Source organism: Xanthomonas sp. DAR 35659 (assembly GCF_041242975.1).
GTDB classification, from domain to species: Bacteria; Pseudomonadota; Gammaproteobacteria; order Xanthomonadales; family Xanthomonadaceae; genus Xanthomonas_A; species Xanthomonas_A medicagonis.
On record NZ_CP162488.1, the window covers coordinates 1464368 to 1579131 of the forward strand.

The window sequence follows — 114764 nt, forward strand, 5'->3', positions numbered from 1 at the left end:
TCCTGTCGCTCCTGCCGCCGATGCTCCTGGGGTGTCACCCGCAGGCCCGCGCCGATAGCGGCGCGCCGGACGTGACCGTTCTGGAGATTTCCAAGGCGGTCTACCAACCCGCGCAGGGAGCCGCCAGGCTGGCCAAGGAGGAGGCGATGTGCAGCGCCTGGTCGCTCGACAAGGCGCAGGCGGAAGCCTTCTTCGGCCTGAGCAGGGAATTGCGCGAGGGCGAGCTGCACGACTTCGACTGGTTGCCCTGTGCGATCAAGGGCCGCCTGCGCGCGCAGGGGCGGGTGTGGGAGTTCGAGATCAATGCGGCGGGCACCAGCACCTGGCGCGACGGCGACCAGGCGCGGATGCTCGGATGCGCGCAAGCCGCCTGCGCGCCGTTCGTGGTGTTGATGCCGGACGTGGGCGGGCAGTAGTCGCGCAAGCCGTCGGGCGTGCCTGGGCGACCACGCCGCGCGCACGACCACCGGCACGGCAATCCGGCCCAGGTCGTGGTCGAACCGTGGCGTGCGCGAGGGTGTGGCGATCGATGGAGGATCGGCGCGCGTGGCCATGCGCGCCGACGCCGTGGCCTTACCTTTCCAGCGCCTGCAGGTAGCGCTGCCGCCACACGCCGATGTCGTTCTTGCGCAGGTGGTCCATCATCGTCTGCCAGCGTTCGATGCGCTTGGTCTTGGGCAGCGAGGCGGCGGTGGCGATGGCGTCGGCGACGCCGTCCAGGTCGTGCGGGTTGACCAGTAGCGCTTCCTTCAGTTCGTCGGCGGCGCCGGCCAGCAGCGACAGCACCAGCACACCGGGATTCTCCGGATCCTGCGCGGCCACGTATTCCTTCGCGACCAGGTTCATGCCGTCACGCAACGGCGTCACCAGCCCGACCTGCGCGGCGCGGTAGAAGCCGGTCAGGGTGGCGTGGGTGAAGTTGCGATTAACGTAGCGCAGCGGCGTCCAGTCCGGCTCGGCGTGGCCGCCGTTGATGTGGCCGGCGATCTGCTCGAGCTGGTTGCGCAGCTGCTTGTACTCGGCGACGTCGCCGCGCGAGACCGGCGCGATCTGCAGGTAGGTCAGGCTGCCGCGTTGATCGGGATGCCGTTCCAGATAGCGCTCGAAGCCGAGGAAGCGTTCGGGCAGGCCCTTGGAATAGTCCAGTCGGTCCACGCCGATCGCCAACTGGCGATCGCGCAGGCTGCTGCGCAGGTCGCGCACCGCCGGCTTGGAGACCGCCGCGCGCGCCTGCTGCGCGATCAGTTCGGTGTCGATGCCGATCGGGAACTTCTCGGCGCGGAAGCGGCGCCCGCCGGGCGCTTCCAGCACCCCGTCCTTGATCACCTTGCCGCCGCCGAACAGGCGCACGTAGGCCTGGAAGCGGTCCACGTCGCGCTGGGTCTGGAAGCCGACCAGGTCGTAAGCATAGAAGCCGGAGAACAGCCGCGCATGATCCGGCAAGGCCTGGATCAGGTCGGCCGAGGGGAACGGCACGTGCAGGAAGAAGCCGATGCGGCAGCCGATGCCGCGCTCGCGCAGCAGCGAGGCCAGCGGGATCAGGTGGTAGTCGTGGATCCACACCGTGTCGTCGTCGCGCAGCAACGGCGCCAGCTTCTCGGCGAACATCGCGTTGACCCGACGGTAGCCTTCGCGGGTGGCGCGGTCGTAGTCGACCAGGTCCAGGCGGAAGTGCAGCAGCGGCCACAGCGTGCGGTTGGCGAAGCCGTTGTAGTACGCGTCCAGGTCGGCGCGGTTGAGGTCCATGGTGACGAAGCGGATGTCGCCCTGGGTCTGCTCGTGCATGGCGCCGCTGTCGCCGCGCACGGTCTTGCCGCTCCAGCCGAACCACACGCCGCCGCGCTCCTTCAGCGCCGCCAGCAAGCCCACCGCCAGCCCGCCGGCGCGGTTCTCGCCGGGCAGCGCCACGCGGTTGGATACCACCACCAGTCTGCTCATGATGCCTCCTGCCAGCTACGCGACAAGCGCATGGCGGCGATGATCAGGCCGACATGCGAATAGGTCTGCGGGAAATTGCCCCAGGCCTCGCCGTTGTCGAAGGCCAGATCCTCCGACAGCAGGCCCAGGTGGTTGCGGCGGGCGAGGATGCGTTCGAACAGCTCGCGCGCCTCGTCCTTGCGGCCGATCGCGGCCAGCGCGTCGATGTACCAGAACGTGCAGATGGTGAAGCTGGTCTCCGGCTCGCCGAAGTCGTCCGGCGCCACGTAGCGGTACAGCGCGTCGCCGTGCTTGAGGTCGCGGCCGATCGCCTCGACCGTGGCGACGAAGCGCGGATCGTCCGGGGCGATGAAGCCGATGTCGGCCAGCAACAGCAGCGAGGCGTCCAGCCGGTGGCCGTTGAAGGTATCGGTGAAGTGGCCGCGCTCGGCGCTCCACGCCTCTGCCAGCACCCGCGCGTGGATGCTGTCGGCGCGCTCGCGCCAGTACGCCACGCGGTCGTCCAGGCCCAGCCGCGCGGCGATCTTGGCCAGGCGGTCGCAGGCGGCCCAGCACATCGCGCTGGTGTAGGTGTGCACCTCGGCGCGGCCGCGGAACTCCCACAGGCCGGCATCGGGCACGTCGTGCAGCGCGAAGGCGCGTTCGCCCAGCGGCTCCAGGCGCAGGAAGGTGTCGGTGTCGCCGGGGTCCTTCAGGCGCAGGTCGAAGAACAGTTGGGTGGAGGCCAGCACCACGCTGCCGTAGACGTCGTGTTGCTTCTGGATCCAGGCCAGGTTGCCGCGCCGCACCGGGCCCATGCCGCGGTAGCCGGCCAGCGATTCGACCTCGTGTTCCTCCAGCGCCGCCTCGAACCCGATGCCGTACAGCGGCTGCAGGCTGCCGTCGGTGGTGGCGATGTTGAAGATGTAGCCGAGGAACTGCTCCATGGTGCGGGTGGCGCCGAGCCGGTTCAGCGCGCGCACCACGAAGGCGGCGTCGCGCAGCCAGCAGTAGCGGTAGTCCCAGTTGCGCGGGGTGTCCGGCGCTTCCGGGATGGAGGTGGTCATCGCGGCGATGATCGCGCCGCTGTCCTCGTACTGGCACAGCTTCAGGGTGATCGCGCTGCGGATCACCGCGTCCTGCCAGTCCAGCGGCACCGACAGGTAGCGCACCCACTCGCGCCAGTATTCCTCGGTGCGCTCCTGCGCTTCCTGGATGTAGCCGGTCAGCGAGCGGGTCAGCGATTCGTCCACGCCCAGCATCAGGTTGACCGGGTGGTTGAGCACGAACGGCAGCTCGTCACGGATGAAGCGCACCGGCACGTCGGTGGTCAGGCGCAGGGTGAAGTCCGGCAGCAGCCAGCGCACGTGGTTGCTGCCCCAGGTGCTCTCCGGCTTGCGTGCGCCCCAGTCGGCCAGCGGCCGCGCCAGCACGCGGATGCGCGGGTTGCCCGACAGCGGACGCACCTGGCGGATGATGCTCACCGGCCGGTAGAAGCGGCCGTGGTTGCGCCAGCGCGGCGCGAAATCGATCACTTCCACCGCGCCGCCGTGCGCGTCGCGCAGCACGGTGCGCAGGATCGCGGTGTTGGCCAGGTAGTGCTGCTCGCTGTCGGCGAAATCCTCCAGCTCGATGCTGAAGTCGCCGCCGACGTGGTCGCGCGGGGACAGCAGGGCGCAGAACGCCGGGTCGCCGTCGAAGGCCGGCAGGCAGCTCCACACCACGCGGGCCCGTTTGTCGACCAACGCACCGAAGCTGCCGTTGCCGATGACGCCGAGGTCGAGAGTGGGGGAGCTCATGGAGCGGGCGGGTCCTTGTGCTGGGAGGGAGAAGGAGCGCGCGCGGCGGTGGCGGCCTGCGCCGACCGGCCGGCGCGCACGGTGCTCATGCGGCGTTGTCGCGCAACCATGCGTGCACGCCGTGTGTATCGGGCAGGGCGAAGGTCGCCGCGCTGTCGGCGCGGGTGCCGACCAGCACGCTCCAGCCGCCGGCGCGGTTGGCCGCGGCGAAACCGAATTCGTCGGTGAGGTCGTCGCCGACGAACACCGGGCGCCGGCCCTGGAACGGCGGCTGCCGCAGCAGCGTGGTCACCGCCTGGCCCTTGTCGCTGCCCTCGGGCACGAACTCGACCACGTGGTCGCCGGGTTGCAGGCGGTAGCCGGGCAGCGCGTCGATCTGTTCGCGGGCGAAGGCCAGGACGTGGTCGCCGGCGGCCGGCGCGGCGCGCCAGTGCAGCGCCACGCTGGCGCCCTTGTCCTCGATCAGCACGCCGGGATGCGCCTGGCGCAGGTGCGCGGCGCGCTGGTGCAGACCGTGCAGCCACTGCGAGGTGTCGGCGGGCATCGCCGCGCGCGCATTGCCGTCGCTGCGCAGCTCATGGCCGTGCAGGCCGGCGGCGGGCAGCCGCAGCGGCGCGAACAGTGCGTCCAGTTGCGCCAGCGGGCGGCCGCTGACCAGGGCCAGCGCGCCGTGCAGGCGATCGCTGATGCGGCCGATCGCCTCGCGCACCTCCGGCAGCAGGTGCACGCCGTCGGGACGGTCGGCGAAGGCGATGAGGGTGCCGTCCACGTCCAGGAACAATGCGCAGGCATCGTCCAGGCGCGGCGGCGGCGGTCGGAGGGGGGGCGCGTCTGCCATCGGGTCATGATGAACGAGACAGCGTTAGCACTAGGTGGATTGGTCGGGGGCCCGGGAATGGGGAATAGAGAAAGGGGAATAGGAAGAGCAAAGCGAGAGCCAACGCCAGACGGCTGGCTCTGGCTGTGGCTTTTTCCCATTCCCCATTCCCGTTTCCCCATTCCCAACACCTTCGTCAGAAGGTGTACCGCACTCGTCCGTAGTAATAAGCGCCATTGCTGCCGATCGGCGACAGCACGTCGTAGGGCAGGTTGCCGAAGTAGTAGATGTCGGTGTTGGAGCGGTCGGAGTAGTTGTCGGTGAGGTTCTGCCCGCCCAGCGCCACGCTCCATTGCGGGGTGATGCGGTACTCGACCTCGGCGTCGAGTTGCCACTCGGCGCCGTAGGTCTGCCGCGGCACGTAGCCGTCGCCGAAATCGAATACGCGGGTGGCGCTGCCGTAGCGGCTGACCCGAGTCTGCAGCGCCCAGCGGTCGTTGCTCCAATTCGCGGCGAACTGGGCGCGGGTGCGCGGTGCGGCGTCGGTCAGGGTGTTGCTCTCCTCCACGCCGAACAGCACGTAGTCCGGATTCAACGCCAGCAGTTGCGCCGGCGTGGCGACGACGTTCTTCAACTCGGTCTTGGCGTAGCTCCAGGTGCCGGTCAGCTGCAACTGGCCGTTGCCCAGCGCCTGCCGCCAGTTGCTGACCAGTTCGGCGCCGCGGGTGCGGGTGTCGGCGGCGTTGACGAAGAAGCTGGCGCTCTGCAGCCCGGCGACGCCGAAGTTCTGCGCCACGAACGCGGTCAGCGCATCGCCATTGATGTCCTCGGACAGCGCGATGCGGTCGTCGATGTCGATCTGGAACAGGTCCAGCGACAGGTCGAAGTGGTCGCCGATGCGGCTGGTGAAGCCGAGGCTGTAGTTCACCGATTTTTCCGGCTTGAGGTCGCGCGCGCCCAAGGCCTGCGCGATCGGGTTGTTGACCGACAGCAGCCGGCCCTGCAGCAGTTGGCCGGCGGCATCGTAGCCGGTGGAGGTGGCCTCGTAGCCGATCTGGCTCAGCGACGGCGCATGGAAGCTGTTGGAGATCGCGCCGCGCAGCGCGAACGCGGGCACGAATTCGTAGCGCGCGGCCAGCTTGCCGGTCAGTTCGCCGCCGAAGTCCTGGTAGTGCTCGTAGCGCGCGGCCAGGTCGGTGGAGAACTTGTCGCCGAACTGGCTGGACAGGCTGGCGTAGACGCTGGCGACGTTGCGCGACAGGTCGGCCGCGTCCTGCGGGGTCAGCCCGCCGCCGGCCTGGGCGCCGGTGGGCCGGCCGGTGTAGGGGCCGGCGGCGTAGCTGGCCGGGTCGCCGGGGCGGGTGCGGTAGTGCTCGCGGCGGAACTCCACGCCGCTGCCGACGGTGTGGCTGGCGCCGGCGGCGTCGAAGCTGCGGCTCAGGTCCAGGTTGGCCACGCTCTGCTCGAAGGCGTAGTCGCCGGTCTTGAAGCGGGTCGGGCTGCCCGGGCCGAGCGAGGCGTTGAGCGAGTCCTTCAACCGGTAGGTGAAATCGTTGCGGCCGTAGTCGACGCTGGCGTCGTAGGCCCATTCGCCCCACTGGCCGCGCGTGCCGGCCACGCCCTGCAGATCGCGGTTCTCGCCCAGCGACACCGGCCGGTAGCCGTTCGGATAGACCTCGGTCCAGTTGGCGTCGCTGTCGGGGTAGCGGAAATAGTTGGCGCCCTGCGTGTCGCGCTGGTTGTAGGTGCCGAAGAAGTAGAACTCGCTGGTCTGGCCGAACGGCAGCTTGCCGTTGATCCAGGCGTTGAGGTCCTTGCTGGCGCCGTCGCCGAGCACGTAGTTGCGCTTGCCGGCCAGCGCCAGGTTGGCCGGGGTCTGCGCCTCGAACGGCGGGATCTGGTCGTAGCCGGCGCGGTTGGTGCCCTCGCGGTTCTTCAGTTCCAGGCCGACCTTGAAGAAGCCGCCGTCCTCGCCCAGGCGGGTGCCGACCTTGGCGCTGGCGTAGCTGGTCTGGCCGTCGGTGACGGTGCGGTCGATCGGCTTCACGTCGGTGTGGTTGGCGCCGAAGCTGGCCTCCAGCGCGCCGCTGTCCGGATCGTCGTCGAGGATCACGTTGATCACCCCGGCCACCGCGTCCGAGCCGTATTGCGCGCCGGCGCCGTCGCGCAGCACTTCGATGCGCTTGATCGCGCTGACCGGGATCGCGTTGAAGTCGACCGGGGTGGTGCCCTTGCCGATCTTGCTGTCGGTGTTGACCAGCGCCGAGGTGTGGCGGCGCTTGCCGTTGACCAGCACCAGCACCTGGTCCGGCGAGAGCCCGCGCAGCTGCGCGGCGCGGATGTGGTCGGCGCCGCCGGAGTTCGACTGGCGCGGGAAGTTGAACGACGGCAGCAGCGCCTGCAGCGCGCTGCCCAGCTCGCCGTTGACCACGCCGGCCTTGCGGATGTCCTCGGCGCTGAGCACGTCCACCGGCGCGGTGGACTCGAGCACGGTGCGGCCGCTGGCGCGGGTGCCGGTGACGATCACCGTGTCCAGGTTGGTCGCGGTGGCGGGCTCGGCCTGCTGCGCCACGGCCGGGGCGGACAGGGCGAGCGCGATGGCCAGGCTCAGCGGCTTGGCGAACGGGGTCGGCATGGGGGTTCTCTCCTGAAACGGTGACCATGAAGGCCGCCGCACGCGCGGTGGGGGCGGTGCGTGGCGTGCTTGCTGCATCCATCCGGATGAAGCGATATATTATCTTAGCGTTAACGCGACGCCGCGCGGTACCTCCGTTCCGTTCGGCATGACCTCATGCCCGGCGGTTATCGGCGGCGTATTGCCGCCGTCGCCTACCATCGTGTCCCTTCGTTCCCTTCCGTTGCGAGATCCTGCCGATGCTGCTGCGTGCCCCCCTGCTTGCCGCCCTCCTGGCCCTGAGCGCCTGCGCCAGCGTGGCGCCGTCCACCGGCACCGCGCCGGCCGCGGCCAGCGCCACGCTGCAGGGCGATGCCGCGCGGCCCGCGCAGGCCAGCGGCTGGGTGCGCAGCGAGCTGTACTTCGGCGTGGGCGAGGAGAGCGGCCCGGCCGACCGGCCGCAGGCCGAGCCGATCAGCGCCGCGCGCTGGCGCGCGTTCCTGGACAAGGAAGTGACCCCGCGCTTTCCCGACGGCCTGACCGTGTTCGATGCCTACGGCCAATGGCTGTTCCGCGGCGCCAAGGAGCCGAACCGGCTCAACACCAAGGTGCTGGTGATCCTGCACGAGGACACCCCGCAGCGCCGCGCCGACATCGAGGCGATCCGGCTGGCGTGGAAGCAGGCTACCGGGCACCAGTCGGTGCTGTGGGCGCGGCAGGCGGTGGACGTGTCGTTTTGATGGCCGGGATTGGGGAATGGGGAATGGGGAATCGCAAGAGCGTGTCGCTGCGGTGAGTGCCGGGGCGTTCGCGATCAGACCAGGGGACTTGGATGATCCGGCGGTGCGTGGGCTCCTGGAGTACCACCTGCAGCAGATGCATGCGCAGTCGCCGCCGGGCAGCGTGTACGCGCTGGATCTGTCCGGCCTGCGCCAGCCGCGGGTGCGCGTATGGAGCGTGTGGCGCGACGACGCGCTGGCCGCGGTCGGCGCGCTGCGCGTGCTGGACGACGGTGGCGGCGAACTCAAGTCGATGCGCACGCATCCGGCGTTCCTGCGCCAGGGCGCGGCCGCCGCTCTGCTCGAACACGTCATCGCGGTCGCCCGCGCCGAGGGGCTGCAGCGGCTGAGTCTGGAGACCGGCAGCGGTGCCGCGTTCGATGCGGCGCTGGCGCTGTATCGCCGCCGGGGCTTCCGCAACGGACCGGCATTCGGCGATTACGTGCCGAGCGCGTTCAATCAGTTCCTGCATCTGCCGCTGTAGCCGCGCCGCGGCGGCGCCGGCCGGGATGCTGCATCCCCGCACGCGCGCCAATCCGGCCGCGGTGCTTCCATTACCATCCCTTCACACCCCACGCCGCCATCGCCCGCATGCCCAGCACCGCTCCTTCCTCGTCGCGCCCGCGCTGGTTCGTCGCCGGCGATCTCAACGGCTTCTTCGGCCTGGTGGTCGACAACCTGTCGATCCTCGGCTTCATCACCCTGGCCCTGGTCGGCCTGTTCCAGTTCCCGGCCGAGGTGATCTACACGCGGATGATTCCCGGCACCGCGTTCGGCGTGCTGATCGGCAACCTGCTGTACACCTGGATGGCGCGGCGGCTGGCCGCGCGCAGCGGGCGCAGCGACGTCACCGCGATGCCGCTGGGCCTGGACGCGCCGACCAGCATCGGCATGGCCTTGCTGGTGCTCGGTCCGGCCTTCGTGCGCTACAAGCAGCAAGGCCTGGACCCGCAGGCCGCGGCGATCGCCACCTGGCACCTGGGCATGGCCGCGCTGGTGGTGATGGGGCTGCTGAAGACCGTGCTGTCGTTCTTCGGCGATGCGGTCACCCGCGCCTTGCCGCGCGCGGCGCTGCTCGGCTCGATCGCCGGCATCGCGCTGGTGCTGATGGGCTTCCTGCCATTGCTGGAAACCTTGCGCGCGCCGCTGGTGGGCCTGCTCGTGCTGGGCCTGCTGCTGTACGTGCTGATCGCCAAGGGCCGCTTGCCGTACGGACTGCCGGGGGTGCCCGTGGCGCTGGTACTCGGCACCGGCCTGTACTACTGGTCGAACGCGGCCGGGTTCGGCATCCCCGGCTACCAGGCGCCGCAGTGGGTGGCGCCGCACCTGGTGCTGCCATGGCCGAGCCTGGGCTTCGTCGCCGGCCTGGCCGACACCGTGCCGCTGCTGCCGCTGCTGCTGCCGTTCGGCCTGTTGATGGTGGTCGGTGGCATCAACGTCAGCGAGAGCGCGCGCGCCGCCGGCGACGACTACCGCACCCGCGACATCCTGCTGGTCGAGGCGGTGGCGACCCTGGTCGCCGGCGTCTGCGGCGGCGTCGCCCAGACCACGCCGTACATCGGCCAGCCCGCGTACAAGCACATGGGCGCGCGCAGCGGCTATACGCTGCTGACCGGGTTGTTCATCGGCCTGGGCGGCATGCTCGGCCTGGTCGCCGGGCTGGTGCAATGGCTGCCGCTGGCGGTGCTGGCGCCGATCATCGTGTACGTGGCCATCGACATCACCACCCAGGCGTTCCAGGCCACGCCCAAGCGCCATGCCGGGGCGATGGTGCTGGGCTTCCTGCCATCGGTGGCCTACCTGCTGGCGATCAAGGCGCCCGGCTGGATCCCGCCGGACAAGCTGGCCGCATTGACCACCGCGCTGGACGGCCACGGGCTGCCGGAACTGGCGGTGATCTTCACCCTGGGCAATGGCTTCATCATCACCGCGATGCTGTGGACCGCGGCGGTGGCGGCGATGGTGGACGGGCGCATGCGCCGCGCCGCGGCGTTCCTGCTGGTGGCGGCCGGGCTGACCCTGTTCGGCCTGATCCACTCGGTGGATCCGCGCGGCGGCATCTACCTGCCGTGGACGCTGAGCGGCCTGCCCAAGCTGATCGCCTGGCAGTTCGCCGGCGGCTACCTGGCGCTGGCCGCGCTGCTGGGGCTGTTGTCGCTGCAGAAACCGCGTGCGGTGCTGGTGGAGTGATGGGCGATACTGCGCGCCGAGAACAGCGGCCAGCAGCAGGAGATGCGCATGCGCAGGAGCGGAATGGGGCGGGGGCTGGTGCTGGCGATCGCGCTGGGGTGGTTGCCGCAGGCCGGGGCGGTGTCGTTCGACTGCGCCAAGGCCGCCACTGCGGTCGAGCGCTTGCTGTGCAGCGACAAGCGCCTGGCTGCGCCGGACGAAGCCTTGGCGCAACGCTACGCGGACTTGCTCGCGGTGGTGCCTAGCGCGCAGCGGGCGCAGGCGCGTGGCGCGCAACAGGCGTGGTTGGCGCAGCGCGGGCAGTGCCTGGCCGAACCCGATCCCGGCGACTGCCTGGAGCGCAGGATCGAGGCGCGCGAGAAGGCGTTGGATGCGGAATTCGCGCTCGCGGCGGCGCGCTTCGACGCCGTCGTCGCGCGCATTCCGAGCGCTCCGGCCGCCGCTGCCGCGCAGTTGCGCACCTACGACGGCGGCCTGGCCTCGGCATGGCTGGTGTACCTGCATCGCTTCGTGCCGGCGGCCGGGGTCGGGGCGTCCGAGGCGCGTGCGCGCTTCGTCGCTGCCAGCGACACGTTACGCCGGCTGGATCCGGTGGCTGCCGGAATGCTCGACACTGCCGAGCCAGCCGATCGACACGCCGCGGAAGCGCGCGATCTGACCCTGCTGCGGCTGTGGATCGAACGCAGCGGCTACCGTGTGGACGCCAGCACGCGTCCTGACGCGCGTGCCTACGTGCATTGTTTCGTGTTCGCACAACAGGGCAAGGCCGCTTACGACGCGATGGGGCCGTTGTACGGGTCCAGCCGCGATCTCGATGCCCCGATCTGCGCGCCGCAGCCGGGCCTGTTCGATCAGCCGGCGTGGAAACAGCTTTATCAGGCATTCGCCAGTCTGATCGAGAAGGCCTCCGAGGAGGCCGGCTCGATGCGCTATGCGGATTTCGCAGGATGGCGCGTGCTCTCCTTGCAGGCCACGCAGTCGCCATCGCTGTTTCTGCAGCGGCCGCAAGACGCGGAACCCCGGCGCGACCCGGCAGCGGCGATCGCCGGCTGGCACGATGCGGCGCGTTGGCCGCCAGCGGATCGCGAGGCGGCGCTGTCGGCCTTGCAGTCAGCGCGCGCGGCGACGGCGCGCTGGCTGGTCGAACACAAGGCGATGCCGCAGGCGCAGGCCGAGCACGTCGCCGCGGCCATCGTGGCCGATTGGGTGGAGGCGCGCATCGCCTTCGGCGAAGGGGCCACTGGCTAGAGAGTGGGGACACGCCCCAGTGGCGCACGGCCTGCGTGCGGTGGCACCGCGCGTCGAGGCTGAACGCCGACCGTCCCGTGTTGGAACCGTCGGCGGGCGCGGTGGTCACACCTGCCACTGTTCAACGGAGAACCGGACACCATGCAGCCGCGTCAGTCGTTCTGGCCCTGGATCCTGGTCGCTGTGCTGGTCGGCGCTGCCGCGGTGTGGCTGTTCCGCGACAACCTGAGCGCGTTGCTGCCTGGCGCCGCGCCTGCGCCCGTCGCAGTGGCGCCGGCCGCTACGCCACCCCCGGCACCGCCGCCTCCACCGCCTGCGTCGAGCGCGTCGGGTGCGCCACCGATCCAGCATCCGATCGATCCCGCCGCCGCCGACGCGGCGATCCCGGCGCTGGCCGACAGCGACGCCGCCGCCTGGGATGCCCTGGCGGGGCTGGCCGGCGGCGACGCGCCACTGGCGCTGCTGCTCCGCGACCACCTGATCCAGCGCGCGGTGACCATGATCGACAACCTGCCGCAGCGTCGCGTCGCTGCGCGCAGCCTGGCGCTGAAGCCGGTGCCCGGGCAGTTGTCGCTGACCACCGACGCCGCCGGCGCCAGCACCATCGCCGAGGCCAACGCGCAGCGCTACGCGCCCTACGTGCAGGCCTTCACCCACGCCGATGCCGACGCCATCGTCGCCGCGTATCGGCGGTTCTATCCCTTGTTCCAGCAGGCCTACGTGGAACTGGGCTATCCGCAGGGCTACTTCAACGACCGCCTGGTGCAGGTGATCGACCATCTGCTGCAGGCGCCGCCGGCCGTGGCCGCGCCGGCGGTGGTGCTGGATGCGCGCACCGGCAAGTACCGCTTCGTCGATCCGGCGCTGGAGTCGCTGTCGGTGGGGCAGAAGGCGCTGCTGCGGCTGGGACCGGCGCAGGACGAGGCGGTGCGCAAGCAATTGCAGGCGATCCGTGTGGCGCTGACGCGGACCTGAGCGGTCGTGCGAGACGGTAGGGACAAGCGAGGCGCACCGCTCGCCTTTGTAGGAGTCAACTGTCATGCAGCAGCGATGACGGGAGGCGCGTAAGAAGCCTGATCGCGCGCGATGGCATTGAGCCAGCGTAGGTACTTGTGCATGCAGGCGACGATGGCGACCTTGGCCGGTTTGCCGGCCGCTTGCAGGCGCGCATAGGTTTGGGCCAAGGGGGATTTGGCGCGGATGCTGGCCCAGGTGGCCATGTACAGCGCGCGGCGCACGTCGCTGCGCCCGCCTTTGATGCGGCGCTGGCCTTGCCAGCGGCCGCTGTCGTGATTGAACGGCGCCAGCCCGACCAGGGCGGCCAGCTTGCGCGGCGGCAGCGTTCCCAGTTCCGGCAGGCGTGCGGCCAGGGTGGCGCGCAGGATCGGCCCCAGCCCCGGCACCTTGGGCAGGGTCGAACACGCGTCGGCCTGCTGCTGAAGGTCTCGCTTCAGCGCATCGCTCTGCCGCTTCAGTAGGTCGATCGCTTCCTGGCAGTGGCGCCGCACCTCCGGGCTGGTGATGTGCTCCAGACGCCGCCGCAGGGCGTCGTGCTGGCCGACCAGAGCATTGCGCAGATCCAGCAGTTCGCGCAGGTGCTGCAGGTGCTCGGGCAACACGTCCGTCGGGGGGGCCACAATGGCTTGGGCTGTCACGGCCAACAGACGCGCGTCCAGGGCGTCGGTCTTGGCCTTGATGCCCAGCGCCTTGGCCAACGCACGTGGGCGCTGCGCACACATCCGCACCGCCGGCAGGTTGGCCTGCCGCAGCGTCCGCAGCACCTCATGTTCGTAGCCGCCGCTGGCTTCCAGCACGATCCGTTCGCACTCCAGCCTCGCCAGACGCTGGACCAGCTCAACGCGCCCTTGCGGCGTGTTGGGCTGGGTCCAGGCCAGTCCGTCCGGCAGCACATGAATGACCAGTTCGGCCTTGGCAACATCGATCCCGACAAAGCGCCGCATAGACGTTCTCCGCAGTAGACTTAGGGTCGAGAGCGCTCCTGCCAATGCCCAGGCTTGTGATGTTCGAGCTCCCGGCTCAGGCAACTGTTCGGGCTTGTCAGGCAGGAGAACCGGGGTGCGGCGGCACTGACTCCTACTCGTGCTCGCTTGGCACTGCGGCTTAACGGCCTGCCGCACCCCGCTCTCACCTTCAACGATAGACCCTCTTTTGACACAAGCGGCTTCAGCCGCGACAAGGTTCATCCGGAGCAGCTGTCGCGGCTGAAGCCGCTCCTGCATCGATCAAGCCTCAACGAGGCGGCGCATGACGGCGAACGTGCGCGATCTTGCGTCCATGCCTCAGTGCTGCAGCAGCGCTCACCCATCCAACTCCGGGTAATGGCGGAAGACGCCGTTGTCGTTGAACGGCAGGCGCCGCTCCGACGCCAGGTACGCCGCGATGGCTGGACGTTCGGACACCCGCTGCTGCAGCGCGCGCAGTTGCGGCAGCTTCGGCGAGAGCTTCTTCATGGCGGCAGGGAACGCGTAGTCCAGCCCGCTCATCAGTTGGAACAGCGACAGGTCCACGTACGAGTGTTCGCGCAATGCATGGCGGCCGCCGCCCTGGCGCATCACCTGTTCGAAGTAGCCGAGGAACTTGGGCAGCCGCTGCCTGCGCAGGTCCTCGGCGCGGCGCCGCGCCTCCGGCTGCTGGTCCTCGTAGTACAGCGCGCTGCCGATGGGGTGGTGGCTGTCGTGGATCTCGGTCACCAGGTCGGCGATGGTGAGCTGCAATTGCAGCGCCTGCAGGCGCCGCGACTCGCTGTCCGGCACCAGTCCCAGCGAGGGGCCCAGGGAGTGCAGGATGTTGGCGACCTGCGCGATCACCAGCCGCCCGGCCTTCAGGAACGGCGGCGCGAACGGCCGCGCGCCCGGCTGCTCGCCGTCGAGGAAGGGCTGCATGACCGCGTCGCCTTCCTCGCGGGCGACGTCGCGGTAGGCCGCGCCGGCATCCTCCAGCGCCAGCCGCACGAACTCGCCGCGGCCCTGGATGCCGGTCCAGTAATAGAGGTCGTAGTGCATGGCGGCTCCTGTGCGGATGGATCGGAACCGCCGAGCGTAGGCGGCGCACCGGTAGCGGCGTGTGACCGCAATGCGACCGGACGCGACAGGCCGGGGAGCGGACGGCCGATGCCGCCGGCGCAGTCCTCTTGCGGGGCGGTACCGCGCGGCTTGGGATGGCCCGCGTGGCGCCGGTTCGCGTTTCGCCGTCACCCGTGGCCGCCGCCCGCGGAGTCGTCGATCCGCCCGTCGCAGCGGGATACAGGCGCCCAGGCGGCCTTGAAACATGCCGCGGCAACCGCATCTGACTAGCATGCCGGCGCGGCCGGCCCTTCATTCAGAGGAACTTCCCGATGCGGATGGACAAGCTCACCTCGCGCTTCCAGCAGGCCCTGGCCGACGCGCAGTCGCTGGCCGTGGGCCGCGACCACACCATCATCGAGCCGGTGCACGTGTTCGTGGCGCTTCTCGACCAAGCCGGCGGCAGCACCCGGCCGCTGCTGGCGCAGGCCGGCGTCAACGTACCGGTGCTGCGCGAGCGCCTCGGCGAGGCGCTGGACAAGCTGCCCAAGGTCAGCGGCCAGCCCGGCAACCTGTCGATGGGCAACGACCTCAGTCGCCTGCTCAACCAGACCGACAAGCTGGCGCAGCAGCACAACGACCAGTTCATCGCCAGCGAGTGGTTCGTGCTGGCCGCCGCCGACGACGGCGGTGCGCTGGGCCTGGCGCTGCGCGCCGCCGGCGCCGACAAGAAGAAGCTCGAGGCCGCCATCGACAAGCTGCGCGGCGGCGAGACCGTGCAGTCGGAGAACGCCGAGGAACAGCGCCAGGCGCTGGAGAAGTACACCATCGACCTCACCGCGCGCGCCGAGAGCGGCAAGCTCGATCCGGTGATCGGCCGCGACGAGGAAATCCGCCGCACCATCCAGGTGCTGCAGCGGCGCACCAAGAACAACCCGGTGCTGATCGGCGAGCCCGGCGTCGGCAAGACCGCCATCGTCGAGGGCCTGGCCCAGCGCATCGTCAACGGCGAGGTGCCGGAAGGCCTGCGCGGCAAGCGCGTGCTGTCGCTTGACATGGGCGCGCTGATCGCCGGCGCCAAGTTCCGCGGCGAGTTCGAGGAGCGGCTCAAGGGCGTGCTCAACGACCTGTCCAAGAACGAAGGCCAGATCATCCTGTTCATCGACGAACTGCACACCATGGTCGGCGCCGGCAAGGCCGATGGCGCCATGGACGCGGGCAACATGCTCAAGCCGGCGCTGGCGCGCGGCGAGCTGCACTGCATCGGCGCCACCACCCTGGACGAGTACCGCAAGTACATCGAGAAGGACGCGGCGCTGGAGCGGCGCTTCCAGAAGGTGTTCGTCGGCGAGCCGACGGTGGAGGACACCATCGCCATCCTGCGCGGGCTCAAGGAGCGCTACGCGGTGCACCACGGCGTGGAGATCACCGACCCGGCGATCGTCGCCGCGGCCACCCTGTCCAACCGCTACATCACCGACCGCCAGCTGCCGGACAAGGCCATCGACCTGATGGACGAGGCGGCCAGCCGCATCCGCATGGAGATCGACTCCAAGCCGGAGGAACTGGACCGCCTGGAGCGGCGCCTGATTCAGCTCAAGATCCAGCGCGAGATGCTGAAGAAGGAGAAGGACGAGGCCTCGCGGCAGCGCCTGGCCGACCTGGAAAGCGACATCGACAAGCTCGAGCGCGAGTTTTCCGACCTGGACGAGGTCTGGAAGTCGGAGAAGGCGGCGCTGCAGGGCGCGACCCGGATCAAGGAGCAGATCGAGCAGGCGCGGGTCGAGCTGGAGGCGGCGCAGCGGCGCCAGGACTACGCCAAGATGAGCGAGATCCAGTACGGCCTGCTGCCGAACCTGGAGAAGCAGCTGGCCGCGGCCAACGAGGCCGAACAGCACGACTTCAAGCTGGTGCAGGACCGCGTCACCGCCGAAGAGATCGCCGAGGTGGTGTCGCGCTGGACCGGCATCCCGGTCAACAAGATGCTCGAGGGCGAGCGCGACAAGCTGCTGCGCATGGAGGACGAACTGCACCGGCGCGTGGTCGGCCAGGAAGAGGCGATCAAGGTGGTGTCCGACGCGGTGCGCCGCTCGCGCGCCGGCCTGTCCGACCCGAACCGGCCCAGCGGCTCGTTTCTGTTCCTCGGCCCGACTGGCGTCGGCAAGACCGAGCTGTGCAAGGCGCTGGCCGAGTTCCTGTTCGACAGCAGCGAGGCGATGATCCGCATCGACATGAGCGAGTTCATGGAGAAGCATTCGGTGGCGCGGCTGATCGGCGCGCCTCCGGGCTACGTCGGTTACGAGGAAGGCGGCTACCTCACCGAGGCGGTGCGGCGCCGGTCGTACTCGCTGATCCTGCTCGACGAGGTCGAGAAGGCGCACAGCGACGTGTTCAACATCCTGCTGCAGGTGCTCGACGACGGCCGCCTCACCGACGGCCAGGGCCGCACCGTGGACTTCCGCAACACCGTCATCGTGATGACCTCCAACCTGGGCTCGCACCAGATCCAGGAGCTGTCCGGCGACGGCAGCGCCGAGGCCTACACGCAGATGAAGGCGGCGGTGATGGGCGTGGTGCAGGCGCATTTCCGCCCGGAGTTCATCAACCGTCTGGACGACATCGTGGTGTTCCATCCGCTGGACAAGGCGCAGATCACCTCGATCGCGCGCATCCAGCTGCACGGCCTGGAAAAGCGCCTGGCCGAGCGCGGGCTGAAGATCGAACTGGGCGCGCGCGCGCTGGAGCTGCTCGGCAACGTCGGCTTCGACCCGGTGTACGGCGCGCGGCCGCTGAAGCGCGCGATCCAGTCGCAGCTGGAGAACCCGCTGGCGCAGCAGATCCTGTCCGGCCAGTTCCTCAGCGGCGACACCATCAAGGTCGAGGCCGAGGGCGGCAAGCTGGTGTTCGAGAAGGCGTGATGGATTCCGTCACGCCGACGCCGCAGGCGCGCACCGCCGCGCCTGCGGCGCGCGCGTTGTTGATCGACATGGACGGCGTGCTGCGGCTGTGGCCCGACGACGACGCGGAACTGGAGCGAGCGCACGGCGTGCCGCCCGGCAGCTTGCGCGCGGTGGCGTTCGCGCCGGCGCTGCTGGAGCCGGCGATCCGCGGGACGACCAGCGACACGCACTGGCGGGCCGAGGTGGCCGCGCGCATCAAGGCGCTGGCGCCGGATGCGGACGCCGTCGCGCTGGTCGCCGCATGGTCCGCGCCGGCGGCGGCGCTCCTCAACCCGCCGGTGCTGGCGCTGCTGCGGGAAGTGCGTCGGCGCATGCCGGTGGTGTTGCTGAGCAACGCCACCTCGCGCCTGCAGCACGACCTGGAAGCGCTCGGCATCGCCGATGCGTTCGATGCGGTGGTGAACTCCAGCGAGGTCGGCGCGATCAAACCGGAGCCGGCGATCTTCGCGCATGCGCTGGCGCAGCTCGGCGTGGCGGCGGACGCGGCCTTGTTCGTCGACGATGCGGCGATCAACGTCGAAGCGGCGCGTGCCCTGGGCCTGCGCGCCGAGCGCTATGTCGATGCCGAGGCGTTGCGCGCCTGGCTGCTCGCCCATGGTGCGCTCGGCGACGATTGAGCCTGCATGCCGCTACCGGATCGGCGCGCCGAGTTCGGCGTTCCATCCGGCGGCAGGGCGAGCGCCTATTTCTCCACGGACAGTGTGATGCCTGCCACGCACGCCGCCTCGGGGTGGGCGCGTTGCGCAGCGAACGTGCCTTGCAGTGTGGCGCCCACGGCAAGGTCGCCACGCTGGAAGCTGGCGCTGACGCCATAGTCGGTGTCGGCGTGTTGCGGCGGCGGCGGCTCCACGGCGTAGTACTCTTTCGAGAACCCCGCGGCGGCCAGCCTGTCGGCCAACTGCCCGAGCCGCAGCGGGCAGGCGTCGCCCATGTCGCGATAGCGGTAGCCCAGTCCGCTCCCCGCGGCCACGGGTGCATCCTCCTGTGACCTGATGGAAAGCGAGAGCGACGCCTCCTTGGGCAAGTACTTCGCTTCGACCTCTTGCGTGAACGCCGTACCGGCAGCGTCGACGGAAGCAACGAAGAGGTTGCCGACCGGTGGCGGCGGCGAGGGATACCACGGTTCGGCGTAGGGCGGCGGCAGCATGCCGGAATAGAAATCGAGGTCGAGCCGATCGCAGAGATGGGCGAATGTCAGGGCGGCCTCATCGCCGGCGATCACCTCGTCGAGCACGCCGAGATAGCGTTGCATCAGGACGTGCGCGGACACGCTGGCGGCGTGTTCGGGGTCGGCGAGATAGCGCTGGTGCTGTGCCTCGCAGGTGTAGGGCTGGCTCCACTGTTCCATCGCGTACGGCGGCGGCGCGGCCCGCGCGCATGCGGGCGGGAGCAGCAAGCACAGCCAGAGCGGGCGGAGGACGTGTTTCATCGGCGGCGACCTGCGAGCGGACCGGACCATCATACGGGGCACCCGAGCCGGCGCGGTCGCTCGGCCTCGCGACCGCCCGTTCGCGAAGCCGCTGACAACCCGGCGGCATGGCCTCATAACCGCAGGTTTGCATTCGCCGGCACGCGGGGCGCTATCGTCATCGGCTCCTCTTGCCGAGACCCGCCCATGTCCGACCCCAACTGGAAGCTGGAAACCATCGCCGTGCACGGCGGCTATCGCCCCGATCCGACCACCCGCGCGGTGGCGGTGCCGATCTACCAGACCGTGGCCTACGCCTTCGACGACACCCAGCACGGTGCCGACCTGTTCGACCTGAAGGTGCAGGGCAACATCTACAGCCGCATCATGAACCCCACCACCGACGTGCTGGAGCAGCGCGTCGCCGCGCTGGAAGGCGGCATCGGCGCGCTGGCGGTGGCCTCCGGGCAGGCCGCGGTGACCTACGCGATCCAGACCATCGCCGAGGCCGGCGACAACATCGTCTCCTCGAGCGCGCTGTACGGCGGCACCTACAACCTGTTCGCGCATACGCTGCCGTTGTCGGGCATCGACACCCGTTTCGCCGACTATCGCGATCCGGACGCGTTCGCCGGGCTGATCGACGCGCGCACCAAGGCGATCTTCGTCGAGTCGATCGGCAACCCGCGCGGCAACGTCACCGACCTGGAGGCGGTGGCCGCGGTCGCGCACGCGCATGGCGTGCCGCTGATCGTCGACAACACCGTGCCCACGCCGTACCTGCTGCGGCCGTTCGACTTCGGCGCCGACATCGTGGTGCATTCGCTGACCAAGTATCTGGGCGGGCACGGCACCAGCCTGGGTGGGGCGATCGTCGATTCCGGGCGCTTTCCATGGGCCGCGCACGCGCAGCGCTTCCGCCGCCTCAACGAACCGGACGTGAGCTACCACGGCGTGGTCTACACCGAGGCGCTGGGCGAGGCGGCGTACATCGGCCGCGCGCGGGTGGTGCCGCTGCGCAACACCGGCGCGGCGCTGTCGCCGTTCAATGCCTTCCAACTCCTGCAAGGCATCGAGACGCTGCCGTTGCGCATGGACCGGATCAACCAGAACGCGCTGGCGATCGCCCGGCACCTGCAGGAGGAGGCCAAGGTGGAGTGGGTCAACTACGCCGGCCTGCCCGGGCATCCGGAACATGCGCTGGCGCAGAAGTACCTGCGCGGGCAGGGCTCGGGCGTGCTGACCTTCGGCCTGCGCGGCGGGCGCGCCGCCGGCGCGCGTTTCCTCGACGCGCTGCAGTTGTTCACCCGGCTGGTGAACATCGGCGACGCCAAGTCGTTGGCCACGCATCCCGCCTCGACCACGCATCGCCAACTGTCGCCGCAGGAACTGGAGCGCAGCGGGGTCAGCGAGGACACGGTGCGGCTGTCGGTGGGCATCGAGCACATCGACGACCTGCTCGCCGACCTGCGCCAGGCACTGGCGCAGGCCTGATCCCGCCCGCTCCATGCGCGGCGGCGGCGCGCTGCACGCCGCTGCCCAGACGATCGCTGTCGATCGCGAGTACACGCCGGCGGACAGGCAGGCGAAAGGATCGGTCGGCACGCTGAGGCGTGTCGTCCATCTTCGGGCGGGGTGCGTCGGGGGTTGGGAGTCCGGCGGCGGGCGGTGAGTGGCGTAGCGCCAGACTGGGCGGTCGGGTCGCGCCGCGCGGCGCCGGCCGGTGGCCTGCCAGGTTCCGGCGCAGCGTCGCTGCCGACGCGCCGCGCGGGGATGGACGACACGCCCGGATGCCCGGCAATCGTGCCGGCGGCGTCGTGACCGCAGGCCAGGAGCCGTTTTCATGTCGTCCATCGCGCAGGCCTGGTCTGTCGTCGTCGCCGCGGTGGCCGAGCATGGGGTGGCGCCGCTGCTGGCGGCGCTGCACCTGACCGGGCTCAGCGACGATCCGCGCGCGATCGCCGCGTCGCTGCTGATCGCCGCGCTGCAACTGTGCGCCATCGGCGTGCTGTTCCGCCCGCTGGAAAGTCTGTGGCCGGCCGAGCGCTGGGAGCACCGGCGCCTGGCACGGATCGACTTCCACTACACCTGGCTGATGCTGGTCGGCGTGTTCCCGTTGTTCTCGTTCCTGATCCTGACCCCGCTGGTCAACGCACTGGGCGGCGCCGATGCGGGCGCCACGGCGGCGCCGGCGTCCGGCCTGCGCCACGCCTGGCCATGGCTGGACCGGCATCCGCTGGCCTTGTTCGCGCTGTACTACCTGGCCTACGACTTCACCTACTACTGGATGCACCGGATCCAGCACTGGCTGCCGTGGTGGTGGGCGATGCACAGCATGCACCACAGCCAGCGCCAGCTCAGTTGCTGGGCCAACGACCGCAGCAACTACCTGGACGGCATGCTGCAGTCATTCGTGCTGGCCGCGGTGGGCATTGTCTTCGGCATCGAGGCCGACGCGTTCGCCTGGCTGATGCTGCTCGGCGAACTGGTGCAGAACCTGTCGCACGCCAACGTGCGTTTCGGCTTTGGCCCGGTGCTCAACAAGCTCCTGGTCGATCCGCCGTTCCACCGCCTGCACCACATGCGCGTGGATCCGCAGCGGCCGAACCTGCACAACTGCAATTTCGGCCAGGTGTTCGCGGTCTGGGACGTGCTGTTCGGCACCGCGCTGTACGGCGAGCCGGTTCGGCCCACCGGCGTCGGCGATCCGATGGTGGACCGCGACAACGAACTGGGCCTGGTCGCGTTGCAGTGGGAAGGGCTCAAGCGCTTCTGGGGCGCGGTGCGGCGGCGTTCCGGATGGACGCCGGGCGAGGTCGCGTTCGGCGAGGACTATGCGCCGATCCCGGTGGATCATGCGAGAGGCGGGGATGATCAGCCATTCGGCTGCTGAAAAGCCCGGGAGGCGGGGTCGGGGATTTTGTAGGAGCGGCTTCAGCCGCGACCGACCTTCCTCGGGATGCCCGCCACGGCTCAAGCCGCTTCTAAAACGGCGCAATGCCGGTCTTGCCGGCTTCGCGGGCTGTCGTCCCCTCACCCCAACCCCTCTCCCGGGGGGAGAGGGGCTTACGGCGCTCACTTCTTCAGGCAGCCGCTCATGAAGGTCTTGCGCGCGTCGCCCTGCAGTTTCTGCGTGGCGGCCTTGGCATTGCAGTCCTTCATCCGCTGCTGCGCAGCGTTGCCGGAGGCCGGCGCCGCGTTGCCGCTGAGGCAGGCCTTCTGCGCGCTCTTGTATTCATCGCCCTTCTTGCCCTTGTTCTGTGCCGAGCATTGGGCCATCAGCGACTGCTGCGCGGTCTGCGGCTTGGTGGCGGCATCGGCCAGCAACGGCGCGGCGCTCAGGCTCAGCAGCAGGTACATGGCGAGCGGGAGGGAACGGGTCATGGCGCTGCTCCGGGCGGGTGATGCGCGCATCCTGCGCCTGCGGATCTGACCAAACCGTGACACGGTCCGCGGACTCGTCAATGCAGGCGTCGCCCGGAAGCATCGGCGCGGGGCGGCTGCCCGGCTCGGGCGCGTTCGCGCATCGCGGTCAACACGCCGGGCGGCCGTGGCGCGTTCGCCGCCGCGACGAAGAGGCGGCCGCCGCTCGCGCACGGGCGCCGCCGCTCGCGCACGCTCGCCCACCGACGAACGCGCGCCAGGCTCAGACCTGGGCGAGGCCGCCGTCCACGAACACTTCGCTGCCGGTCATGAAGCTGCTCTCGTCCGAGGCCAGGAACAGTGCCGTGGCCGCCACTTCCTCCGCACGGCCGATGCGACCCAGCGGCAATTGCGCGGTCATGTCGGCGAGGATCGCGTCCTGCTGGCCGGTGCCGGACAGCGCGGTGTCCAGGCCCGGCGTCGTGATCGGTCCCGGCGACAGCACGTTGACACGGATGCCGGTGCCCTTCAGGTCCAGCGCCCAGGTCCTGGCGAAATTGCGCAGCGCGGCCTTGCTGGCGCTGTACACGCTGAAGGCCGGCGTGCCGGTGCTGCCGGCGGTCGAGCCGGTGAGGATCACCGAACCGCCGGCGCGCATCAGCGGCAAGGCCTTTTGCACGGTGAACAGGGTGCCCTTGACGTTGATGCCGAAGGTGCGGTCGAACGATTCCTCGGTGATCGCGCCCAGCGGCAGGAAGTCGCCCAGCCCGGCATTGGCGAACAGCACATCGATGCGGCCCTTTTCGGCCTGGATCTGGGCGAAGACGCGGTCCAGATCGTCCAGCTTCGAAATGTCGCCCTGAATGGCGATGGCGTCGGCGCCGATCAGGCGCAGCGCCTTGTCCAGTTCCTCCTGCCGACGCCCGACGATGACGACCTGTGCGCCTTCGGCCGCGAAGCGAATCGCGCTTGCCAGACCGATGCCGCTGTTGCCGCCGGTGACCACTGCAATCTTGCCGTTGAGCCTGCTCATGCTGCGCTCCAGAGAATGGGGAGGCGCCACTCTAGATCCGAGCTATTATTTTGAATAGTATGCACCATTTGGTAAGTGCATTCGGAGCGATCGGATCATGGCGAAAACCACCTTCAATTGCGGTCTCGAGGCCGCGCTGTCCGTGCTCGGCGGCAAGTGGAAGCCGCTGATTCTCTACAACCTGGCGATGAACGTTCACCGCTACGGCGAGTTGCGGCGTGCCATCGGCGGGGTGACCGACAAGGTGCTGATCCAGCAGCTCAAGGAGCTGGAACGCGATCTGATCGTCGCGCGCATCGACTTCCAGGAGATCCCGCCCAGGGTCGAGTACTCGCTGACGCCGTTCGGGCAGTCCCTGGCGGCGGCGCTGAAAGGGCTGTGCGAGTGGGGCACGCAGCACATGCAGATGGTCGAGCGCATCAGCGAGCGTCGCGCGTCCGCCGTCGTCGAGTCCAAGTCAAAGGCGCATGCCTGATCGCCGATGGCATGGCCGATCGCGGCGGTGCATGGCCCTGACGCATGCGCCTGGCCGCGCGGACAGTCTGTGGTGTGCTGGTGTCGGCCGGGCGCTGGCGGCGCCGCCGCCGATGTGCCGTCGCCGCCACGACGCCTGCGTTCCTATCGGAAGAACTGGCTCGGCGGCTGCCCGAACTGGCGCTTGAACATCGCGGTGAAGGCGCTGGGGCTGTCGTAGCCGAGTTCGACCGCCACGTCGATGACGCGGTCGCCGGCGGCGAGCCGTTCCAGCCCGCGCAGCAGGCGCACCTGCTGCCGCCACTGGCCGAAGCTCATCCGCAGTTCGCGCCGGCACAGGCGCTGGATCGTCTTGACGTCCACATCCAGCCGCGCCGCCCAGTCGTGCAGGGTACTGGCGTCGGCGGGGTCGGCATCGAGCGCGGCACCGATGCGCAGCAGGCGCGCATCGTGCGGTTGCGGCAGGTGCAGCGGCAGCGCCGGCAGCGCGTGCAGTTCGTCCAGGATCAGCCGCATCAGGCGCCCGTCGCGCGAGTCGGCAAGGTGGTCCCACGGCACGCTGGCGGCGCTGCGGATCAGCGCTTCCAGCAGCGGTTCCACCGCCATCACCGCCGGCTGCGTCGGCATGCCGGCGATCGCGTCGGGTCGGATGTACAGGCTGCGCATGCCCAGCGTGCCGACGCAGCGCACGCCGTGCACGGTGCCGGCCGGCATCCACAGCGCGCGGGTGCTCGGCACCACCCAATGGCCCTGGCCCGAGCGCACCACCATCAGCCCGTGCAGCGCGTAGACCAGTTGGTGCCGCGCATGCCGGTGCGGGGCGATGACGGTCTCGCTGGGGTAGTCGGTGGCCTTGCACACCACGTCGGCCGGCGCCTCATCCACGCTCCACGCGTACGGCGGCGGTGGAACGGTCGTGTCCTTTTCTCGACGAGCGATGGGCATGTTGCGCAGGAAGGTCGAAGCGGACCAGCCTACCATGCGCGCCGTCGCCTTCATTCGCCCGGTCCGCCATGTCCAGCCTGCGCTCCGCCGCCGCCGCTCCCGTCGCCGCCGCACCCCGTCCGGTGGTGGCCGGCGTGCTCGCCGCGATCACCTCCTCGCACCTGATCAACGACATGATGCAGTCGCTGATCCTGGCGCTGTATCCGGTGCTCAAGGGCCAGTTCCAGCTCAGCTTCGCCCAGGTCGGGCTGATCACCTTGACCTACCAGCTCACCGCCTCGCTGTTCCAGCCGTTGATCGGCTTGCGCACCGACCGCCGGCCGGCGCCGTATTCGCTGCCGCTGGGCATGGGCTCCACGCTGTGCGGATTGTTGCTGCTGGCGTACGCGCCCAGCTTTGCGATGGTGCTGCTGGCCGCGGCGCTGGTCGGGATCGGCTCGGCGATCTTCCACCCCGAATCCTCGCGCATCGCGCGGCTGGCCTCGGGCGGGCGGCACGGGCTGGCGCAGTCGGTGTTCCAGGTCGGCGGCAACACCGGCACCGCGTTGGGACCGCTGATCGCCGCGGCGGTGATCGTGCCCAATGGCCGCCACAGCGTGGCCTGGTTCGGCGCCGCGGCCTTGCTCGGCATCGCCTTGCTGTCCTACGTCGGCCGCTGGTACGCGCTGCACCTGCAGGCGGTGCGCGCCGCGCCGCGGCCGGCCGCCACGGCGCCGGCACTGCCGCGCAGGACCGTGCTGCGGATCGTGGCGATCCTGTTGCTGCTGATCTTCTCCAAGTATTTCTATATCGCCGGGCTGAGCAGCTACTACACGTTCTACCTGATCCAGCGCTTCGGGGTGTCGGTGCAGAGCGCGCAGTTGCACCTGTTCGCATTCCTGCTGGCCTCGGCGCTGGGCACGCTGATCGGCGGCCCGGTGGGCGACCGGATCGGGCGCAAGCCGGTGATCTGGGTGTCGATCCTGGGCGTGGCGCCGTTCGCGCTGGCGTTGCCCTACGTCGGCCTGCACGCGGCCACCGCGTTGACCGTGCTGATCGGCTTCGTGCTGTCCTCGGCGTTCTCGGCGATCCTGGTCTACGCGCAGGAAATGATGCCCGGGCGCATCGGCACCATCTCCGGGCTGTTCTTCGGCTTCGCCTTCGGCATGGGCGGGCTGGGCGCGGCGGTACTGGGCCTGCTCGCCGACCGCGAGGGCATCGTGTTCGTGTACCAGGCGATGTCCTACCTGCCGCTGCTGGGCATCGTGGCGGCGCTGCTGCCGGGTCGGCGCCCGGTGCCGGTGCACTGAGCGCGGCGCGTCCTGGCCGGGCGCGGCAGCGCAAGATCGAGACCGCGCGGCGCGGCATGCGCGGGGAGTGGGGCCACGCCCTAGGCGCCAGCGACGATCAGAAGCGGTACTCCAGGCCGACGGTGACGCTGCGGCCCGGCGCCGGCTGCCGGCCCCACGGGCTGGTGTCGATGCCGCGATACCAGTAGTCGCGGTCGAAGAGGTTGTTCACCGCCAGCGAGGCGCTGAGCTTGCCGCTGTCGCGCTCGCTGAGCACCCGGCTCAGTTGCGCGTTCCAGACCCAATACGCCGGCAGTTCGCCGACCGAACCGATCGCGTTTTCCGGCACGGTGTTGGCCGCATCGCTGAAAGCGCGGCTGAAGTAGTAGCCGGACACGGCCAGCGTGGTGCGGCCTGGCTGGTAGCTGGCGCCGAGGCTGAGCTGGTTGCGCGAGGTATAGGGCACGCGCTTGCCGTCGTAGGCGCCCGATTCCTGGCGTGCGTCCAGGTAGGCGTAGCCGGCGTTGAGGGTCAGCGCCGTCAGTTGCGCCGGACTCCATTGCAGTTCCACCTCGCCGCCCTGGTGGCGGGTCTTGCCCAGGTTGCGATAGGTGCGGGTGGTGTTGTCGAGCTGGATTTGCTGGTCGAAGTCGATCAGGTAGGCGCCGACCTGCACGCGGGTGCGTTGATTGGGCTGGTAGCGCGCGCCGGCCTCGTAGTTCCACGCCAGCTCGGCGTCGAGATTGTCGCCGAAGACGATCTGGGTGACCTGCGGCGCGCGCAGCGAACGCTGGCCGTCGGCGTACAGATACCACTGCGGCGTGGCCTGCAAGCCCAGGGTCAGGCCCGGCAGCACATCGCTGGTCTCGTTGCGCGTGCGGGTGCCGTTGGCGAGGTTGTAGTAGCGCGAATCCACGCGCTCGTAGCGCAACCCCGGGGTGATGGTGAGGCGGCCGTCCGCCAGCCCGATCGCATTGCTGAGGTAGGCGGCGGCGCCGCGATCCTTGAAGCGCCAGTCGCGCACCAGGGTGTAGAGGCCGTCGCTCAGCCGCGTGTTGCCGACCAGGAAGTCGATGTCCTCGTTGATCGCGCGCGCGCCGAGCGTCCATTGCTGGGTGACCGTGTCCCCGCCCATCTTCCAGCTCAGGCGCGGCTCGCTGCCCAGCACCTTGAAGTCGCGCGGCGCGCTCTGCCGCAGTTGCGGCGGCAGGTCGGGGCGCCAGGTCTCGGTGCTGGCCTGGCGCATGCCGACGATGAAGTTGCGGCTGCTGCGCGCGCTGAAGCTGCTCCAGTCCAGGCGCAGATCCTGGAACGGACCGAAGTCGCCGATGTCCTGCTGGTAGACCAGCGAGGCGCGCGTGGTGCGGCCGTTGAACGCGTCCAGCGGCCGCGTCGACTGGCGCGCGTTGCGCAGGTAGTCGGCGGTCGACAGCGCGCCGGCCATGTCCATGTCGGCCACGTAGCGCTGCACGCTGGCCTTGAGCAGCTTGTCCGGCGCCAGCCACCATTCCGCGCGCAGGCGCAGGTTCTTGATGTCGGTGTCGCTGTGTTCGCGCCAGTACTCGCCCTTGGTCCAGTTCGCATCCAACTGCAGGCCGAACGTGTCGCTGGCGTAGCCGCCGGTGCTGATCGCGGTGTCGCTCAGGTAGTGCCCGGCGCCGCCGGCGGTGAGCTTCTGCCCGAGCGTGGTGGTCCACTCGCCGGGGATGTCCGGGCTGATCAGGTTGATCACGCCGCCGACATTGTTGGGCCCGTACTGCACCGCCGCGCCGCCGCGCACGATGTCGATGCGGTCGACCTGGTTCAGGCCCACCGGGAACAGCGACAGGCTGGTCTGCCCGTACGGCGCCAGCGCCAGTGGAATGCCGTCCTCCAGCACCTGCACGCGGCCGCTGCGGCTTTCGTACAGGCCGCGCAGCATGATCTGCGGCAGCGCGCCGGTGCCGGTCTCGTCGAACACCTTGATGCCGGGCACGCGTTGCAGCGCGTCGTCCAGCGAGCGGTTGGCGCCGTTGCGCAACTGCGCGTTGTCGATCACTTGGCGGCTGCCCGCGTAGTGCTGCACATCCTCCACGGTGGAGCGGCCGAGCAGGCTGCCCTGCACCTGCACGGTATCGAGCTGGCGGATCCGCGCCGCCGCGTCCTGCGGCGCCTGGGTATCCTGGGCGATCGCGGCGGAAGGGGCGAGCAGGGCGATGCAGACGGCGACGGCCAGCGACGCCGGGGAGAGCGAAACGGTCAAGGTGGGAACTCCGGGGAAGAAGACATCGGGGCGCACGCCATGCGGCGGCGGGCCAACGTTGCGCGGACTACCGCGGCGCGTGGCGTGCGCCGGCGCACAGGCACCGCCGGTCCGCTTGCGGCCGCCGGCGGCGACGTTGCGCCACGCACGCACGGCCGATCGGCTTGGCGTCGCCTTCCGGCACGCCGCTCTGGGTGGCGCAGCGGTCCAGTCCGCCAGCGTGGATCGGGTGGTCTGGTTTCGCGGACGGCGGCAGCAGCATGTGCAGGGTCGCGCGCGGTCACGTCGTGGCAGCGGTGACCGAAAGTCCCGCAGAGCAAGGGGCTGGGCAGGGAGCTGAGCAACCCGATCTTGCAAGCCATGGAGAGGCGGGCGGAACTGGGACAGGGAGCGCAATCCTGCCGTAAACGCGAATGCTTATCAAGAATATCGGCGATGGGTGGGCATGCCCGCCCAAGGCCGCATCCGCGCTACGCCGGCATTCGCCCGGGAAGCACCGCACCTGAGGGAGTCGGATTCGCGATTCCCAAGTCCCAATCTCTAGGGCGTGTCATCACTCCTCGCGACAGACTCGGGGAGTGGGGATACGCCCCAGCCCGACAGCCTCAGCCAGCAGCAGCCCGCAACCCTCGATACGGCGGCGTCGCCATCACCATCTCGGCCAGCGAATAGGCCAGCTCGCGCTCGGCCATCACCGTGCCGTCGGCGCCATGCTCGAGCAGGTGCTTGACCTCGGCGTCGCTGTGCGCGCGGGCCAGCAGGGTCAGGCCTGGATTGAGCGCGCGCAGCTTGGCCAGGGCTTCGCCGGCCTCCAGCGGTTGCGGGATCGCCAGGATCGCGATCTTGGCCTTTTCGGGATGTGCCTCGGCCAGCACGCGGTCGGCGGCGGCGCTGCCGCGGATGCCGGGGATGCCGTCGGCGTGGGCGCGTTCGACATGGTCGCGGTTGTCGTCGATCACCAGCACCGGCACGCCGCGCTCGCGCAGTACCGCCGCCAGCGCGCTGCCGACCCGGCCGTAGCCGATCACGATGGCGTGGTCGGCCAGGTCCAGCGACGGACCCGGCGGCAGTTCCGGCTCCACGGTCACCGGCGCCTCCACGGCCTGCCGCGCCTGCCAGCGGTCCAGCCAGGTGAACAGCAGCGGGTTGGCGATGATCGACAGCAGCGCGCCGGCCAGGATCAGGTCGCGGCCGGTCTCCGGCAGGATCGCCAGGCTCACGCCCAGGCCGGCGAGGATGAAGGAGAACTCGCCGATCTGCGCCAGGCTGGTGGAGATGGTCAGGGCGATGCCGGTGGGGTGGCCGAACGCGCGCACGATCACGAAGGCGGCCAGCGACTTGCCGACGGTGATGGTCAGGAACGTGGCCAGCACCTGCCAGGGGTGTTCGAGCAGGATGTGCGGATCGAACAGCATGCCCACCGAGACGAAGAACAGCACCGCGAAGGCGTCGCGCAGCGGCAACGAGTCGCTGGCGGCCTTGTGGCTCAACTCGGATTCCTTCAGCAGCATGCCGGCGAAGAACGCGCCCAGCGCGAACGAGACGCCGAACAGGGTGGCCGAGCCGAACGCCACGCCCAGCGCGATCGCCAGCACCGACAGGGTGAACAGCTCGCGCGAGCCGGTCGCGGCCACCTTCTCCAGCGCCCACGGGATCGCGCGGCGCCCGACCACCAGCATCGCCACCACGAACGCGGCCATCTTCAGCAGGGTGATGCCGAGCGCGCCGAGGATCGACCCGGTGTCGGCGCCCTTGCCGCCGAGCGCGTCGGCCAGCGCCGGCAGCAACACCAGCGCCAGCACCATCACCAGGTCCTCGACGATCAGCCAGCCCACCGCGATGCGCCCGCGCAGGGTTTCCAGCAGGCGCCGTTCCTCCATCGCCCGCAGCAGCACCACGGTACTGGCCACCGACAGCGCCAGGCCGAACACCAGGCCGTGCAGGGTCGGCCAGCCCATGCTCCAGGCCAGCCCCCAGCCCAGCAGGGTGGCGACCGCGATCTGCGCCAGCGCGCCGGGGATCGCGATCCACTTCACTTCCATCAGGTCTTCGAGCGAGAAGTGCAGCCCCACCCCGAACATCAGCAGCATCACCCCCAGTTCCGACAACTGGTTGGCCAGCGCCTGGTCGGCGACGAAGCCGGGCGTGAACGGGCCGACGCAGATCCCGGCCACCAGATAGCCGACCAGCGGCGAGAGTTTGATGCGATGGGCGAGCGTGCCGAGGATGAAGGCGAGCGCAAGCCCGACCGCGATGATGTCGATGAGGCTGGTGTCGTGATGCATTCAAGTTCGCAGAACAAAGAGACCCGGAGTGTGGCCGATGCGGCTTTTGCCGGCAAATCTGCCGATGCCCGATGCCCGATGCCTACTGCCTACTGCCTACTGCCTGCGGCACAGGCACAGGCACAGGAGCAGGAGCAGGCACAGGCACAGGCGCCGGCCGGGCGGCTGCGGTGCCCGACGGGTGATCCATTCGATCCGCCTGGTCCGTGACCAGCGTGCCTGGCGCTGGCCCTTGCCCGTCGGGCCTGTGGCCGCGCCACGCCCAGCGATCCGTTGCTCGGATGGCGCCACGGGCGGTGGGGCTATCCGTGCGCTACGCCCCCGCTCTGGCCGACCACCGTGGCCTTTTTCCTTCCAGTGCTCGGGGCTGGAGCCAGGCCAGCGGCGGCGGTGCCATCCGATTGCGGTAAAGCCGATCCGCTCCGACGAAACACCGACAATCCGGTCGCCGACACTGTGGTCGAGCGTGCTTGCCGGCCGCGAACCCAGCATTGGCAACGATCTCGCTTGGATGTGATACGCAAAACGGTCAAAATCGCGCGGGCGTCGGAAATCGCCGAATGAGAAGCCGGTCCCAGCGTCTTCGCGATCCTCGCAAACCCCCGTGGCACAAGGCGTTGCCGCGGTCGCACACACTGCAAACTGTCTACTGTATGGGCTGGTGCGGTGCTGTATGTTTGCGCCAATTGGGCGTCCTGCCAAGGAACAAGGTGGCATGGCTACACTGAAAAAACTCGTCGGCGGCATCCTCCTCAGTGCGGCCTATTGCGCGCTCTACGTGGTCGCATGGCATTGGTCGATGGACCAATGGTTCTTGCCGGCCGGCGTACGTGCGGCGGCATTGCTGTTCCTGCCCTATCGACTCTGGCCCTACGTGTTCCTGGGCGACGCTGCCGCGTTGCTGACGATGCGCGTGCCGATGGCCAACCACGACGGCGTCAGCGAGCTATGGGCGTATCTGAGCCCATTCGTGGTCGTGCCGGTCTTCGCACTGCTGCCATGGGCGTTCCGCACCCGGTTCGCCGGTTCGGCGGCGGTGCAGCGCTGGCTGCCCTTGCTCGCCGTGGGACTGGGGCTGTGGGGGTTGTTGGTCAACAAGGCAATCAACGCCATGTTGGACGGGCCTGCCGCCTTCATCACCTTGGAAACCAGCGTCAGGTACTGGATGGGTAGCTATCTGGGCATCCTGATGTTCTTCCTGCCGACGTTGCTTTGGCTGCACCGCAAGGGCGACAAGACCCTGTCCAGGAAGCTGCTGCGCGACTCTGCAATCGCGGTCCTCGCAGTGGCCGGCATCTTTGCCCTGGCGATGCGCACGCCGGGTTTGCTGCACCAGTTCATCCTGCTGATGCTGCTGGTTCCGGGCGTCTGGCTCACGCTGACGTATGGCTGGCGCGGTTCGGCGGTCGGCGTGGTGTTGGCCAACCTGGCGGTCGCCATGTCGCTACCGCGCTCGAACCATGCGGGCGCCTTCGATCAACAGACGTTCGATGTGCAGATGCTGGTGGCGTTCGCCGCCACCTTGCTGTTCGTGCTCGGCGTGAAGATTTCCAGCGCCTTCCGCCAGGCGCGGCACTTCGGCTATGCCGAGCAGCAGGCGCTGCAGGTGGCGCAGGCCAGCTATATGTCCGCCGAGCGCACGCTGCGCAACCGGGTGATCGAGTACACCGATATCCACACCCACCTCAACAAGCTGCGTCGCGATATCGCCTCCTCGCTGAAGGAGCGCGGGCACTACGCGGCGGCCATGGAGATGAACCGCACCGGCGTGATCCAGGCGCAACTGCTGGACGACTACGTCGCCGCGCTGTATCCCCTGGATATCGAGACCCACGGCCTGTATGGCGCCTTGAACTCGATCGCCTTCGCCAATGCCTGCGATACCGAAGTCGAGACGCGGCTGCGCGGCGAATCGCAGCAACTGTCGATCGGGCTGCAACTGGCGGCGTACCGCTGCGTGCTCAATGCGATGGAGGTGCTGCCCAGCGGCAGCCGCCATCGCATCACCGCGCGTGTGTGGAAGGCGCGTGGCCGGCGTGGTCTGGTGGTCAGTATCGCGGCGGACCCGACGCTGTTGCTTGCCAGGAACGACTCGGGCAAGCGCGTGGACGACGTCGAATCGGAACTGGCGAGCCGGCTGAAAGCCCATGACGGCACCTGTCGGCGCCGTCATGAGTTGAAGATCAGCTTCCTGGTCTCCGAGCCGTCGGAACGCCGCACCCTCACTTCTTGATGGTGACGGTCCAGGCGTCGCCGCTGTTGGTGCTGGCCCGCTGCACGGTGAAGTAGCGCGCGTCGTAGACCACGGTGCCGCGGCTCTGGTCCAGCGTCTCGACGATGCTGACCCGGTCCACGTCCTTGCCCATTGGCGTCACCCAGGCGGTGTTTTCGATTCGCCCGATCGCGCCGCGGACCTGTCCATTCGCGTCGTTGATCTGCAGATAGGTCACGCCGCTGCGCTCGAACTGGTAAATGCTCACGGTCGCGTTCGAGGACAGATCGGTCGCGGCCGGTGCGCTCTCGCCCAGACCTTGACGAGCGATTTGACTGCCGCCGCCGGTCGGGCAGCAGCTTTGCGCCTGAGCGCTCATGCTGAGCGCCGAGCACAGCAAGGCTCCCGACGCGAGCACCGCGATTTTCTTCGTGTTCCATTCCATTTTATTTTCCTTCCCCTGCTAAGGGTCTAGCGCCTGCCGTTCAGGCGATTCCACCTTACGCGAGTCGCAGCGTGCCGCTGTTGACAAATATGCGGTAGACCGGCGACGTTCTGGTTTATGCCATTGATATGGTTGTGGATTATGTGGATGTCTACGGAAGTGACTTCCTCCGCTTCCTTCGCTGTGCTAGCCGCACATCGCGGATGCACGGCAACCCGCGATTGGCGCGTCGTTGCCGTCGGTCGCGCGCCGGCAAAACCCTCCGGGCCCGGGGCGTTTGCCTGGCAGCTATGCGCGTGCGCGGTCGCCGATCGCGCCGTGCCTGCGCGGCTCACCATTCTCAGTTGAAGTTGGCGTAGGCGCGCGCGTGGTCGAAGCCGAATGGCGAGGAGCGCGCTCGCCATCGCGCGACCGCATCACGCTCGTGACTGCCATCGCAGTGTGCGTGCTGGTGCGCGCGCGTCATGCCCGACCAATGCGGCAGCGGCGACGCGCGCGCCGCCGCCGCCGCACCGGTGTCACCACTTGTAGTTGACGTTGGCGTAGGCGAACGCGCCATTGAAACCGAACGGGGAGGAGGTGCTGTACGGCAGGTAGGTGCGGGTGCCGGCACCGGCGCGCGACTGGTCCGGGTACTCGTCGAGGACGTTGTCGCCGCCGATGGTGAAATCCCAGTTGCCCAGTTTGTAGCTGGCCGCCAGGTCGAGCGTCCACTTCGCCGCGTAGGTCTGGTCGGCGGCCGGCGTGGTGCCGAAGTCGGTGAATTCGCCCCAGCGTGTGGCGGTGGCGGTGAACGCCCAGTTGCCAGGCGCCCAGACGCTGCTCAGGAAGAACTTGTCGCGCGGCGCGCCCTTGGTGATGCGGCCGATCTCTGCGCGGCCGATGCGCACCGCGGTCGGGTCGATCGCCTCCAAGACCGCCGGGTTCTCGGCGATCTTCTCGATCTCGGTCTTGTTGTAGTTGTAGCCGGCGGTGAGATCCAGGTTGCTGTTCGACAACGCGATCTTGTAGGTGCCGATCGCATCCACGCCCTGGGTCTTGGTGTCGATCGCGTTGGTGAAGTAGCGGCCGCCGCCGATGCCGGCATAGCCGTTGCCTTGCAGGTAGTTGCGCACCGCGGTGGAGGTCAGGTTCTCCGACAGCACGATGCGGTCGTCGATGTCGATGCGATAGGCGTCGACGGTGACGTACAGCGCATCGACCGGCTGCAGCACCAGGCCCAGGCCGTAGTTCTTCGACTTCTCCGCCTTCAGCGGCTCGGCGCCGAGCGCGACCGCGGCCGGGTTGTCGGTGCGGAAGGTGCCGATCTCGAACGGGGTGGCGGCGATGCTGCCGTCGGGCTGGGTGACGTTGATGAAGTTGGTGGCGATGGACTGGAAGTACTGCTGCTGCAGCGACGGCGCGCGGAAGCCGGTGGAGGCGGTGGCGCGCAGCGCGACCTTGTCGGTGAAGGCGTAGCGCAGCGACAGCTTGCCGGTGCCGGTATCGCCGAAGTCGCTGTAGTTCTCGTAGCGCCCGGCCAGGCCGGCGGAGAACTTGTCGGTGATGTCGCCTTCCAGATCGAGGTAGGCCGAGTAGCTGTTGCGGTCGTAGTGACCCGAGTCGCTGGGCTTGAAGCCGGCGAACACCTGCGCGCCCGGCAGCAGGGTGCCGTTGGCCGAGGGCACGCCGCCGTTGACGTAGGAGGCCACCTCGCCCGGCGATTCGTTGAACTTCTCGCCGCGCCATTCGCTGCCGAAGGCCAGCGTCACCGGATAGGCCAGGCCGATATCCAGCGACTTGCTGAAGTCGGCGTTGAGCACGTTCTGGGTGACTTCCAGCGTGCCGGCGTAGAAGTCGGTCGGGCTGGCCAGGCCCAGGCTGTTGTTGAGGCTGTTCTTGACCTCGAAGCTGAGGTTGTTGCGGCCGTAGTTGTAGCTGATGTCGATGGCCAGGCCGCCTTCGGTGCTGGCCTTGAAGCCGCCGACCCAGGACACGTCCTTGCTGACGTTGTAGATCTGCGGTAGGAAGCCGTCGGGGTAGAGTTCGGGGCGGTTGCGGTTGTCGCCGGACCAGCGGAAGTAGCCGTTGGAGAGCACTTCGCGGCGGCTGAGCATGCCGTAGGAATAGAAGGTCAGGTATTCGGCCGGGCTGTACTGGCCGTTGTAGGAGAACGCACCCTGGTCCACGTCCGGGTCGCCGTAGCGTTGCTGCACTTCGCCCAGGTACGGCTTGGCGCGATCGGTCTGGTCCTGGTGGCCGCCCTGCGCGGCGAAGTGCACGGCGCCGTTCTCGCCGAACTTGACCCCGGCGTCGCCGGACAGTTGGTACTGCTCGCCGTCGCCGGCGCTGTACTTGCCGTAGCGTGCGGCGATGCTGCCGCCGCTGCCGCTGCCCTTGAGCACGATGTTGATCACGCCGGCGATGGCATCGGAACCGTACTGCGCCGAGGCGCCGTCGCGCAGCACTTCGATGCGTTCGACCGCGGCGATCGGGATGGTGTTGAGATCGGCCGGCGAGGAGCCGCGGCCTTGCGCGCCATTGAGATTGACCAGCGCGGTGGTGTGATAGCGCTTGCCGTTGACCAGCACCAGCACCTGGTCGGGCGAGAGGCCACGCAGCTGCGCCGGGCGCACCGCGTCGGAGCCGTCGGTGATCGCCGGGCGCGGGAAGTTCAGCGACGGCACCGCGCGCGACAGCGCGGTGGCCAGTTCGGTGGTGCCGGTCGCCTGCAGCGTTTCCGGCGCGATGATGTCGATCGGCGACGCCGATTCGGCGACGGTGCGGTCGGCGACGCGGGTACCGGTGACGATCACGGTATCCAGCGTGCGTGCGCTGTTGGAGGCGTCGCTCTGCGCGAGCGCGGGCAGGGCGGAGGTGGTCAGGACGATGGCGATGGCGGTCGCGAGAGGGCTGAACGTGCGAGGCATGGGCGGACGGCTCCAGAACGAGGGAAGTCGGCGCCGCCGCATTCGTCATCACCCCCTCCCGGGTGTCGCGCGCATGGCGAATGGGGCGGCTGCCACGATGGATTACCGGCATCTGACAGGCGTGTCAATGTTCCGTTAAACCCCACATCGCAGTTGCAGTTGCAACCACCGCGGCGCGCCCCGTGCCAGCAGCGATGCGGCCATCCCATCGGGTTTGTAGACAAAACGCGCGGCGGCGCGGTGCGCGGCATCGGAATGCGTTGCGGTTCACATGGCGCGCCGCGTGCCGGCCAGGATGTGTGCAGGAGATCGCGTGCGCCATGCCACGTCCAAATCCCCAAGCGAGACGATGAAAACGTGCTGTATCGCGACGCGGATTGATCGAGCGGACTGCTCGGAGTTGCATCACTGTATTCGTCGCGGTTGAAACCGCTCCTACAGGACATGCGCGCTGCGCTGGCTGGATGCACTGTAGGAGGGGCTTCAGCCCCGACCGCATCCGCAGACGCAAGGTTCGCCGGTGCGCGCGTCGGCAGGCATGGCGCCGTCGTGACCAGCCTCGACGCCAGTAGCGCGCCGCCGAGGTCGGCACCGCCCGCGGCTACCGCCGCATTGCGCTGCGATGCGGGCAGTACGCAGCATCCTCTGCGCGTGGCGGCGCTGATGCGTCCACTGACCAGCGCCAGAGCATCGGCAAAGCGGCCTCAGAACGCGATGTGTACCGCGTCGGCGCTGCGCTGCGCCGGTCCGTGGTAGACCGCTTCCAGGTTGTTGCCGTCCGGATCGAGCACGAAGGCCGCGTAGTAATCGGGATGTTACGGACGCAGGCCCGGGACGCCGTTGTCGCGGCCGCCGTGCGCGATCGCGGTGCGGTGGAATGCCTCGACCATGGCGCGGTCGCGCGCCTGGAACGCGAGATGGTGACGCCCGGTCAGTTCGCCCTGGGCGACGGTGTCGCGATCGGAGACGAACAGCTCGTCGGCCCAGAAATACCCCTCGCCCTGGCCGCCGAGCGGGATGCCGAGCACGTCCAGGACCGCCGAATAGAACGTCTGGCTCGCCTGCAGATCCCGCACCACCAGGTGCAGGTGGTCGATCAAGCGGCCACGGTAGAGCTCTCGGGTGTCCATGGGCGTGCCTCGGCAGAAAGAACGAGGTTCCCTGATACCACCGATGCCGGCGCCATGCCTTGACGCCGCGTGGACCGTGCAGCGCGCGGCCCGCTGGCGCCGAAACGGCGATACCCCGGCACGGCCGGGGCGTCGTCGTTGCGCGCCTACGCCGGCGCCGTCACCAGCGGTAGTTGATCCGCCCGTACACGTAGGCGCCGTTGAAGCCGTACGGCGAATAGTTGCTGTAGGGCAGCATGCCGTAGGTGGAGTTGACCAAGTTGGTGGTCTTGTCCGGGTACTGGTCGAGCAGGTTGTCCGCGCCCAGGGTCAGGGTCCAGTTGCTGCTGGGCTTGAAGCTGGCCGAGGCGTCCACCACCCAGTTCGCGTCGTAGGTCTGGTCGCGCGCGGCGCTGGCCGAGTTGCGCACGGTGAAGTCGCCGTAGCGCGTGGCGGCCAGGTTGAAATCCCAGTGCTGCAGCTTCCAGGTGCCGCTGAGGATGATCTTGTCCTTGGGGAAGCTGTCCTCCAGGCGGCCGATCTCGTCGCGGCCCAGGGTGGTCTGGGTCGAACCGATGTCCACCAGCGCCTGCGGCTGGGTGATCGCGTGGGTGACCTCGGTCTTGCTGTAGCCGTAGCTGGCGGTGAGCTCCAGCGAGCTGGCCGCGAACGGGATGCTGTAGGTGCCGACCAGGTCCACGCCGCGGGTGCGGGTGTCGGCGGCGTTGCTGAAATAGCGCACGCTGGTGACGTTGGCGTAGCCGAGGCCGCGCAGCTGCGCCAGCACCGCCGCATCGTTGAGGTTGGAGGACAGTAGGATGCGGTCGTCGATCTTGATCTGGTACGCGTCCAGGGTCAGGTACAGGCGTTCGACCGGCTGCAGCACCAGGCCCAGGCTGTAGGACAGCGAGGTCTCCGCCTTCAGCGGCGCGGCGCCCAGCGCCTGGGCCACGGCGCTGTCGACCGGGAAGGTGCCCGATTCGAAGAACGTGCCGTTGATGTAGTTGCTGGTCACCGCCTGGTACTGCTGCTGCGCCAGCGAAGGGGCGCGAAAGCCGCTGGCCACGGTGCCGCGCAGTGCCACCTTGTCGGTGAACGCGTAGCGCGCCGACAGCTTGCCCGAACTCTTGCTGCCGAAGTCGGAGTAGTCCTCGTAGCGGCCGGTCAGACCGGCGGAGAACTTGTCGGTGAAGTCGGCTTCGAGGCCGGCGTAGACCGCATAGTTATGGCGATCCGAATGCACCGCGTTGAGCGGCGCGAAGCCGGCGAAGCCCTGCGCGCCGCCGGTGGTGCCGGCGTAGGAGGCTGGCTCGCCCGGCGACTGGTTCCACTTTTCCTGGCGGTATTCGCCGCCGAAGGACAGCGTCACCGGATAGGCCAGGCCCCAGTCCAGCGGCTGGGTGAAGTCGGCATTGACCACGTTCTGCGTGTACTCCAGCGCGCCGTCGTAGAAGCTGCGCGGGCTGTCGGCGCCGAGGCTGTAGTTGATGCTGTTGCGGGTGTGGAAGTCGATCTTGTTGTAGCCGTAGTTGTAGCTCACGTCCCAACCGAAGCCGCCTTCGGTGCTGCCCTTGAGGCCGGCCACCAGCGAGCGGTCCTTGGAGTACTGCTCGATCTCCGGCACGTAGCCGTCGGGATAGGTCTGCGCCAGCAGCGCGCTCTGGCCGCTGTGGTTGCGCGAGCGGTAGAACGCGAACGAGGTGATGTCGCGGTTGCTGGCGATGGCGGTGGCGTAGCCGGTGACGCGGTCGCTGAAACGGAATTCGCCATTGGCCGAGACCGCGGTCGCGTCGACCTGCGGGTCGCCGTAGACGAAGGTGGTCTGGCCGATGCCCGGATAGTTGCCGGTGTTCGGCGCGGTGCCCTGGTAGGGGCCGGCGCGGTTGGTTTCGTCCTGCTGGCTGATCTGCCCGGCCACGTGCAGGCTGCCGCGGCCGTCGCCGAAGCCGATGCCGGCGTCGCCGGAGAGTTGCGACTTGGCGCCGTCGCCGGCCGAGTACTGGCCATGGTCGATCGCCAGGCTGCCGCCTTCGCCGGCGCCCTTGAGCACGATGTTGATGACCCCGGCGATGGCATCGGAGCCGTACTGGGCCGAGGCGCCGTCGCGCAGCACTTCCACGCGCTCGATCGCCGCGATCGGGATGGCATTGATGTCCACCGCCGAGGCGCCGCGGCCGATGCTGCCGTTGACGTTGATCTGCGCGGAGGTGTGGCGGCGCTTGCCGTTGACCAGCACCAGCACCTGGTCCGGCGAGAGCCCGCGCAGCTGCGCCGGGCGGATGCCGCTGGTGCCGTCGGTCAGCGCCGGGCGCGGGAAGTTCAGCGAGGGCAGGGCGCGCGACAGCGCGGTCGCCAGTTCCGAGGTGCCGGTGGACTGCAGCGCTTCGGGGGTGATGATGTCGATCGGCGACTGCGATTCGGCGACGGTGCGGTCGCTGACGCGGGTGCCGGTGACGATTACCGTGTCCAGCGTGCTGGGGGTTCCGGACGCGTCGGGGGCGGTCTGGGCGAAGACGGAGGGAGCGGCGAGGGAGGCGAGCACGGCGCTCGCCAGCAGGGACAACGGACGGTTCATGAAAACTCCAGCAGGTGCCGAAACGGCAGGCGGGGCGCGGCGGCCGGCATGGCCGGGCGGGCCGCGTCCCCAGGGGCGTCTTATTATTTTTTAACATGCGTGCTGCGTCGCAGGATGCAAGCGCATGTTCTTATTCTTTTACGTTCTAAGTCTTGCGCTCCGGGCGTGGCCGCGCCCCTGGGGCCACGCCACGCGCTTCGGCTGCCGCCTCAGAAGCGGTAGCTCACCCGCCCGTACCAATAGCGCCCGTTGAAACCGAACGGCGACAGCGGCGAGTACTGCAGGCCGTTGGGGCGGTCGTCGTAGATGTTGTTGAGCGCGGTCCGGGTCGGATACTGGTTGGTGACGTTGTCGGCGCCGACGGTGAAGGTGAGGTCGTGCCAGGCGTAGCTGGTGGACAGGTTCAGCAGCCAGCGCGCGGCGAAGCCCTGGTCCTGGCTGCCATCGGCGTCGTCGCCGCGGCGGGTGATGGCGCCGTAGCGGGTGGCGTCGCCGTGCAGGGTCCAGCCGGCCAGGTTCCAGTCGCCGCTGAGCACGTACTTGGTGCGGGGCGTGGCATCGGTCAGCAGGCCCTGGCTGGCGCGGCCGAAGTTCGGATCTGAGATCTCCAGGATCTCGGTCTTGTTGTAGTTGGCGCTGACACTGAGGTTGAGCGTGCCGGCGCGGTCGAGATCGAGCAGGTAGTTGTTCACCCAGTCCACGCCGCGGGTGCGGGTGGTGGCGCCGTTGACGAAGAACTGCGCGGCGCTGACCTGGCCGATCGGCACGGCCAGCGAGATCTGGTCCGAGTACAGGATCTGGTCCCAGATGCGGATCTGGTACAGATCCAGGGTGGCATTGAAGCCGCCGCCTGGCTGCCAGACCGCACCGACACCGTAGTTGGTGGATTTCTCCGGCGTCAGCGGCTTGGCGCCGAGCGCGATCGCCACCGGGTCGGAGGTGCGGTAGGTGCCGATCTGGCTAAGGACGCCGTCCACCGGCAGGGTCACCACCGAGGCGTAGTTCTGTTGCGCCAGCGAGGGCGCGCGGAAGCCGTTGGAGAGCGTGCCGCGCAGGGCGAAGGTGTCGTTGAGCTGGTAGCGCGCCGACAGCTTGCCCGAGCGCGTCGACCCGGCATCGCTGTAGTCCTCGTAGCGCGCGGCCACGCCGCCCGACAGGCGTTCGGTCAGGTCCGCTTCCAGGCCGGCGTACACCGCCTTGCTGTGGCGCTTGAACTGCCCGGCCACCGAGGGCGACAGGCCGGGGAATACCTGCGAGCCGCCGGGGTAGGGCGCACCGGTATCGGGGTTGATGGCGTCGGGATCGAAGTAGATCGAGGTGGGCGAGCCGGCCACCACCGCGTACTTGTCCTGCCTGTACTCGGCGCCGAAGGCGAGGGTCACCGGATAGGCCAGGCCCCAGTCCAGCGACTTGCTGAAGTCGGCGTTGAGCGCGTTCTGCTCGTTGCGGAAGCCGCCGGCGTTGAAGCGGGTCGGCGAGGCGCCGGTACTCCAGTACAGGTTGGTGTTGATGGTGTTGCGCAGGTCGAAGGTGACGTCGTTCTTGCCGTGGTCGGCCGAGACGTCCCAGGTCCAGCCGCTGTCGGTGCTGCCCTTGACCCCGAGCACCGCGGCGCGGTCGTTGGACGGGTTGTAGATCTGCGGCAGGAAGCCGTTGGGATAGACCGCCTGCACGTTGCGGTCGCTGTTGTCCCAGGCGCGGTAGTAGCCGTTGGAGAGCACCTCGCGGCGGCTGAAGTTGGCGTAGCCGTACAGGTCGACGTGCGGGGTGAGCGCGTAGCCGAAATTGACCAGTCCCTGATAGGTCTTGACCGCCGGGTCGCCGTAGCGCTCGTAGGGAATGCCGCTGGGATTTTCCGCGCCGGCCAGGGTGGTGGCCTTGTCGGTGTTCTCGGCGCGGTTGGTGTTCATCGCGTTCTGGTAATTCCAGGACACCCGCACCCAGCCCGGCGCCTCGCCGCCGGCCGCGCCACCGAAGGCCAGGCCGTAGGAGCCGTCGATGCCGTTCTGCTCGCCATCGCCCTTGTCCATGATCCCGCCGTTGACCGTCACGCTGTTGCTGCCGGGCTTGGCGCCGTGCTTGAGCACGATGTTGATCACCCCAGCGATCGCGTCGGAACCGTACTGCGCGGAGGCGCCGTCGCGCAGCACCTCGATGCGCGCGATCGCCGACATCGGGATGGAGTTGAGATCGGCCGGCGCCGAGCCGCGGCCGACCGAGGGGTTGTAGTTGACCAGCGAGGTGGTGTGGTAGCGCTTGCCGTCCACCAGCACCAGCACCGCGTCGGGGGACAGGCCGCGCAGGGTCGCCGGGCGCAGCGCGTCGTTGCCGTCGTTGATCGCCGGGCGCGGGAAGTTCAGCGACGGCAGCAGCTTGCCGAGGGCGCTGGCGAGGTCGCTGGCACCGGTGGCCTGCAGCGCTTCGGGGGCGATGATGTCGATCGGCGATTGCGATTCGGCCACCGTGCGGTCGGCGATGCGGGTGCCGGTGACGATGATGTTGTCCAGCGTGGTCGGCGCCTGCTGGGACTGGGCGAGGCTATTGCCGGAGGCGAGCACGAGCAGGACGGCGCTGACGAGGGGGAGGCGGTGTTGCGTCATCGATCGGAGACTCCAGTGGCTGGGGGATTGGCGTGGGTCTGGGCGGATGTCCGGTGCGGTTGGTGATGGTGCGATGCAGCAGGTGCCATCGGATTGAAATCCGTTTTTCACGCGGGCGTGTATACAAAAACGGTACTGGGTCCGGTTTCCGCGGCGCCCGCTTCCGCTCCGGGCGCGCCATGCCGTCGCCGCCCCGGGTGGGCCGGCGCGGGCGAAGCGGCTACACTTCCGCCTCGCTAGCCGAGTGCCCTGCCTTGATTTCCCTACGTAATTTCGCCTTGCGCCGCGGCGAGCGGCTGTTGTTGTCCAATGTCGACCTCACCCTGCATGCCGGCTATCGGGTGGGCGTGGTCGGCCGCAACGGGGCCGGCAAGTCCAGCCTGTTCGCGGCGGTGAAGGGCGAACTGGAGGCCGACAAGGGCGATGTCGACCTGCCCGGCAAGGTGCGCATCGCCAGCGTCGCCCAGGAAACCCCGTCGCTGCCGGACCCGGCGCTGAGCTTCGTGCTCGGCGGCGATGTCGCGGTGGCCGCGGTGCTGGCCGAGGAGGCCGAGGCGACCGCGCGCGAGGACTGGGAGGCGGTCGCCGCCGCGCACACCAAGATGGCCGAGATGGGCGCCTACGACGCCGATGCGCGTGCCGGCAAGCTGTTGCACGGCCTCGGCTTCCCGGCCGAGACCCACCACCGCGCGGTGTCCTCGTTCTCCGGCGGCTGGCGCGTGCGCCTGAACCTGGCGCGCGCGCTGATGATGCCCAGCGACCTGCTGCTGCTCGACGAACCGACCAACCACCTCGACCTGGACGCGGTGTACTGGCTGGAACAGTGGCTGCTGAAGTATCCCGGCACTCTGCTGCTGATCTCGCACGACCGCGAGTTCCTCGACAACGTCGCCACCCACACCCTGCATCTGCACAACGGCGGCGCCAAGCTGTACACCGGCGGCTACACCGATTTCGAGCGGCAGCGCGCCGAGCAGTTGCGCCAGCAGCAGATCGCGCACGAGAAGGAGCAGGCCGAGCGCGCCCACCTGCAGAGCTTCATCGACCGCTTCAAGGCCAAGGCCTCCAAGGCGGCGCAGGCGCAGAGCCGGATGAAGCGCCTGGAGAAGCTGGCCGGCACCGAGGCGGTGCGCGCCGAGCGCGAGTTCCGCATCGAGCTGGCGCCGCCGGCCAAGCTGCCGTTCTCGCTGATCCGCCTCAACCACGCCGAGGCCGGCTACGGCGCCGACGCGGTGATCCTGCACAACGTCGGTTTCGGCCTGGAGGCCGGCCAGCGCATCGGCCTGCTCGGCCCCAACGGCGCCGGCAAGACCACCCTGGTCAAGACCCTGGTCGGCGAACTGCCGCCGATCGCCGGCGAGCGCATGGCGCATCCGGACCTGCGCATCGGCTACTTCGCCCAGCACACGGTGGAGTCGCTGCACGAGGGCCAGTCGCCGATGGACCACATGCGCGAGATCGACAAGGACGCCAGCAATCAGGCGTTCCGCGATTTCCTCGGCAAGTGGAATTTCCCCGGCGACCGCGCGTTCGAGCCGGTCGATGGGTTCTCCGGCGGCGAGCGCGCGCGCCTGGCGCTGGCGCTGATCGCCTGGCAGCAGCCCAACGTGCTGCTGCTCGACGAACCGACCAATCACCTCGACCTGGAAATGCGCGAGGCGCTGGCCGAAGCCCTGAGCGATTTCGAGGGCGCGATCGTGATGGTCTCGCACGACCGCCACCTGATCGGTTTGGTCTGCGATACCTTCTGGCGCGTGGCCGACGGCGTGGTCGAGCCCTTCGACGGCGACCTGGATGCCTACGCGGCGTGGTTGCGGACCCGTCCGGCCGCGCAGGGCACCAAACAGAAGCTGGCCGAGGCCGCGCCGACCCCGCCGCCGCCGGTCAAGCCGCTGCCGGCGAAGAAGCCGCCGAACCCGCACAAGCTGGCCGCGGCCGAAAAGCGCGTCGGCGAACTGGAGGCGGCGCTGGCCGAGCTCGACCGCCAGCTCGCCGATCCGAAGCACTACGCCGACGCGGAGAAGATGGCGGTGCTGGGCCGCGACCGCGAAGCCACCGCGCAGCAGTTGGCGCAGGCCGAGCAGGCGTGGATGGAGTTGATCGAGGGCGCCTGAGCCGCGGCGTGGTCTCGCTCTCGCGGCTGCGTGGCGGCGAGGGCGGGCGGCGGCGCAGCATGCGTCGGCGGCGGTTTTGCGCCGGTTCCGCCGCGCGTGGCACGCTGCGGGTCTGACCATGGACGACGGCGCGAGGAGGAACACGATGATCAGCGGCACCATCACGCTGGAGGACTATTTGGCCGCGCAGCGCCTGCATCAGCGGCGCGCGCTGCGGCGCGTGCTGCTGGCGACGGCGGTGCTGCTGGTGCTTGGACTGGCCGTATTCGCCTTCGCCAAGCGCGGCTCCGGCGTGGACATCGTCGGTGTCATGCTGGCCGCCGCCGGTGGCGGTGGCTTGATCGGCCAGACCATTCAGTCGACATGGACGATGCCGCGCAAGGTGCGGCGCCTGTATGCGCAACAGGCGGCGCTGCGGCATCGCTTCACCTATCGCTGGGACGAGGCCGGCCTGGAGATCACCTGGGCGGACGGCCAGGTGCGGCGCCCCTGGCGCGACTACGTGCGCTACCGCGAAAGTCCGCAGCTGCTGATGCTCTACCACAACGACATCCTGTTCGATCTGGTGCCGACCTCCTGGTTCGCCGATGCCGCGCAGCGCGATGCGTTCCGGCAACTTGCCGCCGCGCAGATCGGCAGCGATGCGGGCAAACGCGCCGTGTAGCGTCCTCGCCGGGCCGGGCCGGGCCGGGCCCGGGCGTAGCGTGATCGGGTGCGCCGCCGGCAGGCAAGCCGACAGGTGATTCCGATGCCAGGAACGCCCTGCGCAGGCGTAACCCGCCATGATCGTTCGGGAGATCGGTCGCAACGGGCTTCTTGCGGAAGCCGATCCGCGGAGGGCGGGGGAAGGCGGGGGCCTAGCGCCGCACTCGGTCGTCGGCGCGCGCCACTCAGGCGGCCGCGCTGGCCACGACCAGCAGGCCGCCGGCAATGGCGGCCCAGTCCAGCGGCGTGCGCGAACGCAGGCTGCGCAGTGACGGCAGCGCCATCGAACTCGGGCGCAGGCTGGCCTTGAGTGCCATCAGCGCCAGGCCGGTCGCGCTGAGCGCCCAGTGCCATTCGCCGGCGCCGCTGCGCAGGAAATACGCCAGGTGCAGCACGCACAGGCAGGCCAGTGCGGCGGCCAGGACGGCATCGCGCGAAACCAGGCCGGGACGGGCCGTGGCGGCAGGACGATTCATGACGTATTCCCCCGAAAACGCGTGGTTCGCCGGCCTTGGCGCACAGTCCATCCGAGACCTGGATCGTAGTTCGCCCGGTGGGTGTCGCCAAGTGGCGCTGCACAAATCCTTCACATCCGGCGCTGGCGCATCCCCGGCCGTCTACCAGGCCGTGCGGCGTGCGCGATGTCCGTGTCCGCCAAAGGGGGGGCGAGGCATCTCGCGGCGCGGCGCACGGGCGGCGACGGTGCGTGGTGACGGGCGAAGGCGCGTGGGCCGCGAGCACCGCTACGCATCGTGCATGCCGGCCTCGTCCTTTGCGTCGCCATGGGGTGGCCGGATGTCGTCGCGATCCGCGTTGGGCAGGGAGGATGCGCATCGCCGGCGCGGCTGCGCCGGCGGCGAAGGACCCAGGGAGAACCGCTATGCATCGCATCATCGCCACGGCCTTGCTGCTGGCCGGGCTGTGCGGCTGCGCCAGCTACGGCCAGCAACGGCCGGACCGGACCGCCTGCCGCGAGGCCTCGTCGCTGTCCCCCGCCTGCAAATCGGCGGACTTCATCGTGCTCGGGCAGGAACCGGACGAGGCCGACGCGCCGGCCCCGGCGCTGGCCTTCATCGAGTTCGACGAACACGGCAGACCCTACGCTCCGGCCGCCATCGACGATGTCATGGGCAAAATCGCGGCCTTCGCCGCGCGGCCGCCGGAGCGGGTGCTGATGGTGATCTTCATCCACGGCTGGAATCACAACGCGGCGCAGAACGACGGCAACGTCATCGCCTTCAAGGCCTTCCTGCGCCAGTTGCAGGCGCAGGAGCGAATGTCGACGGTCGGGCAGCGGCGCGCGGTCGTCGGCGTCTATCTGGGCTGGCAGGCGAAGGCCTCCGACCACGATCTGGTCGCGCTGCTGTCGTATCGGGACAAGAAGGAACTGGGCCTGACCACCGGCGTGGACGGGGTGCGTGGCGTGCTGGCGCGGTTGGCCGAGATGCGCCGCGCCTCGCCGCACAGCCGCCTGGTGGCGATCGGCCACAGTTTCGGTGGTGGCGTCCTGTTCAGTGCGGTCAAGGACCGGCTCGCCGAGGCGGTCGGCGCCGCACAGGGCGACTGGCACCCGGCGTACGCGGATCTGGTGGTCCTGCTGAATCCGGCGATCGAGGCGGAGCAGTTCGTCGCCCTGCATGCGGCCGCCGCGCAGACGCGGTTCCCGGCCTGCACGCCGTTGGCGCTGGTCAGTTTCACTTCCGAGGCCGACACCGCGCTGTCCCGGGAGTTTCCGCGCGGCATGCGGCTGTTCTACGCGCAGCGCATCGCGCAGGCCGGTGCGGGCGGCGCCGCGCTGATCACCACGCCATACGGGCTGTATCCGGACTTTTCGCGCTACCGCCTGCGCCCGCTGCCGGGCGCGGCGGCGCCGACCGCGCTGACGCCGGAGGCGTTTTCCGCCGCGGCGCGCACCTGGGGCGGGTTCCGCGCCGGCACCGGTGCGTTCGCGCTGGGCGGACTGGAACTGGCCGCCACCGCCGCGTCACCGCCGCCGGCGCCATGGGGGCCGTTGTTGAACGTGCGCGTGGACGGATCGTTGATCCAGGACCACAACGCGATCTGGGATCCGCGCTTCGCGTACTTCGTGCGCGGTCTGGTCGGCATGGAGTTCGCGCGCGGCGACGCCTGCCGCTGAGCGCGCGCTGCGGCGTGGTGCCTGAGCGGGTGGAGCGGGCATCGTCGCCGACGCCGACCGGCGTCCTATCGGTCGCGCCGGGGCGTCCGCGCGCTTACGCGGTGGCGGGCTGGCCTTCGGCCAGCAACCATTCGCGCAGGCGCCGGCCGGCCTCGCTCTCGCCGCGCGAGCGCAGGCGGGTGAGCCAGTAGCGGCCAAGGTCGATGCGCTGCGGGAACGGGCAGACCAGGCGCCCCGCGCCCAGGTCCTGCGCGAACAACGGCAATGGCAGCAGCGCCACGCCGGCGCCGGCCGCCGCGGCCGCCGCCAGGGTCAGCGACGAATCGCAGATCGGCCCGCCGGCCAGCACTTCCGGCGCGGCGGCGGCCTGCAGCCAGCGCGGCCATTCGTCCAGTCGGTAGGAGCGCAGCAACGGCATGCCGGCCAGGTCGGCCGGCACGCGCAGCGCGCGCGCCAGCGCCGGCGCGCAGACCGGCGCGAACGCGGCATCCAGGATCGGTGTCGCCTGCTGGCCCTGCCAGTCGCCGTCGCCGAAGCGGATCGCCAGGTCCAGGCCCTCGCCGGCGAGGTCGACGCGGTTGTTGTGGGTGTGCACGCGCAACTCGATGTCGGCATGCGCGGCATGGAAGGCGTCCAGCCGCGGCAGCAGCCAGCCCACCGCGAAGGTGCCGACCACGCCCACGCTCAGCGTCTCGCGGTAGCGGCCGCCGGCGAAGCGCTGCACGGTCGCGGCGATGCGGTCGAAGGCCTCGGTCAGCACCGGATGCAGGCGCTGGCCTTCGTCGGTCAGCGCCACGCCGCGCGGCAGGCGCTGGAACAGCACCACGCCCAGGCGCGCTTCCAGTCGCTTGATCTGATGGCTCAGCGCGGCCTGGGTCACGCACAGCTCATCGGCGGCGCGGGTCAGGTTCTGGTGTCGCGCGGCCGCCTCGAAGGCGCGCAGCGCGTTCAGCGGCAGCGGCGGGCGGATCATCGGGAGGCATCAGTTAATTTCATGGGTGCGATTGAATAACCTCGCTGGTGGGCGGCGGTCAAGCTGCGCATGATCGCGGCTCACGATGGAGGTGGACGATGCTGGCAAGACGACGATTCCTGCAGGGCATGGGGCTGGCGGCGGCCGCGCTGGCGGTGGCGGGGGTGGAGGCGAAAGTGGCGTCCGGCAAGGCGCAGACCCTGGCGCAGCGGCTCGCCGGGATCGAACGGCAGGCGCGCGGGCGGCTGGGCGTGACGCTGCTCGACGGCAGCGGCACGGTGCTGGGCGGGCAGCGCCAGGACGAGCGTTTTCCCTTGTGCAGTACCTTCAAATTTGTATTGGCGGCCGCGGTGCTGCAGCGGGTCGATCGCGGCGAGCTGGCGTTGCAGACGCAGGTGCCGATCCGTGCCGAGGACATGGTGGTGTCGCATGCCCCGGCGACCCGGCCGCATGTCGGCGCCTCGCTCGGTCTGGCCGAGCTGTGCCGGGCCGCGATGATCTTCAGCGACGGGGTGGCGGCCAATCTCCTGCTGCGCCAGGTCGACGGCCCCGCGGGGCTGACCCGTTTCCTGCGCACGATCGGCGACACGCAGACCCGCTCCGACCGTTACGAGCCGGAGATGAACGACTTCGCCATGGACGACCCGCGCGATACCACGACGCCGGCGGCGATGGCCGCGAGCATGCGCACGCTGCTGCTCGGCGAGGTGCTGGCGCCGGCCTCGCGGCAGCGGATGATCGACTGGATGCGCGACAACCGCACCGGCGACGACTGCCTGCGCGCCGGGTTTCCGCGCGCCTGGAAGGTCGGCGACAAGACCGGCAACAACGGCATCGACACCCGCAACGACATCGCCATCGTCTGGCCGCCGGGGCGTGCGCCGCTGTTGCTCACCGCCTATCTCAATGGCGCCAAGGTCGACGAAGACGCGCGCGACGCGGCGTTGAAGGCGGTGGCGGTCGCGGTGCGGGAAACGCTCGCGGGCTGAGGCGCGGAGACGATCCGCCGGGCATGGCCGCCGCGCGGCGGGACGGGGTGAGCACGGCGCTGCGCGGCGCGCCTCAGGGTCCAGCGCCGCGCCGCCTTGAAGGCGCGCGGGACGTTCGGCGGATGCGGATGGATCGTGTTCAGGCAGCAATTCGGCTTATGGGCGCGATTCAACAATATTGCGGGTGAGGGATGGTCGATGCGGCCATCCTCCCGGTTGCCGATGGAGGTGGACGATGCTGACGAGACGACGGTTCCTGCAGGGCGTGGGCATGGGCGCGAGCCTGCTGGCGGTGGCTGCGGCAACGGCGAAAACAGCGCAAAGTCCCGCGCCCACCCTGCAGCAACGGCTGGCCGAGATCGAGCGGCGCAGTGGCGGCCGGCTCGGCGTGAGCCTGCTCGACGGCGGCGGCGCGACGCTCGGCGGGCAGCGCCAGGACGAGCGCTTCCCGCTGTGCAGCACCTTCAAGTTCGTCTTGGCAGGGGCGGTGCTGCAGCGGGCCGACCGTGGCGAATTGGCCTTGGAACGGCGCCTGCCGGTGCGCAAGGAAGACCTGCTGGCGTATGCGCCGGTGTCCGAGCGCCATGTCGGCGGCACGCGCAGCGTGGCCGAGTTGTGCGAGGCGGCGATGATCTACAGCGACAACACCGCCGCCAACCTGCTGCTGCCGCTGGTGGGCGATCCGCCGGGAGTGACCCGTTTCCTGCGCACGTTGGGCGACCCGCGGACCCGCCTGGACCGCAACGAGCCGGGCGTGAACGATGTCGGCCCGGGCGACCCGCGCGACACCACCACGCCGGCGGCAATGGCGGCGACGATGCACACGCTGCTCCTTGGCGATGCGCTGCAACCGGCGTCGCGGCAGCGCCTGATCGGCTGGATGCGCGACAACCGCACCGGCGACGCTTGCCTGCGTGCGGGCCTGCCGGCGGGCTGGCGAATCGGCGACAAGACCGGCAGCAACGGCACCGACACCCGCAACGACATCGCCATCGTGTGGGCACCGGGACGGCCCGCGCCGCTGCTGCTGACCGCCTACCTCAACGGCGCGACCGTCGACAGCGCCGCCCGTGACGCGGCCCTGAAGGCGGTGGCGCAGGCCGTGGTGGCCTCGCTGTCGGTGTAGCCGGGACTGGGGATTGGGGATTTGGGATTCGCAAGAGCGGTCCCTGCATGCTGATGCGTTTCTGCCCGATCTCAATCTCGCGCCTGAAGCCCGTGGAGGCCGCTTTTACGATTCCCCAATCCCGATTCCCCACTCCCGCCCGCCTCAGAAGGGTCCCGGCCCTTGATAGACCGCCGGGTCCTCCTGATACAGCCGCGCCGGTCCGCCCATCGCCGGGTCGCTGATGCCGGGCTTGCCGGTTTCCACGCGGCCGGCCAGGCGCTGGCGCGCGTGGTCCTGGACCAGCCACAGGTCGTACCAGCCGCCGCTGGGTTTGGCGCTCCAGCGGATGCGTCGCTCGGTGCCGGGCGCCAGCGTCAGTTGCTGGCGTGGCTGGGCCTGCGCGTAGGCGGCTGGTTCCAGCGACACGCCGAGCGGGGTGGTGCCGGGATTGCGCAAGACCAGGCACAGCGCCTGCGCATCGTCCGCATCCTGAGCGATCTCGGCCTGCAGCAGCGGGGCGCTCAGGTCGCCGCGGTAGTGGCGATGGAAGCCGTTGGGGCCGAGCAGCCACAGGTCGTAGTCGCCGTCGTAGGTGGTCCAGGTGCCGTCCAAGCTCGCGCCGGCGCCCACCGTGTAGCGGCGCGGGATCGCGTCCAGCAGATAGCGGTCGTAGACGTGCAGCACCGCCGCCGCGCCGCTGTTGGCCATGTGCAAGCGCACTTCGCCACGTTCCAGGTCGTACTGCAATTGCACCGTCGGCCGATACGGCAGCGCGCGCGAGCGGCGCACGCCGAACGCCTGCCGCGGCGCCCGCACCTGCTCCGGCAGCGGCGGCAGCGCGTGCTCGCGCAGCGCCGCGGCGCGCGCCGCGGCGTCGCCCACGTCGGGCAGGTCGGCGACGAACGGGCGGGTGTCGGCCTGGCGGAAATCGAAGGCATCGACCAGGTCGCCGCAGACCGCGCGGCGCCATGGCGTCAGGCCGGCGGCGGCGACGCCGAAGCGGCGCTCCAGCAGGCGCAGCACCGAGGTGTGGTCGTAGACCTGCGAATCCACCCAGCCGCCGCGGCTCCATGGCGAGATCACGTACAGCGGCACGCGCGGGCCGAGGCCGTACGGGCGCCCGCGCAGTTCCGGCGGGTCGACCTTGGCGTCGCCCGGCGCCGGGTGCAGGTGGTATTCGCCGTCGGTGGCGACGCTGGAGGCGCCGGCCCAGCCGCCGGCCGCGGACGGGTCCGGCGAGGGCGGCGCCGGCGGTGGCACGTGATCGAAGAAGCCGTCGTTCTCGTCGAACATCAGCAGCAGCGCGGTGCGCGCCCACACCTTGGGGTCGGCGGTCAGCGCGTCGAGCACGCGCGCGGTGTAGGCCGCGCCCTGCGCCGGGCTGGACGGATCGGGATGCTCGCTGCCGGCCGCGTCGGCGATGATGAAGCTCACCGACGGCAGGCGCGCGGCCAGCACGTCCTCGCGTAACTGCGCCAGGCTGCGGCTGGAGACGCCGCGCGCGCGCAACTGCGGATCGTGCCCGGGCGCGCCGCGCCAGGCGGCGCGAAACGGGGCGAAGCCGGCCAGCGGGTTGTCGGTGAAGTTGTCGGCCATGTCCTGGTAGATCTGCCAGGACACGCCGGCCTGCTGCAGCGCTTCCACGTAGCTGGGCCAGCGGTAGTCGTCCGGGTCGCCGCCCAGTTCCGGGAAGTTGTCGTGCGAGTTGGCGATCGCCGGGCCCCCGGCGCGCGCGTGCGGATCGTTCTGCCCGGTCCACAGGAACACGCGGTTCGGGTTGGTGCCGGCCTGGATCGCGCAGTGGTAGGCGTCGCAAAGGGTGAAGGCCTCGGCCAGGGCGAACTGGAACGGCAGGTCCTCGCGCTCGTAGTAGGCCAGCGCGTGGTCGCGCTTGGCCGCCGGCCACTGGCCCATGCGGCCGTGGTCCCAGGCCTGCTGCGCGTTCGGCCAGGTGTGCGGGGTGCCCTGCACGCGCATGGTGGCGAAGTCGCGCGCGGTGTTCAGCGGGAAGGGCGCGAGCTGGCGGCTGCCGTCGGCGCTGGGCTGCAGCCACACCGTGCGCGGCGCGATGTCCGGCAGGGTCGGCGCCGGGATCGGAAAGCGGTCGCCGAAGCCGCGCACGCCGGCCAGGCTGCCGAAGTAATGGTCGAAGGCGCGGTTCTCCTGCATCAGGATCACCACGTGCTGCAGGTCGTCGAGGGTGCCGCTGCGCACGTCCGGGGCGATCGCGGCGGCGCGGGCGATACTGGGCGGCAGCAGCGCGGCCGCAGCGGCGGCGACACCGCTCTGCAGCAGGCGGCGGCGGGGAAGGTCAGTCATGGCAGTGGTACCGGCGGATCGGAAGAAGGGGCCGCCGGGCGGCAGCCCGCCGTCGGCGAGGGCGCAGCATGCGGGTTGCGCGATGACAGATCCACCGCCTTCTGGCGCGCGGGTGCCGAGCGTGGCCGCACTGGGCCAGGTCGAACTGGAACGGTCCCGGGTGGGGACGGTCAGGCATGCGTCCGGCGACGCCGCCGCGCGGTCAAGGCTGCGGCGTCGCTTGAAAGCCTGCGCCCGGGCCCCATACTGGCTGCCTCCGTTCCTCTCGCGTTGTTTGCCGCCATGCCGATCTATGCCTTCCAGTGTGCCGAATGCGGGCACAGCTTCGACCGCCTGCAGAAGCTTTCCGACGCCGATCCGCAGACCTGCCCCGCGTGCGGCGCGGCCGCGGTCAAGCGCCAGCTGACCGCGCCGTCGTTCCGGCTGTCGGGCAGCGGCTGGTACGAGACCGACTTCAAGAAGGACGGCGACAAGAAGCGCAACCTGGCCGAATCCGGCAGCGGCGGCGGTAGCGGTGGCGAGACCAAGCCGGCCGCCACCACCGACGCGGCCAAGCCCGCTGCCGCCGCTGCACCGGCGCCGACGCCGGCGGCCAAGCCTGCCGCGACCTGAGTCCGTCGACCCGCGAAACGCGAACGGCCGCTCAGCGCGCGCCGAAGCGTGCCCGGCAACCGTCCTTGACCCACACCGCATTGCCCTCGTAGCCCCAACTGCGGCCTTCGCTGCAGGTGCTGCCGGACAACTGCTGGATCAGCACCGGACGGCCCTGGCGCCGATCCCAGGCGCAGCTGCGCAGGCGCTTGTCGTCGCTGTTGCAGGTCACCGAGTAATCGCCGCCGCCGCTCGGCGGACGTCCCGGACCCCAGCCACCGCCGCCGCCGCCGCGGCCTTCGGCGAACTCGCCGCGGCAGCCGTCGTCGACCCACACCGCGCCGCCGCGCTGGCCCCAGGTGCGGCCCTCGATGCAGCGGGTGTCCGACAGTTGCCGCACCAGCACCGCGTTGCGCCAGCCGGTATTGCAGACGCGTTGGCGCTGATCCTGGCTCTCGCAGCGGATGGTGCCGGCGGCACCGACGCCGCCACCGCCCCAGTTGCCGCCACCGCCACCGCCCCCCCAGCCGCCCCGACCCTCGGCGAAGCGGCCGCGGCAGCCGCCGTCGACCCAGACCACCCCGGGACCCGAGCCCCAGGTCTGGCCCTCGATGCACGGCGAATCCGACAGCGTGCCGACCAGCCGCGCGGGACCGCGGAACGGCGTCGCGCACTGGCGGCGCCGGCGGTCGTTGCTGGAGCAGGCGATGGTCTGCGCGGTGAATCCCGGCTGCGGCCGCCACTGGCCGCCGCTGCCGCGCAGCGAGGTGGCGATGTCCTGCTGGATGCGGCCGAAGCCCCAGCCGCGGTCGATCTGGTCCAGGTAGAACTCCAACTGATCGTCGGGAATCTGCCGGCCGCGCGATTGATCGGCGTACTCGCGCTCGATCACCCGCACCCGGCTCGGCACCGACAGCTGCCGCAGGTCCTCCGGCGCATAGGCGCGCGCGCTCTGCGCCGCGACCGGCCCGCTGGCCAGGGCCAGGCCGGCCAACAACAGCCAACCGCTCAGGTGCTTCAACATGGGTCCCCTCCGATACCCGTGAGTGTGGCCGGACTATAGCCTCACGCGAACTTAAGGCCGGGTGAGCGGCGCGGCGATTTGCCCGGGCCGGCCGCGCGCCGCAGAATATCGGGCTTGCCGGCGCGTTCTGTGGCGGCGGCCCCTCCTTGGAGTTTGCGATGCGTACCCACTTCTGCGGCCTGGTCGACGAGACCCTGATCGGCCAAACCGTCACTCTGGCCGGCTGGACCGACGTCGCCCGCAACCTCGGCGGCGTGTGCTTCATCGACCTGCGCGACCACGAGGGCATCGTGCAGGTGATGGTGGAGCCGGAGAATGCCGAAGTGTTCGCCGTCGCCGCCGCGCTGGGCTACGAGGACGTGCTGCAGGTGGAAGGCGTGGTGCGCGCGCGGCATGCGGTCAACGACCGGATCCGCAGCGGCAAGGTCGAGGTGATCGCCACCCGCATCACCGTGCTCAACAAGGCCGCGCCGCTGCCGTTCCACGCGCACGAGAACCCGGGCGAGGAGACCCGCCTGAAGTACCGGTATCTGGATTTGCGCCGGCCGGAGATGCAGCGCATGCAGCGCACCCGCATCAAGCTGGTGCAGGCGCTGCGCCGCTACCTGGACGAGCGCGGCTTCCAGGACATCGAGACCCCGATCCTGACCAAGGCCACCCCGGAAGGCGCGCGCGACTTCCTGGTGCCGGCGCGCATGCATCCGGGCGAGTTCTACGCGCTGCCGCAGTCGCCGCAGCTGTTCAAGCAGATCCTGATGGTGGCCGGCTTCGACCGCTACTACCAGATCGCGCGCTGCTTCCGCGACGAGGCGCTGCGCGCCGATCGCCAGCTCGAGTTCACCCAGCTCGACATGGAGTTCGCCTTTGTGCGCGAGCGCGACGTGCAGGACTTCGTCGAGGCGATGGTGCGCGCGATCTTCAAGGAGGTGGTCGACGTCGAACTGGCCGCCGAATTCCCGCGCATGACCTGGGCCGAGGCCATGCGCCGCTATGGCTCGGACAAGCCGGACCTGCGCATCGCCCTGGAACTGACCGACGTGGCGGAGCTGGTCAAGGACAGCGAGTTCGCGGTGTTCAGCGCCGCCGCCCGCGATCCCGACGGCCGCGTCGCCGCGCTGCGCATCCCCGGTGGCGCGAGCCTGTCGCGCAAGCAGATCGACGAATACGCCGCGCACGCCGCCAAGTACGGCGCCAAGGGCCTGGCCTACGTCAAGATCGCCGACAGCGGCGAGATCAGCTCGCCGATCCAGAAGTTCTTCGGCGAGACCGCGTTCGCCGCGCTGCTGGCCCACGTCGGCGCCGGCAACGGCGACATCGTGTTCTTCGGCGCCGGCGCCTACGGCAAGGTCTCCGACTTCATGGGCGCGCTGCGCCTGAAGGCCGGCAAGGACTTCGGCCTGGTCGCCGACGGCTGGCGTCCGCTGTGGGTCACCGACTTCCCGATGTTCGAATGGGACGAGGAGGCGCAGCGCTACGTCGCCCTGCATCACCCGTTCACCGCGCCGGCGGTGGACGACATCGCCGAGCTGCGCGCGCATGCCAGGACCGCGGTGTCGCGCGGCTACGACATGGTGCTCAACGGCAACGAGATCGGCGGCGGTTCGATCCGCATCCATCGCCCGGACATGCAGAGCGCGGTGTTCGAGCTGCTCGGCATCGGCGCCGAGGAAGCACGCGCCAAGTTCGGCTTCCTGCTCGACGCGCTGAACTACGGCGCGCCGCCGCACGGCGGCATCGCCTTCGGCATCGACCGCATCGCCGCGCTGATGGCCGGCACCGAGTCGATCCGCGACGTGATCCCGTTCCCCAAGACCACCGGCGCGCAGGACCTGATGACCGACGCGCCGTCGCCGATCGCCGACGCGCAACTGGCCGAAGTGCACGTGCAGGTGCGCGCCAAGCCGGTGCAGGGCTGAGCGATGGCGCTGGCGATCCGCCGCGCCACCGCGGACGACGCCGCCACGCTGGCGGCGCTGGCCGCGACCACCTTCACCGAGACCTTCGGCCACCTGTATCCGCCGGCCGACCTGCATGGCTTCCTCGCCGAGCACTACAGCGCCGAGCGCCAGCGCACCATCCTGCAGCACCCCGACTACGCGGTGTGGCTGCTGGAGGACGACGGCGTCGCGGTGGGCCATGCCGCGGCCGGCCCCTGCGGCCTGCCGCACGCCGAGGCGCAACCCGGCGACGGCGAGTTGAAGCGGCTGTACCTGCTGCGTTCGCACCAGAACAGCGGCTGGGGCAGCCGCTTGTTCGAGACCGCGCTCGGCTGGCTGGAACGCGCCGGGCCGCGCACGCTGTGGATCGGCGTGTGGTCGGAGAACTTCGGCGCGCAGCGCTTCTATGCGCGCTACGGCTTCGAGAAGGTCGGCACCTACGAGTTCCCGGTCGGGCAGACCCGCGATCTGGAGTTCATCCTGCGCCGCCTGCCGCGTAGCTGAGCGGCAGGCCGGCGCAGGTCTGGCCTGGCGACGCTGCACGGTAGACTGCCGGCACCCAGTCTCACAAAGGAGATCGCCATGCCACGCGTGTCAGGACGTGCCGCCGTGTTTGCGCTGGTACCGCTGCTCGCGGCCTGTGCGCCATCGGCGTCGCTGCCCGCAGCCGGGAACGGCCCGGCCGCGCCGGGCGGTAGCCGGTGCGATGCCGAGGCGGTGCGCTGGGCGGTCGGCCAGCCCGCGACCGAGGCCACCGTGACCAGACTGCGCCAGGACAGCGGCGCCGCCGAAGTGCGGTCGATCGCGCCGGGCCAGCCGACCACGCGCGACCTGCGTCCCGACCGGCTCAACGTCTTCCTCGATGCCGACCATGTCGTCGCCAGGCTCAGTTGTGGCTGAGCCTGCGGGCAAGCGCATGGGCGCGCCGCCCATGGCGGCTGGCGCCGCGGAGCCGCCGCAGGTCCTGCTGCTGCACGGCATCTGGAACGGCCGCGCCTGGCTCGGTCCGTTGGCGTGGCGGCTGCGGCGCGATGGCTTCCGTGTCGCCACCTTCGGCTATTCGACCGCCTTCGGCGGCGCCGAAGCGGCGGTGCCGCGGCTGCAGCGGCGCATCGAGCAGTTGGCCGCGCAGGGGCCGGTGGCACTGGTCGGGCACAGCCTGGGCGGGCTGATCGCGCTGCACGCGCTGCGCCAGGCGCCGCAACTGGCGGTGCCGCGCGTGGTGTGTCTGGGCAGCCCGCTGGCCGGCAGCGCGGTGGCGCAGACGCTGCAGCGGCGTGGCCTGGGCGCGGCGCTGGGGCGCAGCGCGGCCTTGCTGCAGCAGGGGATCGGGCGCTGGGACGGCGCCGCCGCGGTCGGCATGGTCGCCGGCAGCGTCGCGGTGGGCATCGGCAACCGCTTCGCCGCGCTGGGACCGGAATCGGACGGGACCGTGGCCCTGGCCGAGACCCGCGTGCCCGGCCTGCATGGCCATTGCCTGGTACGCGCCAGCCACAGCGGCCTGCTGTTTTCGCCGCTGGCCGCGCGCCAGACCGCCGCCTTCCTGCGCCACGGCCGGTTCGCCGGCGCCGAGGCGCGCCTGCCGCGGATGGGGCGGGGCGGCGCAATCGAGTAAAATCCGCCGCTTGTCCTTACTGATGTCCGGAACGCCCCATGGGTAGAGGCCCCTCGATCGAAGCCCGCAAGAACGCATCCGATGCGAAGCGCGGCAAGATTTTCACCAAGATCATCCGCGAGATCGGCGTCGCCGCGCGCGCCGGCGGCGGCGACCCGTCCAACAACCCGCGCCTGCGCGTGGCGATGGACAAGGGCCTGGCTTCGAACATGTCCAAGGACGTGATCGAACGCGCGATCAAGAAGGCCACCGGCGAGCTGGAAGGCGTCGAGTACGAGGAGATCCGCTACGAGGGCTATGCGCCGGGCGGGGTGGCGGTGATCGTGGATTGCCTGACCGACAACCGCGTGCGCACCGTGGCCGACGTGCGCCATGCCTTCAGCAAGTGCGGCGGCAACATGGGCACCGAAGGCTCGGTGGCCTTCATGTTCAAGCGCCTGGGCGTGCTCAGCTTCGCCGCCGGCGCCGACGAGGAGAAGATCACCGAGGCGGCGATCGAGGCCGGCGCCGACGACATCGTGGTCTATCCCGAGGACGGCGCGATCGACGTGTTGACCGCGCCGGAGGCGTTCCAGGCGGTCAAGGACGCCATGGACGCGGCCGGCCTGGCCGCCGACCATGCCGACATCACCTTCCGCGCCGACAACGACATCGCCGTGGACGGCGACACCGCGCTGCAGGTGCGCAAGCTGCTGGACATGCTGGAAGACCTGGACGACGTGCAGAACGTCTATTCCAACGTCGACCAGGCCGCACTGAGTGGCGGGGGCTGACACCATGGACGCCGGGGCCCGACGCCCGGGACCCCGGACCCGGAAGGCCGCCGTGCCGGTGCCGGAGGCATTGCCGAGGTCGATGACTGCAACGGGCATCGCTGCCCGCCCGGGCGCTGCTCACCCGATTTCCGATTTCCGACTCCCGACTCCCGGCTCCATCCGCATCCTCGGCATCGACCCCGGCTCGCAGCGCACCGGCGTGGGCATCATCGACGTGGAGGCGTCCGGCCGCACCCGGCATGTGTACCATGCGCCGCTGCTGCTGCTGGGCGAGGGCGATTTCTCGGCACGGCTCAAGCGCCTGCTGCACGGACTGGACGCGCTGATCGAGGCGTACCAGCCACAGGAAGTGGCGATCGAGCGGGTGTTCATGGGCAAGAGCGCCGACGCGGCGCTCAAGCTCGGCCACGCGCGCGGCGCGGCGATCTGCGCGGTGGTGCTGCGCGACCTGCCGGTGCACGAATACGCGGCCAAGGAAATCAAGCTGGCCATCGTCGGCAAGGGCGCGGCCGAGAAACAACAGGTACAACACATGGTCGGGCTGATGCTGAGCCTGACCGGCAAGCTGCAGGCCGACGCCGCCGACGCGCTGGCGGTGGCCATCACCCATGCCCACGTGCGCGCCACCGCGCAGCGCCTGGGCGTCAGTACGCAACAGGCGTGGAGCAGAAAATGACAAAGGCCGGGAATCGGGATTCGGGAATCGGGAATAGGAACAGCAGAAGCGGTGAAGCGGCCCTCCGCTTTGCCCATTCCCCATTCCCGTTTCTCCATTCCCGTCGCCTCGCACGGGGCGGGAATCGGGATTCGGTAATCGGGAATAGGAACAGCAGAAGCGGTGAAGCGGCCCTCCGCTTTGCCCATTCCCCATTCCCGTTTCTCCATTCCCGGCGCCTCGCACGGGGCGGGAATCGGGAATCGGGAATCGGGAATGGGAACAGCAGAAGCGGTGAAGCGGCCCCCCGCTTTGCCCATTCCCCATTCCCGTTTCTCCATTCCCGGCGCCTCCACGGAGGCGCCCAATGATCGGCCGTCTGCGCGGGATCCTGGCCTACAAGCAGCCGCCGTGGCTGGTGATCGACGTGGGCGGCGTGGGGTATGAGCTGGAGGCGCCGATGAGCACCTTCTACGACCTGCCCGACGTCGGTCGTGACGTGATCCTGTTCACCCACTACGCGCAGAAGGAGGACAGCGTGTCGCTGTACGGCTTCCTGCGCGAGGGCGAGCGGCGCCTGTTCCGCGACGTGCAGCGGGTCAGCGGGATCGGCGCGAAGATCGCGCTGGCGGTGCTGTCCGGGGTCAGCGTCGACGAATTCGCGCGGCTGATCACCAGCGCTGACGTCACCGCGCTGACCCGCATCCCCGGCATCGGCAAGAAGACCGCCGAGCGCATGGTGGTGGAACTGCGCGACCGCGCGGCCGACTTCAGCGGCGGCGCGCCGATCACCGGCCAACTGGGTACCGACGCGGTCTCCGAGGCCACGGTGGCGCTGCAGCAGCTCGGCTACAAGCCGGCCGAGGCGGCGAAGATGGCGCGCGACGCCGCCGCCGACGGCGACGAGGTCGCCACGGTGATCCGCAAGGCCCTGCAGGCCGCGTTGCGCTGACCCCGCGCCGTAGCTTCTTCTTCACGCCTCGCGGCGCTAACCTGATCTCCACATGTCCTCCACTCCCGCTCCGTCCCCCGGCTCCGGCCATTCGGCCGACGCCTCGCATGGCAAGGCCGGCTTCGCGCTGGTCATCGGCGCCATCGGCGTGGTGTTCGGCGACATCGGCACCAGTCCGCTGTACACGCTCAAGGAGGCGTTCTCGCCGCACTACGGCCTGAGCAGCGACCACGACACCGTGCTCGGCGTGCTGTCGCTGGCGTTCTGGTCGCTGATGATCGTGGTGACGCTCAAGTACGTCACCATCATCATGCGCGCCGACAACGAGGGCGAGGGCGGCATCATGGCATTGATGGCGCTGACCCAGCGCACCATGCGCAAGGGCTCGCGCTCGGCCTACGTGGTCGGCATCCTCGGGATCTTCGGCGCCTCGCTGTTCTTCGGCGACGGCGTGATCACCCCCGCCATCTCGGTGCTGGGCGCGGTCGAGGGCCTGGAAGTCGCGGCGCCGGGACTGCATGCCTTCATCGTGCCGATCACGGTGCTGGTGCTGGTGGTCCTGTTCCTGGGCCAGCGCTTCGGCACCGAGAAGGTCGGCAAGGTGTTCGGCCCGATCACCTCGCTGTGGTTCCTGTCGCTGGCGGCGATCGGCATCTGGAACATCGTCGATGCGCCGGAAGTGCTGAAGGCGTTCAATCCATGGTGGGCGATCCGCTTCTTCCTCGACCACGGCTGGCACGGCGTGTGGATCCTCGGCGCGGTGGTGCTGGCGGTGACCGGCGGCGAGGCGCTGTACGCGGACATGGGCCACTTCGGCGCGCGCCCGATTCGCCATGCCTGGTACTACTTCGTGCTGCCGTGCCTGGTGCTGAACTACCTGGGGCAGGGCGCGCTGGTGCTCAAGCATCCGTCGGCGCTGAAGAACCCGTTCTTCGAAGCGGTGCCGGGCTGGGCGCTGTACCCGATGATCGTGCTGGCCACGTTGGCGGCGGTGATCGCCTCGCAGGCGGTGATCACCGGCGCGTTCTCGATCGCGCGTCAGGCCATGCAGCTGGGCTACATCCCGCGCATGCTGATCAAGCACACCTCGCACGACACCATCGGCCAGATCTACATTCCCGGCATCAACTGGCTGCTGATGGTGATGGTGATCGCGCTGGTGCTGATCTTCCGCAGCTCCACCAACCTGGCGGTGGCCTACGGCATCTCGGTCTCGGCGACGATGCTGATCGACACCCTGTTGCTGGCGCTGGTGGCGCGCGCGCTGTGGCCGCGCTGGCGCAACTGGGTGTTGCCGCTGTGCGTGGTGTTCTTCGTCATCGACGCCGCGTTCCTGATCGCCAACGGCGCCAAGCTGCTGCAGGGCGCCTGGTTCCCGGTGGCGCTGGGCATCGTGATGTTCACCATGATGCGCACCTGGCGCCGAGGCCGCGAGTTGCTGCGCGAGGAGATCCGCAAGGACGGCATCCAGATCGACAGCTTCCTGCCCGGGCTGATGCTGGCGCCGCCGGTGCGCGTGCCCGGGACGGCGGTGTTCCTGACCGCCGACTCCACCGTGGTGCCGCACGCGCTGATGCACAACCTCAAGCACAACAAGGTGCTGCACGAGCGCAACGTGTTCCTGACCGTGGAAACCCTGCCGGTGCCCTACGCCGCGGCCAAGCAGCGGCTGAAGATGGATGCCATCGGCGACGAATTCTACCGGGTGATCGTGCGCTTCGGCTTCATGGAGACCCCGGACGTGCCGCTGGCGCTGATGCGCTCCTGCGACCAGGGCGGGACCTATTTCGACCCGATGGACACCACGTACTTCGCCAGCCGCGAGACCATCGTGGCCAGCGCCAACCGTGGCATGCCGATCTGGCGCGACAAGCTGTTCGCGGTCATGCACCGCAACGCCGCCCCCGCCACCGGCTTCTTCCGCATCCCCGGCAACCGCCTGGTGGAGTTGGGCGCGCAGGTGGAGATCTGAGGCCGCGACGGGGTCGCGGCCTTGGGAATGGGGAGACGGGAATGGGGAATAGGCAACGGCAACGGCGTTCGGCTGAAAAACTAAGCGGCGACGCCCGAAGTAGGCGCCAGTCGCGTCGCCAACCGCTACTATTGTCCGCTCAATTCCCCATTCTCGATTCCCCAATCCCGGCTCTAAATGGACCGCATCATCGCCAGCAGCGCCACCCGCGAGGATGAGGCGACCGAAGCCAGCATCCGCCCCAAGCGGCTGGACGACTATCTCGGCCAGCAGCCGGTGCGCGAGCAGCTGTCGATCTACATCGAGGCGGCCAAGGCCCGCGCCGAGGCGCTGGACCATGTGCTGATCTTCGGGCCGCCGGGCCTGGGCAAGACCACCCTCAGCCACGTCATCGCCAACGAGCTGGGGGTCAACCTGCGGGTCACCTCCGGCCCGGTGATCGAGAAGGCCGGCGACCTAGCGGCGCTGCTGACCAACCTGCAGCCGCACGACGTGCTGTTCGTCGACGAGATCCACCGCCTGTCGCCGGTGGTCGAGGAAGTGCTGTACCCGGCGATGGAAGACTTCCAGATCGACATCATGATCGGCGAGGGCCCGGCCGCGCGCTCGATCAAGATCGACCTGCCGCCGTTCACCCTGATCGGCGCCACCACCCGCGCCGGCCTGCTGACCGCGCCGTTGCGCGACCGCTTCGGCATCGTCCAGCGCCTGGCGTTCTATACCCCGGACGAGCTGGCGCAGATCGTGCGCCGCTCCGCCAGCATCCTCGGCATCGCCTGCGACGCCGACGGCTGCGCCGAGATCGCGCGCCGCGCGCGCGGCACCCCGCGCATCGCCAACCGCCTGCTGCGCCGGGTCCGCGACTATGCCCAGGTGCGCGCCGGCGGCCACATCGATCTGGCGGTTGCGCAGGCCGCGATGCAGATGCTCAAGGTCGACCCGGAAGGCTTCGACGAGCTCGACCGGCGCATGCTGCGCACCATCATCGAGTACTTCGACGGCGGCCCGGTCGGGGTCGAGTCGCTGGCCGCCTCGCTGTCGGAGGAGCGCGGCACCCTGGAGGACGTGATCGAGCCCTACCTGATCCAGCAGGGCTATCTCATCCGCACCGCCCGCGGCCGCATGGCGACCAACAAGGCCTATCTGCACTTGGGCTTGCAGCCCAAGAGCCGGGAATTGGGAATCGGGAATGGGGAGTCGGGGGCGCTGTTCTAGGATGTCGTGGTTACCCAGCTACCGACAGGAGCGCCGCTCTTGACTGCCCATTCTCCATTCCCTGTTCCCGATTCCCGGCTATTCAGTTGGCCGACACGCATCTACTGGGAAGATACCGACGCCGGTGGGGTGGTCTACCATGCGCGTTACGTCGCCTTTCTGGAGCGCGCGCGCACGGAGTGGTTGCGTGCGCTGGGCTATGGACAGGAGCGCCTGCGCCTGCAACACGATCTGGTGTTCGCGGTGCGCGCGATGCAGCTCGACTTCCTGCGCCCGGCCCGCCTCGACGATACCCTGCAGGTCGGCGTCGCGCTGTCGCACTGCAAGCGCGCCAGCCTGGTGTTCGCGCAGTCGATCCACCGCGACGGCGAATTGCTGTTGCGCGCGCAGGTGAAGGTGGCGGCGCTGGGCGCCGGCACTTTCCGCCCGCGCGGCATCGACGACGCGCTGCACGACGCATTGAAAGTTCTCGAAATCACTGAAGCCGAATTACTGAGGAACGACGGATGATCGCATTGCTCCTGGCCCTGCAGGACACGGTGGTGGAGGCGCTGCCGCAGGACGTGACCCAGACCGCCGCGCAGGCCGTCGCCCATACCGCCAGCCACGGCGGCATCAACTACCTGGACCTGATGGTCAAGGCCAGCCTGCCGGTCAAGGTGATCGTGCTGCTGCTGCTGCTCGGCTCGCTGATCAGTTGGGTGATCATCTTCCGCAAGGCGCGGGTGTTCAAGCAGGCCAACCGCGAGGCGGACGACTTCGAGAACCGGTTCTGGTCCGGCACCGACCTGACCAAGCTCTATGCCGGCGCGGCCGACCGCAACCGCGTGGTCGGCGGGCTGGAGGCGATCTTCGAGGCCGGCTTCCGCGAGTTCACCCGCCTGCGCGACAAGCGCAAGCTCGACGCGCGCATCCAGCTGGAAGGCGCGCAGCGGGCGATGCGCGCGACCTATGCACGCGAGGTGGATCGCCTGGAGCGCAACCTGGAACTGCTCGCCAACATCGGCTCCACCGCGCCCTACGTGGGTCTGGTCGGCACCGTGTTCGGCATCATGGTGACCATGCACGACATGATCAACAGCGGCCAGCAGGCGGGCATCGCCGCGGTCGCGCCGGGCATCTCCGAGGCGCTGTTCGCGACCGCCATCGGCCTGTTCGTGGCGATCCCGGCGGTGTGGGCCTACAACCGCTTCACCACCCGGGTCGAGCGCCTGGCCGTGCGCTTCGAGACCTTCTCCGAAGAGTTCAGCTCCATCCTGCAGCGCCAGGCCAGCGGCGACTGAGCGTCGCCCGCCCGCCCACGATCCCAGGATTCCCGCATGACTGCCGCCATTTCCCGCCGCAAGCGCCGCAAGCTCAAGTCCGAGATCAACGTCGTGCCCTACATCGACGTGATGCTGGTGCTGCTGATCATCTTCATGGTCACCGCGCCGCTGCTCAGCCTGAGCGTGGACGTGGACCTGCCCGATTCCACCGCGCGTTCGGTGGAGAGCAAGAAGGATCCGGTGATCGTCACCGTCGACGCCGAGGGGCGCTACACGCTGACCCTGCAGGACGGCAAGCCGGAGAAGATCGGCGCGCCGGAGCTGAAGGCTAAGATCCAGGCCTTCGTCGGCCAGAACAAGGACGTGCCGGTGTTCGTCGCCGCGCCCGGCAGCTCCAACTACCAGTTGGTCATGGACACCATGGTCATGCTGCAGCAGGCCGGCGTTCCCAAGGTGGGCCTGATGAGCCAGCCCGGTACCAATGCACGCTGAAGCCGAAAATCGACCGCCGCTGACCCAGGGCGACAACGACAGCCTGCTGTACGGCATCGCCCTGGCGGTGGGCGTGCACGTGCTGATCGCGCTGCTGTTCTTCCTCGCCTGGTGGTGGTCGCCGGTACGCCAGGTGGAACCGGCGGCCGGCTCGCCGATGGTCGAGGCCTCTCTGGTGGTGTCCGCCGCCGACGTGCGTTCGGCGCAGAAGGCGGTGCAGGATGCGCCCAAGCCCTTGCCCGAGCCGCTGCCCGAGCCGGTCAAGGAGGTGGCCGAGGAAGACGCCGTGCCGCCGCCGCAACCGGTGCCGGTGCCCAAGCCGCAGGACGCCCCGACCGAGCAGCAAAAGAAGGCGCAGGACTTCGTTCCGGTGCCGGACAAGGTCGACCAGGACCGCGCCAGCCGCACCGCGATCTCCCAGGAGAAGGAGAAGCAGGAGCAGGAGGCCAAGCGCCGCCAGGAACAGATCGACCTGACCGAGCAGAAGCGCCAGCAGGAGGCCGAGCAGAAGCAGCGCCTGGCCGCCCAGCAGGAAGAGGAGCGGCAGAAGAAGATCGCCGACATCCGCAAGCAGCGCGAGCAGGCCGAGCGCGAAGCCAAGCTGGCCGAGCAGAAGCTGCGCCAGCTCGCGGACCTGCGCGCCAAGCAGGCCTCGGCATCCGCCGCGTCCACCGCGCAGCCGGCGCCGGGCCAGAACGGCACCAACACCGATCTGCAGGCCAAGTACGCCGCGGCGATCCAGCAGGCGGTGCTGAGCCAGTGGGTGCGCCCGGATTCGGTGCCGCTGGGGCAGAAGTGCAAGATCGCGATCAAGCAGATTCCAGGCGGCACCGTGATGGAAGCCAAGGTCAGCCCCGACTGTCCCTACGACGAGGCGGGCCGCCGCTCGATCGAGGCGGCGGTGCTGCGCGCGCAACCGTTGCCGTATCGCGGCTTCGAGTCGGTGTTCGCGCGCGAGCTGACCTTCAACTTCACCGCGCAGGATCGCTGAGCGGCCGGGGTTCGGGATGCGAAGTTTTGCGCCCCGTTCCAGGGTCATGGAGGCCGGCCGGCAGGTCCGGAACTTCCCGGGCGGCGGCGCGATCGGCGATCATTCTCGCTTTCTGCCAGCGGCTTCACATAGCGATGGTTCATGATTGCGAATACGTTCCCCCGCGCATTGCTATCTCTTGCGCCTTCCCGAGTGCCGCTGGGCGACCCATGAACACACTGCCGCGCTGGCTTGCCGTCCTGGCCGCCCTGTTGCTCCCCTTGGCCGCCTCCGCGCAGGACAAGGGCCAGGAAACCGACTACGCCGCGGCGATTCAACAGGCGATACTGAGCCAGTGGGTGCGGCCGGATTCGGTGCCGCTGGGGCAGAAGTGCAAGATCTCGATCAAGCAGATTCCCCCCGGCCAGGTGATCGAGGCCAAGGTCAGCCCCGACTGTCCCTACGACGAGGCTGGGCGGCGCTCGATCCAAGCGGCGGTGCTGCGCGCTCAGCCCTTGCCCTACCGCGGCTTCGAGCAGGTCTTCGTGCGCGAACTGAACCTCACCTTCACTGCGCGGGATCGCTGAGAGGCCTGGATCGAGATTCGGGACTGGGGATGCGAAGTTCGCGCGCCGTTCCAGGGTCCTGGACGCCGCTGGCAGGCCCGGCGAGGTCGGGGAACTCTCCCTCGCGGCGGTGCGATCGGCGATAATCCGCGCTTCCTGCCATCGGCTTCACATGGCGATGGTTCATGATTGCGAATACGTTCACCCGCGCATTGCTATCTCTTGCGCCTTCCCGAGTACCGCTGAGCGACCCATGAAGAAACTGCCGCGCTGGCTTGCCGTCCTGACCGCCCTGTTGCTCCCCTTGGCCGCGTCCGCGCAGGACAAGGGTCTGGAAATCGACATCGTCGGCGGCAACGCCTCGGCGACCCCGATCACCGTCGTGCCGATGCCGTACCAGGGCTCGGCCGCCGCGCCGTCCACCGACGTCGCCGCGGTGGTCCGTGCCGACCTGGATCGGTCCGGCCAGTTCCGCAACCTGCCCGAGGCGCAGATCGTCGAGCGCCCGACCCGCGGCAGCGAAGTGCAGTACGCCACCTGGCGCGCGCTCAAGCAGGACTACCTGGTCGCCGGCCGGGTGATGGACGCGGGCGAGGGCGCCTACCGGGTCGAATACGAACTGTTCGACGTGGCCAAGGGCGAGCGCATGCTCGGCCTGGCGATGACCGCCCGCGCCAGCGCGATGCGCGACGTGGCGCACCAGATGGCCGATGCGATCTACGAAAAGATCACCGGCGTGCGCGGCGCGTTCTGGACCCGCATCGCCTACGTCACCGCCAGCGGCAAGGGCGGGGCGATGCGCTATGCGCTGATGGTCGCCGACTCCGACGGCTTCAACCCGCAGACCATCGTGCGCTCGGCCGAGCCGCTGCTGTCGCCGAACTGGAGCCCGGACGGCAAGAAGCTGGCCTACGTGAGCTTCGAGCGCGGCAACTCCTCGATCTACATCCAGGACATCGCCACCGGCGCGCGCCAACTGGTCTCCAGCTTCCGCGGCATCAACGGCGCCCCGTCGTTCTCGCCGGACGGCAAGAAGCTGGCCCTGGCGCTGTCGCGCAGCGGCAATCCGGAGATCTACGTGATGGACCTGGGCAGCAAGCAGCTGACCCAGCTGACCAACCATTTCGGCATCGACACCGAGCCGACCTGGGCGCCGGACGGCGGCTCGATCTACTTCACCTCCGACCGCGGCGGCCGCCCGCAGATCTACCAGGTCGCGGCGACCGGCGGCAGCGCCAACCGGGTGACCTTCCAGGGCAACTACAACGCCACCGCCAGCGTGTCCTTCGACGGCAACAAGATCGCCGTCGCCCAGGGCAGCGGCAACACCTACAAGATCGCGATGATGGATCGCAGCCTGGGTTCGCCCCGCTGGAGCACGTTGTCTACGGGCTCGCTGGACGAGTCGCCGAGCTTCGCTCCCAACGCCAGCATGGTCCTGTATGCCGCCCGCGAAGGCGGACGTGGCGTGCTTTACGCGGTTTCGGCCGATGCCCGCGTCCGTCAGCGCCTGGTGCTGGCCGATGGCGATGTGCGCGAGCCGTCGTGGTCGCCGTATCGGACCGCGCGTTGACATGTAAGTTTGATGTTAATATTTCGCTGCGTTGAACCCCTCTAGGCTCAGGAGCCACAAAGGTATCCCCATGAACAAGACCACCCGCGTTCTGCTTGTTTCGCTGTTGTCCGTCGCAGCTCTGGCCGGCTGCACCAAGAAGGTCAAGGAAGTTCCCCAGACCGACACCACCAGCACCACCGGCAACACCCCCTCGACCGGCCCGTCGACCTCCGGCCTGTACGGCCCGGGCGATCTGGACACCGATGCCTGCCTGCGCCAGCGCGTGGTCTACTTCGATCTGGATCAGGACTCGCTGAAGCCGGAGTTCCAGGCGATCATGGCCTGCCACGCCAAGTACCTGCGTGACCGTCCGTCCTCGCGCATCACCCTGCAGGGCAATGCCGACGAGCGCGGTTCGCGCGAGTACAACATGGGCCTGGGCGAGCGTCGTGGCAACGCCGTGTCCTCGGCGCTGCAGGCGGCCGGCGGTTCGGCTGCGCAGCTGACCGTGGTCAGCTACGGTGAAGAGCGTCCGGTCTGCACCGAGTCGAACGAGTCCTGCTGGTCGCAGAACCGTCGCGTCGAGATCGTCTACACGGCGCAGTAATCCATGCGTATCGGTGTCCTCACATCGATGATCGTCGCGGCGGCCCTCGTGGCCGCCGCTCCGGTTCATGCGCAACGCGCGAGTCTTGCCGATCGCGTGGCCGTGCTCGAGCAGCAGGCCATGAACACCCAGGCCAACACCGACATGCTTAACCAGCTCAACCAGCTGCGGACGCAGATGCAGGCGTTGGAAGCGACGATCGAGCAGTTGCAGCACGACAACGAACAGCTCAAGCAGCGCGCCAAGGACCAGTACCTGGACCTGGACGGCCGCCTGAACCGGCTCGAGGGTGGCGCCATGCCGCCGTTGCCGCCGGCCGGCGCTGCCGCACCGGCCGCCTCCGCACCCGCTGCCAAGCCGGCTGCCGCCGTGTCCGAACGGCCGCCGTCGGTGCATGGCGATGCCGGCACGCTCGCCGCCACCGGCGACGAGCGCACCAGCTACAACGTCGCCTTCGACGCGCTGAAGGCCGGCAAGTACGCCGACTCGGCGAACCTGTTCCAGAGCTTTCTCGAGCTGTACCCGAACGGCGTCTATGCCCCCAATGCCTTGTACTGGCTTGGCGAGAGCTATTACGCCACCAAGAATTTCCCGCTGGCCGAGGCGCAGTTCCGCGACCTGATCGGCCGCTACCCGACGCACGACAAGGCGTCCGGCGCCCTGCTCAAGCTGGGCCTGTCGCAGTACGGCGAAGGCAAGGCGCAGGAAGCCGAGCAGACCCTGCAGCAGGTGATCAGCCAGTATCCGGGATCGGATGCGGCGCGCACCGCCCAGGACCGCCTCCAGTCGATCCGCATCGGCCAGCAGTTGCGCTGAGCCCCAACCGCTGCCGCCCTCGTCGCGGGAGCATACTTCCCGCCATGGCCGCCGTTCCCAGCGATATCGTCCAAAGCCCGCGCCTGAAGCTGACGGAGATCTTCCTGTCGCTGCAGGGCGAAGCCGAGAGCGCCGGCTGGCCGACCGTGTTCGTGCGCCTGACCGGCTGCCCGCTGCGCTGCAGCTACTGCGACACCGCCTACGCCTTCCATGGCGGGCAATGGTGGGACATCGAGGCGATCCTGGCCGAAGTGGCGCGCCACGGCGTGCGCCACGTCTGCGTGACCGGCGGCGAGCCGCTGGCGCAGAAACGCTGCCTGCGCCTGCTCGAACAGTTGTGCGACGCCGGCTACGACGTGTCGCTGGAAACCTCCGGCGCGCTGGACATCGCCGAGGTCGACCCGCGCGTATCGCGGGTGCTCGACATCAAGACGCCGGCCTCGCAGGAAGTGCAGCGCAACCGCTGGGAGAACCTGCCGCTGCTGACCGCGCGCGACCAGATCAAGTTCGTGCTGTGCGGCCGCGCCGATTACGAGTGGGCGCGCGCGATCGTCGCCGAGCACCGCCTGCACGAGCGCTGCACGGTCTGGTTCTCGCCGAGCAAGAGCGAACTGGCGCCGCGCGACCTGGCCGACTGGATCGTCGCCGACCGCCTGCCGGTGCGTTTCCAGATGCAGTTGCACAAGCTGCTGTGGAACGACGAGCCAGGCCGTTAGCTGCGCCGGTGCGCAGCTGGGAATCGGGAATGGGGAAACGGGAATCGGAAAAGCGGCGCGTTGCCGACGTCCCCTGTTGCGCGCTTCGCTTCCGCGACTTGAAAGCCGGCGATCGCTCATCCTCTGTGTCCAGTGCGGCTGTTACGCTTTAACCATTCCCGTTTCTCCATTCCCCATTCCCGGCCCCCAAATGAAAAACGCCGTCGTCCTACTCTCAGGTGGCATGGATTCCGCCGTCGTCGTCGCCATCGCCCGTGAGCAGGGCTATGCCGTGCATGCGCTGAGCGTGCGCTACGGCCAGCGCCATACCTCGGAACTGGACGCGGCCGAGCGTGTCGCCGCCGCGCTCGGCGCGGTGGCGCACAAGACCGTCGCCGTGGACCTGCGCAGCATCGGCGGCTCCGCGCTGACCGACGACATCGAGGTGCCGGACGCCGGTGGCGACGGTATCCCGGTCACCTACGTGCCGGCGCGCAACACCATCATGCTGTCGGTGGCGCTGGGCTGGGCCGAGGTGCTGGGTGCGGCCGACATCTTCTGCGGCGTCAATGCGGTGGACTACTCGGGCTATCCGGACTGTCGCCCGGAGTTCATCGACGCGTTCCAGGCCCTGGCCAACCTGGCGACCAAGGCCGGCGTGGAAGGCGCCGGGCTGCGCGTGCACGCGCCGCTGCAGCGCATGAGCAAGGCCGACATCGTGCGCGAGGGCCTGCGCCTGGGCGTGGACTTCGGCCTGACCGTGTCCTGCTACCGCGCCGACGCCGCCGGCCGCGCCTGCGGCCACTGCGATGCCTGCCGCCTGCGCGCGGCCGGCTTCGCCGATGCCGGCGTGGCCGACCCGACCCGCTACGCCTGATTTCGCGTTGACGCGGGGCTGGGGTAGACTACGCACCCCGGCGCAACGCCGGGGCATTGTTTTGGGCCGTTAGCTCAGTCGGTAGAGCAGAAGACTTTTAATCTTTTGGTCGATGGTTCGAATCCATCACGGCCCACCAAAAAAATCAGGCGCTTGCCTCACAGCGAGCGCCTTATCACGGCGTCGGGAAAGTCGTGACGTCGTGCGTCTTGTATGAGACTTCTTCGGTGCATGCGATTGGCCAGCGGTTCTAGTGCTTTGACCGCGATGTGAATGGTTGCGCACATCCCAGTTCGCACAACAGCTTGGTCGGTTGCTGCTTCGCCAAGGACCGGCTGCTCGTGGTCGTCGCGCCGTGCTTGACCTGCCTACACCAACGCCGGGCGTGCTCAGGTGGGGTGCCGGGCGTCTTGATGTCGAGTCCCAGCCGACCAACGTAATGTAGACGGCGGGCGCTGATCCAAGAGCCCATCACGAGGTTCTTCCTGTTCCTGATGATCCACGACGCTACCGTAGATGGCGGCGCCGCGCGGCCCGTCGCATGGAATCACCTTGCCCGCGGCGAACTGGTGCAGTGGGGCGAGATATCCAGAGTGAACCCTGCGCTATGGCCTGCACACATTCCGGCAATCTGGCGGCCCCGTAACGTCCGGGTATCCGCCGTCTTCATATGCGCCCGATAGCCGGACGTGTCGCTCGTATTGAAGGGGATCACCAGCGATCGGCAGGTGATCAACGTCGCACTCCATTGTGGTCACGTTCCGAACCCGGCGCGATGAAGCGCTTTGCCGGAAAAATTTAAAGCGGACCCAACTTTAGGTCGTTAAATTGTTGGCAACTATCTTGTTCGATGCACCCTGATCTAGAATCTGCCCTTGAGTGTTGGCGCGTACCACATTGCCGGTAATGGCGTAGCTGTTGACGCCGGCCTCCACAACAATGCCGTAGCCCTTGGCCGTAGTGCCGTTGTGGACGATCAGATTTCCTGAAACGACATAGTCCTGCACCGCGGGTGCGACCATATGAATGCCATGCCCGCCGCCAGTGCCGAGGCCGTTCTGCTGGATCTTGCAGCCGCTGATATTTCCACTGCCTCCATTTAGAACGATCGCGCCACCGGCGTTATTGAACAGCCTCACGCCCGACATTCCTAGGATCATGCCGGGAGGCTGAGGGCCGCCGATATTGATTCCCGCCCCAGCTGCATTGACCTTGCCTGAAGTCGCAATCCATGTGCCGGTCAAATCAAGATGTACAACGCTGCCCGCCTCGACGAATACGCCTGTGTTCAGTGCGCCGTCGACAGAGCACAGTGAAGAGACGAAGACCTCGCGGTTGGTGGTGGTGTTGTAGGTCTGGCTCATGTAAAGACCCGTCCCGCAGTCGATGATGTCACAAGCTCCCAAATAAATTCCTCCAGCACCACCCCCGACGGTGACACCAAAGCTGTTAGCGGCATTGGCGCACGTTATCTTCGTGCCGCCTTCAATAAAAAATCCGGCGCCTGTATGCAGGGCAATGGATCTATTTTTGGCTGCGATGTGTCCGGCATAAATAGTGATGTAGTCAAATGAATCCGCGAAGATGCCGCCGAAATGTCGCGGTGGGACGGATGAGTCTTCGGGCCTGCCGATGAAGACGTTTTCCAGCCGTCCACGCGCCCAGCGTTGTCCGTGGATAGCCCATCCAGCCGATTTGTCCACGACTGCGTCTATGGTGATGTTGCGGAAGCACACACCTACGGCCTCGACAGATGGTGTCCCGAAACGGAACCCATTTGCGGTAGCGCTGGTCATTACGAATCGCGAACCCTGTCCTTCCCCAAACACAGTGGTGTAATTGGCGAGGCCACTTACTTCGCGGTTGAGTACATATGTCCCCAGTGGGACATAGACACGTCGAGATGCATTTACAGCTGCCTGCGTCGCTGCCCAGTCGATCTCGTCTGTCAATGTCGTCACAAATGGATAGACGGCTCGTGCCATATCCAGTGTTTCGTATCGTTGCGAGAGTGGATGGGATGCTCCGTCCGCGATGGCGCCAAAGTCCTGCGGTGATACAGGCGCAATTTGTTCAGAGGTGGTCATGTCAAGTTTCCTCGCTGCGTTGATCGGTCCAATTGCTGGCATGATCATGTTCCAATAGGTACTAAATCTTGAGCGCTCTTGGCACTTGGAATCTTTTTTCTGGGATAACGGCGTCACGAGCGAACCAGCGAAGTTCCTCCGGCGCGATGGCCGGCTCAAGCTCACCGGCGCCGTCAAGACCTTACCTGGCCGCGTTCTCGGAGAGCGGATACAGGCCTAGCGAAATGGACAGCCGCGCCGGCACGCCGAGTTGGGCCCTGCACTTCAGGTCGCCCTGCAGCGGGATCCAGTCCTCCGCTGCGAGAGGGCAGGCCTCGCGCAACGCGGCAATGTCCAGGACATCGCCCTTGAATCCCGGTATCGCCCATGGGTCTCCATGGAACTCGATCACCAACAGCCTATCGGCTGGCCCTGCCTCGGGGATGGAGCAACCGTGCCGCCATTTGGTGTAACCCTTCTCCATCTGCGTCCCGATGATGATTGCCGGCATACCGTGCTCCATTGAAGAGTGCTTCGTATCCGCGGCCGCTGCCGTGGCGGTCCGCGCAGCATCCCACTGGCCGGTCTCCCTTGATGAGACTGGCCAGCGCAGAAAGGGGCGCTGGCCGCCGCGACGGATTGTCGAAGAGAGGGCTGCCGGTCTTGGCGTCCGGCAGGGCGCCAGCCGTCTGGCCCGCACGTTGCGTTCGCAGGAGATACGTGCCTTGGAGCCTGGCGCAGCGAATGGTGGAGCTGGCCGCACCACCTTGAGTGCATCCCTATCGAGCGCGAGCGTGGTTCAAGCGCTCTTGCGGTCGCGCTGCATGCCCGACGCCGCCATGCGCAACGCCTGGCCGATGTGCTGCAGCACGTTCGACCGAACCGCCGCATGCTGCCAGTACAGCGGCACGTCGAGCCAGCGTTTGCGGTCGATGATCACGATCCGTTTGTCGCGCAGCGCGGGTGCGAGCATCTGTTCGGGCGCCAGGCACCATCCCAGGCCGCGCGCGGCGGCGTCGACGAAGCCGGTCGACGTCGGCAGGTAGTGAATGGGCGGGTCGAGGCGGGTACGGGTGATGCGTCGCGTGAAGCGGGCCTGCAGGCCATCCTTGCGGTTGAACACCAGCATCGGCGCCTGCGCCAACGTCGCGGCGTCCAGGCCCGCGGCGAAGTGGCGGGCGACGAACGCCGGTGCGGCGATGGCGTAGTAGCGCATCGCGCCCAGCGCGTGCACGTTGCAGCCCTGCAGCGGCCTGTTTTCCGAGGTGACGGCGCCGAGCACCGAGCCGTTGCGCAGTAATTCCAGGGTGTGGTCCTGGTCGTCCACGCGCACGTCGAACAGGTAGCCGTACGCGTGGTGCAGGTCGGCCAGCGCAGGCAGGAGCCAGGTCTGCAGCGAGTCGTCGTTCACCGCGATCGCGATGCTGTGCGGCCGCCCGGCGTCGGCATTGGCCGGCAGGAAGTCCGCCATCGCCTCGGCTTCCAGCGCCTGCATCGGCCTGACCCGGCGCAGCAGCCGTTCGCCTGCCGCCGTCGGCCGGCATGGCGCCTGGCGCACCACCAGTACCTGCCCGAGGCGGTCTTCGAGCGCCTTGATCCGCTGCGAGATCGCAGAGGCGGTCACCGACAGTCGACGCGCGGCGGCGTCGAAGCTGCCCTCTTCGAGAACGGCGGAGAATGCGGCCAGTTGTGGATGCAGCAGGTTCATGGGGCTGGTCTCATTAGCATTGCTTTACAGACTACAGAATATTTAGCTTGGCTAATGCCGCCGGCGCAGGGAGCATGCCCGCTCCACGCTCCTGGAGTTGCTCATGGTTCTGCATGCCCTGCTGGCGGGTTTCGGCGCCGGCGCCGGCCTCATCGTCGCGATCGGCGCGCAGAATGCGTTCGTATTGCGGCAGGGGTTGCAACGACAGCACGTCGGCCTGGTGGTGGCGGTCTGCGCGCTGGGCGACCTGACGCTGATCGTCCTCGGTGTGGCCGGCGTCGGCGCGGTGGTGAAGGAATGGCCGGCGCTGCTGGAACTCTTGCGTTATGCCGGTGCCGGCTTCCTTGGCATCTACGGAGGACTGGCGGCGCGACGCGCGTGGCGTGGTGCCGGCGCATTGCGAATACAGGGCGATGCGCCGCATGGGCGGCGGCGTGTGCTGCTGACCTGCCTGGCGTTTACGTTCTTGAATCCGCACGTGTACCTGGACACGATGGTGTTGCTCGGCAGCCTGTCCACGCGCTATCCGGGCGGGCTGCGCTGGGCGTTCGCGCTCGGCGCCTGCGGGGCGAGCGTGGTCTGGTTCTGCAGTCTCGGTTATGGCGCGCGATGGCTGCAGCCGGTGTTCCGCACGGCGCGCGCATGGCGCGTGCTGGACACGGGCATCGCGGTCTTCATGCTGACGTTGTGCGGCCTGTTGCTGTGGCGTCCGTTGAATTGACGTCGCCTGTGGCGCTGCGGGACGCGGCATCGCCATGCCGTGGTTCGCAGCATGTACGCGACCGCGATGGCTAGGCGGACGCGGGTGCGGACCTGAGCATGCCGGCGAGGCTTTCGCTGAGGATCAGCTGCAGGTGCATGCGCTTGAGTTCCACGCCCACCACCATCATGTGCAGGCCCACGCACATCGCCGCGACCGCGTAGACGCGCGCCTGGAACTCCTGTTCGTCGCCGCTCCAGTCGCCATGGCCGCGCAACAGGCGCTTGAGCATCTCGCCGAGGTGTTCGATCAGGGAAACGCCGCGACGCCGCGCGTACTCGGCCAGTTCGGGGTCGCGCGCGGCCGCCAGGTCGATTTCCAGGCCGAGCCGCAGGCGGCGACCATCGGCCTCGGACAGCAGCCATTCCTCCAGCGCGCCGGCGATGAAGTCGGTCGCGTCCATGTTTGGTGGCCGTTCGATCATCCACATGGTGCGCAGCGACTGCTCGTAACTGCGTTCCATCAGCGCCCGCACCAGTCCGCGCTTGTCGCCGAAGTAGCGGCGCAGCGCACTACTGGACACATCGCTGGTCTGCGCGATCCGTTCGAAGGTGGTCGCGCCGAGGCCCCTGTCGGTGATGCACTGTTCGGCCGCGTCCAGCGCGGCGTCGCGAATGCGCTGCTCGCGTTCCCTGGCGCTGCGCAGGTCAACGAGGTTGGACATGGGGGCGGTCCTGGCGAAGAGGGGGATGGTGACCTGATTGTGCCGCCGATGCCACGCCGGATGCATGCCAGCGGCGGCACGGCGCAAGGCGAAACGGCGGTCGGAAGCTGTCTTTCGCGTATAATAATCATTCTCGTTAACCTGCGGTGCCTGGACGGTGCCGTGTCGTTCCAAAGGATCCCGTCGATGCCTTCGCCGTTTCCCCTGTCCGTCGCGCTGTCCACCGCGCTGGCGGCCATCGCCTGCGCCCACGCGCAGTCGCCCTCAGCGCAGACCCTGGAGACCGTCGTGGTCAGCGCCTCGCGTACCGACCAGCCGGCCGATACGGCGCCGCAGACCGTGGTGGTGATCGACCAGCAGCAGATCGCCCAGCAATTGGCCATCAGCAGCAATTCCTCGGACCTGCTGTCCAGCCTGCTGCCGGCGTACACGCCCAGCCGCGGCAAGATGAACGGCAGCGGCGAGACCCTGCGCGGACGCACGCCGTTGATCCTGGTCGACGGCATCCCGCAGTCCAATCCGCTGCGCCCGACCGGGCGCGAAGCGCACACGATCGACTATGCGATGGTCGAGCGCATCGAGGTGATCCAGGGCGCCAACGCGATGAACGGCCTGGGCGCGACCGGCGGCACCATCAACCTGGTCACGCGGCGTCCGCAGCCGGGCGCGCTCAACCAGCACGTCGAGGTGCAGGCCACGCTGCCGAGCACCGACGTGGACGCCGAGACCATGAGCTACCGGACCAGCTACCGCGTCGACGGCCGCCGCGACAAGCTCGACTACCTGTTCGCGGTCGGCTACGAGGACCAGGGCCTGTACCTGGACGGCGACGGGCGCGCGATCGGCACCGACGTGACCCAGGGCGACCTGATGGCCACGCGCGCCTACGACGTGCACGCCAAGCTGGGTTACTGGATCGACGATCACCAGGAACTGCAGTTCAGTTCCAACCGCTACCGGATCAAGTCCAAGGCCGAGTATCTGGGCGTGGCCGGCGACCGCGATCTCGGCATCCCGACCACCTCGGTCCGCGGCCGGCCCGAAGGCACGCCGCCGTGGAACGACGTGTGGACCACCGGCCTGTCCTACGCCCACCACGACCTGGCCGGGATGGAACTGAAGGCGATGGTGTTCAACCAGGAGTTCGAAGGCCTGTTCGGCGCCGACAACTCGGCCACGTTCCAGGATCCGCTGATCGCGCCGCCCGGCACGCTGTACGACCAGTCGCGCTCGGTCGCCTCCAAGTGGGGCTCCAAGACCAGCCTCGGCAAGGACGACCTGGTCGGCGGCCGACTCAAGCTCACCGGCGGCGTCGACACCTTGTGGGACAGCGGCAAGCAGGACCTGTACGGCACCGGCCGCACCTACGTGCCCGAGTCGCAGTACCGCGACCTGGCCGCGTTCCTGCAGGGCGAGTACCGGCTGCTGCCGCAACTGACGCTGCACGGCGGCGTCCGCCACGAGGATGCGAAGCTGGAGATCGACAGCTACCGCACGCTGGCGCGCTACAACCGCGTGCAGGTGCAGGGCGGCGCGCTGTCGTTCTCCGAGACGCTGTACAACGCCGGCGCGGTGTTCGCGCCCAGCGAGGGCTTCAACGTCTTCGCCAGTTACTCCGAGGGCTTCGGCATGCCCGACGTGGGCCGCGTGCTGCGCTCGATCAACAGCCCGGGCGTCACGGTCGCCAGCCTCAGCGCGTTGCAGCCGGTGCTGACCCGCAACGTCGAACTGGGCACGCGCTTGCGCGGCGATGCCTGGGACGTGGATGTCGGCGTGTTCCAGTCGCGCTCGGATTACGGCACGCGGGTGATCGCGGTGGACGGGGCGTTCCAGATGGCACGGGAGAAGACCCGCATCGAGGGCCTGGACGCGAGTGCCAGCTACCGCATCACCGAACGGCAGCGCGTCGGCCTGTCCTATGCGTACACCCGCGGACGCTACGACAGCGATGCCAACGGCACGCTGGATGCGCGCCTGGACGGCCTGAACATCGCGCCCAACCGGGTCATCGGCACCTGGTCGGCGCAGTGGACCGCTACGCTCTCCACCTTCGTGCAGGCGCAGTACGCGTTCAGCCGCCGCTTCGACGATCCGGCCAAGCGCTTCAGTGGCTATGCGCTGGTCGATGCGGCCGCGAACTACCGGCTGGCGCGCGGCGAACTGCGCCTGGCCATCGCCAACCTGCTCGATCGCCAGTACATCACCTACTACTCGCAGAGCGCCCTGGTCGAACCGGACCGCTACTTCGCCGGGCGCGGCCGTACGCTGACGGTGGGGTACAGCCTGGATTTCTGAGTCGCGGCCGCGTGTGGCCTGGACAGCGATGGGCATGCGCGCGGGGCGCCAAACGCCTCGGCTTCGACGGTGACATGTCGATGCGCGCCGGCGACGCTGCGGATGGAACCGCTTCATGGGGCAGTGCGGCGGTCCATGTTCACTCGGAAGCAGGATGCGCGCGAAGCTGCTGTGCGTTCGACAGTCGCAACTCGGTAGTGAGCGGCCAGGCCGAGCAGTTGCAGCAGCTGATGCGCCCGGGTGGTGATCAAGCCCCCACATGATCGACGGCGATGCGCAGCTGGCTGCTGCGCCATGTCGAGGGGTGTGACACGGGCGGCGAGCTGTCGGTCACCGCATCGCGGCTCTGGACCTGACAGGATGCTGGACCTTGCCGCGATCGCGTCAGCGGTGACATCCCGCGTCGCGGACCGCTGAGCCGCGGAGATGATCAGCGTTGCGCGCGCGGCATCACGCCGCTGGCGCGGTATGCGCCAGCGCTACCAGCCGTACGGATAGCCGCCGCGGCCGTAGTAGCCGGGGCCTTCGCTCTGGCCGACGCTGATGCTGATGCCGACTTCGCGCGGCTTGCCGTCGTCGTTGTAGTAGGTCTTGCAGAGGTTGAGGTTGGCGGCCTGGTAATTGCTGTTGCCGCCGCGCTTGGAGTAGCCGAAGCCGGTGGCCACGGCGCCGTGGACCTCGCCCTTGCAGCGGTCCGCCTGCGCCTGCGCTGCGTCGGCCTGTGCCTGTGCCGCGGCCGCTTTCTGCGCCGAGGCCGAGGTGCCGCTGGTGTCGCCGTAGTAGGCGCCGGGCGGGTCGGCCTTGTAGGTCGTGTCCCCGCCGTAGGTGATCGGCTGCTGCGGGACGCTCAGGTCCAGCGCGCGCTTGGCCGCTTCGCTGTCGCGGCTGCCGCTGTCGGCGGTGGTCTGCGCCATCGCCGGGCCGGCGAGCAGGGCGCAGGCTAGCAGGAGGGATCGCTTCATCGGACGTACGCCAAGAAAAGAAGGGGCGGTGGCTGCGGCACGTTCCGCTACAGCCATGGTGCGACGGTACCAATAGCACGTTGAACCCGGCCTGTCGGCGGCTGGGCATTGCTGGGGGCGTTGCGTGGCCCGGCGGATCGGCCGAACAAGGCGGTGTCTTGCCATCGCCGGCGGCTTCCTCCAGTCGCTGTCAGGGCGCTTCATCGCTTCCCGCGTAGGGCGCGTCCGGGCTGTCGGAGAGCCAGCCGGTTCGGCGCTGCGCTGCGCTGCGCCTGACGGGCGGTCGGGCCGGGCTGGCGATCGAGCCAGGCCTCGGGGCGCACGCCTTCGACCAGCCGGCGTTCTTCGGGTGCAGCACGTCGCCAGCCGGGCCGCGTGTCGGCTGGGTTGCGGCGGCTGTGACGCGGCTGCGCCGGGCGTTCTGCCTGGTCGACCAAGGAGAACGGCGGCGTCGGCGGCGTCGGTGTCGTGTTCATGGGCAACGAGGCGTCACCGGCCGAGGCCCTGACTGCAGCCGCGCGGGTGGGACTTCGGGCCCGACGCGATGCGCCGGGCGCCACCGGCTTTCGGCCTGGCGGGCGCAAACCGTAGCGCGTTCTGGTGCCTGCGCCTGTTCAACTTCCCGCCTCCTTGCCCATGCGCGCGTAAGCGCGGCGGGAACTGCTCAATGGATGACCCGCACTAACCTTGCTGCTGCACGATATCGATCAGTTGCTGGCCGTAGCGTGCCAGCTTGGTGCCGCCGATGCCGCCGACGTGGGCCAGTTCGTCCAGGCTGGTGGGGCGCTGCTCGGCGATGTTGCGCAGGGTGCTGTCGTGGAAGATCACGAAGGCCGGCACGTTCTGTTCCTTGGCCAGGCCGGCGCGCAGGTCGCGCAAGGCGTTGAACAGGGTCAGGTCCTGCGGCTGCACCGGGACCCCGGTGCGCGGGCTGCCGCTGCGGTCGCCACGGTCGCGGCCGCGGCTGGGCGCCTCGCGGCGCATCATGATCTGGCGCTCGCCCTTGAGCACCTGGCGGCTGGCGTCGGTCAGGCGCAGCCCGCCGTAAGCGTCGCTGTCCACCTCCAGCAGGCCGGTGGCGACCAACTGGCGGAACACGCCGCGCCAGGCGCGCGCGTCCAGGTCCTTGCCGATGCCGTAGGTGCTGAGCTGGTCGTGGCCGAACTGCTTGACCTTCTCGCTGTCGCTGCCGCGCAGGATGTCGATCAGGTGGCCGACGCCGAAGCGCTGGCCGCTGCGGTAGACGCAGCTCAGCGCCTTCTGCACCGCCAAGGTGGCGTCCCAGGCCGCGGCCGGGGTCAGGCAGTTGTCGCAATTGCCGCAGGGCTGCGGGTAGGTTTCGCCGAAGCTGGCCAGCAGCACCTGGCGCCGGCATTGCATCGACTCGCAGTAGCCCAGCAACTGGTCGAGCTTGCGCCGCTCCACCCGCTTGCGGTCCTCGCCGGCCTCGCCCTGTTCGATCATCTGCTTGAGCAGCACCACGTCGCCCAGGCCGTAGCACAGCCAGGCCTCGGCGGGTTCGCCGTCGCGGCCGGCGCGGCCGGTTTCCTGGTAGTAGCCCTCCAGCGACTTGGGCAGGTCGGTGTGGGCGACGAAGCGCACGTCCGGCTTGTCGATGCCCATGCCGAAGGCGATGGTGGCGCACATCACGATGCCGTCCTCGCGCAGGAAGCGGCGCTGGTTGGCGGCGCGGACCTCGGCCGGCAGGCCGGCATGGTAGGGCAGGGCGTTGAGCCCTTCCCGGGCCAGGAAGTCGGCGGTTTCCTCGACCTTGCGCCGCGACAGGCAATAGACGATGCCGGCGCTGCCGCGGTGCGCGCGCAGGAAGTCCAGCAGTTGGCGCTTGCTGTTGTCCTTCTGCACCACGGTGTAGCGGATGTTGGGCCGGTCGAAGGAACTGACGAAGTGGCGCGCCTGGGTCAGGTCCAGGCGCTCGGCGATCTCGCGCTGGGTCGGCGGGTCGGCGGTGGCGGTCAGGGCGATGCGCGGGGTCTGCGGCCAGCGCTCGTGCAGCACCGTGAGCTGCCGGTACTCGGGCCGGAAGTCGTGGCCCCACTGCGAGACGCAGTGGGCCTCGTCGATCGCGAACAGGGCGATGCGGCTACGCTCGATCAGCGACAGGAAGCGCGGGGTGAGCAGGCGCTCGGGGGCCACGTACAGCAGGTCCAGGTCGCCGGCCAGCAACTCGCGCTCGACCCGCTGCGCGGTCTCCGCGTCCAGGGTGGAGTTGAGATACTCTGCGCGCACGCCGAGCTGGCGCAGCGCCTCGACCTGGTCCTGCATCAGCGCGATCAGCGGCGAGATGACGATGCCGGTGCCGTCGCGCAGCAGCGAGGGAATCTGGTAGCACAGCGACTTGCCGCCGCCGGTGGGCATCAGCACCAGCGCGTCGTGGCCGGCGGCGACGTGTTCGACGATGTCCTGCTGCGGACCGCGGAACTGGTCGTAGCCGAACACGCGGCCGAGCACGGAGTGGGCGGAGGATTGCATGCGCCTAGGATACCGCGTGGGTCAAGCGCGGCCGAGCGGCGGCGCGGTGCGCCGCGCTATCAGGCAAGCGAGGCGGTGCGCGTAGGCATTGCCCGACGCGCGCGGCGGCCGCCGAGGACGTGGCCGATCAACAGCGCCGGCAACGCCAGCAGCAGCGCCGCCGAACACGCCAGCGCCGGCGCCAGCAGCGCCACCAACTGCACGGGATGGCGCGGATCGTATCCGCGCGTCCACAGCACCAGGGCAGCGGTGCCGGCGCCGCTCACCACCACCAGCACCGCCAGGGCGGCCGCCTTGGGCACGCTGCGCTGGCCGGGCTGGCAACTGTCCACGGCCAGGACCAGGGCCACGCACGCCGCCCATGTCCCGGCGAACCAGTTCAGCATGGGCGCCAGAGAGCCGAAGGTGTGAACGAGCGCGTTCAATACCGCGAACAGCGGCGCGAGCAGTTCGTTGTTGCTGTCGGTCGGTATCCCGGTGTCGCCCAATCGCCACCAGGCAAGGAGACCCGCGGCCAGACCAGCCGCGATGCCGACAGCGCATCCGAGCACGATGGCCAGCAGCGGGCGACGCAGCGAGGGATATGAAGCGGTCATCGAACGTCCATGTGGGCGGGCGGTGGCCCGCCCGCAAGTATGCATGACGCCGGCGACCCTGCATCCCGTTGCGTTGAAACCTCCGCGTGCAAGCGCGCCCTTAGTAAGGGGGGCGCCGAAGGCGCGGGGATTGGAAGCCGCGGAGTTGGGGCCCAGAGTTCGCAAAGCGAACTCTGGGAGGCTATGCCTGCTGCGCAGGCATAGCCTTATCCCTTACTGCAGCAGCGAACGCAGCATCCACGCGTACTTTTCGTGGGTCTGCAGGCGCTGGGTCAGCATGTCCACCGACGGGTCGTCGCCGGCGTCGTCGGCGGTCTTGAGCACCTTGCGCGCGGTGCGGCACACCGCCTCGTTGCCGACCACCAGCTGGCGCACCATCTCGCGCCAGTCGGCGCTGTCGGTCAGGCCCGGCTCTTCCGGGATCGAGGTCAGCGCGGCGTATTCCTTGTACGAGCCCGGCGCATTGAAGCCCAGCGCGCGGATGCGCTCGGCCACGTCGTCCAGCGCCGCCCACTGCTCGGTGTACTGGGTCTCGAACATCAGGTGCAGCGAGTTGAACATCGACCCGGTCACGTTCCAGTGGAAGTTGTGGGTCTTCAGGTACAGCGTGAAGGCGTCGGCCATGTAGTGCGACAGGCCGTCGGCGATCTTCTTGCGGTCGCCGCCGCTGATCCCGATATCGATGTTGGGCGCGGACGGCGCCAGCGCCGCCAACGGCGTGGTGGCGGGGCTCTTGGTCTTGCCGGGGGTCTTGCTCTTGGCCATCGGTGGGTCCTCCTGAGGGGTTACGAACGATATGGCGTCACAATAGACAGACTAAAGCATGCGTTGTAATTCAAAGTTCGACGGCACCCGATTGATGAACACTATCGAAAAACCTCTCGCCGCCCGCCTGCGCGAGCGCCGCGCCGCGATCGACGGCGCGCTGACCCGCGACCGCGGCCGCCTGCTCGGCCTATGGTCGCGCTGGCAGGCCGCGCCCGGCAATCCCGCATTGGAGGCAGCGTTCGCGCAGGCGCTGGACGCGTCGCGGGAACGCTGCGCGGCGCGCGCGGCGACGCAGCCGGCGATCGCGCTGGACGCGCAATTGCCGATCGCGCGCGAGGCCGAGCGCATCGTCGCGCTGATCCGCGCGCACCAGGTGGTGGTGATCGCCGGCGAAACCGGCTCGGGCAAGACCACGCAGTTGCCGAAGCTGTGCCTGGCCGCCGGACGCGGCGCCGCCGGCATGATCGGCTGCACCCAGCCGCGGCGCATCGCCGCGCGCGCGGTGGCCGGCCGCGTGGCCGAGGAGCTGCGCACGCCGGTGGGCGAGACGGTGGGCTTCCAGGTGCGCTTCAACGACCGGGTCGGCGAGCAGACCCGGATCAAGTTCATGACCGACGGCATCCTGCTGGCCGAGATCGCCAGCGACCGCTGGCTGTCCAGCTACGACACGATCATCGTCGACGAGGCGCACGAGCGCAGCCTCAACATCGATTTCCTGCTTGGCTATCTGAAGCAGTTGCTGCACAAGCGCCCGGACCTGAAGGTCATCGTGACCTCGGCGACGATCGACACCGCGCGCTTCGCCGCGCATTTCGACGATGCGCCGGTGATCAGCGTGGAAGGCCGCACCTATCCGGTGGAAGTACGCTATCGGCCGCTGGAGGAGCCGGGATTGGGGAGTGGGGATTTGGGATTGGAAGAAGCGCGCGAGCCCCAACGTTCGCCGCGAACCGCCTCAGCGAATCCCGAATCCCGAATCCCCACTCCCGGCCTCACCGTCAACGACGCGATCGTGGCGGCGGTGGACGAAATCACCCGGCTGGACCCGCGCGGCGACGTGCTGCTGTTCCTGCCCGGCGAGCGCGAGATCCGCGATGCGCACCAGGCGCTGGAGCGGCGCAAGTACCGCGAGACCGAGGTGCTGCCGCTGTACGCGCGGCTGTCCAACGCCGACCAGGACCGGGTGTTCAACCCGGGCCCGCGGCGACGCCTGGTGCTGGCCACCAATGTCGCCGAGACCTCGCTGACGGTGCCGCGGATCCGCTACGTGATCGATCCGGGCTATGCGCGGGTCAAGCGCTACAGTCCGCGGCAGAAGCTCGACCGCCTGCACATCGAACCGATCTCGCAGGCCAGCGCCAACCAGCGCAAGGGTCGCTGCGGTCGTATTGCCGAGGGCATCTGCTACCGGCTGTACGCCGAGGCGGACTTCCAGGCCCGCCCGGAATTTACCGATCCGGAAATCCGCCGCTCCAGCCTGGCCGGGGTGATCCTGCGCATGCTGCAGCTGGGGCTGGGCCGGATCGAGGATTTCCCGTTCCTGGAGCCGCCGGACGAGCGCGCGGTGGCCGATGGCTGGCAGCAGTTGGTGGAACTGGGTGCGGTCGGCGAGCCGGACCGCCATGGCCTGCGCAAGCTCACCGAGATCGGCCGCAAGATGGCGCGGCTGCCGGTGGACGTGAAGCTGGCGCGGATGCTGGTGGCGGCGCAGCAGCACGGCTGCCTGCGGCCGATGCTGGTGATCGCCGCGTTCCTGGGCATCCAGGACCCGCGCGAGCGCCCGCCGGAGGCGCGCGAGGCCGCGGACAACGCGCATGCCAAGTTCGCCGATGCGCGCTCGGAGTTCGTCGGCATCCTGCGCCTGTGGGACGGCTACCGGCAGGCGCACGAGGATCTGACCCAGTCCAAGCTGCGCGACTGGTGCGGGCGGCATTTCCTCGGCTTCCTGCGCATGCGCGAGTGGCGCGAACTGCACCGCCAGTTGCATCTGCTGTGCGCGGAGCTGGGCTGGACCGAGGAACCGGCGGAGGCCGCGCTGCGGCCGCTGCTGGCCGGTGCCGCGGCGCCCGCGCCGGCGCGCGATGCCGAGACCGCCGCGCGTGCGACCCGCGGGCAGTTGCACCGTGCCGCGCGCCTGGCCCGCGAGGGACGCGGCGCGCCGACCACGCCCGTTGCGGCGGCGGCCCCGACCCCGCCGCCGGCGCCCGCCGATGCAGGCGAGGCGCCGCGTGCCAGCGAGCGCGAGCGCGCCGCCGCCTATCAGGCGCTGCACCGCGCGCTGCTGGCCGGCCTGCCGACCCAGGTCGGCCATCGCACCGAGAAGGGCGATTTCCTGGCGCCGCGGCAGCGCCGCTTCCTGCTGTTCCCCGGCTCGGCGCTGGCGCGCAAGCCGCCGCCGTGGGTGCTGCCGGCGACGCTGCTGGACACGCAGAAGGTCTGGGGCCTGACCAACGCCGCGATCGAGCCGGATTGGGTGATCGCCGAGCTGCCGCACCTGTTGGCGCGCAAGCATTTCGACCCGCACTGGTCGCGCGCGCAGGGGCAGGTGCTGGCCTCCGAGCAGATCAGCCTGTTCGGGCTGGTGCTGGCGCCGAAGAAGCCGGTGCACTACGGCCGCATCGATCCGCCCGGCGCGCACGAGCTGTTCGTGCGCCAGGGCCTGGTGCCGGGCGAGATCACCACCCGCGCCAGTTTCGTCGCCGACAACCAGAAGGTCCTGGCACAGGCGCACGAGGAAGAGGCCAAGCTGCGCCGCGCCGGCATCGTCGCCGACGAGGACTGGCAGGCGCGCTGGTATCTGGACCGGATTCCCGGCGAGATTCACTCCGCCTCGGGCCTGGACGCCTGGTGGAAGGCGCTGGCGCCGGAGCAGCGGCGCGCGCTGCATTGGTCGCTGGCCGACCTGCTGCCTGGCGAGGGCAGTGAGGCCGAGCGCTATCCCAAGTACTTTCCGCTGGGCGATGCGCGGCTGCCGCTGCACTACCGGTTCGAACCGGGCGCGGCCGACGACGGCGTGACCCTGGAGGTGCCGGTGCACCTGCTCAATGCGCTGGACCCGGCGCGGCTGTCGTGGCTGGCGCCCGGCTTCGTCACCGACAAGGCGGCGGCGCTGATCCGCAGTCTGCCCAAGGCGCTGCGCCGCAACTACGTGCCGGCGCCGGACTTCGCCCGCGCCTTCTACGAGGCGTTCCCGCAGCCCAGCGCCGACGACCTCCGCGGCGAACTGGCGCGCTTCCTGCAACGCGCCACCGGCGCGCCGCTGAGCGCGCTGGAGTTCGACGAGCCCGCGCTGGAGCCGCATCTGCGCATGAACCTGCGCCTGCGCGACGAGGCCGGCAAGGTGCTGGCCGAATCCCGCGACCTGGACGCGCTGCGCGCGCGCTTCGGCGAGCGTGCCGGCCAGGCCTTCGCCGCGCGTGCCGGGCGGGCGATGGCCGCGACCGGGCTGCGCGAGTTCCCGTCTGCGCCGATTCCGCTGCAGGTGCCGGGCGAGGCCGGGGTGCCTGCGTATCCGGCGCTGGTGGACGAGGGCGACAGCGCCGCGCTGCGGATCTTCGCCGACCGCGCGCAGGCCGAGGCGGCGCACCCGCGCGGGGTGCGCCGGCTGCTGGAGATCGCCCTGGCCGACAAGGTCAAGCAGGCGCGCAAGCAGTTGCCGGTGTCGCCCAAGACCGGGCTGCTGTACGCGGCGATCGAGTCGCAGGAGCGGCTGCGCGGCGACCTGGTCGATGCGGCGTTGAATGCCCTGGTCGAGGACGGGCTGGAGGCGATCCGCGACGCGGACGGCTTCGCGTTGCGCCGCGATGCGGTCGGCCGGCGGTTGTTCGGCGAGGCGATGGAACGGCTGAAACTGGCCGAGACGATCATGGGCGCGGCGGCGGAGTTGAAGCCGCAACTGGAATCGCCGCTGATGGGCTGGGCCAGCGGCAACCTCGACGACCTGCGCGCGCAACTGGCGGCCTTGCTGCATCCTGGCTTCCTGCGCGAGACCCCGGCGACCGCGCTGGCGCAGTTCCCGCGCTATCTGCGCGCGATGCTCCTGCGCGCCGAACGCGCCAAGCGCGATCCGGCGCGCGACCAGGCGCGGATGCTGGAACTGAAACCATTCGTCGATGCGCTGGCCGACGCGGCCGCGGCCGGGCGTGGCGCTACGCCGGAATGGCAGGCGTTGCGCTGGGATCTGGAAGAACTGCGGGTGTCGCTGTTCGCGCAGGAACTGGGTGCCCGCGCGGGCATCTCGGCCAAGAAGCTGGCGCAGCGGGTGGCTGGGTTGCGGTGATTCGGGATTGGGGATTCGGGATTGGTGCGGCAATTCCGCGCTGCTCGCGATGAGCGCTTCGTTGTGGGAGTCCCTCCCACAAAAGCGGCGCGCTGCATGCGCAGGTAGGGGCTGGCCCGGCGAATACGCGCTCGGCTGGGAGCCACTTCGGGGGAACCTCGAAAAGCCGCGCATCCGGATCTACGCGCGACGGGGCTGCCGGCGTGTGCCGTTCTTTCTGTCGCGGCTGAAGCCGCTCCTACAGTGACGGCTCACGCTTTTGTAGGAGCGGCTTCAGCCGCGACAGAACGATGCAACGGTCGCGATGCCAAAGCACCCAGAAAAATGCGGCATCGACGCCAGCGAACCTGCCAAGCCCAATCCCGGCTCCACTCAGTCGTCCACCCGCTCACCCATCAGCTCGCGCTGGCGCTTGTCCAGTTCCTCCGCGTAGCGCTTGCGCACGAAGCTCTCGGTGAGTACGCCCAGCACCTGGCCCTGCTCGTCCACCACGGCCAGTTCGTCGCTCTGGGTCAGGTCGAACTGGCGCATCGCGGTGACCACGTCGGTGTCGGCGCGCAGGGCCACGTCGCGGTTGCCGGCATAGTCGACGATCGCCGCGTCGGCATCGACGCCGTCGGCATAGGCGGCGGCCAGGGTCACCAGGCCGGCGTAGTGGCCGTTCTCGTCTTCCAGCACCACGCGGGTGCCCGAGCCGAGCGGGAAGCGGCGGCGGAACTCGGCCACGCTGGTGGTCGCGGCCAGCGGATGCACGTCCTTGCGCATCATCCGCCCGGCGCTGAGGTGCTTGACCCAGCCCACGTCGCGCGCGCTCTTGATGGTCTCGCCGCGCAGGTGCAGGCGCCAGGTGGAGAACGAGTAACCGAAGATCTGGCGGACGATGGTGTTGGCCACCAGCACCGCCACCATCACCGCGCTGGCCAGCACGAAATCGTGGGTGCCTTCCAGCACCAGCATCGCCATCGTCATCGGCGCGCCGACCACCGCGGCGGCCATCGCCGCCATGCCCGCCAGCGACGCGGCGGTGCCGTCCACCAGGGCCATGCCGGTGCCCAGATTCAACAGCCCCGCGAACAAGCCGCCGATCAGCGAGCCCATGAACAACGAGGCGAAGAACAGGCCGCCACGGAAGCCGAAACCCAGCGAAATCCCCGAGGCCAGGCACTTGAGCAGCAACAGCACGCCCAGCCATTGCAGCGAGGTCGGGCTAGTCAGGTCCAGATGCAGCGCGCCGTGTCCGGAGGACAGCACCTGCGGCGTGATCAGCGCCAGCGGGATCAGCAGCAGGCCGCCTGCGACAGGCCGCGCCCAGCGCGGTAGCGGGCTGCGGTTGACCGCCTGCTCGATCGCGCCGACCAGGCGCATCACCGCCACCGCCAGCAACGCGCACAGCACGCCCAGCAGCGCATACAGCAGGTAGTCGCGCGCCTCCAGCGCCGACGCCGCCGAGGCCGGCAGCAGGTACGGCTGCACGCCCGCGACCTGGGCCACGAACACCGCCCCCAGCGTGGCCACCGCGACCGGCGCCAGCGCCGACGGCGAGTACGCGCCGATCACGATCTCGAACGCATAGAACGCGCCGGCCAGCGGCGCGCCGAACGCGGCGGCGATGGCCGCGCCGGCGCCGGCGCCGACCAGGGTGCGGATGTCGGCGCGACGCAGGCGCAGGATCCGGCCCAGGTGCGAGCCGCTGCCGGCGCCCATCTGCGTGTACGCCGCCTCCAGCCCGACCGAGGCGCCGACGCCGTTGGACAGCAGGGTCTGCGTCGACACGATCAGGTTGTCGCGCATCGACATGCGCCCGCCGTACAGCGCATTGGCTTCGACCGCGTCGATCAGTTGCCGCTTGCGCGCGCGGGCGGCCATGCCGAGCAGGCCGACCAGCAGCCCGCCCAGCGGCAGCACCAGCAACTGGCTCACGCTCAACTCGGGCAGGGCGCTGAGCCGGGCGTCGCTGTCCAGTCCGTACAGCCAGGCCTGCGCGCCGTGCGCGATGCCGCTCTGCAGCAGGGTCAGCAGGCCGGCGATCAGGCCGACCAGCAGCGACAGCGCGATGAACCAGACGTCGCTGGCACGGAAGCGCCGGCGCAGCGCGTCGGCCAGGCTGTGCGAGGCGTCGGCCAGGCCCAGCCGCGGATGCGGACGCAGGTTCACGGCGCGCGTCCTACTTGACGCGGCGGACCTTGGCGCGGGTGTTGAAGGTGTCCACCTGCATGTACCACACGCCGGCGATGCCCGGGCGGATCTGCACCTTTGGCGCGCTGCGGCGCACGCTGCTCAGGCTGGCGGCCTCGGTCTGTTCCCACTCCTGGCCGTTGGCCAGCACATAGCGGCGGCCCTTGGCGAAGCCGGTGAACTCGCCGACCAGGGTGCTCTCGATCGGCTCCTGGCTGCCGAAGTCGAAAAAGCCGCGGTTCTTCACGATCACTTCCTGGCGGCCTTCCTCCTTGGCCTTCTCCAGCGCCACCGCGGTCTCCTTGGCGACCTTGCCCTGCAACCAGTCGTTCAGCGCGGCCAGTTCCTGCGGCGACAGTTTGTCCAGCCCCGCGGCCTTGAACTCCTGCGCCGACATCTGCGTCTGCAGGTCGCCGGAGACGGTGCGTTGGGCAAGCGCCGGCGCGGCGGACACGGCGAGCGCCGCGCACAGGGCCAGGGGAGCGAGACGCGCAAGGGACATGGCGGGGGTCCGGGCTTGTGGGATGCGCCGTAGTGTAGTCGTAAGCGCGCGGCGTCTGGCGCCCGCGGCGGCCACTCGGCGCACCCCCGTGTCCGGTCGCGTAGCCGGTTCCGGTCGACGGGGCTCTGCGGCGCCTGCCCCCGCCATCGGCCCGTTCGTCCCGCGTCTGTCCCGCTTGCCCCGCGGGCCAAGCCCGACCGGAATGCCGTGGGTACACTTGCCCATCATGAACCCGCCATCTCGTCCGCCACGGGCAGGCGCCCTCGCTGCCAGCGGTGCGATGTCCACTCCGAAAGCGTTGATCGTGTTGTGGGTGGCGTTCTGGCTGCTCATGATCGGCGTGTCCGTGCAGGAGCGCCTGAGCAATCCGCACGCCCTCTGGTGGGAGGGGCTGCTGTCGGAGGGAAGTTCCGCGTTGGTCGCGAGCGTCTGGATCTGGCTTGCCGTCCGTGTGCGCGGACGGCATGCGGCGTATCTGGACAAGCCCCTGATCTGGTTCGGCCGCTACCTGCGCTGGTTGCCGGCGATCGCCGTCACCTTCATCGTGGCGGTGTATGCGTTACGGCACGGGATCTATGCCGCCATGGGCCTCACCTACGCGCATCCGGGCTGGCGCTCCCTGTTCGTGTACGAGACCACCAAGCTGAGCGTCTTCGTCGGCCTATGGCTGGGGGTCCTGTTTGGACTCGAGTCCCATGACCAGTGGCAACTGCAGCGCAATCGCCTGTTGCAAACGCAGAAGGCGCTGGCCGAGGCGCAGCTGGCGCAGCTCCAGGGGCAGCTGCGGCCGCATTTCCTGTTCAACGCGCTCAATACCGTCTCGTCGGTGATGCACAGCGACGTGGAACGCGCCGACCGCCTGCTGGCGGCACTCGGCGACCTGCTGCGCACCAGCCTTGGGACCATCGAGAACGAGATGACGCCGCTGGCGGCGGAACTGCGCACACTCGAGCGGTATGCGGACATCATGCGCGAGCGGTTCCGGGATCGGGTGACGCTGACATGGCAGGTGGACCCGGCCCTGCTCGACGCCAGTGTCCCGGCGCTCCTGCTGCAGCCCTTGCTGGAGAACGCGTTCAAACATGCCGTCGAGCCCACGCTGGTGCCCATCGCCATCGCGGTCGGTGCGCGACACGCAGGCGGCTCGCTGGAGATCGTGGTGCACAATTCCGGCTCCACCCTGCCGGCGCCGGAGAGGCAGGACGGGGTGGGATTGCGCAACTGCCGGGAGCGCCTGGGCATCCTCTACGGCGATGCCGCCTCCTTGATTGTCCGCAACGAGGGCGATGGCGTCGCCGCGCGCGTCTCGATCCCGCTGGCGGAGGACAGGCGATGATCCGCGCCGTAATCGCCGACGACGAAGCGCCCGCGCGCGAAAAGCTCGCGCGCTGGTTGGCGGAGCAACCCGGCATCGCGGTGGTCGGATCGGCGGAGGACGGATTGTCCGCGGCCCTGTGCATCGAGCAGCAGCGCCCGCACGTGGCCTTTCTCGACATCCAGATGCCCACGCTATCGGGGCTGCAGGTCGCGGCGCAGCTCGAGCCGTCGAGCGCGCCGCTGATCGTGTTCGTGACCGCTTTCGATGCGCATGCCGTGAAGGCGTTCGACCTCAATGCGATCGACTACCTGCTCAAGCCTTACGACCGCGATCGGCTCGCGCTGACCGTGCAACGCGTGCGCGCGCGGCTCAGCGCGCACGAGTCCGGTGCCGCGGCGGTGGCGATGGGGCGCGCGCGCGCGCCTGCATGCGAGCGCCTGCTCGTGCCGGATGGCGAGCGGCTGCAGCTGATCGATGCGGCCTCGATCGAATGGCTGGAAGCCGACGGCAACTACGTGCATGTGCATACCGCCGCGCGCACCTACCTGATGCGCCGGACCCTGCAGGATCTGTTGGCGCAGCTGGGCGAACAGCGCTTCGTCCGCATCCACCGGTCGGCCGCGGCGAACCTCGCCTGCATCGGATCGCTGACGCCGCTGTTCAAGGGCGACTACGACCTGCATCTCCGCAACGGCCGCACCCTGCGGCTCAGCCGGCGCTATCGCGACGCCTTGTTCGCCCGCATGGGCGGGTAGCGTCCGCCTCTGCCCCGGCGGGCCTCCGTTCACCCCAAATCCGCTGCTGGCCGGCGGCCGTTCGCTCAGGCTCCCCGGTATCGCGGACACAGGGGACCCAATCGATGCTCGCCACCACCCACCCGCAGGAGCGCTACGACTTCCTGGACTGGCTGCGCGTCATCGCCATTTTCGTCCTGTTCTTCTTCCATACCGGGATGATCTTCGTCGGCTGGGGCTGGCATATCGTCAACAGCCAGACCCTTCCGTCGCTGCAATGGCCGATGGATATCGCTCACCGCCTGCGCATGCCGTTGCTGTTCGTCATTGCCGGGGCCGGCATGTGGTTCGCGCTGCAGCGGCGCAGTACCGGGCAGTTCCTGCAGGAACGGACGAAGAAACTGCTTTTGCCGCTGATCGTCGGCATGTTCCTGGTCGTGCCGCCGCAGATCTACTACGAGCGGTTGCTGCATGGGCAATGGGGCGGAGGCTATCTGGATTTCTACCTGATACGCGTCCTGCAATTGCAGTTCTACCCGGCCGGGGATTTCGGCTGGCACCACCTTTGGTTCGTTCTTTACCTCTACGTTTACGTACTATTGCTGCTCCCGGTGATGCTGTGGTGGAAGCGAGCCGAGACACACCTTGCGCCGGGAAATTGGCTTTTCCTATTGGGAATTCCGCTCGGTCTCAACGAGGCTCTTCTGAAACCGCGATTCCCGGAGATGCACAATCTCATCAGCGATTGGTACATCTTCAACCACTACCTGCTGCTGACGGCATACGGATACTTCATGGCCTCCACGCCCGGCGTCTGGAAGTGGCTTTCCGATGTCCGCAGATGGTCGCTTGTCCTGGGGCTGACGGCGTTCTTCTCGCTGATCTCGCTGTTCAGCATGGCGATCATCGAGCACGACTCCCTGATCGATCAGGTTGGCGCCAATGTCTTCACCTGGCTATGGATGATGGTGTTTCTCGGTTACGGCTACCGCTATCTCTCGCGTGCGAACCGAGTGCTCGCCTGGGCCAAAGACGCCAGCTATCCGTCTTACATCCTCCACCAGACGATCATCGTCATGATCGGCTACTACGTCATCCAGTGTTCGTGGGGGCCATGGATCAAGTACTTCGCCATCCTGCTCCTCAGCATGGCCGCGTGCCTTGTGCTCTACGAAGGATGCCTGCGCAGGGTTGCAGGGCTGCGCCTTGTCTTCGGGATGAGGGAGAAACCTCCGCGCTCCGGTCGTCTTTCGAAATGACGGTTGCCTTTGCAGCCTGCACTTTCCCCAGCTTGTTTGCCGAAGGCGAAGAAATCGCGGTTCTTCGCCATGGAAGCGGACGCGCGATGGACGTGGCGGCCATCCGGGCAGCGGAATGCGCCGTCATGTCGTCGCAAGTCGAGAATGCGGCCTGGCGGGGGCGCCGCCGGAGACGCCGCCTCGACAGGTCAGTCGTCCTCGGCCGCGGCGGTGGCCGGCGCGCGCGCCGGCCGCCGATACACGAACGCCGGCGCGGCGGCGGCCGCTTCGCGTTGCGCCAGCGCCTGCAGTTCGGTGTGGGCCGGGGCGCGTTCGCACACCGGGTCCAGCGTGGCGGCGTCGCCGCTCAGCGCCAGCGCCTGGCAGCGGCAACCGCCCCAGTCGACCTCGCGTTTCGGGCAGCCCTGGCACGGCTGCGGCATCCACGCGGTGCCGCGGAAGCGGACGAAGGCCTCGCCGTCGCGCCAGATCGCCGCCAGCGGCCGCTCGCGCAGGTTCTCGAACACCATGTCCGGCAAGGTTTCGGCGGCGTGGCAGGGCAGCACGTCGCCGCGCGGGGAAATGTTGACGAAGCGCTGGCCCCAGCCGCCCATGCAGGCCTTGGGCCGGTGCGCGTAGTAGTCGGGGGTGACGAAGTCGATCGCCAGGCGCTCGCCCAGGCGTTCGCGCGCTGCGGCCACCGCGGCGACGGTGGCGTCGATCTGCGCGCGGCTGGGCATCAGCGCGGCGCGATTGCGCAGGCCCCAGCCGTAGTACTGGGTATGCGCCACTTCCAGGCGTTCGGCGCCGAGTTCCAGCGCCAGTTCGATCATCGCCGGCACGCGTTCGGCATTGTGCCGGTGGATCACCGCGTTGATCGTCAGCGGCAGGTCGAGGGCGCGCACCGCCGCGGCGAACGCGCGCTTCTTGGCCAGGCTGTCGCGGTAGCCGGCGATGCGGTCGGCGCCGGCGGCGTCGGCGTCCTGCACGCTCAGTTGCACGTGTTCCAGCCCGGCCTCGGCGAGTTGCGCCAGCATCGGCGCGCCGCCGGCCACGCCGGAGGTGATCAGGTTGCTGTACAGGCCCAGCGCGCGCGCATGCGCCACCAGCGCGGGCAGGTCCTTGCGCAGCATCGGCTCGCCGCCGGAGAAGTGCGCCTGCAGTACGCCCATCGCCGCGGCCTGGTCCAGCGCCGAACGCCAGCCGGCGGTGTCCATCTCCTCGCGCACCGCGGCCAGCGCGATGGGGTTGGAGCAGTATGGGCAGGCCAACGGACAGCGGTGGGTCAGCTCCAGCAGGATCGAAAGCGGCGGCGGCACCTCGGCGTTCATGCGCGCAGCAGGCGCTTGCCGTGCAGTTGCGCGGCCAGTTCGAGCACGTCGCGTTCGACCTCGGCCGGGTCGGCCTCGAACTCGGTGGCCAGCTCCGCGGCGATCGCCGCCAGGCTGCGGACGCCATCGCAGCGCGAGACGATGGCTTGGGCAATGTTATCCAGTTCGACCACCCGCTCCGGCGCCAGCAGCACCCACTGCGCGCGGGCGCGGTCGTGTTGCAGGCGCACGCCGGCGGCGAGCCGTGGCTGGCTGCTGGCGTCCAGCGCGCTCATGCGGCGGCCTGTGCCGCGTCCGGGGCGAACGCATCCGGCCAGGCCACGCCCGGCTGCACGTAGGCGAAGTGCAGCGCATCCAGTTGCGACCACAGCACGCCGCACTTGAAGCGCAGCGCGTCCTGCACCAGGCGTTGCTTCTCCACGGTGTCGGCGTGGCGCTTGACGTAGTCCAGGGCGAAGTCCGAATCGCGCGGTGCCTCGTGCAGGCGGTGCTCGAAGTAGGCCAGCGCCTCGCGCGAGACGAAATCGTAGTGCTGCAGCATACCCGCGACGCGGTGGCCGATGATGCCCGGCGCGAACAACTCGGTCAGCGACGAGGCGATGGCCTCCAGCAGGCTCTTTTCGCGCACGAAGTGCAGGTAGGCCTGCACCGCGAAACGGGTGCCCGGCAGCAGGCCGCGGCCGGACTGCACCAGGTCGCGGTCCAGTCCCAGGGCATCGGTCAGGTGCAGCCAGCGCGCGATACCGCCTTCGCCGTCGGCGCTGCCGTCGTGGTCGACGATGCGCTGGCGCCAGATCCGGCGCAGCGCCGGGTCGTCCATCCGCGCCAGGATCGCCGCGTCCTTGAGCGGGATGCAGCGCTGGTATTCGTAGCGGTTCAACGCCCAGGCCTGGACCTGGCCGCGGTCCAGGCGTCCGCCATGCAGCAGGGCGTGAAACGGATGCTGGTCGTGGTACAGGCGCGCGCCGATCGCGCGCAGCGCGGTTTCCAGTTGCTCGGGGCTCAGCAAGGCGCTCACGGGCTCGGTCTCGCAGGCGGGGCGGTGGCGGGCGTCACAGCGCGATCTCCATGCCGTCGTGGGCCACATCCCAGCCATGCGCGGCGACGGTGCCGCGCTCGGGGGAGTTCGCGTCGAGGATCGGATTGGTGGTGTTGATGTGGATGAAGACCTTGCGCGCCACGTCCAGGTCGGCGAACGCGCGCAGCGTGCCGGCTTCGCCGTCGATGCTCATGTGGCCCATGCGCTGGCCGGTCTTGGCGCTGACCCCGAGCTGCACCAGTTCGTCGTCGCGCCACAGGGTGCCGTCGAAGAACACCAGTTCGGCGCCGCGCAGGCGCGCGCGCAGGGCATCGGTCAGCGCCGCGCAGCCGGGGATGTAGTGGATGCGGTGGTGGCCGTCGTCGATGGTCAGGCCCAGGGTTTCGTCGTCGGCACCGGCCAGGTCGCCACTGTGGCGGCTCTCCATGAACAACGGCACCTTGCCCGGCACCGCGAACGGAGTGACCTGTAGCCCCAGCAGCGACAGCGGCGTGTCCAGGGCGAAGGCATGGCGGTGCACGTAGGCCGGATGCAGTGCGTCGAACACCGGGTTCTGCGCCAGCAGGTCGAGCACGCGGCCGCTGGCATACAGGTCGAAGCGCTGGCTCTCGCGCATCGACAGCAGGCCGGCGATGTGGTCGATCTCGCCGCTGGTCAGCAGCACGGCCTCGATCGGGGAATGGCGTTGGTCGCGCTGCGGCCACAGCGCCGGGGTGGCCAGGACTTGCTGGCGGAAATCGGGCGAGGCGTTGATCAACAGCCAGCGCTGGCGGTCGGCGCTGACCGCGATGCTGGCCTGGGTGCGGCGTTGGGCACCCGGATGGAGGTGCCAGGCCCGCTGGCTCGCGGGCGTGTGGCAGTTCCACTGCGGGTGCCCCCCGCCGGCCGCCGATCCCACTACGATGAGATGCATCCGGTCTCCGTCTTCGGCGCCTGGCCGGTCACATCGTCGTGGAAAGGAGGCTGGGCCTGCTCAAAGCTCGCCGGAGGCGTAGCAGTTGATTTCCGCGCCGACGCAGATTTCGCGGATCACGGGCTTGTTCCACTTCTTCATGGGCATTCCTCTTCGAGTGGGACCACAGGGCGACGGCGGCGGACTGCGCGCGATGGCGGAGCGACGGCGTCGAAATCGAGAATAGGCCCGGCCCCCGGCGCGGATGTGAAATTTCCGGTAAAGCCCGGCCAAGTCGCAACCGCGTCACAGTGAGCTGACGGTGCGTGCCGCGGCGCGCGCCGGCGGCGGCGCAATTGTGGGAAAGCGCGCAAGCGCGCTAGTGTAGGCGGCACTCGATTCGTCACGAACGCCGTCTTGACCCACTCTTCCCATTCCGGCCTGGAGGCGCTGCTGCAGCGCCCGTCGGCGGCCGCCCTGGCCCCGGCCCTGCGCGAGGCCCTGCTGCAGGCCTGGCAGCCGCAGCCGCAGCAGGAGGCGCGCGCACCGTGGCCGGTGCTGGCCGACACCCTGGATGCGCTGGCCCTGCTGTCCGCCGACGAGGCGGCGCTGCTGGCGGCGCTGCTGTTCGACCTGCCGGGCTTGCGCGCGCAGTTGCCGCAACTGCCGGTCGCGCCGCCGGCGCGGGCGCAGGCGGTGAGCGGCCTGCTCGACGGGCAGGACGCGGCCGACCAGGTGTGGGCGCTGCACGCCGGGCGCGAGGCCGGGCGCAACAGCGAGGGCCTGCGCCGGCTGCTGTTGTCGATCGTGCAGGACCTGCGCGTGGTGCCGATCCTGTTGGCGCGGCAACTGGCGAAGATGCGCGTGGCCGACAAGGCGCCGGAGCCGGAGCGCCGCGCGCTGGCGCAGCTGACCCGCGACATCCATGCGCCGCTGGCCAACCGCCTGGGCATCTGGCAGTTGAAGTGGGAACTGGAGGATCTGGCGTTCCGGCACCTGGAGCCGGACACCTACCGGCGCATCGCGCGCGAGGTGGACGAGAGCCGGCTGGCGCGCGAGCGCTACATCGAGGCGGTCAAGAAGACCCTGTCCAAGGCGCTGGCCGAGCAGGGCCTGCGCGCGGAGATCAGCGGGCGGCCCAAGCACATCTACAGCATCTGGCGGAAGATGCAGAAGAAGCGCCTGGCCTTCGACCAACTGTACGATCTGCGCGCGGTACGGGTGATGGTCGACGACGTCGCCGCCTGCTACGCCGCGCTGGGCGTGGTGCATGCGCTGTGGGCGCCGGTGCCCAGCGAGTTCGACGACTACATCGCCCGGCCCAAGGCCAACGACTACCGTTCGCTGCACACCGCCGTGGTCGGCCCGGAAGGGCGCACGATCGAGGTGCAGATCCGCACCCACGAGATGCACGCGCAGGCCGAGCTGGGCGTGGCCGCGCACTGGAAGTACAAGGAAGGCGGCAAGGGCGCGGAGAAGGCCTTCGATCGCAAGATCACCTGGATGCGGCAGCTGCTGGAACAGTCGCAGGACGGCGAGCAGGGTGGCCTGGCCGGCGCGCTGGACGCCGAACTGGTCGAGGACCGGGTCTACGCGCTGACCCCGATGGGCGAGGTAATCGACCTGCCGCAGGGCGCCACGCCGCTGGATTTCGCCTACCACGTGCACACCATGGTCGGGCACCGCTGCCGCGGCGCCAAGGTCAACAACCGCATCGTGCCGCTGACCCACAAGCTGCGCAGCGGCGACCGCGTGGAGATCCTCACCGGCAAGGAGGCCGAGCCGCGCCGCGACTGGCTACTGCCGGCCAACGGTTACCTGGCCAGCGGCCGCTCGCGCGACAAGGTGCGGGCCTGGTTCCACAAGCTCGACCGCGCGCGCAACGTGCAGGCCGGCAAGGACCTGCTCGATCGCGAACTCAAGCGCCTGGGGCTGCAGCACGCGGACCTGCTGCCGGCGGCGAAGAAATTCCATGCCGATGGCATCGAGGAGTTGTACATCCAGGTTGCGCTGGGCGATGTCGGCCCCAGCCAGGTCGGGCGCGCGCTGCACGAGGCCGAGCGCGCCGCGGCGCAGCCGGCCGCGCCGGCGCTGCCGCGGCCGACCGCGCGGCGCAGCGGGCTGGCCAAGTCGAAGTTCACCGTGCAGGGCGTCGGCAATCTGCTGGTGCAACTGGCGCGCTGCTGCCAGCCGGTGGCCGGCGAGCCGATCGCCGGCTACCTGACCCGGACCCGCGGCGTCACCGTGCACCGCGGCGACTGCGCCGCCTTCGCCCGGCTCGCCGCGAGCAGCCCGCAGCGCGTGCTGCCGGTGGAGTGGGGCCAGGCCGGCGGCGGCTACGAGGTGGACGTGCTGGTGCGCGCGGTGGACCGGCGCTGGCTGCTCAAGGACATCACCAACCTGATTGCGCAGGAGGAGGCGCACGTGCTGGAGATCAACAGCGACAACGTGCGCGACAGCGGTCGCGCGCAGTTGCGGCTGCGCTTGAAGGTCGGCGACTACGGGCAGCTGTCCACGCTGCTGGGCAAGCTCGACGCGCTGCCGGGCGTGCACGAGGCGCGGCGCCTGGGCTGAATCGCCGCGCCGCGGCCTGCGCATGCATGGTCTTGCCATCGGCGCACGCTAAGCTTGCGCGGTGAGCGAGCCGCCAGATCAGGTCAGGGACGAACGCCGGCGCGCGTCGCGCGGCGTGCCGCTGTGGCGCGATCGCCGCGTCTGGCGCTGGGCGCTGGCGGCCGTGCTGCTGGCGGCGATGACCGTGGTGGTGTTCCGCCGCCCGCTGGCCGATCTGCTGTGGCCGGAGCCGCGCATCCAGCAACTGCTCGACCAGGGCAATGCCGCGCTGCGCGCCGGGCGGCTCAGTGCCGCCGACGGCAGTGGCGCGCGCGAGCGCTTCGAGGCGGCACTGGCGCTGGACGGCGACCGCCTGCAGGCGCGGGCCGGACTGGCGGCGACCGGCCGCGCCGCGCTCGGCCAGGCGCGCGCGGCACTGGCCGCCGGGCGCTACGCGCAGGTGCGCTCGGCGCTGGCGCTGGCGCGCGCGCTGCAGGTGCCGCGCGCGGACGCCGACCGGATCGAGGCGGCGCTGCGTCAGCGCGAGGCCGCGCATGCCGGGCTCGACCAGTTGCTGCAGCGCGCGGCGCAGGCGCGCGGCGAAGGCCGCCTGGACGGCGCGCCCGATGCGGCGTTGCCCTTGTATCGGCAGGTCCTGGAGTTCGCCCCGGAACGGACCGAGGCGCTGGAAGGGCGCGAGGATGCGTTGTCGGAGCTGTTGCAGCGCGCGCGGTCGGCGCTGGCGCGCGGCGACGTGGCGGCGGCCGCGGCGCTGGTGGCCAGCGCCCGCGACTACGACCCGGGACACGTCGACCTGCCGGACGCGCAGGCGGCGCTGAACCGTGCGCTGGACGCGTTGCGGCGCGAGGCCGAAACCGCCCTGCGCCGGCAGCGGCTGGACGCGGCCGCGCGCGCCTTCGCCAGGCTGCGCGCCGCCGCGCCGGACGCTACGGATGCCCGCGACGGCGAGGAACGCGTGGCCGCGGCGTATGCGGCGCAGGCCACGCGCGCCGCCGCCGATTTCCGTTTCGCCGAGGCCGAGCGCGCCCTGCAGAAGGGCCAGGCGCTGCTGCCCGACAGCCGCGCCCTGGCCGATGCGCGGCAGGCGCTGGCGCGCGCGCGCCAGCGCCAGGCCACGCTGCAGTCGCCGCTGGCCCCGGCCGAGCGCGCCCGCCGCCTGCAGACCCTGCTGGCGGCGGTGCAGGCCGCCGAAGCGCGCGGCGACTGGCTGACGCCGCCTGGCGCCAGCGCCTACGACAGCCTGCTCGCGGCGCAGGTGCTGGCACCGCGCGATGCGCGCGTGCGCAGCGCCGAGCAGCGCGTGCTGGCGGGACTGCGGCAGTGCTTCGACGATGCCTTGCGCGGCAACCGGGTGCTGGCGGCGAGCGCCTGCTACGACGCCTGGCATGCGCTGGCGCCAGGCGGCAGCGGCGTGGCCGCGGCGCGGCGGCGCCTGGCGCAGCGCTGGCTCGCGGTCGGCGACGAGCGCCTGAGCGCCGGCGACGCCGACTTCGCGCGTGAAGCCCTGCGCCGCGCCCGCGCGATCGACCCGGGCACGCCGGAGCTGGCGGCGTTCGAGCGCCGGCTGCGGCGCTTGTCGCCTGGGCGGTGAGCGCACAGGCGGGGCGTTCGCGCCTTGTGGAAACATCTATGGTGTCCGACGTTGTCTGTCGCGGCTGAAGCCGCTCCTACAGAAGCGCGCCGAGTGCACTGTAGGAGCGGCTTCAGCCGCGACGCTCTACCGATAGCGCGTCAGATCAAAGACGCATTGCCCGCATGCCGCCACCGCTCAATCATCAGCGCGGCAGCCGAACCCCGCCGACCTCGCAACCACTAATCCAAAAACACCTCGCGCACCGTGGCGCGTGCCGCATCCAGCGAGAAATGCGTGGCGATGTTGCGCAGGCCGTTGCCGGCGAGCCGGTTCCACAGCGCCTCGTCGGTGTACAGCTGCGCCAGCGCGGCGACGAACTGCGCGGCGCCGTCGGCGATCAGCACGTCCTCGCCATGCCGCAGGTGCATGCCTTCCACCGCGCACGGCGTGGCCACCACCGGCTGGCCGTGCGCCATGCTCAGGTTGACCTTGCCCTTGACCCCGGCGCCGAAGCGCAGCGGCGCCACCGCGATGCGCATCGTGTCCATGTAGGGCGCGATATCCGGCACGTAGCCGAGCAGTTCCACCCCGGGCGTGGCCGCGCCGAGGCGGTGGAGGTCCTCGGGCATGTCGGCGCCGATGCAATGGAAGCGCACGTCCGGCAACAGCGCGCGCAGCGGCGGGAACACCTCCTGCAGGAACCAGCGCACCGCGTCCGCGTTGGGCGCGTGGCGGAAGCCGCCGACGAACACCAGGTCGCGCCGTTGCGCCCACGGCAGGCCCGGCCCGGCCACTTCGTGCAGGTTGGAGATCAGCGCGGTGCGCACCTGCGGCGCCTCGTGCTGCAACTGCGCGCGCTCGACCTCGCTGACCAGGACGGTGACGTCGACCTGGGCCATCACCTCCAGCTCGCGCGCGCGGGTGCGCTCGGCTTCGCGCAGCAGGCGCGCGTCGCCGGCCAGCTCGGCGCCGCGGCGTTCGCGCAGGTAATGCAGGTCCACGGTGTCGAACAGCCGCCGCGCCTGCGGCGCGAAGCGGCGCAGCAGCGGCAGGCAGGCGTGGGCGACGTGGTGGCGCACCAGCAGCACGGCATGGAAGCGCGCGCCGTGCTCCAGCAGGAAGCCGGTCAGGCTCTTGAGGTAGGGCGCGTACCACACCTCCACGCCGAGCCGCTGCAGCGCCTCGCTGTGGCGGCTGGCGTATTCGCGGCCGCTGGGCACCAGCACCACGTGCGCGCCTTCCTGCAGCAGCAGGCGGATCAGGTTGAGCTGGCGCAGCGAGGCCGAGTCGCGGTCCGGCTGCGGCAGCGCCTCGTCGATGATCAGCACCTGGCGCTGGTGCCGGTGCAACTGCGCGGGCGTCGGCGTGGTGCCCGGGGCCAGCTGCCGGGCCAGCACGCCGGCCCACTTGTCGGCGAACACGCCGCGGTTGCGCACCTGGTAGGCCTTGATGCCGGTGCTGGTATCGGTGCCGTTGCTGGTGCCCTCGTCGTGCACCACCTGACTGGCCGGCTGCAGCAGCGTGCGCAGGCCGGCGGCGCGCACGGCGAAGGCGAGGTCGGTGTCCTCGTAGTAGGCCGGCATGTAGCGCGTGTCGAAGCCGCCCAGCGCGAGGAAACGTTCGCGCGCGATCGCCAGCGCCGCGCCGGCGCCGTAGTCGATGTCGCGCAGGTAGGCGTAGCGCGGATCGTCCGGCGATTCGAAGCGGCCGTAGCTCCAGGCGCTGCCGTCGGCGAACACCACGCCGCCGGCCTCCTGCAGGCGCCCGTCCGGGTACAGCAGTTGCGCGGTGACCAGGCCGGCCCTTGGCTCTTGCGTGAAGGTGTCCAGCAGCGCGTCCAGCCAGCCCGGCTGCGGCACCGTGTCGTTGTTGAGGAACACCAGGTAGCGGCCGCGCGCGCGCGCCGCGCCGTCGTTGCAGGTGGCGATGAAGCCGCCGTTGCGCGCACGCACGTGGTAGTGCAGGCCCTGGATCTGCGGCAGCCACTGCACGGTCTCGTCGCTGCTGCCGTCGTCGATCGCCAGGATCTCGCAGGCCGCCGCCGGCGGGTGCGCGGCCAGCGCGCGCAGGCACGCCAGGGTATGCGCGGCGTGGTTGTAGACCGGGATCACGATGCTCGCCAGCGGCGCGTCGCTGTCCGGCACCGCGAAGGGCGCGAACGGCTGCGGCGCGACCGTGAACAGCGCCCGCCGCGGTGGCGGCAGCGGCTGCGCGTGCACCCGCACGCGCTGCCAGGTGCTGCGCCAGCCGCGCGTGCGCAGGCTCGCCAGGCCGCGGCGGAGCAGGCCGCTCAGGCGGCTCAGGGCGTAGCGCGCATTCGCCCAGGACATCGACATCCGTTGCAACTCCAGCTTAAACAGAAGGGGCCCCGCGCCGCGCGGCCTGCTGGCCTGCGCTAGACTCGCCGGAATTTACATTCTCGCATCCCCGTGCCACGACGCTACGACGACAACGACACCGACGATCAGGACACCGACGATCTCGACAGCGGCGCCTCGCCCTGGCGCCGGCGCCTGCTCACCTGGGGCCTGGCCGCGACCGCGCTGGGGCTGGGCTTCCTGATCCCGTACACGGTCTATCTGAACAAGCAGGTGACGCAGCGCTTCGGCGAACTGCGCTGGCAGCTCCCGACCCGGGTCTACGCCCGCCCGCTGACGCTGGCGCCGGACACGGCGATGGACGCGCAGACCCTGAAGACCGAGCTGGACGCGGCCAGCTACCGCGAGGACGCCGGCGCGCAGCGCCCCGGCAGCTACCAGCAGGAGGGCAGCCGCTTCGTCATCGCCAGCCGCGGCTACATCGACGTCGACGGCCGGGTCGCGCCCAAGCGCGTGGAGGTGAGCCTGTCCGGCGGGCGCGTGGCGGCGCTGCGCGACGCGCAGACGCGCAAGACCTTGAACGCGGTGCGGCTGGACCCGGCGCGCATCGCCACCCTGTACGGGCAGAAGCAGGAAGAACGGCGGCTGGTGCGGGTGGACGAAGTGCCCGAACTGCTGGTCACCGGGCTGCAGGCGGTGGAAGACCGCGATTTCAACTACCACCACGGCATCGACCTCAGCGGCATGGTCCGCGCGGCCTGGGTGATGGTGCGCTCGGGCGGCAAGAGCCGGCAGGGCGCCAGCACCCTGACCCAGCAGCTGGCGCGCAGCGGCCTGCTCGGCATCGGCAAGGAGCAGACGCTCACCCGCAAGTTCAACGAGATCCTGTACGCGCTGATCATGGAGGCGCGCTACGACAAGCGCACCATCCTGGAGGCCTATCTGAACCAGGTGTACCTGGGCCAGCGCGGCAGCCAGGCGATCCATGGCGTGGCCTCGGGCGCGGAGTTCTGGTTCGGGCGCGAACTCGATGCGCTGCCGCCGGAGCAGGTGGCGCTGTTGATCGGCCTGGTCAAGGGGCCGTCGTACTACGACCCGCGCCGCTATCCCGAGCGCGCGCTGGACCGGCGCAACTTCGTGCTCGGCAAGCTGCGCGAGAGCGAACTGATCGACGAGCCCACCTACCGTCAGGCGCTGGCCGCGCCGCTGGGCGTGCCGGCCAATCCGGGCCTGGTCGCGGCCAACCGCTTCCCCGCGTACGTGGACCTAGTGCGCCGCCAGCTGGCGCGCGACTACCCGGAAAGCGCGCTGCAGGGCGCCGGGCTGAGCGTGCTGACCGGCATGTCGCCGTCGGCGCAGGCCTACGCCGAGGGCGCGGTGACGCGCACCATCAAGTCGCTGGAGACCAACAAGAAGCGGCCGCCGCTGCAGGCCGGGTTGGTGCTGACCGACACCCACAACGGCGACGTGCTGGCGGTGGTCGGCAGCCGCGACGTGGCGCAGCCCGGCTTCAACCGCGCCATCGAGGCGCAGCGGCAGGTGGGCTCGCTGCTCAAGCCGTTCGTGTACCTGCTGGCGCTGGCGCAGCCGGACCGCTACTCGCTGGCCAGTTGGGTCGACGACTCGCCGGTGACGGTGCAGTTGGGCCGCGGCAAGCGCTGGACCCCGGGCAATTCCGACAACCGCAGCCACGGCACGGTGCGCCTGATCGATGCGCTGGCGCATTCCTACAACCAGGCCACGGTGCGGGTCGGCATGCAGGTGGGGCCGGACCGGGTGGCGCAACTGATCAAGGTGCTGGCCGGGCTCGAGGCCGAGACCAACCCGTCGCTGATCCTGGGCGCGACCGACCAGAGCCCGTACGCGATGACCCAGCTATACCAGTTCCTCGCCTCCGGCGGCGAGATCCAGCCGCTGCACGCGGTGCGCGGCGTGCTCGATCCGCAGGGCAAGCTGCTCAAGCGCTACGACAAGACCCCGGCGCCGGCGCAGGAAGGCGATTCGGTGGCGGCCAACCTGGTCGGGCTGGCGCTGCAGCAGGTGGTCAGCAACGGCACCGCGCGGCAGCTGCTCGGCGACGGCCTGGGCAAGCTGTCGCCGGCCGGCAAGACCGGCACCAGCAACGACGGCGTGGACAGTTGGTACGCCGGCTATACCGGCGACCACCTGGCGGTGATCTGGATCGGCAACGACCAGAACAAGCAGACCGGCCTGTACGGCGCCACCGGCGCGATGCGGGTGTGGTCGGGCATCTTCTCGCGCCTGCCGAGTTCGCCGCTGAAGGTGCAGGGCAAGGGCATCGACTGGCAGTGGATGGACCCGGCCGGCAGCAACAGCACCGATGCCAGCTGTCCCGGCGCGCGCCAGTTCCCGTTCGTGGTCGGCTTCGCCCCGGCGTATGCGCCGTGCGCGCCGCCGCAGGCCTTGCCCGAGGACGGCCAGCCGCCGGCCGAAGGCAGCGACGGCGAGCAGCGCCAGGGGGGCGGCTGGCGCAGCTGGTTCGGCCTGGACAAGAAGAAGGACCCGCCGCCCGCCGATGCGGCGACCACACCGCCAGCGCACTGAAACGAGCCACGGATACCTGTCATGACCCGATATGCCTTCGCCATCGCCGCCCTCAGCCTGCTGCTGGCCTCCTGCGTCAGCGCACCGCCACCGCCGCCGCCCGTGCCGGCGGATACCACCACGCCGGCGCAGCGCGTGGCGACGGTCGAGGCGACCGGTGGCGCCGACGACACCGAACTGAGCGTGCAGCCGCTGCGCGATCCGCAGGTCGAGGACCTGCGCGACAGCGCCAAGCGCAAGCGCGCGGCCGGCGACCTGGCCGGCGCGGCCGCCGCGCTGGACCAGGCCCTGCGCCTGGTGCCGGAAGACCCGACCCTGCTGCAGGAGCGCGCCGAACTGGCCCTGCTGCAGAAGGACGACGCGCAGGCCGAGGCCCTGGCCAAGCGCGCCATCGACCTGGGCTCGCAGACCGGCCCGCTGTGCCGCCGCCACTGGGCCACCATCGAGCAATCGCGCCTTGCCCGCGGACAGAAGGAAAACGCCGCCTCCGCGCATGCGCAGATCGAGCGCTGCACGGTGCCTGGGATCAAGAGGTATTGAAGGCGGGGAGTGGGGAATCGGGAATGGGGAATGGTTAGAAGCCTGCATTGCTGGCGGTTTGTCATCGTGACGGCATCCCGTCTTCCCGCTCCGCCGGCGGCCGGAACAGTGAGCGGGTAGTGGTGCTGCTCCAACGATTCCCTATTCCCGATTCCCCGTTCCCATGTCGCTAGCCCACGCAAGCACCGAAGCGCTCAGCGAAGGCGGCGCGCTCGCGCGTCAGCTCGATGCGTTCGTGCCGCGCGCGGCGCAGTTGCGGCTGACCGCGGCGATCGCCGAGGCCTTCGAGCAGCGCGACGTGCTGCTCGCCGAGGCCGGCACCGGCACCGGTAAGACCTATGCGTACCTGGTGCCGGCGCTGCTGTCGGGGCTGAAGACCATCGTCTCCACCGGGACCCGCGCGCTGCAGGACCAGCTCTACCACCGCGACCTGCCGCGGGTGCGCGCGGCGTTGGGGGTGGGCCTCAACAGCGCGCTGCTGAAGGGCCGCGCCAACTATCTGTGCAAGTACCGGTTGGAACAGGCCAAGGGCGAGCCGCGCTTCACCGCGCGCGAGCAGATCGCGCAGTTCCAGCGCATCGTCGCCTGGAGCGGGCGCACCCGCTTCGGCGATATCGCCGAACTGGACGCGCTGCCCGACGATTCGCCGCTGCTGCCGATGGTCACTTCGACCGTGGACAACTGCCTGGGCACCGAGTGCCCGTTCTGGGGCGAGTGCTTCGTGGTGCAGGCGCGGCAACGCGCACAGGCCGCCGACCTGGTGGTGGTCAACCATCATCTGCTGCTGGCCGACCTGGCGCTGAAACAGGAAGGCTTCGGCGAAATCCTGCCCGGCGCGCAGGCCTTCGTCATCGACGAGGCGCACCAGTTGCCGGAACTGGCGGCGAACTTCTTCGGCGAGAGCTTCGGCATGCGTCCGCTGCAGGAACTGGCGCGCGACTGCCTGGCCGAGAGCCGCCACGTCGCCGGCGCGCTGGCCAGCCTGCAGGCGCCGGTGCAGGCGCTGGAGCAGGCATTGCGCGAGTTGCGCGCGGCGATGGAGGGCTTGCCGACCCGCGGCACGCAATGGCGGCTGCTGGCCAAGCCGCAGGTGCGCGACGGGTTCGATGCGCTGCTGAGCGAGTTGGCACGCCTGCAGGACAGCCTGGCGGCGTTGCGCGAGGCCTCGCCCGGCTTCGACGCCTGCGCCGCGCGCGCGCAGGACATGCGCACGCGGCTGGACCGCTGGCTCGGCGACGATGCGCCGATTCCGGACTTCGATGCCGAGCCGCCGCCGCCGGCCAACGACGTACTGTGGTACGAACTGAGCGCGCGCGGCTTCCGTTGCCAGCGCACGCCGCTGGACGTGTCCGGGCCGTTGCGCACGCACCGCGAGCAGTCGCACGCGGCCTGGGTGTTCACCTCGGCGACGCTGGCGGTGAAGGGCGAGTTCGAGCACATCGCCATCCGCCTGGGGCTGAGCGATCCGATGACCCTGCTGCAGCCCAGCCCGTTCGATTGGGCCAGGCAGGCGCTGTGCTATCTGCCGTCGCTGCCGGACCCGAACGCGCGCGGCTTCGGCACCGCGCTGATCGCCGCGCTGCAGCCGGTGCTGCAGGCTTCGCAGGGCCGCGCCTTCCTGCTGTTCGCCTCGCACCGCGCGTTGCGCGAGGCGGCCGAAGCGTTGCGCGACGGACCCTGGCCGCTGTTCGTGCAGGGCGAGGCGCCGCGCGCGACCCTGCTGCAGCGCTTCCGCGCCTCCGGCAACGGCGTATTGCTCGGCTCGGCCAGCTTCCGCGAAGGCGTGGACGTGGTCGGTGATGCGCTGAGCGTGGTGGTGATCGACAAGCTGCCGTTCGCCGCGCCGGACGATCCGGTGTTCGAGGCGCGGCTGGACGCGATCCGCCGCGACGGCGGCAATCCGTTCCGCGACGAGCAACTGCCGCAGGCGGTGATCGCGCTCAAGCAGGGCGTGGGCCGGCTGATCCGCAGCGAGAGCGACCGCGGCGTGCTGGTGCTGTGCGATCCGCGGCTGCTGTCCAAGTCCTACGGCCGCACCTTCCTGGAATCGCTGCCCCCGTTCGCGCGTACCCGCGACGTGGAGGACGTGCGCCAGTTCTTCGCGGTCGAGGCCCCCGCGCGGGTGGATAATCTCGACACGGGCACGTCGCCGCCATCCGCCTAGCCGACGCAAGCGTTCGCGTCCGCGTTTGTCCTTGCGATTCCCCAATCCCCATTCCCGAATCCCCGCCCCCAATGAACCTACTCGCTTTCGAAACCTCCACCGAAGCCTGCTCCGTCGCGGTGCAGGTCGGCGACCGCGTGCTGGAGCGCTTCGAACTGGCGCCGCGCCGGCACGCCGAGCTGGCGTTGCCGTGGGCCGAGCAGTTGCTCGCCGAGGCCGGCATCGCCCGCAGCCAGCTCGATGCGATCGCCTTCGGTCGCGGCCCGGGCGCGTTCACCGGCGTGCGCCTGGCGATCGCGCTGGCGCAGGGCATCGCGCTGGCGCTGGACCTGCCGGTGCTGCCGGTGTCCACCCTGCAGGCGCTGGCCTTGCGCGCGCCGGCCGACGCGCCGCGCGTGCTGGCCGCGATCGATGCGCGCATGGGCGAGATCTACGCCGCGACCTACGCGCGCGACACCGACGGCCTGCACGCGCTGACGCCCGAGCAGGTGCTGGCGCCCGACGCCTTCGCGCTGCCCGATGCGCAGGCGCACTGGCACGGTGTCGGCACCGGCCTGGCGGCGGGCGACGGCCGCCTGCAGCACCGCCTCGGCGCGCAGTTGCGCGGCGCCGACGCGCACGCCTTGCCGCATGCCGCCGACGTGCTGGTCCTGGCGCTGGCCGCGCACGCGCGCGGCGAGGCGATCGCGCCCGAACGCGCGGAGCCGGCCTATCTCCGGGACAACGTCGCCCTGACCCTGGCCGAGCAGCACGCGCAGCGGGCCGCGCGGTGAGCGTCATGGACGCCGAACGCGCGCGCTTTCGCGGCTGCCTGCTGGGCCTGGCGGTCGGCGATGCGCTCGGGACCACGCTGGAATTCAAGGCGCCCGGCAGCTTCGCGCCGATCGACGACATGGTCGGCGGCGGCCCGTTCGAGCTGCGCCCCGGGCAGTGGACCGACGATACCTCGATGGCGCTGTGCCTGGCGCACAGCCTGCTGTATCGCGGCGGTTTCGACGCCGCCGACCAGATGAACCGCTACTGCAACTGGTACCGCCACGGCTACCTGAGCAGCACCGGCACCTGTTTCGACATCGGCAACACCGTGCGCCAGGCGCTGGAGCGCTATCTCGATGGCGGCCCGGCCTTCAGCGGCAGCGCCGATCCGCGCGCGGCCGGCAATGGCTCGCTGATGCGATTGGCGCCGGTGGCGATGTACTACGCGCAGCGTCCGGACGTGCTGGCCGAGCGCGCGGCGGACAGCTCGCGCACCACGCATGCCGCCGCCGAGGCGCTGGACGCCTGCCGGCTGTTCGCCGTGCAGTTGCGCAGCGCGCTGCTCGGCGGCGATCGCACGCAGGTACTGCGTGCGCCGGATCTGGCCCTGGACACGCCGGCGCTGCGCGCGCTGGCCGTGCGCGACCATGCGGCGGTGCCGGCGACGCAGATTCGCGGCACCGGCTACGTGGTCGATGCGCTGTCGGCGGCGCTGTGGTGCTTCGCGACCACCGAGTGCTTCGCCGACGCGGTGCTGCGCGCGGCCAACCTGGGCGAGGACGCCGACACCACCGCGGCGATCTGCGGGCAGTTGGCGGGCGCCTTCTATGGCATCGACGGCATCCCCGCCGCCTGGCGCACGCGCGTGCAGGACGCGGCCGAGATCGTGGCCTTGGCTGATCGCCTGCATGCGGCCAGCGGCGCGCAGTGAGGCCGCGCAGGGTGCCGACCGCTCGCGGCCGGCACCGGTGCGCACCGCCGGCGCGGCTCAGTAGTCGTAGCTGACGCTCAACCGGACCGACCGCGGCGCCTGGCGCAGCAACGGCGCGCCATAGACCGGATCGCTCACGCCCGGATCGCTTTCCGAGTACGGGTACTTCCACAGCGTGGCCTGGCCGTTGAACACGTTGAACACGTCCAGATTGAAGGCCAGTTTGTGGTCGGCGGACGCCGGCCGCCACGACACGCCCAGGTCGAGCTGCTTCAGCCACGGCAGCCTGCCCTGGCTGCCCGGAGGCGCCGGCTGGCCCTGGTAGTAGTGGTAGGCAATGCCGTAGCCGGACGGATCGCTCTGGTCGGCGCCGTACGCGCCTAGTGCGCTGAACGGCGCGCCGGAGATCAGTTTGAGATTGGCCGACAGCAGCCACTGCGGGTTGAACTGGTAGTAGCCGTAGAACTTGAACTGATGGGTGTGGTCGTTGCTCTGCGGCCCGTTGGTGTGCTCCATCAGCTGCGCATAGTCCCAGGCCTGGGTGGTGGACACCGCGGTCTGGCCGATGCCCGACAGCAGCTGGCCCTCGGTGGTGCCGTAGCTGCGCGACCAGGTGTAGTCGAGGCGGCCGTACCAGCGCTGGTCGAACGGATGCTCCAGCGACAGGTTGATTCCGTAGTAGTTGCGCTTGAACGCGGGGAAGCCGAACTGCGCGTTGCTCAGCGGCACGCTGACGTAGTTGCCCGCGGTGTCCACCAGGGTGAAGGTGTTGCGCCTGCCCGGATTGATCAGCCAGCAGCTGACCGGATTGCTGGCCAGGGTCACCGTATGCCCCTGCGCCGCGGCCGCGGCGAATACCGTGTCGCTGTCGCAGTAGTCGTCCACGCCGCTGCGCAGGACGCGGTAGGTGCCCTTGGCGCCGTAGACCCAGCTGTCGCCCCAGGCCTTGGTTAAGCCGAGGATGAATTCGTCCTGGAACGAGGGCTTGATGCCCTGCGTGGCCACGGTCCTGGGATCGGGCAGGATGCCGTAGTTGTTGTTGGCCGAGACCGCGCCGGAGATCTGGGTCAGGTCGGTGGGATAGCCGTTGCCGTCGATGCCGCCGTAGGTGTAGTAGGTCGAGGTCGCCAGGGTCGCGCCGGCGGCGTTGAACGCCGGGTTCAGCGGCAGCGCCAGGTAGTAGCGGCCGGCGTTGCCGTACACCTTGAAGCGCGCATCGCCGTCCACGTCCCAACTGAAGCCCAGGCGCGGCGCCCACTGGCCGCTGGTCTGCTTGATGTAGGCGTCGCCGTCGCGGTTGTAGTTGGTGAACTGATCCAGGCGCAGGCCGAGGCTGAGCAGGAAGCGGTCGCTGACCTGCCAGTTGTCCTCGACGTACTGCGCGCGCTGCGCCGCGCGCACCGAGGCCAGCGCGCTGTAGACGTACCGGCGCACGTAGTAGCCGTCCTGGCCGTTGGCATAGCCGCCGGTGGCCGGCACCCCGAGTCCGGTGTTGATCGGCACGTTCGGGTTGGACTGGCCGTAGATCCACTGGTAGCCATCGCCCGACGCGACCGAGCCGCGGTTGAGCGCGCGCGCGTTCTGGTTGTCGATGCCGATGGTGATGCTGTGCTCGCCGATCACGTAGTTCAGGTCCAGCCGCAGGTTGTCGGTGCGGTTGCCGCGGTCGGGATCGATCAGCAGCGCGGTGGTCTGCGCATTGGTGATCGGGGTGCCGCCGGTGTAGGCCGGGTTCTGGAACGAGGTGCCGGAGAGATAGGTCAAGGCGCCGCTGTAGTTGGGATTGCCGCTGTAGTCGTCGGTGCGCTGCTTGCCGTACTGGGCGCTGAAGGTCAGGCGGTCGGTGAGATAGCCGGTGTACTTGGCGGTCCACAGGTCGCCGCCGGTCTTGGTGGTGTCGGCGCTGCCGCGCGGGGCGCCGATGTCGCGGCCGCTGTAGTCGGAATACGTGCCGCGGGTGATGTAGCGGCTGGAGGCGCCGGTGATCTCCAGCAGTTGCCGGTCGCTGATGTTCCAGTCCAGCTTGGCGTACCAGCTCGGCCGGCGGTAGCGGTAGTCGTAGTAGTACTCGCCCGGGGTGGTCTCGCGCGCGCCGTAGAAGCGGTCGCCGTCCTGGCGCTGCAGTTCGTAGGCGCCGAAGAAGAACAGCTTGTCCTGGAGCAGCGGGCCGCCCGCGTAGAGACTCTGGGTGCTGAGCGTGGAGCCGCTCTTGCTGTCCGGCCGGTACAGGCTGCCGTCGCCGGGCGCGTAGACGTCCTTCTGCGAGGAGCTCAGCCCGTCCGGCTCCCAGGTCGCCTGGCCGCCGACATGCCATTCGTTGCTGCCGCGCTTGCCGACCGCGTTGATCACGCCGCCGTCGGAACGCCCGTACTTGGCGCTGTAGCCGCCGGTATAGACCTCCAACTGGTCGATGCTGCCGTAGGGCAGGGTCAGCCCGCCCAGGCCGCGCAGCGGGTCGGTGGTGTTGAAGCCGTTGATGTAATACGCGTTCTCCGCGGACGAGGCGCCACCGAAGCTGAGCAGTTGCGCGCCGGTCGGGCCGATGTAGGTGCCGCTGCCGCTGTTGCCGGCCACGCCGGGCGCCAGTTGCGCGATCGCCTCGGCCGAGCGTCCCAGCGGCAGCCGCTGCAGCTGCTGGGCATCGATCACGGTGCGCGAGTCCACGCTGCCGATGTCGATCGCCGCGGCGGCGCGGTCGGCGCTGACCTGGACCCCGGACAGGCTGGTGACGGCGGCTAAGGACACGTCGGTGACCGCGCCGACGGTGAGGCCGACGCCTTCGCGGCTGCCGAGCACGGCGTCGTCGGCGCCCTTGGCGATGACGGTGTAGGTGCCCAGCGGCAACTGGCCGACGCTGTAGCGGCCGCGCGCGTCGACCGTGACCTCGCGGCTCAGGCCGCTGTCGCTGCGCACCAGCACGCGTTGCGCGTTGGCCGGCGCCTGTCCGGCGACCGCGCCGGTGGTGGATTGGGCGAACACGTGTGGCGCGGCGAGGGCGGCGGCCAGCGCCAAGGCGAGCAGGGCGGGTCTGTGGAGAAGGGGGGACTTTTTCATGGAGGAAGCGGCTCGGGTGGTGGGGGCGGGGAGCGCGCCGCGCCTGCTTCCGAGTCACGCGTCCTTGGCGATGCGGTGTGCGCGGTAACGTTCCCCGCGTCCATTAACTTGAATGCGTCGCCCATTCAGAAATGCCGCGTCGTTATGTCGCTGGCACCAACGGTTATCTCCTGGCGGCGTTGGGCATGTAGGTGGCGCCACGCGACGCAGGCAACTCCCTTCTCCCGTCGGGAGAAGGTGCCCCGCAGGGGCGGATGAGGGTACGGGCGCAGCTTCGTGCACCCCAACCTCCACGAGACGCTTTCGCGCCGTACCCTCACCCCAACCCCTCTCCCGGCGGGAGAGGGGCTACTGCTCTTCCTTCTCCCGTCGGGAGAAGGTGCCCCATAGAGGCGGATGAGGGGACGGGCGCAGCCTCGTGCACCCCAACCTCCACGAGACGCTTTCGCGCCGGACCCTCACCCCAACCCCTCTCCCGGTGGGAGAGGGGCTGCTGGCTTTCCTTCTCCCGTCGGGAGAAGGTGCCCCGTAGGGGCGGATGAGGGTACGGGCGAAGCCTCGTGCACCCACACTTCGCGAGACGCTTTCGCGCCGGACCCTCACCCCAACCCCTCTCCCGGTGGGAGAGGGGCTTACGCGCCGCGCGCTCAGTGGTCGTCGCGCAGGGTGCCGCCGGGCAGGAACACCCAAGTGCGGGTCACCTGCAGGATGTCGATGTTGTCCTCGGTCCGCGGCAGCGGCGGGAACGGCTGCGCCAGCTGCACCACCCGCAGCGCGGCGGCGTCGAGCATCGGCACGCCGCTGGAGCGCAGCACGCGGCTGCTCTCGATGCTCCCGTCGCGGCGCACGCCGACGCTGATCACCACCTGCCCGCCCAGCCGTTGCCGGCGCGCTTCGTCGGGATAGTTGAGGTTGCCGACGCGCTCGGCGCGATCGACCCAGGCGCGCAGATAGTTGGCGTAGGCGTACTCGCGGGTGCTGGCGGAGACGAACTTGCGGTTCGGCCGCTTGGCGTACTGCTCCGAGCGCAGATGCACCTCGGCGGCCAGGCGCGCCATCTCCGCGTCGCGCTGCTCGCGCTGCGCGTCCACCGGCTGGGTCGGCGGCTCGGTGCGCGGCTGGGTCTGCGGCGCCGGCTGCGGCTGCTCGCCGCGTGCGCTGCTGACCACGCGCGGGGTCGGCTCCGGCGCCGCCGCGGCGGTCTGCGCGCGCAGCACCTGCGGCGCCAGGCCGTCGTGCTGCTGCGGCACCACCCCGGGCTGGCTGTCGCGCGGACGTTGCGGCTTGTCGTGGTCGCCGCCGCCCTGCTGGTTGGCCTGGGCCAGGAAGTCG

At 69.6% G+C, this 114764-nt stretch carries 89 protein-coding genes, 1 tRNA gene and 2 pseudogenes (2 of these 92 running past the window's edge); 53 read left to right on the plus strand and 39 right to left on the minus strand.

Annotation, left to right across the window (positions count from 1 at the left end):
- On the plus strand, window positions 1–58 hold the final stretch of the coding sequence (locus AB3X07_RS06250; protein ID WP_369943572.1) for an N-acetylmuramoyl-L-alanine amidase. 983 nt of this gene lie to the left of the window's left edge; only the last 58 of its 1041 coding nucleotides appear in the window; the start codon falls outside the window, past its left edge; the stop codon is at window positions 56–58.
- A 13-nt stretch (window positions 59–71) separates the two neighbouring features.
- The gene (locus AB3X07_RS06255) at window positions 72–416 is read left to right on the plus strand and encodes a hypothetical protein (protein WP_369943573.1); all 345 of its coding nucleotides are present in this window, start codon (window positions 72–74) and stop codon (window positions 414–416) included.
- Window positions 417–573: 157 nt separating this feature from the next.
- Here AB3X07_RS06255 and otsA read toward each other — a convergent pair whose 3' ends face one another.
- The 4 genes from otsA to AB3X07_RS06275 form a co-directional block, all read right to left on the minus strand.
- Complete coding sequence (gene otsA, locus AB3X07_RS06260; protein WP_369943574.1) at window positions 574–1938, minus strand: alpha,alpha-trehalose-phosphate synthase (UDP-forming); 1365 nt, start codon at window positions 1936–1938, stop codon at window positions 574–576.
- Entirely contained in the window at window positions 1935–3716 is a 1782-nt protein-coding gene (locus AB3X07_RS06265; protein ID WP_369943575.1) for a glycoside hydrolase family 15 protein, read from the minus strand. Before AB3X07_RS06265 ends, otsA begins: the two co-directional genes overlap by 4 nt.
- Window positions 3717–3801: 85 nt before the next feature.
- Window positions 3802–4554 carry a trehalose-phosphatase gene (gene otsB, locus AB3X07_RS06270; protein WP_369943576.1) on the minus strand — a complete coding sequence of 251 codons (753 nt, stop codon included), beginning with the start codon at window positions 4552–4554 and terminating at the stop codon, window positions 3802–3804.
- Window positions 4555–4729: 175 nt separating this feature from the next.
- Window positions 4730–7168: a TonB-dependent receptor plug domain-containing protein gene (locus tag AB3X07_RS06275; protein ID WP_369943577.1), complete on the minus strand. Its 2439-nt coding sequence runs from the start codon at window positions 7166–7168 to the stop codon at window positions 4730–4732.
- Window positions 7169–7407: 239 nt separating this feature from the next.
- On the opposite strand from AB3X07_RS06275, the gene AB3X07_RS06280 reads away from it, so the two are divergent.
- The 5 genes from AB3X07_RS06280 (at window position 7408) to AB3X07_RS06300 (ending at window position 12339) form a co-directional block, all read left to right on the plus strand.
- Entirely contained in the window at window positions 7408–7887 is a 480-nt protein-coding gene (locus tag AB3X07_RS06280; RefSeq protein ID WP_369943578.1) for a DUF3574 domain-containing protein, read from the plus strand.
- A 103-nt stretch (window positions 7888–7990) separates the two neighbouring features.
- Window positions 7991–8410, plus strand: coding sequence for a GNAT family N-acetyltransferase (locus AB3X07_RS06285; protein ID WP_369943579.1), 420 nt, complete (start codon window positions 7991–7993; stop codon window positions 8408–8410).
- A 107-nt stretch (window positions 8411–8517) separates the two neighbouring features.
- Window positions 8518–10116 (plus strand): hypothetical protein, encoded by a 1599-nt coding sequence (locus AB3X07_RS06290; protein ID WP_369943580.1) that lies wholly within the window; start codon window positions 8518–8520, stop codon window positions 10114–10116.
- A gap of 48 nt (window positions 10117–10164) precedes the next feature.
- On the plus strand, window positions 10165–11364 hold the full coding sequence (locus AB3X07_RS06295; RefSeq protein ID WP_369943582.1) for a lysozyme inhibitor LprI family protein: 1200 nt from the start codon (window positions 10165–10167) through the stop codon (window positions 11362–11364).
- A gap of 141 nt (window positions 11365–11505) precedes the next feature.
- Window positions 11506–12339 carry a DUF3014 domain-containing protein gene (locus AB3X07_RS06300; RefSeq protein ID WP_369943583.1) on the plus strand — a complete coding sequence of 278 codons (834 nt, stop codon included), beginning with the start codon at window positions 11506–11508 and terminating at the stop codon, window positions 12337–12339.
- 62 nt (window positions 12340–12401) lie between these two features.
- On the opposite strand, the gene AB3X07_RS06305 is transcribed toward AB3X07_RS06300, so the two are convergent.
- Together AB3X07_RS06305 and AB3X07_RS06310 are read right to left on the minus strand one after the other, a co-directional pair.
- Window positions 12402–13325, minus strand: a complete 924-nt coding sequence (locus AB3X07_RS06305; protein WP_369938742.1) for an IS110 family transposase — start codon at window positions 13323–13325, stop codon at window positions 12402–12404.
- Window positions 13326–13682: 357 nt separating this feature from the next.
- Complete coding sequence (locus AB3X07_RS06310; RefSeq protein WP_369943584.1) at window positions 13683–14387, minus strand: glutathione S-transferase; 705 nt, start codon at window positions 14385–14387, stop codon at window positions 13683–13685.
- A 332-nt stretch (window positions 14388–14719) separates the two neighbouring features.
- On the opposite strand from AB3X07_RS06310, the gene clpB reads away from it, so the two are divergent.
- Window positions 14720–17305 carry an ATP-dependent chaperone ClpB gene (gene clpB / locus AB3X07_RS06315; protein ID WP_369943585.1) on the plus strand — a complete coding sequence of 862 codons (2586 nt, stop codon included), beginning with the start codon at window positions 14720–14722 and terminating at the stop codon, window positions 17303–17305.
- The gene (locus AB3X07_RS06320) at window positions 17305–17964 is read left to right on the plus strand and encodes an HAD-IA family hydrolase (RefSeq protein WP_369943586.1); all 660 of its coding nucleotides are present in this window, start codon (window positions 17305–17307) and stop codon (window positions 17962–17964) included. The genes clpB and AB3X07_RS06320 overlap by 1 nt, the downstream gene beginning before the upstream one ends.
- Window positions 17965–18029: 65 nt before the next feature.
- Here AB3X07_RS06320 and AB3X07_RS06325 read toward each other — a convergent pair whose 3' ends face one another.
- The gene (locus AB3X07_RS06325; protein ID WP_369943587.1) at window positions 18030–18776 is read right to left on the minus strand and encodes a hypothetical protein; all 747 of its coding nucleotides are present in this window, start codon (window positions 18774–18776) and stop codon (window positions 18030–18032) included.
- Window positions 18777–18962: 186 nt separating this feature from the next.
- Between AB3X07_RS06325 and AB3X07_RS06330 the strand changes: the two genes are divergently transcribed.
- Together AB3X07_RS06330 and AB3X07_RS06335 are read left to right on the plus strand one after the other, a co-directional pair.
- The gene (locus AB3X07_RS06330) at window positions 18963–20249 is read left to right on the plus strand and encodes an O-acetylhomoserine aminocarboxypropyltransferase/cysteine synthase family protein (RefSeq protein ID WP_369943588.1); all 1287 of its coding nucleotides are present in this window, start codon (window positions 18963–18965) and stop codon (window positions 20247–20249) included.
- Between the two features lie 349 nt (window positions 20250–20598).
- On the plus strand, window positions 20599–21648 hold the full coding sequence (locus AB3X07_RS06335) for a sterol desaturase family protein (protein ID WP_369943589.1): 1050 nt from the start codon (window positions 20599–20601) through the stop codon (window positions 21646–21648).
- A 182-nt stretch (window positions 21649–21830) separates the two neighbouring features.
- Here AB3X07_RS06335 and AB3X07_RS06340 read toward each other — a convergent pair whose 3' ends face one another.
- Together AB3X07_RS06340 and AB3X07_RS06345 are read right to left on the minus strand one after the other, a co-directional pair.
- Complete coding sequence (locus AB3X07_RS06340) at window positions 21831–22139, minus strand: PsiF family protein (RefSeq protein ID WP_369943590.1); 309 nt, start codon at window positions 22137–22139, stop codon at window positions 21831–21833.
- Between the two features lie 262 nt (window positions 22140–22401).
- On the minus strand, window positions 22402–23151 hold the full coding sequence (locus AB3X07_RS06345) for an SDR family NAD(P)-dependent oxidoreductase (RefSeq protein ID WP_369943591.1): 750 nt from the start codon (window positions 23149–23151) through the stop codon (window positions 22402–22404).
- A 97-nt stretch (window positions 23152–23248) separates the two neighbouring features.
- On the opposite strand from AB3X07_RS06345, the gene AB3X07_RS06350 reads away from it, so the two are divergent.
- Window positions 23249–23626 (plus strand): winged helix-turn-helix transcriptional regulator, encoded by a 378-nt coding sequence (locus tag AB3X07_RS06350; protein ID WP_369943592.1) that lies wholly within the window; start codon window positions 23249–23251, stop codon window positions 23624–23626.
- 143 nt (window positions 23627–23769) lie between these two features.
- Here AB3X07_RS06350 and AB3X07_RS06355 read toward each other — a convergent pair whose 3' ends face one another.
- Window positions 23770–24564, minus strand: coding sequence for a helix-turn-helix domain-containing protein (locus AB3X07_RS06355; RefSeq protein WP_369944670.1), 795 nt, complete (start codon window positions 24562–24564; stop codon window positions 23770–23772).
- 74 nt (window positions 24565–24638) lie between these two features.
- Between AB3X07_RS06355 and AB3X07_RS06360 the strand changes: the two genes are divergently transcribed.
- Window positions 24639–25859, plus strand: coding sequence for an MFS transporter (locus tag AB3X07_RS06360; RefSeq protein ID WP_369943593.1), 1221 nt, complete (start codon window positions 24639–24641; stop codon window positions 25857–25859).
- A 97-nt stretch (window positions 25860–25956) separates the two neighbouring features.
- On the opposite strand, the gene AB3X07_RS06365 is transcribed toward AB3X07_RS06360, so the two are convergent.
- Together AB3X07_RS06365 and ybaL are read right to left on the minus strand one after the other, a co-directional pair.
- A complete protein-coding gene (locus AB3X07_RS06365; protein ID WP_369943594.1) occupies window positions 25957–28080 on the minus strand; it encodes a TonB-dependent receptor family protein in 2124 nt (707 codons plus the stop codon).
- Window positions 28081–28685: 605 nt separating this feature from the next.
- Window positions 28686–30365, minus strand: a complete 1680-nt coding sequence (gene ybaL / locus AB3X07_RS06370) for a YbaL family putative K(+) efflux transporter (RefSeq protein ID WP_369943596.1) — start codon at window positions 30363–30365, stop codon at window positions 28686–28688.
- 715 nt (window positions 30366–31080) lie between these two features.
- Between ybaL and AB3X07_RS06375 the strand changes: the two genes are divergently transcribed.
- On the plus strand, window positions 31081–32598 hold the full coding sequence (locus AB3X07_RS06375) for an MASE1 domain-containing protein (protein WP_369944672.1): 1518 nt from the start codon (window positions 31081–31083) through the stop codon (window positions 32596–32598).
- Here the strand turns inward: AB3X07_RS06375 and AB3X07_RS06380 are convergent.
- The 5 genes and pseudogenes from AB3X07_RS06380 to AB3X07_RS06400 form a co-directional block, all read right to left on the minus strand.
- Window positions 32588–33022 (minus strand): hypothetical protein, encoded by a 435-nt coding sequence (locus AB3X07_RS06380; protein WP_369943597.1) that lies wholly within the window; start codon window positions 33020–33022, stop codon window positions 32588–32590. The two genes, AB3X07_RS06375 and AB3X07_RS06380, sit on opposite strands and share 11 nt — an antisense overlap.
- A gap of 518 nt (window positions 33023–33540) precedes the next feature.
- Window positions 33541–35931: a TonB-dependent receptor plug domain-containing protein gene (locus AB3X07_RS06385; protein WP_369943598.1), complete on the minus strand. Its 2391-nt coding sequence runs from the start codon at window positions 35929–35931 to the stop codon at window positions 33541–33543.
- A 704-nt stretch (window positions 35932–36635) separates the two neighbouring features.
- Window positions 36636–37061 (minus strand): annotated as a pseudogene (locus tag AB3X07_RS06390) (VOC family protein).
- A 160-nt stretch (window positions 37062–37221) separates the two neighbouring features.
- Entirely contained in the window at window positions 37222–39615 is a 2394-nt protein-coding gene (locus tag AB3X07_RS06395; protein WP_369943599.1) for a TonB-dependent receptor plug domain-containing protein, read from the minus strand.
- 209 nt (window positions 39616–39824) lie between these two features.
- A complete protein-coding gene (locus tag AB3X07_RS06400; RefSeq protein ID WP_369943600.1) occupies window positions 39825–42215 on the minus strand; it encodes a TonB-dependent receptor plug domain-containing protein in 2391 nt (796 codons plus the stop codon).
- Between the two features lie 254 nt (window positions 42216–42469).
- On the opposite strand from AB3X07_RS06400, the gene AB3X07_RS06405 reads away from it, so the two are divergent.
- Together AB3X07_RS06405 and AB3X07_RS06410 are read left to right on the plus strand one after the other, a co-directional pair.
- A complete protein-coding gene (locus tag AB3X07_RS06405) occupies window positions 42470–44329 on the plus strand; it encodes an ABC-F family ATP-binding cassette domain-containing protein (protein ID WP_369943601.1) in 1860 nt (619 codons plus the stop codon).
- A gap of 145 nt (window positions 44330–44474) precedes the next feature.
- On the plus strand, window positions 44475–44993 hold the full coding sequence (locus AB3X07_RS06410) for a YcxB family protein (RefSeq protein WP_369943602.1): 519 nt from the start codon (window positions 44475–44477) through the stop codon (window positions 44991–44993).
- Between the two features lie 226 nt (window positions 44994–45219).
- On the opposite strand, the gene AB3X07_RS06415 is transcribed toward AB3X07_RS06410, so the two are convergent.
- On the minus strand, window positions 45220–45510 hold the full coding sequence (locus tag AB3X07_RS06415; RefSeq protein WP_369943603.1) for a hypothetical protein: 291 nt from the start codon (window positions 45508–45510) through the stop codon (window positions 45220–45222).
- A 404-nt stretch (window positions 45511–45914) separates the two neighbouring features.
- On the opposite strand from AB3X07_RS06415, the gene AB3X07_RS06420 reads away from it, so the two are divergent.
- Entirely contained in the window at window positions 45915–47171 is a 1257-nt protein-coding gene (locus tag AB3X07_RS06420) for an alpha/beta hydrolase (protein ID WP_369943604.1), read from the plus strand.
- Window positions 47172–47265: 94 nt separating this feature from the next.
- On the opposite strand, the gene AB3X07_RS06425 is transcribed toward AB3X07_RS06420, so the two are convergent.
- Window positions 47266–48144 (minus strand): LysR substrate-binding domain-containing protein, encoded by an 879-nt coding sequence (locus AB3X07_RS06425; protein WP_369943605.1) that lies wholly within the window; start codon window positions 48142–48144, stop codon window positions 47266–47268.
- A gap of 98 nt (window positions 48145–48242) precedes the next feature.
- On the opposite strand from AB3X07_RS06425, the gene bla (AB3X07_RS06430) reads away from it, so the two are divergent.
- Both bla (AB3X07_RS06430) and bla (AB3X07_RS06435) read left to right on the plus strand, forming a co-directional pair.
- Window positions 48243–49133 carry a class A beta-lactamase gene (bla, locus tag AB3X07_RS06430; protein ID WP_369943606.1) on the plus strand — a complete coding sequence of 297 codons (891 nt, stop codon included), beginning with the start codon at window positions 48243–48245 and terminating at the stop codon, window positions 49131–49133.
- A 235-nt stretch (window positions 49134–49368) separates the two neighbouring features.
- Window positions 49369–50259, plus strand: coding sequence for a class A beta-lactamase (gene bla, locus AB3X07_RS06435; RefSeq protein ID WP_369943607.1), 891 nt, complete (start codon window positions 49369–49371; stop codon window positions 50257–50259).
- A 144-nt stretch (window positions 50260–50403) separates the two neighbouring features.
- Here the strand turns inward: bla (AB3X07_RS06435) and AB3X07_RS06440 are convergent, their stop codons facing one another.
- A complete protein-coding gene (locus AB3X07_RS06440; protein WP_369943608.1) occupies window positions 50404–52560 on the minus strand; it encodes a phosphocholine-specific phospholipase C in 2157 nt (718 codons plus the stop codon).
- 282 nt (window positions 52561–52842) lie between these two features.
- Between AB3X07_RS06440 and AB3X07_RS06445 the strand changes: the two genes are divergently transcribed.
- Complete coding sequence (locus tag AB3X07_RS06445; RefSeq protein ID WP_369943609.1) at window positions 52843–53172, plus strand: FmdB family zinc ribbon protein; 330 nt, start codon at window positions 52843–52845, stop codon at window positions 53170–53172.
- Between the two features lie 31 nt (window positions 53173–53203).
- On the opposite strand, the gene AB3X07_RS06450 is transcribed toward AB3X07_RS06445, so the two are convergent.
- Complete coding sequence (locus AB3X07_RS06450; RefSeq protein WP_369943610.1) at window positions 53204–54175, minus strand: DUF3011 domain-containing protein; 972 nt, start codon at window positions 54173–54175, stop codon at window positions 53204–53206.
- Window positions 54176–54333: 158 nt separating this feature from the next.
- Between AB3X07_RS06450 and aspS the strand changes: the two genes are divergently transcribed.
- The 20 genes and pseudogenes from aspS (at window position 54334) to AB3X07_RS06550 (ending at window position 71279) form a co-directional block, all read left to right on the plus strand.
- On the plus strand, window positions 54334–56091 hold the full coding sequence (aspS, locus tag AB3X07_RS06455) for an aspartate--tRNA ligase (protein ID WP_369943611.1): 1758 nt from the start codon (window positions 54334–54336) through the stop codon (window positions 56089–56091).
- A 3-nt stretch (window positions 56092–56094) separates the two neighbouring features.
- Window positions 56095–56616 (plus strand): GNAT family N-acetyltransferase, encoded by a 522-nt coding sequence (locus AB3X07_RS06460; protein ID WP_369943612.1) that lies wholly within the window; start codon window positions 56095–56097, stop codon window positions 56614–56616.
- 78 nt (window positions 56617–56694) lie between these two features.
- On the plus strand, window positions 56695–57012 hold the full coding sequence (locus AB3X07_RS06465; RefSeq protein ID WP_369943613.1) for an I78 family peptidase inhibitor: 318 nt from the start codon (window positions 56695–56697) through the stop codon (window positions 57010–57012).
- A 16-nt stretch (window positions 57013–57028) separates the two neighbouring features.
- Window positions 57029–57727, plus strand: coding sequence for an esterase/lipase family protein (locus AB3X07_RS06470; RefSeq protein ID WP_369943614.1), 699 nt, complete (start codon window positions 57029–57031; stop codon window positions 57725–57727).
- A 38-nt stretch (window positions 57728–57765) separates the two neighbouring features.
- On the plus strand, window positions 57766–58500 hold the full coding sequence (locus tag AB3X07_RS06475) for a YebC/PmpR family DNA-binding transcriptional regulator (protein WP_369943615.1): 735 nt from the start codon (window positions 57766–57768) through the stop codon (window positions 58498–58500).
- A gap of 82 nt (window positions 58501–58582) precedes the next feature.
- Window positions 58583–59179, plus strand: a complete 597-nt coding sequence (gene ruvC, locus AB3X07_RS06480; RefSeq protein WP_369943616.1) for a crossover junction endodeoxyribonuclease RuvC — start codon at window positions 58583–58585, stop codon at window positions 59177–59179.
- Window positions 59180–59525: 346 nt separating this feature from the next.
- Window positions 59526–60110 carry a Holliday junction branch migration protein RuvA gene (gene ruvA / locus AB3X07_RS06485; RefSeq protein WP_369943617.1) on the plus strand — a complete coding sequence of 195 codons (585 nt, stop codon included), beginning with the start codon at window positions 59526–59528 and terminating at the stop codon, window positions 60108–60110.
- Window positions 60111–60162: 52 nt separating this feature from the next.
- Complete coding sequence (locus AB3X07_RS06490; protein WP_369943618.1) at window positions 60163–62082, plus strand: potassium transporter Kup; 1920 nt, start codon at window positions 60163–60165, stop codon at window positions 62080–62082.
- A gap of 177 nt (window positions 62083–62259) precedes the next feature.
- Complete coding sequence (gene ruvB / locus AB3X07_RS06495) at window positions 62260–63297, plus strand: Holliday junction branch migration DNA helicase RuvB (RefSeq protein ID WP_369943619.1); 1038 nt, start codon at window positions 62260–62262, stop codon at window positions 63295–63297.
- A 39-nt stretch (window positions 63298–63336) separates the two neighbouring features.
- Entirely contained in the window at window positions 63337–63807 is a 471-nt protein-coding gene (gene ybgC / locus AB3X07_RS06500; RefSeq protein WP_369944674.1) for a tol-pal system-associated acyl-CoA thioesterase, read from the plus strand.
- Complete coding sequence (gene tolQ / locus AB3X07_RS06505) at window positions 63804–64580, plus strand: protein TolQ (RefSeq protein WP_369943620.1); 777 nt, start codon at window positions 63804–63806, stop codon at window positions 64578–64580. The genes ybgC and tolQ overlap by 4 nt, the downstream gene beginning before the upstream one ends.
- 36 nt (window positions 64581–64616) lie before the next feature.
- Window positions 64617–65054: a protein TolR gene (gene tolR / locus AB3X07_RS06510; RefSeq protein ID WP_263112683.1), complete on the plus strand. Its 438-nt coding sequence runs from the start codon at window positions 64617–64619 to the stop codon at window positions 65052–65054.
- Complete coding sequence (gene tolA / locus AB3X07_RS06515; RefSeq protein WP_369943621.1) at window positions 65044–66045, plus strand: cell envelope integrity protein TolA; 1002 nt, start codon at window positions 65044–65046, stop codon at window positions 66043–66045. Before tolR ends, tolA begins: the two co-directional genes overlap by 11 nt.
- Window positions 66046–66344: 299 nt before the next feature.
- A pseudogene (locus AB3X07_RS06520) lies at window positions 66345–66611 on the plus strand (TonB C-terminal domain-containing protein); the annotation flags it as partial.
- A gap of 232 nt (window positions 66612–66843) precedes the next feature.
- Complete coding sequence (tolB, locus tag AB3X07_RS06525; protein ID WP_369943622.1) at window positions 66844–68163, plus strand: Tol-Pal system beta propeller repeat protein TolB; 1320 nt, start codon at window positions 66844–66846, stop codon at window positions 68161–68163.
- Window positions 68164–68233: 70 nt separating this feature from the next.
- Window positions 68234–68752 carry a peptidoglycan-associated lipoprotein Pal gene (gene pal / locus AB3X07_RS06530; RefSeq protein WP_369943623.1) on the plus strand — a complete coding sequence of 173 codons (519 nt, stop codon included), beginning with the start codon at window positions 68234–68236 and terminating at the stop codon, window positions 68750–68752.
- Window positions 68753–68755: 3 nt separating this feature from the next.
- Window positions 68756–69568, plus strand: coding sequence for a tol-pal system protein YbgF (ybgF, locus tag AB3X07_RS06535; RefSeq protein ID WP_369943624.1), 813 nt, complete (start codon window positions 68756–68758; stop codon window positions 69566–69568).
- Between the two features lie 44 nt (window positions 69569–69612).
- On the plus strand, window positions 69613–70284 hold the full coding sequence (gene queE / locus AB3X07_RS06540) for a 7-carboxy-7-deazaguanine synthase QueE (protein WP_369943625.1): 672 nt from the start codon (window positions 69613–69615) through the stop codon (window positions 70282–70284).
- A gap of 190 nt (window positions 70285–70474) precedes the next feature.
- Window positions 70475–71140 carry a 7-cyano-7-deazaguanine synthase QueC gene (gene queC / locus AB3X07_RS06545; protein WP_369943626.1) on the plus strand — a complete coding sequence of 222 codons (666 nt, stop codon included), beginning with the start codon at window positions 70475–70477 and terminating at the stop codon, window positions 71138–71140.
- Window positions 71141–71203: 63 nt separating this feature from the next.
- Window positions 71204–71279, plus strand: a tRNA-Lys gene (locus AB3X07_RS06550).
- 676 nt (window positions 71280–71955) lie between these two features.
- On the opposite strand, the gene AB3X07_RS06555 is transcribed toward AB3X07_RS06550, so the two are convergent.
- The 3 genes from AB3X07_RS06555 to AB3X07_RS06565 form a co-directional block, all read right to left on the minus strand.
- The gene (locus AB3X07_RS06555; protein WP_369943627.1) at window positions 71956–73227 is read right to left on the minus strand and encodes a right-handed parallel beta-helix repeat-containing protein; all 1272 of its coding nucleotides are present in this window, start codon (window positions 73225–73227) and stop codon (window positions 71956–71958) included.
- 181 nt (window positions 73228–73408) lie between these two features.
- Window positions 73409–73717, minus strand: coding sequence for a hypothetical protein (locus AB3X07_RS06560; protein ID WP_369943628.1), 309 nt, complete (start codon window positions 73715–73717; stop codon window positions 73409–73411).
- Between the two features lie 288 nt (window positions 73718–74005).
- A complete protein-coding gene (locus AB3X07_RS06565) occupies window positions 74006–74914 on the minus strand; it encodes a LysR family transcriptional regulator ArgP (RefSeq protein WP_369943629.1) in 909 nt (302 codons plus the stop codon).
- Between the two features lie 103 nt (window positions 74915–75017).
- On the opposite strand from AB3X07_RS06565, the gene AB3X07_RS06570 reads away from it, so the two are divergent.
- Window positions 75018–75635 carry a LysE/ArgO family amino acid transporter gene (locus tag AB3X07_RS06570; protein ID WP_369943630.1) on the plus strand — a complete coding sequence of 206 codons (618 nt, stop codon included), beginning with the start codon at window positions 75018–75020 and terminating at the stop codon, window positions 75633–75635.
- A gap of 70 nt (window positions 75636–75705) precedes the next feature.
- Here AB3X07_RS06570 and AB3X07_RS06575 read toward each other — a convergent pair whose 3' ends face one another.
- Window positions 75706–76338 (minus strand): TetR/AcrR family transcriptional regulator, encoded by a 633-nt coding sequence (locus AB3X07_RS06575; RefSeq protein WP_369943631.1) that lies wholly within the window; start codon window positions 76336–76338, stop codon window positions 75706–75708.
- Between the two features lie 186 nt (window positions 76339–76524).
- Between AB3X07_RS06575 and AB3X07_RS06580 the strand changes: the two genes are divergently transcribed.
- Window positions 76525–78633 (plus strand): TonB-dependent receptor, encoded by a 2109-nt coding sequence (locus tag AB3X07_RS06580; protein ID WP_369943632.1) that lies wholly within the window; start codon window positions 76525–76527, stop codon window positions 78631–78633.
- Window positions 78634–79112: 479 nt separating this feature from the next.
- Here the strand turns inward: AB3X07_RS06580 and AB3X07_RS06585 are convergent, their stop codons facing one another.
- The 4 genes from AB3X07_RS06585 to AB3X07_RS06600 all read right to left on the minus strand — a co-directional run bounded on the left by AB3X07_RS06585 (window position 79113) and on the right by AB3X07_RS06600 (window position 83446).
- Complete coding sequence (locus tag AB3X07_RS06585; protein ID WP_369943633.1) at window positions 79113–79595, minus strand: hypothetical protein; 483 nt, start codon at window positions 79593–79595, stop codon at window positions 79113–79115.
- 681 nt (window positions 79596–80276) lie between these two features.
- Window positions 80277–82085, minus strand: coding sequence for a DNA helicase RecQ (gene recQ / locus AB3X07_RS06590; RefSeq protein ID WP_369943634.1), 1809 nt, complete (start codon window positions 82083–82085; stop codon window positions 80277–80279).
- Between the two features lie 59 nt (window positions 82086–82144).
- The gene (locus AB3X07_RS06595; protein WP_369943635.1) at window positions 82145–82681 is read right to left on the minus strand and encodes a hypothetical protein; all 537 of its coding nucleotides are present in this window, start codon (window positions 82679–82681) and stop codon (window positions 82145–82147) included.
- 213 nt (window positions 82682–82894) lie between these two features.
- Complete coding sequence (locus AB3X07_RS06600) at window positions 82895–83446, minus strand: Dps family protein (protein ID WP_369943636.1); 552 nt, start codon at window positions 83444–83446, stop codon at window positions 82895–82897.
- 94 nt (window positions 83447–83540) lie between these two features.
- Here AB3X07_RS06600 and hrpA point away from each other — a divergent pair, with 94 nt between their 5' ends.
- Entirely contained in the window at window positions 83541–87728 is a 4188-nt protein-coding gene (gene hrpA / locus AB3X07_RS06605; protein ID WP_369943637.1) for an ATP-dependent RNA helicase HrpA, read from the plus strand.
- A 372-nt stretch (window positions 87729–88100) separates the two neighbouring features.
- Here the strand turns inward: hrpA and AB3X07_RS06610 are convergent, their stop codons facing one another.
- Together AB3X07_RS06610 and AB3X07_RS06615 are read right to left on the minus strand one after the other, a co-directional pair.
- Window positions 88101–89882: a chloride channel protein gene (locus AB3X07_RS06610; protein WP_369943638.1), complete on the minus strand. Its 1782-nt coding sequence runs from the start codon at window positions 89880–89882 to the stop codon at window positions 88101–88103.
- 10 nt (window positions 89883–89892) lie between these two features.
- The gene (locus tag AB3X07_RS06615; RefSeq protein ID WP_369943639.1) at window positions 89893–90405 is read right to left on the minus strand and encodes a hypothetical protein; all 513 of its coding nucleotides are present in this window, start codon (window positions 90403–90405) and stop codon (window positions 89893–89895) included.
- A gap of 280 nt (window positions 90406–90685) precedes the next feature.
- Here AB3X07_RS06615 and AB3X07_RS06620 point away from each other — a divergent pair, with 280 nt between their 5' ends.
- The 3 genes from AB3X07_RS06620 to AB3X07_RS06630 all read left to right on the plus strand — a co-directional run bounded on the left by AB3X07_RS06620 (window position 90686) and on the right by AB3X07_RS06630 (window position 93716).
- Window positions 90686–91741 (plus strand): sensor histidine kinase, encoded by a 1056-nt coding sequence (locus AB3X07_RS06620; protein WP_369943640.1) that lies wholly within the window; start codon window positions 90686–90688, stop codon window positions 91739–91741.
- The gene (locus AB3X07_RS06625; protein ID WP_369943641.1) at window positions 91738–92478 is read left to right on the plus strand and encodes a LytR/AlgR family response regulator transcription factor; all 741 of its coding nucleotides are present in this window, start codon (window positions 91738–91740) and stop codon (window positions 92476–92478) included. The genes AB3X07_RS06620 and AB3X07_RS06625 overlap by 4 nt, the downstream gene beginning before the upstream one ends.
- A gap of 104 nt (window positions 92479–92582) precedes the next feature.
- A complete protein-coding gene (locus AB3X07_RS06630) occupies window positions 92583–93716 on the plus strand; it encodes an acyltransferase family protein (protein ID WP_369943642.1) in 1134 nt (377 codons plus the stop codon).
- A 188-nt stretch (window positions 93717–93904) separates the two neighbouring features.
- Here the strand turns inward: AB3X07_RS06630 and pqqE are convergent, their stop codons facing one another.
- The 5 genes from pqqE to pqqA are packed head-to-tail and all read right to left on the minus strand — an operon-like array spanning window position 93905 to window position 97125.
- Entirely contained in the window at window positions 93905–95026 is a 1122-nt protein-coding gene (pqqE, locus tag AB3X07_RS06635; RefSeq protein WP_369943643.1) for a pyrroloquinoline quinone biosynthesis protein PqqE, read from the minus strand.
- A complete protein-coding gene (gene pqqD / locus AB3X07_RS06640) occupies window positions 95023–95301 on the minus strand; it encodes a pyrroloquinoline quinone biosynthesis peptide chaperone PqqD (protein WP_369943644.1) in 279 nt (92 codons plus the stop codon). The genes pqqE and pqqD overlap by 4 nt, the downstream gene beginning before the upstream one ends.
- Entirely contained in the window at window positions 95298–96044 is a 747-nt protein-coding gene (gene pqqC, locus AB3X07_RS06645; RefSeq protein ID WP_369943645.1) for a pyrroloquinoline-quinone synthase PqqC, read from the minus strand. Before pqqC ends, pqqD begins: the two co-directional genes overlap by 4 nt.
- A 34-nt stretch (window positions 96045–96078) precedes the next feature.
- Window positions 96079–96978, minus strand: coding sequence for a pyrroloquinoline quinone biosynthesis protein PqqB (gene pqqB, locus AB3X07_RS06650; protein ID WP_369943646.1), 900 nt, complete (start codon window positions 96976–96978; stop codon window positions 96079–96081).
- Between the two features lie 60 nt (window positions 96979–97038).
- Window positions 97039–97125: a pyrroloquinoline quinone precursor peptide PqqA gene (pqqA, locus tag AB3X07_RS06655; RefSeq protein ID WP_369944676.1), complete on the minus strand. Its 87-nt coding sequence runs from the start codon at window positions 97123–97125 to the stop codon at window positions 97039–97041.
- Window positions 97126–97374: 249 nt separating this feature from the next.
- On the opposite strand from pqqA, the gene AB3X07_RS06660 reads away from it, so the two are divergent.
- Complete coding sequence (locus AB3X07_RS06660) at window positions 97375–99531, plus strand: RelA/SpoT family protein (protein ID WP_369943647.1); 2157 nt, start codon at window positions 97375–97377, stop codon at window positions 99529–99531.
- Between the two features lie 178 nt (window positions 99532–99709).
- On the plus strand, window positions 99710–101122 hold the full coding sequence (locus AB3X07_RS06665) for a hypothetical protein (protein WP_369944678.1): 1413 nt from the start codon (window positions 99710–99712) through the stop codon (window positions 101120–101122).
- Window positions 101123–101343: 221 nt separating this feature from the next.
- Here AB3X07_RS06665 and AB3X07_RS06670 read toward each other — a convergent pair whose 3' ends face one another.
- Window positions 101344–103440 (minus strand): glycosyltransferase, encoded by a 2097-nt coding sequence (locus AB3X07_RS06670; RefSeq protein WP_369943648.1) that lies wholly within the window; start codon window positions 103438–103440, stop codon window positions 101344–101346.
- 93 nt (window positions 103441–103533) lie between these two features.
- Here AB3X07_RS06670 and mrcB point away from each other — a divergent pair, with 93 nt between their 5' ends.
- The 5 genes from mrcB to AB3X07_RS06695 all read left to right on the plus strand — a co-directional run bounded on the left by mrcB (window position 103534) and on the right by AB3X07_RS06695 (window position 110378).
- The gene (mrcB, locus tag AB3X07_RS06675) at window positions 103534–105987 is read left to right on the plus strand and encodes a penicillin-binding protein 1B (RefSeq protein WP_369943649.1); all 2454 of its coding nucleotides are present in this window, start codon (window positions 103534–103536) and stop codon (window positions 105985–105987) included.
- Between the two features lie 21 nt (window positions 105988–106008).
- Complete coding sequence (locus AB3X07_RS06680; protein ID WP_369943650.1) at window positions 106009–106527, plus strand: hypothetical protein; 519 nt, start codon at window positions 106009–106011, stop codon at window positions 106525–106527.
- A gap of 163 nt (window positions 106528–106690) precedes the next feature.
- Entirely contained in the window at window positions 106691–108691 is a 2001-nt protein-coding gene (locus AB3X07_RS06685) for an ATP-dependent DNA helicase (RefSeq protein ID WP_369943651.1), read from the plus strand.
- Window positions 108692–108762: 71 nt separating this feature from the next.
- Entirely contained in the window at window positions 108763–109464 is a 702-nt protein-coding gene (gene tsaB / locus AB3X07_RS06690) for a tRNA (adenosine(37)-N6)-threonylcarbamoyltransferase complex dimerization subunit type 1 TsaB (protein WP_369943652.1), read from the plus strand.
- A 5-nt stretch (window positions 109465–109469) separates the two neighbouring features.
- Complete coding sequence (locus AB3X07_RS06695) at window positions 109470–110378, plus strand: ADP-ribosylglycohydrolase family protein (protein ID WP_369943653.1); 909 nt, start codon at window positions 109470–109472, stop codon at window positions 110376–110378.
- Between the two features lie 57 nt (window positions 110379–110435).
- Here the strand turns inward: AB3X07_RS06695 and AB3X07_RS06700 are convergent, their stop codons facing one another.
- Together AB3X07_RS06700 and AB3X07_RS06705 are read right to left on the minus strand one after the other, a co-directional pair.
- Window positions 110436–113432, minus strand: a complete 2997-nt coding sequence (locus AB3X07_RS06700) for a TonB-dependent receptor (RefSeq protein WP_369943654.1) — start codon at window positions 113430–113432, stop codon at window positions 110436–110438.
- Window positions 113433–114079: 647 nt separating this feature from the next.
- Window positions 114080–114764 carry the 3' portion of an energy transducer TonB family protein gene (locus AB3X07_RS06705; RefSeq protein WP_369943655.1) on the minus strand. Its footprint extends 197 nt past the window's final position, so only the last 685 of its 882 coding nucleotides appear in the window; its start codon lies off the right edge, out of view; its stop codon occupies window positions 114080–114082.

Excerpts from the sequence above, each read along its gene's own strand:
- otsA (WP_369943574.1), bottom strand. The coding sequence starts at position 1,938 with ATGAGCAGACTGGTGGTGGTATCCAACCGCGTGGCGCTGCCCGGCGAG.
- AB3X07_RS06265 (WP_369943575.1), bottom strand. The coding sequence starts at position 3,716 with ATGAGCTCCCCCACTCTCGACCTCGGCGTCATCGGCAACGGCAGCTTC.
- otsB (WP_369943576.1), bottom strand. The coding sequence starts at position 4,554 with ATGGCAGACGCGCCCCCCCTCCGACCGCCGCCGCCGCGCCTGGACGAT.
- AB3X07_RS06275 (WP_369943577.1), bottom strand. The coding sequence starts at position 7,168 with ATGCCGACCCCGTTCGCCAAGCCGCTGAGCCTGGCCATCGCGCTCGCC.
- AB3X07_RS06280 (WP_369943578.1), top strand. The coding sequence starts at position 7,408 with ATGCTGCTGCGTGCCCCCCTGCTTGCCGCCCTCCTGGCCCTGAGCGCC.
- AB3X07_RS06290 (WP_369943580.1), top strand. The coding sequence starts at position 8,518 with ATGCCCAGCACCGCTCCTTCCTCGTCGCGCCCGCGCTGGTTCGTCGCC.
- AB3X07_RS06295 (WP_369943582.1), top strand. The coding sequence starts at position 10,165 with ATGCGCAGGAGCGGAATGGGGCGGGGGCTGGTGCTGGCGATCGCGCTG.
- AB3X07_RS06300 (WP_369943583.1), top strand. The coding sequence starts at position 11,506 with ATGCAGCCGCGTCAGTCGTTCTGGCCCTGGATCCTGGTCGCTGTGCTG.
- AB3X07_RS06305 (WP_369938742.1), bottom strand. The coding sequence starts at position 13,325 with ATGCGGCGCTTTGTCGGGATCGATGTTGCCAAGGCCGAACTGGTCATT.
- AB3X07_RS06310 (WP_369943584.1), bottom strand. The coding sequence starts at position 14,387 with ATGCACTACGACCTCTATTACTGGACCGGCATCCAGGGCCGCGGCGAG.
- clpB (WP_369943585.1), top strand. The coding sequence starts at position 14,720 with ATGCGGATGGACAAGCTCACCTCGCGCTTCCAGCAGGCCCTGGCCGAC.
- AB3X07_RS06320 (WP_369943586.1), top strand. The coding sequence starts at position 17,305 with ATGGATTCCGTCACGCCGACGCCGCAGGCGCGCACCGCCGCGCCTGCG.
- AB3X07_RS06325 (WP_369943587.1), bottom strand. The coding sequence starts at position 18,776 with ATGAAACACGTCCTCCGCCCGCTCTGGCTGTGCTTGCTGCTCCCGCCC.
- AB3X07_RS06330 (WP_369943588.1), top strand. The coding sequence starts at position 18,963 with ATGTCCGACCCCAACTGGAAGCTGGAAACCATCGCCGTGCACGGCGGC.
- AB3X07_RS06335 (WP_369943589.1), top strand. The coding sequence starts at position 20,599 with ATGTCGTCCATCGCGCAGGCCTGGTCTGTCGTCGTCGCCGCGGTGGCC.
- AB3X07_RS06340 (WP_369943590.1), bottom strand. The coding sequence starts at position 22,139 with ATGACCCGTTCCCTCCCGCTCGCCATGTACCTGCTGCTGAGCCTGAGC.
- AB3X07_RS06345 (WP_369943591.1), bottom strand. The coding sequence starts at position 23,151 with ATGAGCAGGCTCAACGGCAAGATTGCAGTGGTCACCGGCGGCAACAGC.
- AB3X07_RS06350 (WP_369943592.1), top strand. The coding sequence starts at position 23,249 with ATGGCGAAAACCACCTTCAATTGCGGTCTCGAGGCCGCGCTGTCCGTG.
- AB3X07_RS06360 (WP_369943593.1), top strand. The coding sequence starts at position 24,639 with ATGTCCAGCCTGCGCTCCGCCGCCGCCGCTCCCGTCGCCGCCGCACCC.
- ybaL (WP_369943596.1), bottom strand. The coding sequence starts at position 30,365 with ATGCATCACGACACCAGCCTCATCGACATCATCGCGGTCGGGCTTGCG.
- AB3X07_RS06375 (WP_369944672.1), top strand. The coding sequence starts at position 31,081 with ATGGCTACACTGAAAAAACTCGTCGGCGGCATCCTCCTCAGTGCGGCC.
- AB3X07_RS06380 (WP_369943597.1), bottom strand. The coding sequence starts at position 33,022 with ATGGAATGGAACACGAAGAAAATCGCGGTGCTCGCGTCGGGAGCCTTG.
- AB3X07_RS06385 (WP_369943598.1), bottom strand. The coding sequence starts at position 35,931 with ATGCCTCGCACGTTCAGCCCTCTCGCGACCGCCATCGCCATCGTCCTG.
- AB3X07_RS06395 (WP_369943599.1), bottom strand. The coding sequence starts at position 39,615 with ATGAACCGTCCGTTGTCCCTGCTGGCGAGCGCCGTGCTCGCCTCCCTC.
- AB3X07_RS06400 (WP_369943600.1), bottom strand. The coding sequence starts at position 42,215 with ATGACGCAACACCGCCTCCCCCTCGTCAGCGCCGTCCTGCTCGTGCTC.
- AB3X07_RS06410 (WP_369943602.1), top strand. The coding sequence starts at position 44,475 with ATGATCAGCGGCACCATCACGCTGGAGGACTATTTGGCCGCGCAGCGC.
- AB3X07_RS06415 (WP_369943603.1), bottom strand. The coding sequence starts at position 45,510 with ATGAATCGTCCTGCCGCCACGGCCCGTCCCGGCCTGGTTTCGCGCGAT.
- AB3X07_RS06420 (WP_369943604.1), top strand. The coding sequence starts at position 45,915 with ATGCATCGCATCATCGCCACGGCCTTGCTGCTGGCCGGGCTGTGCGGC.
- AB3X07_RS06425 (WP_369943605.1), bottom strand. The coding sequence starts at position 48,144 with ATGATCCGCCCGCCGCTGCCGCTGAACGCGCTGCGCGCCTTCGAGGCG.
- bla (WP_369943606.1), top strand. The coding sequence starts at position 48,243 with ATGCTGGCAAGACGACGATTCCTGCAGGGCATGGGGCTGGCGGCGGCC.
- bla (WP_369943607.1), top strand. The coding sequence starts at position 49,369 with ATGCTGACGAGACGACGGTTCCTGCAGGGCGTGGGCATGGGCGCGAGC.
- AB3X07_RS06440 (WP_369943608.1), bottom strand. The coding sequence starts at position 52,560 with ATGACTGACCTTCCCCGCCGCCGCCTGCTGCAGAGCGGTGTCGCCGCC.
- AB3X07_RS06445 (WP_369943609.1), top strand. The coding sequence starts at position 52,843 with ATGCCGATCTATGCCTTCCAGTGTGCCGAATGCGGGCACAGCTTCGAC.
- AB3X07_RS06450 (WP_369943610.1), bottom strand. The coding sequence starts at position 54,175 with ATGTTGAAGCACCTGAGCGGTTGGCTGTTGTTGGCCGGCCTGGCCCTG.
- aspS (WP_369943611.1), top strand. The coding sequence starts at position 54,334 with ATGCGTACCCACTTCTGCGGCCTGGTCGACGAGACCCTGATCGGCCAA.
- AB3X07_RS06460 (WP_369943612.1), top strand. The coding sequence starts at position 56,095 with ATGGCGCTGGCGATCCGCCGCGCCACCGCGGACGACGCCGCCACGCTG.
- AB3X07_RS06465 (WP_369943613.1), top strand. The coding sequence starts at position 56,695 with ATGCCACGCGTGTCAGGACGTGCCGCCGTGTTTGCGCTGGTACCGCTG.
- AB3X07_RS06470 (WP_369943614.1), top strand. The coding sequence starts at position 57,029 with ATGGGCGCGCCGCCCATGGCGGCTGGCGCCGCGGAGCCGCCGCAGGTC.
- AB3X07_RS06475 (WP_369943615.1), top strand. The coding sequence starts at position 57,766 with ATGGGTAGAGGCCCCTCGATCGAAGCCCGCAAGAACGCATCCGATGCG.
- ruvC (WP_369943616.1), top strand. The coding sequence starts at position 58,583 with ATGACTGCAACGGGCATCGCTGCCCGCCCGGGCGCTGCTCACCCGATT.
- ruvA (WP_369943617.1), top strand. The coding sequence starts at position 59,526 with ATGATCGGCCGTCTGCGCGGGATCCTGGCCTACAAGCAGCCGCCGTGG.
- AB3X07_RS06490 (WP_369943618.1), top strand. The coding sequence starts at position 60,163 with ATGTCCTCCACTCCCGCTCCGTCCCCCGGCTCCGGCCATTCGGCCGAC.
- ruvB (WP_369943619.1), top strand. The coding sequence starts at position 62,260 with ATGGACCGCATCATCGCCAGCAGCGCCACCCGCGAGGATGAGGCGACC.
- tolQ (WP_369943620.1), top strand. The coding sequence starts at position 63,804 with ATGATCGCATTGCTCCTGGCCCTGCAGGACACGGTGGTGGAGGCGCTG.
- tolR (WP_263112683.1), top strand. The coding sequence starts at position 64,617 with ATGACTGCCGCCATTTCCCGCCGCAAGCGCCGCAAGCTCAAGTCCGAG.
- tolA (WP_369943621.1), top strand. The coding sequence starts at position 65,044 with ATGCACGCTGAAGCCGAAAATCGACCGCCGCTGACCCAGGGCGACAAC.
- tolB (WP_369943622.1), top strand. The coding sequence starts at position 66,844 with ATGAAGAAACTGCCGCGCTGGCTTGCCGTCCTGACCGCCCTGTTGCTC.
- pal (WP_369943623.1), top strand. The coding sequence starts at position 68,234 with ATGAACAAGACCACCCGCGTTCTGCTTGTTTCGCTGTTGTCCGTCGCA.
- ybgF (WP_369943624.1), top strand. The coding sequence starts at position 68,756 with ATGCGTATCGGTGTCCTCACATCGATGATCGTCGCGGCGGCCCTCGTG.
- queE (WP_369943625.1), top strand. The coding sequence starts at position 69,613 with ATGGCCGCCGTTCCCAGCGATATCGTCCAAAGCCCGCGCCTGAAGCTG.
- queC (WP_369943626.1), top strand. The coding sequence starts at position 70,475 with ATGAAAAACGCCGTCGTCCTACTCTCAGGTGGCATGGATTCCGCCGTC.
- AB3X07_RS06555 (WP_369943627.1), bottom strand. The coding sequence starts at position 73,227 with ATGACCACCTCTGAACAAATTGCGCCTGTATCACCGCAGGACTTTGGC.
- AB3X07_RS06560 (WP_369943628.1), bottom strand. The coding sequence starts at position 73,717 with ATGCCGGCAATCATCATCGGGACGCAGATGGAGAAGGGTTACACCAAA.
- AB3X07_RS06565 (WP_369943629.1), bottom strand. The coding sequence starts at position 74,914 with ATGAACCTGCTGCATCCACAACTGGCCGCATTCTCCGCCGTTCTCGAA.
- AB3X07_RS06570 (WP_369943630.1), top strand. The coding sequence starts at position 75,018 with ATGGTTCTGCATGCCCTGCTGGCGGGTTTCGGCGCCGGCGCCGGCCTC.
- AB3X07_RS06575 (WP_369943631.1), bottom strand. The coding sequence starts at position 76,338 with ATGTCCAACCTCGTTGACCTGCGCAGCGCCAGGGAACGCGAGCAGCGC.
- AB3X07_RS06580 (WP_369943632.1), top strand. The coding sequence starts at position 76,525 with ATGCCTTCGCCGTTTCCCCTGTCCGTCGCGCTGTCCACCGCGCTGGCG.
- AB3X07_RS06585 (WP_369943633.1), bottom strand. The coding sequence starts at position 79,595 with ATGAAGCGATCCCTCCTGCTAGCCTGCGCCCTGCTCGCCGGCCCGGCG.
- recQ (WP_369943634.1), bottom strand. The coding sequence starts at position 82,085 with ATGCAATCCTCCGCCCACTCCGTGCTCGGCCGCGTGTTCGGCTACGAC.
- AB3X07_RS06595 (WP_369943635.1), bottom strand. The coding sequence starts at position 82,681 with ATGACCGCTTCATATCCCTCGCTGCGTCGCCCGCTGCTGGCCATCGTG.
- AB3X07_RS06600 (WP_369943636.1), bottom strand. The coding sequence starts at position 83,446 with ATGGCCAAGAGCAAGACCCCCGGCAAGACCAAGAGCCCCGCCACCACG.
- hrpA (WP_369943637.1), top strand. The coding sequence starts at position 83,541 with ATGAACACTATCGAAAAACCTCTCGCCGCCCGCCTGCGCGAGCGCCGC.
- AB3X07_RS06615 (WP_369943639.1), bottom strand. The coding sequence starts at position 90,405 with ATGTCCCTTGCGCGTCTCGCTCCCCTGGCCCTGTGCGCGGCGCTCGCC.
- AB3X07_RS06620 (WP_369943640.1), top strand. The coding sequence starts at position 90,686 with ATGTCCACTCCGAAAGCGTTGATCGTGTTGTGGGTGGCGTTCTGGCTG.
- AB3X07_RS06625 (WP_369943641.1), top strand. The coding sequence starts at position 91,738 with ATGATCCGCGCCGTAATCGCCGACGACGAAGCGCCCGCGCGCGAAAAG.
- AB3X07_RS06630 (WP_369943642.1), top strand. The coding sequence starts at position 92,583 with ATGCTCGCCACCACCCACCCGCAGGAGCGCTACGACTTCCTGGACTGG.
- pqqE (WP_369943643.1), bottom strand. The coding sequence starts at position 95,026 with ATGAACGCCGAGGTGCCGCCGCCGCTTTCGATCCTGCTGGAGCTGACC.
- pqqD (WP_369943644.1), bottom strand. The coding sequence starts at position 95,301 with ATGAGCGCGCTGGACGCCAGCAGCCAGCCACGGCTCGCCGCCGGCGTG.
- pqqB (WP_369943646.1), bottom strand. The coding sequence starts at position 96,978 with ATGCATCTCATCGTAGTGGGATCGGCGGCCGGCGGGGGGCACCCGCAG.
- pqqA (WP_369944676.1), bottom strand. The coding sequence starts at position 97,125 with ATGCCCATGAAGAAGTGGAACAAGCCCGTGATCCGCGAAATCTGCGTC.
- AB3X07_RS06665 (WP_369944678.1), top strand. The coding sequence starts at position 99,710 with ATGACCGTGGTGGTGTTCCGCCGCCCGCTGGCCGATCTGCTGTGGCCG.
- AB3X07_RS06670 (WP_369943648.1), bottom strand. The coding sequence starts at position 103,440 with ATGTCGATGTCCTGGGCGAATGCGCGCTACGCCCTGAGCCGCCTGAGC.
- AB3X07_RS06680 (WP_369943650.1), top strand. The coding sequence starts at position 106,009 with ATGACCCGATATGCCTTCGCCATCGCCGCCCTCAGCCTGCTGCTGGCC.
- AB3X07_RS06685 (WP_369943651.1), top strand. The coding sequence starts at position 106,691 with ATGTCGCTAGCCCACGCAAGCACCGAAGCGCTCAGCGAAGGCGGCGCG.
- tsaB (WP_369943652.1), top strand. The coding sequence starts at position 108,763 with ATGAACCTACTCGCTTTCGAAACCTCCACCGAAGCCTGCTCCGTCGCG.
- AB3X07_RS06695 (WP_369943653.1), top strand. The coding sequence starts at position 109,470 with ATGGACGCCGAACGCGCGCGCTTTCGCGGCTGCCTGCTGGGCCTGGCG.
- AB3X07_RS06700 (WP_369943654.1), bottom strand. The coding sequence starts at position 113,432 with ATGAAAAAGTCCCCCCTTCTCCACAGACCCGCCCTGCTCGCCTTGGCG.